This window comes from Leptospira inadai serovar Lyme str. 10 (genome assembly GCF_000243675.2).
Lineage (GTDB): Bacteria > Spirochaetota > Leptospiria > Leptospirales > Leptospiraceae > Leptospira_B > Leptospira_B inadai.
In genome coordinates this window covers 173,015-288,357 of record NZ_AHMM02000017.1, presented here as the reverse complement: position 1 = coordinate 288,357, position 115,343 = coordinate 173,015, and the positions used below count along the sequence as shown (strand labels likewise).

The 115,343-nt window shown below is 43.8% G+C and carries 107 protein-coding genes, 2 tRNA genes and 2 pseudogenes (1 of these 111 cut by a window edge); 88 read left to right on the top strand and 23 right to left on the bottom strand.

The window, feature by feature from the left end; genetic code table 11:
- The 7 genes from der to LEP1GSC047_RS10625 form a co-directional block, all read left to right on the top strand.
- Positions 1-1,297: the 3' portion of a ribosome biogenesis GTPase Der gene (gene der / locus LEP1GSC047_RS10655; protein ID WP_010418219.1), read on the top strand. It extends 83 nt beyond the left edge of the window; the window shows 1,297 of its 1,380 coding nt (coding positions 84-1,380); its start codon lies off the left edge, out of view; the stop codon is at positions 1,295-1,297.
- Entirely contained in the window at positions 1,294-1,935 is a 642-nt protein-coding gene (gene plsY, locus LEP1GSC047_RS10650; RefSeq protein ID WP_020988586.1) for a glycerol-3-phosphate 1-O-acyltransferase PlsY, read from the top strand. Before der ends, plsY begins: the two co-directional genes overlap by 4 nt.
- An 83-nt stretch (positions 1,936-2,018) precedes the next feature.
- Positions 2,019-2,711 carry a hypothetical protein gene (locus tag LEP1GSC047_RS10645; protein ID WP_020988608.1) on the top strand — a complete coding sequence of 231 codons (693 nt, stop codon included), beginning with the start codon at positions 2,019-2,021 and terminating at the stop codon, positions 2,709-2,711.
- The gene (locus LEP1GSC047_RS10640; protein WP_010418227.1) at positions 2,708-3,772 is read left to right on the top strand and encodes a bile acid:sodium symporter family protein; all 1,065 of its coding nucleotides are present in this window, start codon (positions 2,708-2,710) and stop codon (positions 3,770-3,772) included. Before LEP1GSC047_RS10645 ends, LEP1GSC047_RS10640 begins: the two co-directional genes overlap by 4 nt.
- Positions 3,773-3,832: 60 nt before the next feature.
- Positions 3,833-4,045, top strand: coding sequence for a hypothetical protein (locus LEP1GSC047_RS10635; protein WP_010418228.1), 213 nt, complete (start codon positions 3,833-3,835; stop codon positions 4,043-4,045).
- 135 nt (positions 4,046-4,180) lie between these two features.
- Positions 4,181-4,870 (top strand): hypothetical protein, encoded by a 690-nt coding sequence (locus LEP1GSC047_RS10630; RefSeq protein ID WP_039934835.1) that lies wholly within the window; start codon positions 4,181-4,183, stop codon positions 4,868-4,870.
- A gap of 123 nt (positions 4,871-4,993) precedes the next feature.
- Positions 4,994-5,908: a DMT family transporter gene (locus LEP1GSC047_RS10625; RefSeq protein ID WP_010418234.1), complete on the top strand. Its 915-nt coding sequence runs from the start codon at positions 4,994-4,996 to the stop codon at positions 5,906-5,908.
- A gap of 36 nt (positions 5,909-5,944) precedes the next feature.
- On the opposite strand, the gene LEP1GSC047_RS10620 is transcribed toward LEP1GSC047_RS10625, so the two are convergent.
- From LEP1GSC047_RS10620 to LEP1GSC047_RS10605, 4 genes are all read right to left on the bottom strand, one after another.
- The gene (locus LEP1GSC047_RS10620) at positions 5,945-6,166 is read right to left on the bottom strand and encodes a hypothetical protein (RefSeq protein WP_020988750.1); all 222 of its coding nucleotides are present in this window, start codon (positions 6,164-6,166) and stop codon (positions 5,945-5,947) included.
- A gap of 83 nt (positions 6,167-6,249) precedes the next feature.
- Positions 6,250-7,464: an EAL domain-containing protein gene (locus LEP1GSC047_RS10615; protein ID WP_010418240.1), complete on the bottom strand. Its 1,215-nt coding sequence runs from the start codon at positions 7,462-7,464 to the stop codon at positions 6,250-6,252.
- A gap of 839 nt (positions 7,465-8,303) precedes the next feature.
- On the bottom strand, positions 8,304-9,335 hold the full coding sequence (locus LEP1GSC047_RS10610) for a serine/threonine protein kinase (protein WP_180993190.1): 1,032 nt from the start codon (positions 9,333-9,335) through the stop codon (positions 8,304-8,306).
- A 74-nt stretch (positions 9,336-9,409) separates the two neighbouring features.
- The gene (locus LEP1GSC047_RS10605) at positions 9,410-11,233 is read right to left on the bottom strand and encodes a motility associated factor glycosyltransferase family protein (RefSeq protein ID WP_010418246.1); all 1,824 of its coding nucleotides are present in this window, start codon (positions 11,231-11,233) and stop codon (positions 9,410-9,412) included.
- A gap of 75 nt (positions 11,234-11,308) precedes the next feature.
- Between LEP1GSC047_RS10605 and LEP1GSC047_RS10600 the strand changes: the two genes are divergently transcribed.
- Genes LEP1GSC047_RS10600 through thiH form a run of 3 tightly spaced genes read left to right on the top strand, consistent with a single transcriptional unit; the run spans position 11,309 to position 16,022 of the window.
- Positions 11,309-14,092, top strand: coding sequence for a chromosome segregation SMC family protein (locus tag LEP1GSC047_RS10600; protein WP_010418249.1), 2,784 nt, complete (start codon positions 11,309-11,311; stop codon positions 14,090-14,092).
- Positions 14,093-14,098: 6 nt separating this feature from the next.
- Positions 14,099-14,914 (top strand): thiazole synthase, encoded by an 816-nt coding sequence (locus tag LEP1GSC047_RS10595; protein WP_010418252.1) that lies wholly within the window; start codon positions 14,099-14,101, stop codon positions 14,912-14,914.
- The gene (thiH, locus tag LEP1GSC047_RS10590) at positions 14,895-16,022 is read left to right on the top strand and encodes a 2-iminoacetate synthase ThiH (protein WP_010418255.1); all 1,128 of its coding nucleotides are present in this window, start codon (positions 14,895-14,897) and stop codon (positions 16,020-16,022) included. The genes LEP1GSC047_RS10595 and thiH overlap by 20 nt, the downstream gene beginning before the upstream one ends.
- 302 nt (positions 16,023-16,324) lie before the next feature.
- On the opposite strand, the gene LEP1GSC047_RS10585 is transcribed toward thiH, so the two are convergent.
- The 3 genes from LEP1GSC047_RS10585 to LEP1GSC047_RS10575 all read right to left on the bottom strand — a co-directional run bounded on the left by LEP1GSC047_RS10585 (position 16,325) and on the right by LEP1GSC047_RS10575 (position 18,094).
- Positions 16,325-16,624: a Cys-rich protein gene (locus LEP1GSC047_RS10585; protein ID WP_020988749.1), complete on the bottom strand. Its 300-nt coding sequence runs from the start codon at positions 16,622-16,624 to the stop codon at positions 16,325-16,327.
- A 20-nt stretch (positions 16,625-16,644) separates the two neighbouring features.
- Positions 16,645-16,718 (bottom strand) — tRNA-Met (locus tag LEP1GSC047_RS10580).
- A 134-nt stretch (positions 16,719-16,852) separates the two neighbouring features.
- Positions 16,853-18,094 (bottom strand): hypothetical protein, encoded by a 1,242-nt coding sequence (locus tag LEP1GSC047_RS10575; RefSeq protein WP_010418260.1) that lies wholly within the window; start codon positions 18,092-18,094, stop codon positions 16,853-16,855.
- A gap of 319 nt (positions 18,095-18,413) precedes the next feature.
- Between LEP1GSC047_RS10575 and glnA the strand changes: the two genes are divergently transcribed.
- Positions 18,414-19,835 carry a type I glutamate--ammonia ligase gene (gene glnA / locus LEP1GSC047_RS10570; protein WP_010418264.1) on the top strand — a complete coding sequence of 474 codons (1,422 nt, stop codon included), beginning with the start codon at positions 18,414-18,416 and terminating at the stop codon, positions 19,833-19,835.
- 118 nt (positions 19,836-19,953) lie between these two features.
- On the opposite strand, the gene LEP1GSC047_RS10565 is transcribed toward glnA, so the two are convergent.
- On the bottom strand, positions 19,954-20,715 hold the full coding sequence (locus tag LEP1GSC047_RS10565) for a hypothetical protein (protein ID WP_039934833.1): 762 nt from the start codon (positions 20,713-20,715) through the stop codon (positions 19,954-19,956).
- A 235-nt stretch (positions 20,716-20,950) separates the two neighbouring features.
- Here LEP1GSC047_RS10565 and LEP1GSC047_RS10560 point away from each other — a divergent pair, with 235 nt between their 5' ends.
- Positions 20,951-22,372 carry a protein-disulfide reductase DsbD family protein gene (locus LEP1GSC047_RS10560; protein WP_010418270.1) on the top strand — a complete coding sequence of 474 codons (1,422 nt, stop codon included), beginning with the start codon at positions 20,951-20,953 and terminating at the stop codon, positions 22,370-22,372.
- A 93-nt stretch (positions 22,373-22,465) separates the two neighbouring features.
- Here LEP1GSC047_RS10560 and LEP1GSC047_RS10555 read toward each other — a convergent pair whose 3' ends face one another.
- Both LEP1GSC047_RS10555 and LEP1GSC047_RS10550 read right to left on the bottom strand, forming a co-directional pair.
- A complete protein-coding gene (locus LEP1GSC047_RS10555) occupies positions 22,466-23,428 on the bottom strand; it encodes a prolipoprotein diacylglyceryl transferase (protein ID WP_010418273.1) in 963 nt (320 codons plus the stop codon).
- Between the two features lie 73 nt (positions 23,429-23,501).
- Positions 23,502-24,518, bottom strand: a complete 1,017-nt coding sequence (locus tag LEP1GSC047_RS10550; protein WP_010418275.1) for a M23 family metallopeptidase — start codon at positions 24,516-24,518, stop codon at positions 23,502-23,504.
- 58 nt (positions 24,519-24,576) lie between these two features.
- On the opposite strand from LEP1GSC047_RS10550, the gene pcnB reads away from it, so the two are divergent.
- A complete protein-coding gene (pcnB, locus tag LEP1GSC047_RS10545) occupies positions 24,577-26,043 on the top strand; it encodes a polynucleotide adenylyltransferase PcnB (protein ID WP_010418276.1) in 1,467 nt (488 codons plus the stop codon).
- Between the two features lie 331 nt (positions 26,044-26,374).
- Here pcnB and recJ read toward each other — a convergent pair whose 3' ends face one another.
- From recJ to LEP1GSC047_RS10510, 6 genes are all read right to left on the bottom strand, one after another.
- Positions 26,375-28,279, bottom strand: a complete 1,905-nt coding sequence (gene recJ, locus LEP1GSC047_RS10540) for a single-stranded-DNA-specific exonuclease RecJ (RefSeq protein ID WP_010418280.1) — start codon at positions 28,277-28,279, stop codon at positions 26,375-26,377.
- Positions 28,280-28,281: 2 nt separating this feature from the next.
- On the bottom strand, positions 28,282-28,602 hold the full coding sequence (locus LEP1GSC047_RS10535; RefSeq protein WP_010418282.1) for a bactofilin family protein: 321 nt from the start codon (positions 28,600-28,602) through the stop codon (positions 28,282-28,284).
- A gap of 470 nt (positions 28,603-29,072) precedes the next feature.
- Positions 29,073-30,242 carry an iron-containing alcohol dehydrogenase gene (locus LEP1GSC047_RS10525; RefSeq protein ID WP_039934626.1) on the bottom strand — a complete coding sequence of 390 codons (1,170 nt, stop codon included), beginning with the start codon at positions 30,240-30,242 and terminating at the stop codon, positions 29,073-29,075.
- Positions 30,243-30,325: 83 nt separating this feature from the next.
- Positions 30,326-30,649, bottom strand: coding sequence for a flagellar biosynthesis anti-sigma factor FlgM (locus LEP1GSC047_RS10520; RefSeq protein WP_010418295.1), 324 nt, complete (start codon positions 30,647-30,649; stop codon positions 30,326-30,328).
- An 18-nt stretch (positions 30,650-30,667) separates the two neighbouring features.
- Positions 30,668-31,411: a 16S rRNA (cytidine(1402)-2'-O)-methyltransferase gene (gene rsmI, locus LEP1GSC047_RS10515; RefSeq protein WP_010418297.1), complete on the bottom strand. Its 744-nt coding sequence runs from the start codon at positions 31,409-31,411 to the stop codon at positions 30,668-30,670.
- Positions 31,408-32,181, bottom strand: a complete 774-nt coding sequence (locus LEP1GSC047_RS10510) for an LIC11073 family putative lipoprotein (protein WP_373364532.1) — start codon at positions 32,179-32,181, stop codon at positions 31,408-31,410. Before LEP1GSC047_RS10510 ends, rsmI begins: the two co-directional genes overlap by 4 nt.
- 67 nt (positions 32,182-32,248) lie before the next feature.
- Between LEP1GSC047_RS10510 and LEP1GSC047_RS10505 the strand changes: the two genes are divergently transcribed.
- Entirely contained in the window at positions 32,249-32,953 is a 705-nt protein-coding gene (locus tag LEP1GSC047_RS10505) for an LIC_20245 family lipoprotein (RefSeq protein ID WP_010418302.1), read from the top strand.
- Positions 32,954-32,993: 40 nt separating this feature from the next.
- Here the strand turns inward: LEP1GSC047_RS10505 and nadE are convergent, their stop codons facing one another.
- Both nadE and LEP1GSC047_RS10495 read right to left on the bottom strand, forming a co-directional pair.
- Positions 32,994-34,892: an NAD(+) synthase gene (nadE, locus tag LEP1GSC047_RS10500; protein ID WP_010418305.1), complete on the bottom strand. Its 1,899-nt coding sequence runs from the start codon at positions 34,890-34,892 to the stop codon at positions 32,994-32,996.
- Positions 34,893-35,039: 147 nt separating this feature from the next.
- Positions 35,040-36,278 carry a 3-deoxy-D-manno-octulosonic acid transferase gene (locus LEP1GSC047_RS10495; RefSeq protein WP_010418307.1) on the bottom strand — a complete coding sequence of 413 codons (1,239 nt, stop codon included), beginning with the start codon at positions 36,276-36,278 and terminating at the stop codon, positions 35,040-35,042.
- A 6-nt stretch (positions 36,279-36,284) separates the two neighbouring features.
- On the opposite strand from LEP1GSC047_RS10495, the gene LEP1GSC047_RS10490 reads away from it, so the two are divergent.
- On the top strand, positions 36,285-36,902 hold the full coding sequence (locus tag LEP1GSC047_RS10490; RefSeq protein WP_010418309.1) for an HAD family hydrolase: 618 nt from the start codon (positions 36,285-36,287) through the stop codon (positions 36,900-36,902).
- Here the strand turns inward: LEP1GSC047_RS10490 and LEP1GSC047_RS10485 are convergent.
- On the bottom strand, positions 36,874-37,623 hold the full coding sequence (locus tag LEP1GSC047_RS10485; RefSeq protein ID WP_010418313.1) for a flagellar filament outer layer protein FlaA: 750 nt from the start codon (positions 37,621-37,623) through the stop codon (positions 36,874-36,876). The two genes, LEP1GSC047_RS10490 and LEP1GSC047_RS10485, sit on opposite strands and share 29 nt — an antisense overlap.
- Positions 37,624-37,722: 99 nt before the next feature.
- Here LEP1GSC047_RS10485 and LEP1GSC047_RS10480 point away from each other — a divergent pair, with 99 nt between their 5' ends.
- Genes LEP1GSC047_RS10480 through proC form a run of 3 tightly spaced genes read left to right on the top strand, consistent with a single transcriptional unit; the run spans position 37,723 to position 39,881 of the window.
- Positions 37,723-38,418: a hypothetical protein gene (locus LEP1GSC047_RS10480; RefSeq protein WP_010418316.1), complete on the top strand. Its 696-nt coding sequence runs from the start codon at positions 37,723-37,725 to the stop codon at positions 38,416-38,418.
- Positions 38,419-38,436: 18 nt separating this feature from the next.
- Positions 38,437-39,102, top strand: coding sequence for a YggS family pyridoxal phosphate-dependent enzyme (locus tag LEP1GSC047_RS10475; RefSeq protein ID WP_010418319.1), 666 nt, complete (start codon positions 38,437-38,439; stop codon positions 39,100-39,102).
- Positions 39,084-39,881 (top strand): pyrroline-5-carboxylate reductase, encoded by a 798-nt coding sequence (proC, locus tag LEP1GSC047_RS10470; protein WP_146036891.1) that lies wholly within the window; start codon positions 39,084-39,086, stop codon positions 39,879-39,881. Before LEP1GSC047_RS10475 ends, proC begins: the two co-directional genes overlap by 19 nt.
- A gap of 125 nt (positions 39,882-40,006) precedes the next feature.
- Here the strand turns inward: proC and LEP1GSC047_RS10465 are convergent.
- Positions 40,007-40,079 (bottom strand) — tRNA-Met (locus LEP1GSC047_RS10465).
- A 196-nt stretch (positions 40,080-40,275) separates the two neighbouring features.
- Between LEP1GSC047_RS10465 and LEP1GSC047_RS10460 the strand changes: the two genes are divergently transcribed.
- The 12 genes from LEP1GSC047_RS10460 to LEP1GSC047_RS10405 all read left to right on the top strand — a co-directional run bounded on the left by LEP1GSC047_RS10460 (position 40,276) and on the right by LEP1GSC047_RS10405 (position 54,314).
- Positions 40,276-41,340: a sensor domain-containing diguanylate cyclase gene (locus LEP1GSC047_RS10460; RefSeq protein WP_039934827.1), complete on the top strand. Its 1,065-nt coding sequence runs from the start codon at positions 40,276-40,278 to the stop codon at positions 41,338-41,340.
- A gap of 89 nt (positions 41,341-41,429) precedes the next feature.
- Entirely contained in the window at positions 41,430-41,660 is a 231-nt protein-coding gene (locus LEP1GSC047_RS10455) for a hypothetical protein (RefSeq protein WP_010418329.1), read from the top strand.
- A 62-nt stretch (positions 41,661-41,722) separates the two neighbouring features.
- Entirely contained in the window at positions 41,723-42,778 is a 1,056-nt protein-coding gene (locus LEP1GSC047_RS10450) for a pepsin/retropepsin-like aspartic protease family protein (RefSeq protein ID WP_010418333.1), read from the top strand.
- The gene (gene mnmA / locus LEP1GSC047_RS10445; RefSeq protein WP_010418336.1) at positions 42,771-43,928 is read left to right on the top strand and encodes a tRNA 2-thiouridine(34) synthase MnmA; all 1,158 of its coding nucleotides are present in this window, start codon (positions 42,771-42,773) and stop codon (positions 43,926-43,928) included. The genes LEP1GSC047_RS10450 and mnmA overlap by 8 nt, the downstream gene beginning before the upstream one ends.
- On the top strand, positions 43,925-46,192 hold the full coding sequence (locus LEP1GSC047_RS10440) for an alpha-hydroxy-acid oxidizing protein (protein ID WP_010418338.1): 2,268 nt from the start codon (positions 43,925-43,927) through the stop codon (positions 46,190-46,192). The genes mnmA and LEP1GSC047_RS10440 overlap by 4 nt, the downstream gene beginning before the upstream one ends.
- A gap of 231 nt (positions 46,193-46,423) precedes the next feature.
- Positions 46,424-47,722 (top strand): PilZ domain-containing protein, encoded by a 1,299-nt coding sequence (locus tag LEP1GSC047_RS10435; protein ID WP_010418341.1) that lies wholly within the window; start codon positions 46,424-46,426, stop codon positions 47,720-47,722.
- Between the two features lie 50 nt (positions 47,723-47,772).
- The gene (locus LEP1GSC047_RS10430; RefSeq protein WP_052580704.1) at positions 47,773-48,678 is read left to right on the top strand and encodes an RluA family pseudouridine synthase; all 906 of its coding nucleotides are present in this window, start codon (positions 47,773-47,775) and stop codon (positions 48,676-48,678) included.
- Positions 48,675-50,135 (top strand): Na+/H+ antiporter NhaC family protein, encoded by a 1,461-nt coding sequence (locus tag LEP1GSC047_RS10425; RefSeq protein WP_010418346.1) that lies wholly within the window; start codon positions 48,675-48,677, stop codon positions 50,133-50,135. The genes LEP1GSC047_RS10430 and LEP1GSC047_RS10425 overlap by 4 nt, the downstream gene beginning before the upstream one ends.
- A 109-nt stretch (positions 50,136-50,244) precedes the next feature.
- Positions 50,245-52,242: a plastocyanin/azurin family copper-binding protein gene (locus tag LEP1GSC047_RS10420; protein ID WP_010418349.1), complete on the top strand. Its 1,998-nt coding sequence runs from the start codon at positions 50,245-50,247 to the stop codon at positions 52,240-52,242.
- 67 nt (positions 52,243-52,309) lie between these two features.
- On the top strand, positions 52,310-52,624 hold the full coding sequence (locus tag LEP1GSC047_RS10415; RefSeq protein ID WP_010418352.1) for a PLDc N-terminal domain-containing protein: 315 nt from the start codon (positions 52,310-52,312) through the stop codon (positions 52,622-52,624).
- 12 nt (positions 52,625-52,636) lie between these two features.
- The gene (locus LEP1GSC047_RS10410) at positions 52,637-53,662 is read left to right on the top strand and encodes a multicopper oxidase domain-containing protein (protein ID WP_010418355.1); all 1,026 of its coding nucleotides are present in this window, start codon (positions 52,637-52,639) and stop codon (positions 53,660-53,662) included.
- Positions 53,663-53,708: 46 nt separating this feature from the next.
- Positions 53,709-54,314 (top strand): SCO family protein, encoded by a 606-nt coding sequence (locus tag LEP1GSC047_RS10405; protein ID WP_010418358.1) that lies wholly within the window; start codon positions 53,709-53,711, stop codon positions 54,312-54,314.
- Here LEP1GSC047_RS10405 and LEP1GSC047_RS10400 read toward each other — a convergent pair.
- From LEP1GSC047_RS10400 to LEP1GSC047_RS10390, 3 genes and pseudogenes are all read right to left on the bottom strand, one after another.
- Positions 54,311-54,684, bottom strand: a pseudogene (locus LEP1GSC047_RS10400) (DMT family protein). The gene LEP1GSC047_RS10405 and the pseudogene LEP1GSC047_RS10400 overlap by 4 nt on opposite strands.
- 152 nt (positions 54,685-54,836) lie before the next feature.
- Complete coding sequence (locus LEP1GSC047_RS10395; protein ID WP_010418364.1) at positions 54,837-55,247, bottom strand: Hsp20/alpha crystallin family protein; 411 nt, start codon at positions 55,245-55,247, stop codon at positions 54,837-54,839.
- Between the two features lie 18 nt (positions 55,248-55,265).
- Positions 55,266-55,685 (bottom strand): Hsp20/alpha crystallin family protein, encoded by a 420-nt coding sequence (locus LEP1GSC047_RS10390; RefSeq protein WP_010418367.1) that lies wholly within the window; start codon positions 55,683-55,685, stop codon positions 55,266-55,268.
- Positions 55,686-56,311: 626 nt separating this feature from the next.
- On the opposite strand from LEP1GSC047_RS10390, the gene LEP1GSC047_RS10385 reads away from it, so the two are divergent.
- The 58 genes and pseudogenes from LEP1GSC047_RS10385 to LEP1GSC047_RS10100 all read left to right on the top strand — a co-directional run bounded on the left by LEP1GSC047_RS10385 (position 56,312) and on the right by LEP1GSC047_RS10100 (position 115,298).
- Positions 56,312-56,653: a MarR family EPS-associated transcriptional regulator gene (locus LEP1GSC047_RS10385; RefSeq protein WP_020988694.1), complete on the top strand. Its 342-nt coding sequence runs from the start codon at positions 56,312-56,314 to the stop codon at positions 56,651-56,653.
- 147 nt (positions 56,654-56,800) lie between these two features.
- The gene (locus LEP1GSC047_RS10380) at positions 56,801-57,736 is read left to right on the top strand and encodes a GDP-L-fucose synthase family protein (RefSeq protein WP_010418372.1); all 936 of its coding nucleotides are present in this window, start codon (positions 56,801-56,803) and stop codon (positions 57,734-57,736) included.
- A 17-nt stretch (positions 57,737-57,753) separates the two neighbouring features.
- Positions 57,754-58,860: an NAD(P)/FAD-dependent oxidoreductase gene (locus tag LEP1GSC047_RS10375; protein WP_020988641.1), complete on the top strand. Its 1,107-nt coding sequence runs from the start codon at positions 57,754-57,756 to the stop codon at positions 58,858-58,860.
- The gene (locus LEP1GSC047_RS10370; RefSeq protein ID WP_010418377.1) at positions 58,860-59,429 is read left to right on the top strand and encodes an SIS domain-containing protein; all 570 of its coding nucleotides are present in this window, start codon (positions 58,860-58,862) and stop codon (positions 59,427-59,429) included. The genes LEP1GSC047_RS10375 and LEP1GSC047_RS10370 overlap by 1 nt, the downstream gene beginning before the upstream one ends.
- Positions 59,429-60,415, top strand: a complete 987-nt coding sequence (locus LEP1GSC047_RS10365; RefSeq protein WP_010418380.1) for an SDR family oxidoreductase — start codon at positions 59,429-59,431, stop codon at positions 60,413-60,415. The genes LEP1GSC047_RS10370 and LEP1GSC047_RS10365 overlap by 1 nt, the downstream gene beginning before the upstream one ends.
- A gap of 7 nt (positions 60,416-60,422) precedes the next feature.
- Entirely contained in the window at positions 60,423-61,202 is a 780-nt protein-coding gene (locus tag LEP1GSC047_RS10360; RefSeq protein ID WP_020988679.1) for a nucleotidyltransferase family protein, read from the top strand.
- Entirely contained in the window at positions 61,199-62,725 is a 1,527-nt protein-coding gene (locus tag LEP1GSC047_RS10355) for a PfkB family carbohydrate kinase (protein WP_010418386.1), read from the top strand. Before LEP1GSC047_RS10360 ends, LEP1GSC047_RS10355 begins: the two co-directional genes overlap by 4 nt.
- 2 nt (positions 62,726-62,727) lie before the next feature.
- Entirely contained in the window at positions 62,728-63,720 is a 993-nt protein-coding gene (locus tag LEP1GSC047_RS10350; RefSeq protein WP_010418388.1) for an NAD-dependent epimerase/dehydratase family protein, read from the top strand.
- A gap of 5 nt (positions 63,721-63,725) precedes the next feature.
- On the top strand, positions 63,726-64,832 hold the full coding sequence (locus LEP1GSC047_RS10345; RefSeq protein WP_010418392.1) for a DegT/DnrJ/EryC1/StrS family aminotransferase: 1,107 nt from the start codon (positions 63,726-63,728) through the stop codon (positions 64,830-64,832).
- Entirely contained in the window at positions 64,829-65,941 is a 1,113-nt protein-coding gene (locus LEP1GSC047_RS10340; RefSeq protein ID WP_010418394.1) for a DegT/DnrJ/EryC1/StrS family aminotransferase, read from the top strand. Before LEP1GSC047_RS10345 ends, LEP1GSC047_RS10340 begins: the two co-directional genes overlap by 4 nt.
- 60 nt (positions 65,942-66,001) lie before the next feature.
- Complete coding sequence (locus LEP1GSC047_RS10335) at positions 66,002-66,991, top strand: thiamine pyrophosphate-dependent dehydrogenase E1 component subunit alpha (RefSeq protein ID WP_010418397.1); 990 nt, start codon at positions 66,002-66,004, stop codon at positions 66,989-66,991.
- 4 nt (positions 66,992-66,995) lie between these two features.
- A complete protein-coding gene (locus LEP1GSC047_RS10330) occupies positions 66,996-68,054 on the top strand; it encodes an alpha-ketoacid dehydrogenase subunit beta (RefSeq protein WP_010418400.1) in 1,059 nt (352 codons plus the stop codon).
- 27 nt (positions 68,055-68,081) lie between these two features.
- Positions 68,082-69,860, top strand: coding sequence for an ABC transporter ATP-binding protein (locus tag LEP1GSC047_RS10325; protein WP_010418403.1), 1,779 nt, complete (start codon positions 68,082-68,084; stop codon positions 69,858-69,860).
- A gap of 78 nt (positions 69,861-69,938) precedes the next feature.
- A complete protein-coding gene (pseC, locus tag LEP1GSC047_RS10320; protein WP_010418404.1) occupies positions 69,939-71,114 on the top strand; it encodes a UDP-4-amino-4,6-dideoxy-N-acetyl-beta-L-altrosamine transaminase in 1,176 nt (391 codons plus the stop codon).
- Between the two features lie 58 nt (positions 71,115-71,172).
- Positions 71,173-71,868, top strand: coding sequence for a pseudaminic acid cytidylyltransferase (pseF, locus tag LEP1GSC047_RS10315; protein WP_010418405.1), 696 nt, complete (start codon positions 71,173-71,175; stop codon positions 71,866-71,868).
- 157 nt (positions 71,869-72,025) lie between these two features.
- The gene (locus tag LEP1GSC047_RS10310) at positions 72,026-72,865 is read left to right on the top strand and encodes a UDP-2,4-diacetamido-2,4,6-trideoxy-beta-L-altropyranose hydrolase (RefSeq protein WP_146036892.1); all 840 of its coding nucleotides are present in this window, start codon (positions 72,026-72,028) and stop codon (positions 72,863-72,865) included.
- A complete protein-coding gene (locus LEP1GSC047_RS10305; RefSeq protein WP_010418407.1) occupies positions 72,859-73,326 on the top strand; it encodes a GNAT family N-acetyltransferase in 468 nt (155 codons plus the stop codon). Before LEP1GSC047_RS10310 ends, LEP1GSC047_RS10305 begins: the two co-directional genes overlap by 7 nt.
- Complete coding sequence (locus tag LEP1GSC047_RS10300) at positions 73,316-74,011, top strand: PIG-L deacetylase family protein (protein ID WP_010418409.1); 696 nt, start codon at positions 73,316-73,318, stop codon at positions 74,009-74,011. Before LEP1GSC047_RS10305 ends, LEP1GSC047_RS10300 begins: the two co-directional genes overlap by 11 nt.
- Complete coding sequence (locus LEP1GSC047_RS10295; RefSeq protein ID WP_010418411.1) at positions 74,004-74,696, top strand: formyl transferase; 693 nt, start codon at positions 74,004-74,006, stop codon at positions 74,694-74,696. The genes LEP1GSC047_RS10300 and LEP1GSC047_RS10295 overlap by 8 nt, the downstream gene beginning before the upstream one ends.
- Positions 74,693-75,739 carry a pseudaminic acid synthase gene (gene pseI, locus LEP1GSC047_RS10290; RefSeq protein WP_010418413.1) on the top strand — a complete coding sequence of 349 codons (1,047 nt, stop codon included), beginning with the start codon at positions 74,693-74,695 and terminating at the stop codon, positions 75,737-75,739. Before LEP1GSC047_RS10295 ends, pseI begins: the two co-directional genes overlap by 4 nt.
- A gap of 50 nt (positions 75,740-75,789) precedes the next feature.
- Positions 75,790-77,007: a TIGR04372 family glycosyltransferase gene (locus tag LEP1GSC047_RS10285; protein ID WP_010418415.1), complete on the top strand. Its 1,218-nt coding sequence runs from the start codon at positions 75,790-75,792 to the stop codon at positions 77,005-77,007.
- Positions 77,008-77,321: 314 nt separating this feature from the next.
- A complete protein-coding gene (locus LEP1GSC047_RS10280) occupies positions 77,322-78,008 on the top strand; it encodes a hypothetical protein (RefSeq protein ID WP_020988661.1) in 687 nt (228 codons plus the stop codon).
- Positions 78,009-78,084: 76 nt separating this feature from the next.
- Complete coding sequence (locus tag LEP1GSC047_RS10275; protein ID WP_010418421.1) at positions 78,085-79,761, top strand: hypothetical protein; 1,677 nt, start codon at positions 78,085-78,087, stop codon at positions 79,759-79,761.
- A gap of 54 nt (positions 79,762-79,815) precedes the next feature.
- Positions 79,816-80,778, top strand: coding sequence for an NAD(P)-dependent oxidoreductase (locus LEP1GSC047_RS10270; RefSeq protein WP_020988777.1), 963 nt, complete (start codon positions 79,816-79,818; stop codon positions 80,776-80,778).
- Complete coding sequence (pgl, locus tag LEP1GSC047_RS10265) at positions 80,775-81,446, top strand: 6-phosphogluconolactonase (RefSeq protein ID WP_010418425.1); 672 nt, start codon at positions 80,775-80,777, stop codon at positions 81,444-81,446. Before LEP1GSC047_RS10270 ends, pgl begins: the two co-directional genes overlap by 4 nt.
- A 257-nt stretch (positions 81,447-81,703) precedes the next feature.
- The gene (locus tag LEP1GSC047_RS10260) at positions 81,704-82,591 is read left to right on the top strand and encodes an NAD-dependent epimerase/dehydratase family protein (RefSeq protein WP_010418428.1); all 888 of its coding nucleotides are present in this window, start codon (positions 81,704-81,706) and stop codon (positions 82,589-82,591) included.
- A 138-nt stretch (positions 82,592-82,729) separates the two neighbouring features.
- Complete coding sequence (locus LEP1GSC047_RS22135) at positions 82,730-83,329, top strand: acyltransferase (RefSeq protein ID WP_010418432.1); 600 nt, start codon at positions 82,730-82,732, stop codon at positions 83,327-83,329.
- Between the two features lie 129 nt (positions 83,330-83,458).
- On the top strand, positions 83,459-84,088 hold the full coding sequence (locus tag LEP1GSC047_RS22525) for an HAD family hydrolase (protein ID WP_052580685.1): 630 nt from the start codon (positions 83,459-83,461) through the stop codon (positions 84,086-84,088).
- A complete protein-coding gene (locus tag LEP1GSC047_RS10245) occupies positions 84,081-84,848 on the top strand; it encodes an HpcH/HpaI aldolase family protein (protein WP_010418438.1) in 768 nt (255 codons plus the stop codon). The genes LEP1GSC047_RS22525 and LEP1GSC047_RS10245 overlap by 8 nt, the downstream gene beginning before the upstream one ends.
- The gene (gene kdsB / locus LEP1GSC047_RS10240; protein WP_010418441.1) at positions 84,845-85,591 is read left to right on the top strand and encodes a 3-deoxy-manno-octulosonate cytidylyltransferase; all 747 of its coding nucleotides are present in this window, start codon (positions 84,845-84,847) and stop codon (positions 85,589-85,591) included. Before LEP1GSC047_RS10245 ends, kdsB begins: the two co-directional genes overlap by 4 nt.
- 38 nt (positions 85,592-85,629) lie before the next feature.
- Positions 85,630-87,315: a UDP-N-acetyl glucosamine 2-epimerase gene (locus tag LEP1GSC047_RS10235; protein ID WP_010418445.1), complete on the top strand. Its 1,686-nt coding sequence runs from the start codon at positions 85,630-85,632 to the stop codon at positions 87,313-87,315.
- Positions 87,316-87,338: 23 nt separating this feature from the next.
- A complete protein-coding gene (locus tag LEP1GSC047_RS21880; protein ID WP_020988601.1) occupies positions 87,339-87,923 on the top strand; it encodes an acyltransferase in 585 nt (194 codons plus the stop codon).
- On the top strand, positions 87,920-89,119 hold the full coding sequence (locus LEP1GSC047_RS10225; protein ID WP_010418451.1) for an SDR family oxidoreductase: 1,200 nt from the start codon (positions 87,920-87,922) through the stop codon (positions 89,117-89,119). Before LEP1GSC047_RS21880 ends, LEP1GSC047_RS10225 begins: the two co-directional genes overlap by 4 nt.
- An 18-nt stretch (positions 89,120-89,137) precedes the next feature.
- Complete coding sequence (locus tag LEP1GSC047_RS10220) at positions 89,138-90,838, top strand: HAD-IIIC family phosphatase (protein WP_020988780.1); 1,701 nt, start codon at positions 89,138-89,140, stop codon at positions 90,836-90,838.
- Between the two features lies 1 nt (position 90,839).
- On the top strand, positions 90,840-91,055 hold the full coding sequence (locus tag LEP1GSC047_RS10215) for an acyl carrier protein (RefSeq protein WP_146036899.1): 216 nt from the start codon (positions 90,840-90,842) through the stop codon (positions 91,053-91,055).
- 513 nt (positions 91,056-91,568) lie between these two features.
- Positions 91,569-91,718: pseudogene (locus tag LEP1GSC047_RS22520) on the top strand (DapH/DapD/GlmU-related protein); the annotation flags it as partial.
- A 31-nt stretch (positions 91,719-91,749) separates the two neighbouring features.
- Positions 91,750-92,946 carry a glycosyltransferase family 4 protein gene (locus LEP1GSC047_RS10205; RefSeq protein WP_010418465.1) on the top strand — a complete coding sequence of 399 codons (1,197 nt, stop codon included), beginning with the start codon at positions 91,750-91,752 and terminating at the stop codon, positions 92,944-92,946.
- 8 nt (positions 92,947-92,954) lie between these two features.
- Entirely contained in the window at positions 92,955-93,500 is a 546-nt protein-coding gene (locus LEP1GSC047_RS20845; RefSeq protein ID WP_010418468.1) for a class I SAM-dependent methyltransferase, read from the top strand.
- 62 nt (positions 93,501-93,562) lie between these two features.
- Positions 93,563-94,327 (top strand): glucose-1-phosphate cytidylyltransferase, encoded by a 765-nt coding sequence (gene rfbF, locus LEP1GSC047_RS10195; RefSeq protein WP_010418471.1) that lies wholly within the window; start codon positions 93,563-93,565, stop codon positions 94,325-94,327.
- A gap of 11 nt (positions 94,328-94,338) precedes the next feature.
- Complete coding sequence (gene rfbG, locus LEP1GSC047_RS10190; RefSeq protein ID WP_020988622.1) at positions 94,339-95,451, top strand: CDP-glucose 4,6-dehydratase; 1,113 nt, start codon at positions 94,339-94,341, stop codon at positions 95,449-95,451.
- Positions 95,427-95,876, top strand: a complete 450-nt coding sequence (locus LEP1GSC047_RS10185) for a dTDP-4-dehydrorhamnose 3,5-epimerase family protein (RefSeq protein ID WP_010418475.1) — start codon at positions 95,427-95,429, stop codon at positions 95,874-95,876. The genes rfbG and LEP1GSC047_RS10185 overlap by 25 nt, the downstream gene beginning before the upstream one ends.
- Positions 95,877-95,924: 48 nt before the next feature.
- Positions 95,925-97,079, top strand: a complete 1,155-nt coding sequence (locus tag LEP1GSC047_RS10180) for a DegT/DnrJ/EryC1/StrS family aminotransferase (RefSeq protein ID WP_010418478.1) — start codon at positions 95,925-95,927, stop codon at positions 97,077-97,079.
- A complete protein-coding gene (locus LEP1GSC047_RS10175) occupies positions 97,063-98,001 on the top strand; it encodes a glycosyltransferase family 2 protein (protein ID WP_020988702.1) in 939 nt (312 codons plus the stop codon). Before LEP1GSC047_RS10180 ends, LEP1GSC047_RS10175 begins: the two co-directional genes overlap by 17 nt.
- Before the next feature lie 51 nt (positions 98,002-98,052).
- Positions 98,053-98,913 carry a polysaccharide deacetylase family protein gene (locus LEP1GSC047_RS10170; RefSeq protein ID WP_010418485.1) on the top strand — a complete coding sequence of 287 codons (861 nt, stop codon included), beginning with the start codon at positions 98,053-98,055 and terminating at the stop codon, positions 98,911-98,913.
- Complete coding sequence (locus LEP1GSC047_RS10165) at positions 98,910-100,997, top strand: peptidoglycan bridge formation glycyltransferase FemA/FemB family protein (RefSeq protein ID WP_020988713.1); 2,088 nt, start codon at positions 98,910-98,912, stop codon at positions 100,995-100,997. Before LEP1GSC047_RS10170 ends, LEP1GSC047_RS10165 begins: the two co-directional genes overlap by 4 nt.
- A gap of 6 nt (positions 100,998-101,003) precedes the next feature.
- Complete coding sequence (locus LEP1GSC047_RS10160) at positions 101,004-102,155, top strand: glycosyltransferase family 4 protein (RefSeq protein WP_010418487.1); 1,152 nt, start codon at positions 101,004-101,006, stop codon at positions 102,153-102,155.
- Position 102,156: 1 nt separating this feature from the next.
- A complete protein-coding gene (locus LEP1GSC047_RS10155; RefSeq protein ID WP_020988747.1) occupies positions 102,157-102,975 on the top strand; it encodes a 2OG-Fe(II) oxygenase in 819 nt (272 codons plus the stop codon).
- 10 nt (positions 102,976-102,985) lie between these two features.
- Positions 102,986-103,882 (top strand): dTDP-4-dehydrorhamnose reductase family protein, encoded by an 897-nt coding sequence (locus tag LEP1GSC047_RS10150; RefSeq protein ID WP_020988763.1) that lies wholly within the window; start codon positions 102,986-102,988, stop codon positions 103,880-103,882.
- The gene (locus LEP1GSC047_RS10145; RefSeq protein ID WP_020988794.1) at positions 103,875-104,885 is read left to right on the top strand and encodes a polysaccharide biosynthesis protein; all 1,011 of its coding nucleotides are present in this window, start codon (positions 103,875-103,877) and stop codon (positions 104,883-104,885) included. Before LEP1GSC047_RS10150 ends, LEP1GSC047_RS10145 begins: the two co-directional genes overlap by 8 nt.
- Positions 104,878-105,999: a non-hydrolyzing UDP-N-acetylglucosamine 2-epimerase gene (gene wecB / locus LEP1GSC047_RS10140; protein ID WP_010418495.1), complete on the top strand. Its 1,122-nt coding sequence runs from the start codon at positions 104,878-104,880 to the stop codon at positions 105,997-105,999. Before LEP1GSC047_RS10145 ends, wecB begins: the two co-directional genes overlap by 8 nt.
- A gap of 9 nt (positions 106,000-106,008) precedes the next feature.
- Positions 106,009-107,208 carry a glycosyltransferase family 4 protein gene (locus LEP1GSC047_RS10135; protein ID WP_020988616.1) on the top strand — a complete coding sequence of 400 codons (1,200 nt, stop codon included), beginning with the start codon at positions 106,009-106,011 and terminating at the stop codon, positions 107,206-107,208.
- A gap of 28 nt (positions 107,209-107,236) precedes the next feature.
- On the top strand, positions 107,237-108,502 hold the full coding sequence (locus tag LEP1GSC047_RS10130; protein ID WP_020988625.1) for a sugar transferase: 1,266 nt from the start codon (positions 107,237-107,239) through the stop codon (positions 108,500-108,502).
- Positions 108,503-108,564: 62 nt separating this feature from the next.
- Positions 108,565-109,893: an O-antigen polymerase gene (locus tag LEP1GSC047_RS10125; protein ID WP_010418504.1), complete on the top strand. Its 1,329-nt coding sequence runs from the start codon at positions 108,565-108,567 to the stop codon at positions 109,891-109,893.
- A gap of 51 nt (positions 109,894-109,944) precedes the next feature.
- Complete coding sequence (locus LEP1GSC047_RS10120; protein ID WP_020988698.1) at positions 109,945-111,291, top strand: flippase; 1,347 nt, start codon at positions 109,945-109,947, stop codon at positions 111,289-111,291.
- Between the two features lies 1 nt (position 111,292).
- On the top strand, positions 111,293-112,204 hold the full coding sequence (locus tag LEP1GSC047_RS10115) for a hypothetical protein (protein ID WP_010418508.1): 912 nt from the start codon (positions 111,293-111,295) through the stop codon (positions 112,202-112,204).
- 83 nt (positions 112,205-112,287) lie between these two features.
- Positions 112,288-113,016, top strand: a complete 729-nt coding sequence (locus LEP1GSC047_RS10110; protein WP_052580683.1) for a class I SAM-dependent methyltransferase — start codon at positions 112,288-112,290, stop codon at positions 113,014-113,016.
- Positions 113,016-114,143 (top strand): glycosyltransferase family 4 protein, encoded by a 1,128-nt coding sequence (locus LEP1GSC047_RS10105; protein WP_010418513.1) that lies wholly within the window; start codon positions 113,016-113,018, stop codon positions 114,141-114,143. Before LEP1GSC047_RS10110 ends, LEP1GSC047_RS10105 begins: the two co-directional genes overlap by 1 nt.
- A 90-nt stretch (positions 114,144-114,233) precedes the next feature.
- A complete protein-coding gene (locus tag LEP1GSC047_RS10100) occupies positions 114,234-115,298 on the top strand; it encodes an alpha-1,2-fucosyltransferase (RefSeq protein WP_238325556.1) in 1,065 nt (354 codons plus the stop codon).
- Positions 115,299-115,343: the final 45 nt, after the last annotated feature.

Below are 115,343 nucleotides of genomic sequence, written 5' to 3'. Positions count from 1 at the left end.
ACTTAAAAAGAAATTAGCGATCACCGAAGATTATCCCGGTGTGACTAGGGACGTCCTGCAAGCTCGCGTTCTCAATCCTGAGAGAGGATTGGATTTTCATCTCTGCGATACTCCGGGTTTGGACATCGAAAAGCCCGACGGATTGGATGAGGCTATTTTAGAAAATGCGTTTCGGCAATTGGCCGGATCGGATCTAATCCTGTTTCTTCTAGATCTAAGAGAGATGACTCCTTATGATTCCAGGCTTATAGAAAGATTCAGAAAGGATCCGGAGCTAAGCCGAATTCCGGTCCTTTATTGCGTAAACAAAGTGGACAATCCGGAAGACGAAGAGGACTTGGATCAATTTTATCGCTTAGGATTATCCGAAATTCTTCCCATCTCGGCGATCGGGCGTAGAAATCTAAGCCTATTGCTCGAAAAAATCGCTTTTTTACTGCCCGATGCGAAACGATTCGTGGCCAAAATCGAAGCGGAGGAGGGTGCAACGGACGTTTCCTACGATTTTCGTTTAGCGATCGTGGGAAAGCCCAATGCCGGAAAATCAAGTTTATTGAATGCACTATGCGGCTATGAACGTGCGGTGGTAAGCGAAGTTGCCGGAACGACCCGCGATTCGGTGGATACTTCTCTTATATTCGAAGGGAAGCGGATATTAATTACGGATACGGCAGGTATTAGGCGAAAAGCGGACAAAGCCGAAGCTTTGGAATTTTATTCCTATCAGAGGACAAAACGATCGATCGAGGCTTCCGACGTCGTAATTCATTTAATGGATGCGTTAAAAGGATTCGGGGAATTCGATAAAAAAATCGTCTCATTATTGCAGGAAGCCGGTAAACCTTTTTTGTTAGCGGTAAATAAATGGGACGCTGTCGAAGATAAGGATACGAAATCCTTCGATATCTATAAGGATAAATTGTATTCCCGTTTTCCTCTCTTAAAAGAGATCCAAATCATTACCTTGAGCGCGAAAGAAAAGCAACGGATTCACAAACTCATGGAAATGACCGTGGACTTAGCGGCTCGTGCCAAACGAAAAATCACTACGTCCGAATTGAACCAATCGTTAAGGGCTTGGATGTCCGAAGCCGGACGTTCTTTTTCCGCGAATCGACCGCCTAAGATGCTTTATTGCACGCAGGTTTCCGTTTCGCCCTTTCACCTGATTTTGTTCGTAAACCATATAGATTATTTCAAACCGAATCTACTCAGTTTTTTAAAAAAAAGGCTGACCGAGAAATATTCCCTTCAAGGAATTCCGATCCGACTTGAGTTGAGGTCCGATCGAAAATGAACCTCGCTTCCTTTTTCCTCGCTTTCGGATCTTTTTTTCTAGGTTCGATCCCGTTCGGATTCCTTTTAGCGAAGTATTTCGGCGGGCTTGACATTCGTAAGAAGGGCAGCGGAAATATAGGCGCAACGAACGTTACTCGACTTTTAGGTTGGAAAGTCGGATTACCCGTATTGTTATTGGATGTCTCTAAAGGGGCTTTGCCGATATTATTAGCGCGATACGCGCTGCATATAAATTCCGAGTTAACTCTTTTACTATGCGGAATCGCGGCCATAGCGGGCCACGTTTTTTCTCCGTTTCTAAAAATGAAAGGGGGGAAGGGGGTCGCGACCAGTTTCGGAGTTTTCTTGGTATTGGCTCCGGGATCGGTTTTTTTTAGTTTGGTGGTATTTTTATTTCTGAAGAAAGTTTTCGGTTTCGTCTCCTTAGGCTCGATAGGCGGCGCGATTTCCTTACCGATCAGCTACGTATCGCTATCTCGGATCGAAGGTTCGGATTTTCCCACTCCTACTTTTTGGGCGATTTGCTGCATCAGTACCGCGATTTTGATATTGCATCGTACGAACTTGCTTCGTTTAATAAGAGGAAGGGAATTTTCTTCCGACAAAGAAAAATACAAAAAACAAACCGAAGACTGACCTACGTTTGAAGCGATTTCGTCCTTAATTTTAAGGTTGAAATCGCAGGTGTCAAATGTTAGGGTTGAGCCGGTTGTTCGCGTATGATCCACAGGGAAATCGACGAAAATAGGACTAGAGAGGAAAAGATCTCTAGCCTAAATCAGTTCCTGACAGGGCATCCGAATCTCGAAATTCAGGATTTTTATAAATGGTTGTATTTCGGCGAATTCGGCGAGATCGCGATACAGGAATTCTTCACCGAGAAAAAAAACGCTCCTACCCTGCATTCTATGCTGGAAGGTTTAAAAGCCGATTCCCAACTGAAAACGATACCCGAACGTGTTTGGGAGCCCCTCGGTTTTAGCCAGAGATATTTGATGGTATATCTGACTCCCTATTCCCGTTTGGAATATCCTTTAATGAGAATCGTTAATTTAATGCAGCGTTCTTCCGCTTTCCAGGGGTATCGAATGCGATTTAAATTGGATTGGATTATGCTCAAGGACGAAATCGTATCCAGGGATATCGGTTTTTCAAAACAGGATTTTATTAACTTCGAAGATAAAATCCAATTTCATCAACTCCCGGAGCTGGATTTTACCGATTCCTTTAAGGCTTATTATCCCGCATCCTATAGGATCATAGCGACCAAATTATTTTTCGAATATTTCCCGGAGTTTGTGCAGGAACCTCGAGGGTTTCATTTATTGGAGGATGTCCCGATGGTGCAACTTGTCGAATCGAACGAGGACGAAGAAATGATTTATCCTAGGTGGGAAGGTGAAGCTCTATGAATCAAGGCTTTCGGAATAAGGTTTCAGAATCGATAGAATCTTTTTTTAAATTCATCCACGAGCGTTTCTTTTACTGCATCATCGCTTCTTACGTCATCGGAGGAGCCTTTCCGCAGTTGGGCCTGCTTATTCGAGACACCGATTTCGGACAATTTCACCTATTCGGAGGAGGAAACATTAAGGTTTCCTTATCTTTAGTTCTTCTTTCCTTGCTGCTCTTTAATGCCGGATTAGGAATTCACAGATCCGAATTGATGAATTTATTTAAGCGGCCGACTCTCCTGATCGTCGGATTATTCTCCAATTTATCGATTCCGATCGCGTTTACGTATTTCGTTTCCCTGTTAATGATATTTTGGCATAATCCCGACGAAGTGCAGAATATTCTTGTCGGACTTGCGCTCATCGCTTCCATGCCGATTGCCGCGTCCTCTACGGCATGGTCTCAAAAATCGAACGGGAACCTTGCACTGAGTTTAGGGCTTGTCGTTTTTTCGACGATCCTAAGCCCGGTGACGACTCCTATCGGCTTGCATTCGATCGGGTTTATTACGACCGGAGATTATTCGGAAGATTTGCACGAAATTGCGAACGATGGCATCGGAGCATTCTTATTTCTATCCGTTCTGGTTCCGACGGTTGCGGGTATCGGCCTTCACTTTTTACTGCCTAAGACTTCTATCGAGGTCGCGAAGAAGCCGATCAAGGATGCCAATTTGCTTAATTTACTAATTTTAAATTATTCGAATGCTTCGGTCGTCTTGCCGGGAGTATTTCGGGAACCGGATTGGGATTTTTTATTCGTGACCGTTTTAATTACGGGCGGATTATGCGCCTTCGCTTTTTTTACGGGGTTCGTGCTTTCTAGAATATTTAAAAGTTCCGATTCGGAACGTTCTTCCTTGGTTTTCGGGCTTGGGATGAATAATAACGGAACAGGGTTAGTATTAGCTTCCTTAAGTTTAGTGGACCATCCCTCGGTAATGCTCCCGATTATTTTTTATAATTTGATTCAGCATGTGGTCGCCGGATACGTCGATAAGAAGTTGACTAATTCCTAGTTTTCCAGCTTTACAAGGTTTTTCGGAAAGGATATAATTAAAAAAAAGGAAATTCGCAGAATGCTACAAGAAATCAACGCAGCCGGGAGCAATAATCGGGCGGCACGCCAATTCTCCCAATCCGAATTCACGATTCGAAATATGCCCGATCGTCTTCACCCTTTGACAAACTTGGATTCCGTCGTTACCGGGCCGAAATCGATCGCGAAGGTCGGAGTTAACACGGACGACCAGATGCTCAGGCGCGGCTATCTCATAGATATGAATGCATAATTTTTGATGACCGAATGCTCGGCGGTTTCCCGGGCTTTTTCCCAAACGCATCGACTCGAACGTCTCATTATTGAGATAGTTATAGGAAAGAACCGTAAAGCGGATTTTTAAACGTTCGTGCTTTTGGGAGGTGCGATGAAAAAACGATTTATCTTACTTTGCGGATTACTGCTTTTTATAGGCTGCTCCTCGGGATCCGGTAATTCGACCGTCCCCTTACCGCCGAATTCCGTCTTTCAATACGGCCAATTGGATCCTAATATCCTGATCGCTACCAATGAGAATCTGACCGTACTCGGAATCAATCGAGGGGACTTAAGCTTCATCACGATTCTTGCCGGTAAGGTCGAGAATTTCAACGACTTTAGAGGGCAGTATATTTTCAGTTCCGGAGATAAGGCCACGCAATTCGTATTCACTAAAAAGAGCGAATTCCTAACCGAAAAAGGAATGAAGAATTCGGTTAAGATGATTCTAGGATTTCATTATCTCTGGCAGAAAGAATACCAGGAAAAGAACGGGCTACTTTTTCCGATCGATCCGTTTTACGTAGTTCTTAAGACTTCGCGTAAGGAATCTCTGATTCATCGATTTGAAGTACCGAAGAATATGCAAACTAACGGAGACAATTCCGTTTATGTTTCGGTCGCGGGGGCCTTGGTGGAAAGGGATATCGTACTGAGTATCATTAATCCGGTGATGAAAATCAATAATTACAAGGATCGGGAAAATAATCTATCGCTGACGTTAAATAGTCTGCAATTCCAAAAAGAGCGAATCAATCTGGAATCGCTCAGGAATTACATTCTTGCGAATAAACTCTAATGCTTAGTGGATAAAATTCGAATCGCTCGGATTCGAACCGGATTCTCTTTTTCCGCTTTCGGCAAATTCGATTGAACGACCCGTTTCATTATAAAAGCTGGTATCGGGAGTCCTCGTAACTCGATGCAAATTACTTCTTCCGTAAAATTCTACGTTCTTCTCGTTATCGCAATGATCTCTTGGGGCTTTGCATGGCCGTCGGCAAAAAGCATCGTTGGAATGGAACATCCGAATGTGATTATTTTTTGGAGATTTTTAGCCACCGCGATTTCCATACTTCCGATTCTCTTTTGGAGAAAAGAGTCCCTGCGACTTCCGGATAAAAAATCTTTTTTCCAAGTTTGCGTCGGCGGGGTATTGTATACGGCTTACAACCAATTCTTTTTGCTGGGCTTAAGCAGCGGATTTGCAGGTGCGGGAGGAGTACTGGTGACCACGATGAATCCCATCTTTACTTACGTACTATCGCATTTACTGCAAAAGCAGTACCCGGGAAGGAAGGATGCCTTTGGCCTACTACTCGGTTTATTGGGCGGTCTCGTATTATTGCATATTTGGGACAAACCGACGGAAGGGATCTTTCAATCCGGAAATATTTTCTTTTTGTTATGCGCGTTCAGTTGGGCCATTCTGAGTATGAATAGCCATAGCACCGGTCAAAAAATTTCCCCTCTGGTTTATAGCTTTTACGTATTCACGATCGGAACGGTTTTCGATTTTATATTCGCTCTTCCTCACGGTTTATCGAATGCATTTTCCCAGGATTGGATATTTTGGGGTCAGATCTTGTATCTTTCCGTAATCTCGACGACGTTCGGAACGACCGTCTATTTTTTCGCGTCGACAAAACTCGGTTCCCGTATCGCGAGTTCCTTCATATTCCTCGTTCCTGCGACTGCGGTCTTGGGTAGCTGGATTTTTCTGGGAGAAGTTCCTAACCTTACGACCATTTTCGGAGGTAGTCTTGCAGTAAGCGCGGTTTTGATTTTGAACGGGAATCGGACTAAAAAGGGAGAAGTTCAGGTCGGAGAATCCTAATGATATTTCGCTTAACAACTGATTAATCGAATAGGATTATCCCCACCGACTTTCATAGAATTGCCTACCTTTCGGGGCGACTTGAAATCCTTCCGGATGCTCGTGGATGAGCCGTCCTTCTTTCAAATCCTCTAAGAAAGGACGTAGCTTCCATTCGGATACGGCGGTTTCGATTTCCAATTCTCGCATGGTAAGAAATCCTCCGGTTTGCGTGGAGGAATATATATCTTGCAGTAGTTGCACGGATAACGGGTCCATAAAAGAGAGATCCTTCTTGGACAAATTTTTCAATACTCGTACACAAATCAATATTTACCCGAACGATTCGATTATTTTCACATTTAAAGAATCTTCGGGGCCGCTATATCTAAGAAAACATAGACGCCGGGTTCGACTTCTTTGCTAAAAACGATTAGATCCTTGACCGTTTCGTTATCGTAATAACGATCGCTGACTCCCCAATCTTCCGGTTTTCTCAACGAATCCTTAAGTTGTTTATAAAAGTAAGGAAGGTAGGACCAGTTTTTTCCGATTCCATGGCTATTTTCCCGAAATGAATCTTCGGCGGTTCGCACGTAATACGGAGAAAGTTGTGTTCCTTTCGAATCGGTGACGTAAGCGCGGTGAATTTCCTTCAAAGCCGTAAAGATAGTATATGCGTCGATGATATACCTGCTTGCGATTTTTATTATAGGAAACGGATTCAGAATTTCTCGGAGCATATCACGGATCTTTTTTTCGAAGGCGATTTCCACGGAAATTTGCTCGGTCTTTTTCTCATGAAAGAAATTGACCATTTCCTTAATTAAGGAGGGAGTGTTTTTATGATTCGAAAGTTCCGGCGAGGGTTCTTGCAAAAGATATCCTTGCAGAAACCGAGCTCCTCCTTCCAAAGCGAAATACATTTCTTCCCGAGTTTCCAAACCTTCGTACAAGACTGAAGCTCCTAAGGAAAAAGCAAGATCGCGAATATGTTCCATGACTGTCCTTACCGAAGGAGATCGAGTGGAAGCGCGAATCAATCTAAGATCCATCTTTAAAAAATCCGGACGGAGCAAACCGACCCTTTCGATCCCCGACGCTTCCGAACCTAAATCATCCAAGGCGATTCTAAATCCGTAGGCTCGAAGTAAATCGGCTGCAATTCTAAGAGAGTCCAAGCTCCCCGTGAATTCCTCTTCGGTAATCTCTAGAATGATTTGCTTAGGTTCGATCTCGAATTCCCTCGCGAATCTAAGAAGACGAAAAGAATCGATTCGTTCGTTTTCCAATTCTCTGTACAATCGATTCGGCGAGATATTTAGAAAAAGGTGATGTTTAACCGACAATCCTCGGATTTTCCTCATTGAGGATTGCCATATCGAAGATTCGAATGCGGTAAGATCCTGATCGGACAAACCGCTTTCTTGGGAAAACAAATAGCCGCCGCTTTCCCATCCCCGATCGGTTTTGATTCGCGCAAGAACCTCGTGCCCGAAAATGGTTCCGTCTTCTACCGAAAGAATGGGCTGGAAGAATGGCAGCACTTCTGCATGTCGAGTTCCTAAGAAGTCCATATCTGCTATATTGGATATTTATTCTCTTATATCAAACGAAAAATGAAGCCTATTCCCGATTTTTCCGGGCTGCATTTTCTTTGGGGACCACTCCGGAGGTTTATTTTTATCCAGAAGACAGAGGACAGTAGCTGCTAGACGTTGGGAAAGCAGCCGAGGTAGGGGAAAGATCTATTGTAACGCAGGAATCTTTCTCCAGAGCATGGAAACCTTGCTCATTAATGTTCTGTCCTCAGTCTTCCGTCCTCTGTCCTCAGCACGGGCGGCCCCCTTACTTCGTTGCGGGTCACGCTGCTCCGGGCTCCGCTTTCGCTACGGTCTCAGCGACTCTTTTCTCTTAACATAAACTGATATCCGCAAGCGCTGCGACTGCTTCGCACCCTACACATCGTTGCCGCTTCAGAGGACAGTAGCCGCTAGACGTTGGGAAGGCAGCGGAGGTAGGGGAAAGATCCCCTGTACACAGGAATTTTTCTTGAAGAACATGGAATCTCCGCTTGTCGATGTTCTGTCCTCAGTCTTCCGGTGGCCTTGTACATCTCTGGTGCGGTACTAGGTCGTACTAGTGCGGGTTATTCGGCAGGCCCCCACCCTGATTTCGGGTGGCGGAGGAGGGCTCGTGGGAGAGGGTGCTTGGTTTCCATATCATAAATCTCTGGATCTGCCAAGCATTTTTTATAAAAACTTTTTTGTGGGAGCTCCCACACAGAAGACAGAGGACTGACGACAGTAGCTGCTAGATGTTGGGAAGGCAGTAGAAGTAGAGGAAAAATCCACTGATAACCTAAGAATCTTTCTATAGAACATGGAAACTCCGCTTGTCGATGTTCTGTCCTCTGCTATTCCAGATCCCAGAAGAAATCCTTGTTCGTTAATTCTTGAACTTCCGCGACAGATGGTACTCCCTCGGAGAGACGTCCCTCCCGTACCAAACCGGACGTAAGCCTCTCCAAATCGGTCGTTTCTCTTTCCCAATATTCGTCCGAGCCGAAATGAGGAAACGCGTTCGGAAAAGACGGATCCTCCCATCGCTTCGCAATCCATGCAGAATAATGAATATACCGTAATCCGCGCAAGGGTTCGACAAGATAAAACCAACTGTCGGAAAAATCCCTAAATTCGCGATAGCCGGATAAGAAAATCTCCCTCTCATAATCGGCCTTGGAATCGCCGAAAGGCAGAAGCATCCAGAGATCCTGGATCGCAGGTCCGGTCACGAAGTCATCGAAATCGATAAAGCAAAAACCCTCGTCGGTTCGTATTAAATTTCCTTTATGACAATCGCCGTGAATCCTATGAAACGGAACGTTTTTTGCATTTTCCTGAAAGGATTGAAGCACTTTGCCTGCGGCCGTCTCGTAACGATTCCGAAGGGAAGAAGGTAAAAAATCCTTTTCGATCAGAAAGCGCAACGGTTCTTCTCCGAAATTTCGAACGGTAAGAGTGAGCCTGTGTTTTGCCGGTGCCGCAGCGCCTACAGTATGAATTCTCGCCACTAACCTTCCTAGTACGACCAACGACTCTTCGTTCAATTCCTCCACTAATCTTCCTTTTTGGGCCGGCCAAAGAGTATAATAAATTCCTTTTGTTTCTCGGATCGTAGTTCCTTCTTTGAGTTTGATCGGAGCGATGACCGGAATTTCGGCGTCGGACAATTCTGCAAGAAAGGAATGTTCCTCCAGAATTTGATCCAGATTCCAACGTGCCGGACGATAGAATTTTACGATCAGATGGCCGCCCTCTTCCAGCCCGACATCATAGACTCTATTTTCCAAACTATTTAAGGCCAGGCAATGTCCGGACACCGGAAACCCTGCGTCTTCTACCGCGGATAGGACGGAGTCTATATCCAATCGATTATAAAATTCCAAGCCCGGCGTTTCCATGTACGCTATCCTTTATAATTAGGAAAAGAATGCAAGGGTGTTTGTCGGTTCGAAGAACTTTAACCGGCTAGAAGTTTACGTCTGAGTCCGGCAAATTCCTTAAGAATTGCACCCAGAAATAGATCTTTTTTGCGGGAATCCTCCAAGCTATCTCGATGCCGAAGTATATAAACCTCCGTCTTACGCACTAAATAGCCCAAATCTTCCCAACCGATCAAACGGGTTTTAAATTCCCGGAGCAAAGAATCGTAAGTCGAGTCCTTCTTTTCCGGGCTGGAGAACGAAGTTTGAATCGTGTCGATCACTCGCAATAAGTCGGCTCTGAATTCCTGGGGAGAACCTTCGGGTAAAATTTCACGAAGGTTTTCGGATTTCCATGCCGGTAAATTCCTCCAGAAATATTCATGATTCGGAAAGCGGCTTAGAATTTCGGAGGCGAACTCGGGACCGATATTCTCGGTATTTTCGATCTTGGCTCCCTGAGTATTCACGTTATAGACGGGGAATTCGAGAGTTTTTGCGGATTCTTCGAACCAATGCCGATAGAGATCCAACACGTAATCCGTAAGAACTTCTCCCCCGTCGACCGAGGGCACATAGCGGGTATCCCGTTTTCTCACCACGGATTCATTAATTTTTTCTAAACTAGTTTTTCTGTTTATTAGGGTCAGCCATTTTTCGTTATGATGAGTTCCTGTCGAATGGATTTCCCTTCCGGAATAGGCGAGATCCTGTCCCACCAAAAAACACGGCCTACAACCCAATCCTCGCAACAAATCGAAGGCGGTCGTCGCGACGCTACCGCCGGATTGTACGTCTCCGATCCGGCCGAGCAAGGCCTCAGCACTATGACTTCCGGCGGTCGCCTCCCGTTTCAATTCGCCGGACGCATCCACGATATATTTCGCCGTGACACTATGAACAATGGACTGAAATTTTTGGTTTCTTAGGATCGGCGGGGAGCTAACCAAATCGGCAAAGAGGGGAATTCGGGAAGTATCTTCGCCCAGAAAATGGAAGAGAGAATGGGTTTGCGCATCCAGAGTCATAATTCCATCGGGAACGATTCCATGCTTCAGTAAAACTTTCAGAGAGGTATCGCAGGAAAGAATAAAAACTTTTTCCCGCACGGATCGAATCCATTCGCATTGACGTCTCAAATTCGGGCCGGCGGAAACGAGTAAAGACGGAACTCCCGCGAATTTTTCTTTTAAGGATTCTATGCGAGTACGCGGGTTATTCGAAGAAAGAAAATTGGAGGTATTCACGAGGCTATTCTTCACCCAGATTCTTTCGAATTCAAACTTGGTTAGGAGATCGCTCATTTTCGAGGAGAGTACTTTACGGAGCCTCATGTCGACTTCCGCATAAAAAAGGTCGTCTTGAGAAATGCTGGCCGAGTTTCGCAAGATTCGAATTCCCGAAACTCTTTCCACCGGAAGAGATTCGACGTAATTCCAAAGAAGAGAGAGAGAATTTTCCCCCAGAAAAAGATGTCGTCCGGGAACGTCCATGACGGGTTCTAACCAATCGTTCCAAAGCGGAAACAATAAATCCCTTTCCTTATCGACTAGTAAAAGGATCTGCCCCGGTTCTAATTTTGAATGGATTTCACGTATAAGATGAGGATTTCCTAACCCGAGCACTGCAATCAAATCGGTCGCAGAAATCTTCGTATTCTCCAATTGCCGTAGTGCCTGCGTGAGTGGAGAGACTGAACTCGCCATGGCTCTTCCATCTCGAGAGAGAAATACTTCTCCCGGATTTTTTGCAGGTTCGAGTCGGAATCGCAAAGGCACAGGCGCTGGCTCTTGGAAATAGAGTGCTAAGTACGGCTTTTTCCCGAATATTTCTCTTGTTTTTTCCGGGAGATCGTGAGACATAATACTCCTAGGCACTCCAGAGTCTGCCCGATTCTGGTCACTTGCAATCAATTTCCCGAAGAAACAAAAAAAACCATGTATCTTAAAAGCCTGAATATTGTTGGATTCAAGACGTTTGCGGACGAGACCGAAGTGATTCTCGATCCGGGATTTACCGCCGTAGTAGGACCGAACGGTTCCGGTAAATCAAATATAGTGGACGCATTAAAGTGGGTGTTCGGAGAAAAGTCCGCAAAAGGACTCCGGGGAGAAAAGATGGACGATGTCATCTTTCACGGTTCCGAGGCTCGTAAACCTGCCGGGTACGCCGAAGTAAGCGTAGTCTTCGATAATTCCTCCAAAGTGATTAAGATGGATTATCCTACCATCAAGCTGACTCGGAGACTCTATGCCGATTCCACTAACGAGTATTTGATAAACGACTCCAGAGTGCAACGGAAGGATATCGAGAAAATCCTAATGGATACCGGTATCGGAAAATCCAGCTACTCCATCATGGAGCAGGGTAAGGTGGATCGAATTCTTCATTCCAAGCCCGAGGAACGCAGATTGATCTTCGAGGAGGCCGCCGGAATTTCCCGCTTCAAGATGGAACGTCAGGAGGCCCTAAAGAAATTGGCGGACACGAGCCAAAATCTTCTGAGAATCCAAGATATCATGAATACCATGAAAAAGGAAATGGAAGTCAAGGAAAAGCAGGCGGAAAGAGCGGAAGAATATTTCCGTTTGAAGCAGGCTCTAGACGAGACCGACAAAATCATTCGATTCATTAAATATGATACGCTAACTCGTAAATTGAACGCATCCGAAACCGAACTACGGGAAATTAAGGAAAAGAACCAGGTTTTATTGGAAAGAATCTCCGTCGAAACGGGACGGATCGAACTATTGGATTCGGAAAAATCGGATCTGGAAAAGAAAGTGGCCGAGATCGATAAAAAACTTTTGGATCATCTGACTCAAACTCAGATTCAAAAGGATAAGGTCGAAAGTAATAAGGGAATTATTCAGGACTACCAGGATCGCATCTCGGATATACGAGATTCTCTAACGGGAGAGGAAGCTTCTTTGAGCATTCTTCAAATCGAAAAAGAGCGTTTGGAAAAAGACGCAGTGGATTTGGAAGCCGAAATCAAAAGTTTAGAAGTCGGTATCGAGGATCTCAGGAAGCAAAAGACCGAGTTGGAGTTCAAGATCGATCAGGAGAATCTTTCCATTCAGGAAAAGGAAACTCATATTCGCCTTAACGATAAGCGTCATGTGGAATTGAGGGACCGACTAAAAGAAGTCATCTTCGATTTGATCAGCCAGCTCGAGTCGCGAAAGAAAGAAGCGCAGGAATCGGACGCTCAGAGAGGCGAACTCAAAGAAATTTTACTGCAAGAAGCGAGTCGTTTATCCGAGGTCGGCGCCGCTCTTAAATCCGAATTGGAGACATCCTTTACGGAGGAAAATCGGGCCCAGATTTTGACTCTCGCTTCCGGTTTAAATACCGGAGAATTCCAAGAAAAACTTTCCTCTTATTTCGCGTTGGAAGACGGTCTTCGGAATTTATTATTCGATCGAGACGGATTTCTTTCCCAGAAAGAAGGGCTGGACCAAGAGATCGAAGATCTTATATTGGAAAACGAAAATCATACCCGATCCATTAAGGAATCCGGAATTTCCATAGAAACTTTACGAGAGGAAGTGGAAGGCAATAAGGAAAAAATCGTTTATCTTGAAAAACGAATTTTGGAGTTGAATTCGGAACGAAACGGCAAGATCGAAAGCGGGAAGTCCATCTCCGCAAGAATTTTAGAGGCCGAAAAAAGAATCCAATCGGCTCAGGAATCGGCTAAGACTCTTCAAATAAGGAAATCCGAGTTTGAAAAGGAAGTAGCGGATCTAGAATTACGGATCGAAAACCGATACAACGAATTTTTGGAAATGAGCCGAGCTCTCGATTCCGAAAAGGAAGCGCTTCGGAATATCGTAAAAGAAATCCAAACTTTGAAGAACGAGATTCAGAAAAATCAGGAAGATTATAAGAATCTGTTTCCGGTCTTGACCGAAAAAGAAAAAGCGGTTTCCGTTTTTAAAGTCCAGTTGGAATCCTTTTCGGAAGAACTGTACAACGACTACTCCATTTCGGAACAGGAACTGTACGACGAATTTAAGGATAAAAATTTCGAACGGGGAGAGAGCGAATCTAAACTGAAAAAATTCAAGTCGGAAATTCAAATGTTAGGTTCCATCAATCCGCTTTCCATCGAAGAGTATCGAAACATCAAGGAAATTTACGAACACCATCGAACGCAAAAAGAGGATATCGAGAAATCCAAGAACGATATCGCCGAAATCTTAAAAAACATCAACGAGGAATCGGAAAAGCTCTTCCGAGAAACGTTCGAAAAAATTCGGGAGAATTTCCAGGAAACTTTCTCCACATTATTTAACGGAGGCCGTGCAATCCTAGAGTTAGTGGAAGGGGAGGATAGCCTAAATGCTGGGATCGAAATTATGGCGGAACCTCCGGGTAAACACGTTCAAAATCTTCGCTTACTTTCGGGTGGGGAAAAGTCCTTAACCGCGATCGCTTTGTTGTTCGCCATTTATATGGTAAAGCCTTCTCCATTCTGTTTCCTGGACGAAATCGATGCGGCTCTGGATGAAGCGAATAAGCTTCGTTTTTGTCAGATTCTGGATAAGTTTAAGGATAAATCCCAATTTGTGGTGATTACCCACGCTCAGTCTACGATTCACAGAGCGAATTCGATTTTCGGAGTTACCAACGAAGAACCTGGGATTTCCAAAATCATCAGTCTTCGTCTGGATCAAGCCAGAGATTTTGCCGGAAACGTTTCCGAGGCGGTCTAAATAGACATGGGCGGAGACTCGGACGAGTTGATCATCGCCGGACGAAGCTTTCGGTCCCGGCTTTTCTTAGGAACGGGAAAATTTTCTTCCGCCAGGGCTATGAAGGAAGCGATTTTGTCTTCGGAGACGGAAGTCGTGACGGTAGCTCTCCGTCGGGTCGATCTAGAATCGAAAGAGGATGATATTCTTGCGAATATAGATCGGGAAAAAGTTTTATTACTTCCGAATACAAGCGGTGCTCGGAACGCCGAAGAGGCAGTTCGCTTAGCAAGGCTTGCTCGGGAGTTAGGGGCAGGAAATTGGGTGAAGCTGGAAGTAACCCCGGATCCGGTCTATCTTCTACCGGATCCTATCGAAACAGTAAAGGCCGCTCGGATATTGGTGAAGGAAGGTTTTATCGTTCTACCGTACATAAATGCGGATCCGATTCTCTGCAAACATCTCGAGGACGCCGGATGTGCGACCGTAATGCCCCTAGGTTCGCCGATCGGGACCAATCAGGGAATTCGAACTCTAGCCAATCTCGAAATCATCATTGAGCAGTCTAAAGTTCCAGTCGTCGTAGACGCAGGCTTGGGGGAACCTTCTCACGCTTCTCAGGCCATGGAATTGGGGGCAGCCGCAGTCTTGGTGAATACTGCCATTGCAATCGCTAAGGATCCGAAAAAAATCGGATATGCGTTTAAGCTTGCCACCGAGGCAGGTAGAATTTCCTATAAATACGGCGGGGCAAAAATGCGTTTACGTAAAAAGGCGGAGGCATCGAGTCCATTAACCGGCTTTTTAGAAGAAGAAACTCGAAATGTACACGGAGCTTTTTGATTCTACCCCATTTTCCGAAGCTTCCGAGAGAGTCATATCTAAGACAAAATACGATGTGGAAGCTGCTCTGGACAAATCTTCCGGCGACCGTCCGGTAAGCTTCGAAGAATACCTCGCGCTTTTGTCTCCGGCTGCGGATGGCTATTTGGAAGAGATGGCGTCTCTTTCCCGGTATTGGACTCGAAAGAGATTCGGAAATATCGTATCTTTATATATGCCTATGTATCTTTCGAACGAATGCCGTTCTTCCTGCATTTATTGCGGATTCAGTTTCGAGAACAAGATTCCGAGAAAGACGTTAAACGAGGATGAGATCCACCGGGAGGCAAAGATACTGTATGCGAAAGGAATCAGACATTTAGTATTCTTGACGGGGGAGGAATACTCCAAAACAAATTTGGAATATTTAAAAAACGCCGTCAAAATTCTTAGACAATATTTTGATTCGATCTCGATCGAGATCTACCCTATGGATGTCGAAGAATACGCGCAGTTGATTGGGGAAGGAGTGGAAGGACTCGTCGTTTATCAGGAAACCTACGACCCCGAAATTTACGGTAAGTACCATCTACGCGGCATCAAAAAAAATATGCGGTATCGATTGGAAGCTCCGGATCGAGGAGGCATCGCCGGTTTTAGGAGAATCGGGATAGGCGCATTACTAGGATTAGCGGATCCTTATGGAGAAATGTTTAAATTAGGAGAACATGCATCCTATTTATCCAGGGTCTATTGGAAAAGCACGGTCCAGATTTCCTTACCCAGAATGAGACCGGCTGTGGGCGATTTTAATAGGACGATTAAGATCGATGATCGAGAATTTGTGCGTTTTCTATTTGCATTGAGATTATTTCTTCCCGATTCCGGAATAGTTCAATCCACCCGCGAAACCCGCAGAATGCGGGATCATTTGGCCGGTTTAGTAGTAACCCATATGTCCGTAGAATCTCGAACGGATCCGGGCGGATATTCCGGAGGCGAGGCTTTGAAGCAGTTTGAAATCGAAGATGAACGAAGGATTCCGGAAATAGTGGAGATGTTACGGTCGAGAGGCTTGGATCCCGTCTTTAAGGATTTCGATTTGGCTTTTCTGAGGACAGAACATTGATAAACGGCGTTTCCACGTACTATAGAAAGATTTTTATGCTAAGAGTGGATTTTCCCCCGTCCTCTATTACTTTCCCAACATCTAGCAGCTACTGTCTAGCGTGAGCAAAGCGAACGCGTCTGTCCTCTGCCAGCGGCAACGACCCGCCCTATCTTCTCACCCACACGGCAACGCCCCTATTGCCGTAAATGCAATGCAGGCATTTATTTGCACCGACGATTGTCATACAAAAAAAGCCGGGACAATGGAATGATCCCGGCTTTTTATAATTACCGATCCTCTCTAATCGGCAGAAAATAAGGTTATTTTTTTTCTTTCGATTTATAAGTATTTACGAGACAGGCGTGAAACGGAACGCACTGATTCGAGTGATTTTCATAACATTGGGTGACCGCCGGAAAATTTTTACGGCAGGTATTTAAACATCCGGCGGAAACCTTCGTCTGTTCCTCGGCGCTGAACTTTTTCTTTGTTTGAGATTCAACGCAATTCACGTAAAAATCGCAAATTTGCCCGCAAGCCGGGTTTTGCGCTTTGAGACTGTTGGAACCCAACAATGTTGAAAGTAAGAGAATTAGGGTGAGTAGGAGAGTCTTATTCATAGGCGTAAATTCTGATGTACTAGCGACGCAGGGATTCGAACCCCGGACCTGCGGATTATGATTCCGTTGCTCTAACCGGCTGAGCTACGTCGCCGTCATTCCTTGGGATGAAATCTGTTTCCAGACTTCCCCGGTCATTCTTTCTCGAATCCTCTCTTTGTCAAAGATTTCTCAAGATGTAAAAAGGGATGGGAAAGGACCGGATCGATATCCGAGTCCATTGGACCTTCATTGAATAAGCTTGTTCCAACTTTCTGCGGATTTTCCGTCACTGGAAACAAATTCTTTACCAAGACTGTTTCGTTCTAAAAATAGGTTTTTCAGATTTTCTTCGTAGATTTTTCCCAGATCTTCCCATTGAACCCGTTCTATCGAGGAGGATGGAACATATTTCGAATGTGCCTCTCGAAGTAAAAATTGTCGGGGGAGGATTGTTTCCTCTAGTTCCCGCAGTCGGTCTCTTTTTTGGCGTTTTAATTTTGCGGATGCGATTCGGTATTCCGACTCCAGATATTTCAATAATTGTCGATCGTTTTTTCCGGTATATTTATCGATCAATCGTATCGTTCTTTCTTCGAATAAGGCTTCGATGCCGGACTCCAATTCTCCGACGGGAAGTTGCCCGATCCAAGCTTCTAATTTTGACGCGGCTTCCGATTTCTTCGGTCGTTCTTCGATCCAGAGCGAAACCAATTTTTCCCAGGCCTCCGTCCATATGGCCGTCACGACTAGCAAATGAAACGGGAATGAAAAATACGAGTTGGGGCGGTATTCAAGGACGGTTCCTTTCGATTCCTTGAGTTCGCCTAATGCCTTCAAAACATGATTATATTTTCTTAATGCTCTTGCCGAAATAAATTCGTTCACGGGAGAACTTAGGGAATCCGATCCGCTCTGTTCCTTCCATTGAATACGTAGCACTCTTTCCTGGGAAATAGAAGTACCGAAAAGGAGCGCTTCCGGGAGGATTAGATCTCTGGAAACGGTAAAATATTCGTTTCGGGAGGCCCAAGAGTCGGAGAGAAGTAAAGCGGAATCGAACCTTGCATCCATCGCTTCGGAAAAGGTCAGAGTCGGATAATTCCGGATTTCTATATCTAAAATTTCTTCGGCTTGCCGACGGAGCCGTTGCAATTCTCTCAAGATCTGAAAGAAGGCTGGAGTCGTGCTTCCGAGCGCCTCGGTCCACAAAATAAATCGATCCCCGTGTAAAATAGGCGGAAGAAGAAATGAAAGTTTTCGTTCCGGACTCCATTCGGTCTGAGTAATCGGAAATCGCTGGGTCTCCGATTTTTCGACCCAGCCTTCCGTTCCTATCGGCAAAAAGGAATATTCGGTAGCGCCGTTTGAAATTCCCCATTCCAGCGAAGCCCTCCAATACTCGTTCTGGCGGTAGAATTCATCCGGAGTCTCTTTCGATTCCGGAATCTGCAGGTCGCCGGGGCTCGGCCAAAGTATCTTATTCCTCATAGGTCGGCCCTTGAGTACGATTTGAGCGGAGTGTACCGGTTCGGTACAGGCACGGGTTAAAAGGAGAGCTTGCTCTTACTCTTGAAAATTCCAGTGAATCCATTGATGTGGAGTTTTTTCCTGATTGCCTCTACTTCAAGGATTTTTAGCCTGAGCAAGAAGAGCTTTCCTTTCTTTAGTCAAGGTTTCGGGAAGAAGACTCGTAGGACTAGGAAAAGCAAATTGCGAGTTGGCACGCGTTTTGCATATTTCTTGATAACCACGCTCTATGCGTGTGAATTAGAGACCCCTAGTAGAAAAACATAGGAGACACATATCAATGGCTAAAAACGCCGCAGAGGTGATCGCTTACGCTAAAGCGAATAACATTCTTTTTTACGACTTCCGGTTCACGGACATTAAGGGTGCCTGGCATCACGTATCCTACCACGTTGATTCAGTGAGTGAGGATACTCTAAAAGGGCTCCCGTTTGACGGTAGCTCGATTCCCGCATGGCAACCGATTGACAAATCGGATATGCAACTGATTCCGGATCCGACTTCGATCTTCCTCGATCCATTTACGGCAGATCCTACCTTGGTAGTTATTTGCGATGTATGGGATATTTATAAAAACCAACCTTACGAAAAATGCCCTCGTTCCATTGCTAAGAATGCGGTGAAATATCTACAAGCAAGCGGAATCGGTGACACCGTTTATTTCGGACCGGAAAACGAATTTTTCATTTTTGACGGATTGAAAGTTCGCGATGCCATCAATATTCAATATTATGAATTAGAGTCATCGGAAGGTATTTGGAATTCGCATACGGATATGCCCGGTTCCATTAACACCGGTCACCGCCCCGGAACGAAAGGCGGTTATTTTCCCGTTGCTCCGGTCGATTCTCAAGTGGATCTTCGCGCCGATATCGTGAAAACTCTCCATAAAATCGGAATGGAAACTTTCGTGGTTCACCACGAGGTCGCTCAGGCACAAGGGGAAATCGGAGTTAAATTCGGAACCCTGATCGAAGCTGCGGATAACGTCCAAAAGTTAAAATACGTCGTGAAAAACGTGGCTCATAAATGGGGAAAGACGGCTACCTTTATGCCGAAACCTCTTTACGGAGATAACGGAAACGGTATGCACTGCCATCAATCCATTTGGAAAGGCGGTAAAAACCTATTCGCAGGGAACGGATACCAAGGACTGAGCGAAATCGCTCTGCATTACACCGGCGGCGTATTGAAGCACGGAAAGACGGTTGCCGCTTTTACGAATGCTTCTACCAATTCCTATAAGCGCTTATTACCGGGATTCGAAGCGCCGGCGATTTTGGCATACTCCGCGCAAAACCGTTCGGCCTGCGCACGTATACCGTTCGTCAGCGGTGAAAAAGCCAAGCGCGTAGAGTTCCGTTTTCCGGATTCTTCCGCAAACCCGTATCTGGCATTCTCCGCCATGTTAATGGCGGGCTTGGACGGAATTCAGAACAAGATCGATCCGGGGCCGCCTCGGGAAGAGGACTTGTTTGAATTGACTCTCGATGAAATTCGCGAGAAGGGAATTCAGCAGATGCCTCACACGCTAAGAGAAGCGATCGAGCATATGCTAGCCGGAAAGGAAATCTTCAAAAAGGGAAGTGTCTTTACCGAAGAGTTCATTCAGACGTACAAGGCTTACAAATTTGAAACCGAGATTTGGCCTTGGGAAGGACGTCCGCATCCGTTCGAGTTCCTCACTACGTATTCTTGCTAAGCGGCAAGTACGGATAAAAATAAAAAACCCCGAGAACACTCGGGGTTTTTTATTTGGAATGTACTTTCGTTTTGCGGATGTTTCTTTCGGCAGAGCGATTCCGGTTCTCGTTTCGTATTTATGGAATTTGGTCCAGGTTCGGTTTATCCGCATTCGGATATTTTGTCAGATATGCGCTTACGGTTTCGCGCTTTTTCGTCAGTCGGCTTCGGTGGTCCGAAATGATTTTTCCAAAATCTAATTTTCCCGTAATTATTTCAAAACGTTCGGTTTCCATCGTTCCAAGGTCAAGATCCGAATCATTTTCAGAGGCCTCGTCCGCATATTTGAGCGCATTTTCCCAATACGGAATCGCCTCTTTATAGAAGCCGTCCGCAACTTCGAAGGATTGTTTGAGTTCGTGGGCAAAATCCAGGTTATAGAAGTAGAGATGCCTTTTATCGAATTGGGAAGCAATCCTCATATAAGACCTCATGATTTGGAGGTTGATATGCATGAATAGAAGGAGGCGATACTTATGATATTCTTCCTCATTTTTTACCGGGCAAAGAGCGTTTCTAGGATGACGAAATCTTCGATTCAAGCCTGCCTTTAAAAAGAAGATATTTCTACGAAGTTCATTTTCTTTATAATGCAATTTTAGGCCGTATAGCTCGTAATAATCCTCCAAAAATTTAGGCTCCCATTTGTGAAGTTTGTACGGGACCCAATCGGAGAATTTCGTATAAACGCCGTTCTTTTCGTATTCGTAGTTATAGTCCAGATCCGGTTCTGCGCTGATTGAAATTGGAACCGAGACTAGCGAAGGATTGCCAGAAAATACGAGTCCAAGCGAGAGAATGACTCCGATCGATCGAGCTCGGGGGAATTTTTCCTTCATCAGAATTTCTATCGGCAATTTTGGACCGGTCCAAAAACGTAAATTAGCCGCTTTTCCTCCCCGCTCCCTCGTCTTTCGACGTCCAAAAAAAAGTTCCGAAAATCGATGGTACGGTGGCGGGATTCCGAATTGACCCTTAGGACCGATCCTTGTAATAAGGTGGAGAACAACCAAAGCGGTTCCTTCTCATTTTCGAGAATACGCTAGCCGATTTCCGGTCTAAAACATACAGCTCATGCAAAGACCTTCGATAGTAAAAAAACTCGGCTTCCGCCAGGTCGGCGGAATCGCCCTTATCCTGGTCGTTCTTGCCCCATTTCAACTTTGGGCGGACGGTTCCGTCTCTTCGAATGCGATGCAGTCCCTAAATCAATGGATAGAGAACGGGATCGGCGGCAATTCCTTCTCGGTCTTTAGCGCCGTATTTCTGGTCGCGGGTGGATTATTTGCGAGTCTACTCCCTTGCGTTTACCCTCTCTATCCTATTACCGTGGGAATTATCCAAAACCGAGGACAATCTTCAAAGAGCAAAATTCTACACCCGCTCTTATACTATATAGGTCTTTCCTTCATGTATTTTTGCTTCGGAATTCTTGCCGGTTTGACCGGAGGGGCTTTCAATACGATTCTTCGTTTTCCGGTAACCAATCTAATTTTATCGATTTTAATTTTTCTCCTAGCTCTTGCTTCGATTAATCTACTTCATTTACCGGGGCGTTATGCGAATAGTGCGAAATGCTACCAAGGTTGGAAAGGGACTTTTCTATTGGGAATGGGCGCGGGTTTCTTATCCTCTCCCTGCGTCGGACCCGTGGTTGTCGCAATACTAATCCAGGTGACTGCCGGAGTGGGATCGGCTTCCGTTTCCTCCCTTGCGTTAGCTTCCTTTAAGATGACTCTCTTCGGTATGGGTTTGGGGCTTCCGTTCCTGATGATCGGGGTTTTTGGCCTTCATCTTCCAAAATCGGGAAAGTGGTTAAAATGGATTCAAATATCGCTCGGGCTTTTGGTTTTTTATTTTGCATGGCTGTATTATGTAAAAGCGATGAACCTTTGGGGTATTCCGAATCATATTAGTGTGCCGATATTAATCGCCGGAATAGGAATTTTTTTAACGAGTTATTTTTATCAAAATAAGATTCTTCATAAGATCGAACGAACTAAAAAAGCGTTATTGTTGACCGGTTTGGTCGCGTGTATCGCATTATTGATTCGATTGGTCGGCTGGGGAACCGTATCCGATGTTTATAAGGAAAATCTTATCGAGCAGCACGGAAATTTAGGTTGGCATCGGGCTTCCCGGGTCGCTTTCGAAGCCGCAAAATCCGAGGCGCGTCCGGTCTTTGTGGATTTTTACGCGGATTGGTGTACGAATTGTAAGGAGTTCGAAGAGCTAACGCTTTCGGATCCGGAATTGAATAAGGCTTTGAATCATGCGATTCTCTTAAAAATAAAAGACGACGATAAAGAATTTCAAAATTTCGAGCAGGATCCTAGATTTCCCGAATTAAAGATCGGTCTACCTTTCTTCGTAATTTTCTCGCCGGATGGTCGGGTCCTATTTAAGACGAATAATTATCTTAATACTCCGGATATGATTCGAACGATTTACGGAGAATCCGTTCAAGCCAAAATCGAAAATTACAACGCCGACTAACTTGCGATGACTGGAAAAGGCTCCCTAGTAGTCTCTTTCTCGGATCGAAATAACATCGATCGAAAAGGAGACCGGCCGGAAAGCCGGAGCCGACTAACTCGATACTTGAGGAGTTTCTTTTTCCCAGAGTCGCCACTTAACGATGAAGTAAATTCCGACGAGAATGAGCGCGATGGATACGTACTGGGATTGGGAAAAACCATGCCAATAATATCCGGTTAGAAATTCAGGATTTCCATCCGCTGTAGGAATATTCACCAATTTCGGCGGATCCATGAAAGGAATTACCGCCTTATTTACCCGAAGAAATTCCACTCCTAGTCTTGCCAGTCCGTGAAGAATTAAATACTGTGCGCCTATACTGAATTTACGGAAGTTTTGAAATCTTGCCCAGCTCTGGAAGTAAGCGAAATACCCGAACGACACGACGGATTCGATAATCGGAGTATTCCAAACAGGTACACCGGAAGGATGAGCTCCGTCGTAATTGAAAACGAGTAAGGGAATCCGAACGTCCGTCGCGAATCCGTAACAACCGTCTCCGGATACAAAGCATCCCAAGCGACCGATCGCGTAGCCCAGTGCCATGCTCGGAACCGAGGCGTCCAGGTAGGATTTAACATCCAGACCATGCCTGAGAATATAAAGAGTCACGAAGAGAAGTCCGAATAAAAATCCTCCGTAAAAAACAAGTCCGCTTCCCGAGAAGAGGCTGCTCCAAAGTCCCGGACGACCAGGGAAGCCGTTATAGTGGGTTAAGGGGTAAAGGTATTTACCGTCGAAGCCGGGGGTATCCACGAATACCTGATCCCAAATTTCAAAAATAAAGAAGATTTTTGCTCCTACGAGAGTACCGATAACGCCAAGGATTAAAAGCCAATCGGCGTGTTCCGGTTCCAATCGTCTACGTTCTAATTCTTTCGGTAAAAGATAGGAAGCCGCTAAAAAGGCCATTACGACTAAGAGACTGAACGTGGACAATCCATGCCAGTCTCTGCTTATATACTCTTGAACAAAGTTCATGAGCCATTTTGGAACGGGGATAACTTCGAACATGTTTCCTACTTTGGATCTATCTTCCCTAGTATTTGTTCCCCAAAACGGGAGGGATTTCGGGGATTTTATCGTACTATTCCATATTCACGAACTCGGCAGGATCCATCGGAGGATCATACCCGATATGGACTTCGTAATGAACGTGAGGTCCGGTCGCCTTACCTGTGGAACCTACGAGACCTATCAGATCTCCTCGATTTACGACCTGATCTTTCTCGACGAGAACCTGAGAGCAATGTCCATACACGGTATAAAAACCGTTTAAGTGATTGATTCTAATACTTCTTCCGAGTCCGCCTGCGGACTGTCCGTTATCCGCGATGATTCCGGGAGCGGTCGCATAAATCGGGGTTCCTTCTCCGGCAGCAAAGTCGATTCCGGAATGGAACTCCCCTAATTGCACGAGCCCGAACGGATCCACGCGACCACCGAAAGTGGAAGTCACAAAACCGACTCCCGGTTTTAGAGGGCGTCCTCTCGGCATAGAATACAAGATCGATTCCCTTTCTTCCAAGTAATCGAAGGCATTTTGAAACGCATGTTTAATTTTAAAGAGTTCGATATTTCTTTCCGAAAAACCTTCGACGGTGTCCTGATACAAATCCATGTTAGTCGAAGATTCCGGTACGTCTTTTTTTAAACTGAATTCAGGAACGTAGTCGAAAGTCAGTATTCGCTTCCAGGGAACTTCGTCCCAAGCCACTAAATTCAATTGCTCGGTTTTACGTTCAAGTCCGGAAATTTCTTTTTTCGCGTCCTGCAAAAGGGAATCATAGTATAAAAATAAACCTACATTATTATCGGTTTTTCTAATCAGCTCCCGATCCGGCTCGAAAAAGAAGTTCATATAAATGACAAACGCCGCGGCGAGAAGGAAGAGTGCGCAACCGAGAGCGGCTAAGAAGACCGCCATAAAGACGCTCACTTCCAAATTGAAAACGGCTTCGTGATCGTGGGGAACTAAGAGAAAAGAAATTTTTCTGGAACCTTTTTCCCGGATTCGAGCCCAACTCGAGCATGCGCGAAGATAGGATATTTTCAATCGTTCGCGGTAACTCGGTTGGTCTTCGAACTTTGCCTCTGTGTTCATAGATTTTTACTTGCAGGTAGGGGTCCGAAGGGGATTATAGGACTGTACATCCTATCATATGAAATTCCTGTCCAATCTATTCAAGAAAAAAATAGGATCTGTCGAAGACATTCTAATTTACCCGGATGGAAAGCGGTTCTACCGGGATGCTCATCCGATTAGGAAGAATATGATTGATGAGGACGCCGTCAAGATTATTCATCGGCTTCATAAATTCGGATACAAGGCCTATATCGTCGGCGGGGGAGTTCGCGATCTACTTCTCGAGCGTAAGCCGAAAGATTTCGACGTCGTAACTAACGCGACTCCCAATCAAATTAAGAAAATCTTTAATAACTGTAGAATCATCGGACGTCGATTTAAGATCGTTCATATTTTGTTTCGGGGAAAAGTAATCGAAGTAAGTACTTTCCGCTCTCTTCCCGAACATCGCTTCGGGAAACACATCGAAGAACAAGATTATCTGATCAAGCGGGATAATAAATTCGGAACACCGCAAGAAGACGCGGCTCGTCGCGATTTCACGATCAATGCGTTATACTATGATATTCGAAACGATTCCATTGTCGACTACGTGGGCGGGTTCGACGACATCCGAAATAGACAGTTAAGGGTGATCGGGAATCCTGAAATTTCTTTCCGGGAAGATCCTGTTCGCATGCTGCGGGCGGTAAAATTTGCCGTGCTACTCGGCCTTAAGATCGATAGAGGTACTTCCAAATCCATTAAGAAAAATACTTCCGAGCTGGAGAAGGCGTCCACTTCTCGAATGCTGGAAGAGTATAATAAAATCTTCCGGACCTGGAAGACATCTTTGATTTTTCAAGGGATGGCGCAAAATCATCTTCTGGACGTTCTTTTTAAGGAAGCTTTCGAGAAAGAAAGAAAAAAGAACGCGGATTTTGGCGATAAGTTCCTGCAGACCCGCATCGGTAAACGTTTGGTGATTGCGGATAAATTACTTTCCGAGCGGGAGGAATTGACTCCTCAGATTTTTTACGCGCTCCTTTTTTCGGACATTGTTCAAGATGCCATATCAAAAAAAGGAGGGCATCTAGTCGCCTCATTGAAGACTTCCCTTGAACCTATTTTCCAACGATTGGGTACGCCAAAAAAGGATAAAGAAAGGTTAATTAAAGTCTTCGCGTCTCAGGAAAGATTTTATCATACCGAGGATGAAAAGGCCTCGCAAAATAATTTCTTCCGGAAAAAAGATTTCTTTTACGACGCATTCTACGTTTTTAAAATCAATGCGATTGCGGACAATAATGATACTGCATTGCAATGTGCCTTTTTTTGGGAGATTTCCGTTCGAAAACGTCCCGTTCCGCCTTCCGGTAAAAGGGAAGGGCGCCCTTCCAGAAGTAATCATAGAAGAGAAGGCGCGAATTTTAAGGGAAGGGGCGGAAGGCCGGAACGAGATCGGAACCGTAGGTCTGCCGCAGAGACGGAGGAAGAAAATTCAGACCAGCCGGTCGATAGACCGGGTCGCGGAAATTCGTCCGAGCAAAGGACCGACGACTGACGCCTGAGGACTGAAGACAGAACATCGACAAGCGGAGATTCCATGTTCTTCAAGAAAGATTCCTGCGATAATAGTGAATTTTTCGTCTAACCCCGCTGCCTCCCCAACATCAAGCAGCTACTGTCTAGCGTGAGCGAAGCGAATGCATCTGTCTTTCAGAGGACGGAAGACAGAAGACTGAGGACAGAACATTAGTGAGCGGAATTTCCACGTTACGGAGAAAAATTCTTGCGTTACAATAGATCTTTCCTCTACCCCAGATGGTTTCCAACTTCGAGCAGCTACTGTCTAGCGTGAGCGAAGCGAATGCATCTGTCTTCTGCTAGACAGCTTAAGAGAAAGCGGTTATTACAAATTGTAATGTTGTCTTGCCGCGAAACGTGTTTTCTTCCAAGTATCCCCATAAATCTAGGCTTTCTTTATCTCGAAGGACTTCGGTGAACTCGCCGGCTCGATTCCAAATAATGCAATGAATTGAGTCGGAGGCCGACAATAATTTAAATCTTGCGTGTTTTCCCTCGGACAAAGGACGATAGGACAGGATTCTGGCTCCTTTTACGGAGAGGATAGGGGTGGGGTTGCCTTGACCAAAGGGTTCGAATATTCCCAACTCCTTATGGATGGAATCCTTTAATTCCGCAGGATGAAGACTGACGATACTCTCTTCCACCGCTTGTGTGGAAAGATTTTTCTCTTCTTTCAGCCAAAGTTCCGCTTCCTTGAATAAAATTTCCGCAAGTTCCGGAATTTTTTCGATCGGTAAGGAAAAGCCGCCTGCTTCCTTATGGCCGCCGAATTGCTGAAAAATCGGCTCGGCCTTCTTTAATAGGTTGAGAACATTCTCCGATCCGTATGCTCGGATGCTTCCTTTTGCGTGGCCATGATCCGGAGCGATAAAGATTACGGGACGTCGATACTGTTCGACCAAACGAGTCGCGACAATTCCGGATACGCCAGGTTCGAAATCCGGTTCGTAGCAGAAAATTACCGGGCGCTCGGTTCTTTCCTTCTTTCTTTTTAAAAAACCGTCGACTCGAAATAAATTACGCTTCGTTCGTTCCCTTCTTTCTTCGTTCAGCTTTAATAAATCCTTGGACAGGGATTCCGCCTCGGATTCGGATTCGCTTAATAAAAGTTTCAAAGCCGTTTCCGTCTTATGCATTCTTCCAGCCGCATTTAACGCCGGACCGATGCTCCAACCCAGATCTTTGGAAGTAATTTTCCTCTTACTCAATTCGAGAAGTTTCATCAATTGATTGAGACCGGGTCTGTGGGAGTATTCGCCCGTCCGTATTTTTTGTAGCGTTTCGCAACCTCGCTGAACGATGATACGATTCTCTCCCGCTAACGGCATCATGTCCGTGATTGTCCCGACTGCGGCCAAGTCCAAATTCATCAAGATTTCGTTCAAGATTCCGGGGTATCTTGAAATTTGAGAAAAGAATACGCTTCGTTCCGGATATTCGTCATTTACACGTTCCTGCCAATCGACGAACGGAATCGGGTATATTTTTTCCGCAGAAGCTCGATCGCCTTGAAATAGCCGAACTCCTTTGTGAACAAGAGACCCCTCGAATAAAGTTTCGGTATCTTTGACCCATACATAATGGCTCGCTTCCGTCAGCGACTCGTAGAGCCAGCCGGTAACTAATTTCCAAGCGATCAAAGACGTACAGATTTTTTCGTACGGGTATCTAGAGTCGCCTCGCTTTGGAGAGATCAGTTTGCCCGATGGGGAGATTCTTGCCGGAATTTCATGATGGTCCAGGACGATGACCTGAATCCCTTCTTTTGTGAGTTCGTCGATTTCGGAACTGTTACTGGTTCCGAAATCCAAAGTAATCAAAAGATCGGGTTTGGCATCCCTAATAAACTTCATCGCAGGAGCACAGAGCCCATAATCTTCGTTGCTGGAAGTCTTAATTATTAGATTTCCCGAATGGACTTTTCTTAAGAAGGAACCGAGCAAACTCGTTGAACTGACTCCGTCGCTGTCGCGATCTCCGAATAGTAGAATTGTCTTATTCTCTTTTACAAACCGTCTGATCAGTTCTAAAGAGCCTTCTAAATCGGGTAATAAAAACGGGGAGGGGAGGTCTTCGAAGCGATAACTTAATGGCGATAGACCGGACTCATCTTGTCGAAAACGAATTCGAAATAAGTGGGATTGGAGCGAACTTAGACCAGGGACAGTCGAAGGAGAAAGTTCTGAAAGCGAAAGACCATGGTGGGGCATGGTTACATGATACAATTTCCGCTAAATTTTGCCCCTGATTCAATTTCTAAATCGGGAGTCCGAACATCCCCGACTACTTTTCCGGTTTTGCGCACGGAGATTTTTTGAACTGCGTTGATATTACCTTTTAGGTCGCCTTCTACTTCCAAGGTTCCGGTTTCTACATCGGCCTCGACTTGTCCGGTTTCTCCGACGATCAATACGCCGGAAGTTTCTATCGTGCCTTTGAACATTCCTTTGATTTTTAAGGCATTATTGAAGCGAAGCTTACCCCTAAATTGGATATCGTCGCCGATCACTGTATCGATAGATTCTTCGTTCATCGGTTCCATTTTGATTTTCTAGAGGCGGCTTTCAAATGTTTTTCCCTAATTCGTACCGTTTTTTTTGGAATAGTAAAACCGACCGTCCCAAGAAGAAATATCGGATTTTGCAGAGGATGATAAAAATTGTTTAGTAAGTTCCAAGTTCGTGGAAATGAAGTCGAATTTTGATGATGTGCTTCGGGTGGTTTTGGAAGGATTCCCCGCCCTTCCTGGGCGGGGGCCGGATTGGCGGTACCCGCTGCCCCGCAGAAGCGTTCCATTAACATAATTCGATTTTTTTGGAAACTCTTTTTCTTTCTAGGTTTTGTGTGGGAGTTCCTACATACGCTTTTTGCGATGATTGTTGACAGTACACATATTTCGTGTTATGAAATTGCTTCTGTAAAACCGCCTCCATCCCCCACCCAGGAAGGGTGGGCATCTCCAAATCGGTAATGAAATGCCCCAGCCTCCCCGTAATTGAGACCTTAAAAGGCGGCGACTAAAATCGTTTCGATTTCGTTTTTTGGCAATTCGCGTGGTAGGCAATCTAAAAAGGGAAACGAGGACGCTAGACTGGCAATTCCCGGAAGATCGATTTTTCTTACTTCGTATTCCGAGAGTCTTTGCGGAATCTTCAGCTCTATATAAATCTTCCTAATTCCTTCCACCGCTTTAATCGCAGCCTCGATTACTGAAATATTGGAAATATCTTCATCTAAAGCCTTCGCGATCAAAACGTATTTTCCGGCGGAAGAAGTCAAATTGTATTCCATTACGTGAGGAAGAAGAATCGACATCGCTTGAAAAATATCCAGATTCGTTAAATTCGAAGCGGCTAACGATAGCGCATAACAGAGCCCGAGTGAACTAGAAGAATGAGACATTCCTACCAGTAAGCTTGCTCCGAAAATCGCATTACGATATTGTAAATTTTTCGGGTCCCGGATTGCGGGCACTAAATTTTTATAGATAATCTCGATCGCTCTCAGTGCGGATGAGTTCGTAAGTTCGTTCGAATATTTGGATAAGATGCTATCCACGGCAGCGGCTAAAATCCCCACGCCGACTTTTGCGACGTCGGCCGATGTCATGAATGCACCGATTTTAGCGTCCGCGATCACCAGTTCTGGAAAAAGATATTCGTGGGTAAAGTACCGGACCGTCCTGTCTTCGTCGGTATAAATAGTGGCGATAGGTGCGCACTCCAGTCCCATGATCGGATGAGTAGGTATCAAAACTAAAGGAACCGGCCTTTTTAATTTAGGGACTCTTTTCGTTATGAAGATATCTTCGGCGAAAGAATCGTTCGTTGTAAGTAGAGAAACTAATTTGGCGGTATTTAAACTTTCATACGAACCGTAACCGATAATGCAATTCGCGTTCGATATTCTTGCAAAGTAAGCCGCCGTATCCAACTCTTTTAGCGTAGGTTCCTTTTCGATATTATCGTAAAGAATTACGCCATCAATATGCTTTTCCAAGGAAGTCTTAATGATGGAGAATTCGTCCATGTTTTCCAACTCGTTCTGAGTGGAAAGTATGACGGCTCTCGTGCCGACATTCTTCACAAAACTACCCATTTTGAAACCGCAATCGGCCTCAAAATGGACTTTGGTGGGAAAATTAAAATTGATCCAGTCGGGGAGTATCGGCACCTGCGGTCCTCCCGCTAATCAGAACGGGGAGATGAATAGAAGCCCGGAATACAAGGGAATCAATTCCGGGGTTTAAGAAAAGATCAGCGTCCGAGAAACGATTCGGCGATACGATCTGCAACCGCATTTAGGATCTCTGGGCTAAGAGTATCATATTCGCCGTTCTTAAGTTTTTCTTTGACTTCCTTAAGTTTGGCAGAACGTTCGGAGTCTACTGGAGACGAGACGATTTTTTGCGAGATCGTCTGCACTTCGGCCTGCAAACGAGCTTCGGACGCCTTTTGCTTAGCAGTATCTGATATAGATATATTATCGAAAGATTCTTTGGCTTCGTTTTTCCTTACAGGTGTCGGTTTACGAGGCTCGTAGGAACCGCCACTGATGCCGCCTACTTTGTCAATGGTCATTGGATTTCCCTCTCACTTCTAAGTATCGGCAACCCCGACACGTCCGTTAAGCATTTTTTTAGTATTTCCCTGGATTAGTAGAACAAATTCCCCTTTTTCCGCGAATTTTAGGGTTTCGATGGGCTGTTGCGGCGAAATTTTAATGATTTCTTCGTGCATTTTAGTAAGTTCTCGACCCAGTAAAAACTCCGATCGAGGAAAAATTTCTCTGGCAGCAAGGAGAGTATCTCGGATCCGATGTACCGATTCAAAAAGGGCGAGTACCCCCTCGAATTCGCCCCATTCTTTTAACTGATTCCGCTTCTTTCCTTTTTTCTCGGATAGAAATCCCAGAAAAATACAAGGTTGCACTTGCCAACCCGAAACGGATAAAAGTGCAGTCAGAGCACTCGACCCGGGAATCGGAATAACCGAAATCCCATTCTCTCTCAGGACACGAACTAATTGGGAACCGGGATCGGACACGCCCGGCGTCCCTGCATCCGATATCAGGGACAATGTTTGACCTGATCTGAGGTTCTCGATAATTCCCGCAAAAGGTTGTTCGGACTGATCCTTGTATAAGGTTTTAGAAACGGTCTGGATGCCGAAAGTTTGCAATAGCCTCCGGCTATGATTCGCGTTTTCACAATAAATCGTGTCGGATTGTTTTAATACTTCGATTGCCCGGAGTGTGATGTCCTCCAGATTACCGATCGGTGTCGCGACGACGTAGGCAGTTCCTGGCGTGATTTTAAACCTGGATTCCCAGGATAGATTCATAGATTGCAGCCGGGCGGAAGAGTTCCGTTTGGGCAGGGGCAGCCCTTGCTTGCTAGGCTTGGGTAGAGGCAAGGATTGCAAATGGTTCCAACCGAACACGTGGCTTGAACGGTAGGCGTGCAAGCGGGATCCTGGCAATAGGTAGGGTTACAACTAGTATCCGATCCGCATTCCGTAGCGGGTTGCAGGGAACTACATCTCGATACGGCAGTCGATTGATTCGATGTGACTCCGGAATTCAGGAGGGCGCGTAACGTGAATGTATAAACTTCACATTTCTGAAAGGAGGTTATTCCCGGAGGGGGAATGAAATTCTTAATTCGATGGATTGTCAGAGTCTTCGTGGATGCCTGGACCGCCAATTGGGGAAACGACGGCTGAGTTCCGTTTTCAAGATATAAGCCGCCACCCGTAGAGGTTTCGGCTATCGAGGGAGTTGCCGAAGTAATGTACAAATTATAGCCGACGAACTGTGGTTCTAAATTCGAAATATAATATTTGAGTAAATAATTGGGTTTATAATTTGCGTAATTGATCGAATAAAGCGGATCGACGACATTGAAAAGATCGTCCATTCCCGGATTCGTAGCCTGCACACTATAGACTTGCGGAACACTCACAGGCGTAATGAATACGAACGGGGATTGGGCTACTTCCGTATTCGTACCGCAAGTATTTACGTAAAAAATCAGAATCAGCGAGCTGAGTCCTGTCAGGAATTTCCGGGTTTTTAGGTTGCCCGGATTCCGGCGGTATGAGATCCCAAAAATACGACCCACGAGGATAGGATTCCCTCTTCGGACGGTCTTACAACAAAAAAAAGAGAGGCAAGAAACCTTGGGCGGTATACGCAAATTATTATTTATCGGCGGGTTTATCGTATTTTTCATCCTATTCATTACCTTTCTTTTTACCGGTGGAGATGACTCCGGCGGAGAAGCAAGTCGAAAGAAAGGAGAATTGGATGCGGTTACCAGTCTTTTAGGCGGAGGGTCTCGCTCTTCTTCCGGTTCTGCGGGAACTGCCGGAGCCGCAGGTTCGGTCTTTGATTCCGATTTCTTTCGGGCGGGAAAAGGGGAATATGTAGAAAATGAAAAGCAGGAGTCCACACAAGAAAATCGACCCGATGCGGCCGACGCGGATAATCCGGTCAATCCTCAAACCGGTAAGCCCTATACGAACGAAGAAATGGACCGTTTCCAGCAATTAAAGGAACGGTTTCCCGGAAACTCCTTGATTCCTTCTAAGCTAAGTCCTGCGGAAAAAGAACAGCGCAAGCAGTTCGAACAAACGGTTTCCGATGCGACAAGAGCCGTTTTGGGAAGAACAGCCACTCGGGAACAAACGGTTGTATATTACGATTTTATGGAAAAGCAAGCCAAAGACCGTTTGGATATCGTAACATATCTGGTGGATCTGCAAAAAGGTTCCGGCGATGAAGAGCAGGAAAAGAAATTAGAGGCCATTCGCCAATCAATGGTTCAGCAGCTCGACCAAGTTCAACAGGATAAGCGAAAGTCATTCGAACAAATCGGAAAATAAACCCTTTTCCTCCGGAGCGATTCGCGGATCCTTTAAAGAATCAAAACGTAATTTCGCTCAGGATCGGAAAGCGGAAACTAGATTTAGGATCTAGACCATAGGAATCTAGATGAAAGGAAGGCGGAAGCCGTTCTCTTTTCCATTGGTTAGCCGGGAAAAGACGCAAAAATTTCCGTGCTCCTTCCGCGGCTTCTTTCGCGTCGGACCAGGATACGGTTTCGTCCAAATTCTTCGGCGTTCGCCCGAACAAAACGAAGGCTTCCTCTAATTTCTGTAAAAGAGGATAAGGCATGAGATCGGTTTCGTCCTCTTGGTGTTCTTCCAGCGGTTTTAGCTCGGCGCTAGGCTTTGTTTCCAGAATTCGCCCCAGGCTGTTTACTGCCGGAAGAACATGATCTTTGCCGGCATGAACATGGGCAAGCCAGCCTAATAAAAATTCCTTGCTAATGCCGGTTAGAGGAGCAACCGAGCCGGACGAATCTCCGTCCATCGTCGTATAACCTACACTAGCTTCGCTTCGGTTTCCGGTGGATAAAAGTAAATGACCGTTGAGATTCGCTAAAAGCCAGATGAGAGGCGAGCGAACCCGTGCTTGAATGTTTTGTAGAGCTAGATTATGATGTTTCCAATCCGGCCCATATCCGACAACTCCCGAAATTTTTTCGATCATCGAGGATACTTCGGAGCCGATTTCGATGGCGGAATGGGGAACCCCTAACTCGGAAGCTAGACATTTTGCGCTTTCACGAGTATATTCCGAATTATTTTCGGTTCCCTGGTACAGAGTAAAGAGCAGATGATTCTTATCTAGCCCGATCGATTTTAAAAAGGAATCTCCCAGTTCCGATTCGGCGATTAAAATGCCGGCTTTGACCAAGAGAGCGCAGGCCGCACTGTCGGCACCGCCGGATAGAGAGAGTGTGTATCCCTTTGTCTTTGATTTTCTCAGATAATCGAAGAGACCTAAGGATGTTGCCCGGGTGAAATCCTGAAACGCTTCAGCCGGAGAGTCTTGAATTTTCGTGGAGGGTTTTTGAACTAGCTTCGATACCGCTAATTCCGAAATTCGAATTCGTTGCAGACTTCTGCCTTTGGATCGAAATTCTTTCGTGCCGGAAGATCGGAAATTCCGAGCTCTTCTCGTTCGCAAATCCAGAGGATCTAGATCCAAATGAGTTAATTCAAAATCCTTAAAATGCAATCTCGGTCCTTCCGCGACCAAATCCCCTTCTCGAAACCCTAAAGAACCGCCTTCGAAAATCAATCGCCCTGATTCGTTTCCGTCGAGGTTTGCGTATAGGATTGCGCCGGCCCCGTTTCTGGAAGCCTCACCGAATAACCTTTTTCTTATATCCTGTTTTCCTAATGCAAAGTGGGATGCGCCCGGAGAAAGAATCAGGTCTGCACCCGCGTCCACCAAAGTTTGCCCGGGTCTAGTTTGAACCCAGGAATCTTCGCAAATTTCGATTCCGAAATCGAAATCTTCCGTCTCGAATATCATGGACCCGAAAGGAATTTCCTGCCCATCGGGAGTAAGCGCGTAAGAACCGGCTTCTTCGCCTTTGACGAACCATCGGTTCTCGTAGTGGACTCCGGTTTGGGCTAAATTCTGCTTGGGCACGAGTCCCAAAATTTCTCCGTCTCGTAAGACGGCTGCAACGTTGAATAAGTAAGGACTTTGAAAAAAAGGTAAACCGAGTATTACCGTTCTTTTTCCGGTCGCTTGCGCGATTTCTTTAAGACTTCTCCAGGAATATTCCCAAACCCAAGGAAAATAAAACGCGTCCTCGCACCCATAACCGCTGATCGAAAGTTCCGGAAATAAAACGATCGAAGAAGTTTCGCACATTTCTAATGCGGATAGGATTCGTTCGCGATTTCCCTTGAAATCAAGAGGAGTCGTTCGGAGGCTTACGGCCGTGCAACGGTAGATGGGCATTTCCTCCCCAGTCTTCGTGATCGAGCGACAGGAGAAAACCTTTTTTCAAAGCGGGAAGAAAGTCGCGGCCTTCTTCGCAAGACGACCGTCTTATCCAGGAATACCTCTGAGCTCGATCGATTCTTCTTCACAGGACGATCATCTTATTTAGGATTCTCGCAGAACTCGATAGATTCTTTCTCCCGCGCCCCGTCCGGTTTCCAAAAAAGATCGATTCGTCTCCGCAATCTGTTTCTTTTTTTCCTCCGACAAGGAAAGAATCGGAATCACTTCTTCCCGATTCTGAATGATAAAGAGTCCGCCGCGCCGGTTCAATTCCTTGGCCTCAGGAGAATGATCGATTTTCGGGCCGGTTAATAATGGAAGTCCGAAGTATGCGGGCTCCAAGACATTATGAACTCGGTTATGCAATGCGCCTCCTACATACGCGAAATCCACCACTTGGTATGCGTACGCTAGCAGACCTAAAACATCGAATACGATCACCCGCGAATCGATTTTTTCAAACGATCTAGAACTGAACAGACAATAGTTTTCGGTCCTTTTTTTGACCTGGGTCAGAACGGATTGAATTCTGGACGGATCGGTCTTATGAGGGAAGATCCAGAACGCGAAATCTTGGAGGGATGGGTCGGATAAAAGCGGTAGCAATAGATCCTCGCATTCTTCATAGGTGGATGCGAGTAGGAATATTTTTGAAAACGGATAGTTCTCGGGCGTTTCGAAGCTTCGAGGGTTCGATTCCACCTTTCGAATCACTGTGTCGATTCTACAATCTCCTAATGTCAGGATTTTTGCGGAAGATCCTAATAAATTTCGAAAGTTTTCCTCGGCAGAAGAATGGGAAGGAAAGATTCGATCGAACAGGCCGAATACGGAACGATAGAATCTTTCCTTGAAAAACCCTTCCGGGGGAGTTAAAACCGCGCTCGCTAAAATCGTAAGAACTCCCCGCCTTCTTGCTGCAAGCAATAGATTCGGCCAACGATCCCAGGCCATGAAGACCAATAGTTCCGGATGAAATTTTTGGAAGATAAAAGTATAAGCCCACGGAAAATCCAATGGAAGATGGAATTTTATATGCGCGGGGAAGGCGTCAAGTTGGGATTCACGAACGGAAGGAGAGAATACGCTTTGCAGAAGGAGAGTTCCAGGTTCCTTTTCCCTAAAAACGACGGCCAATGCTTTACACTGATCCAGTTCTCCCACTGAAGCCGCGTGCAACCAGACCACCTTTTGACCGGGCTCCGGCGGTGAAATCGCAAGCAGCTTTCTTTTATCGTCCGATCGAATTCCTAGGAATTCCCGAGCCGCCGGAATCAGGAACGAGAAAACGTAAAGCGGGGGCCAAAGAAGAATCGTCAAAAACCGATATAAGAAAACCATGGGGGCATGCGATCTCCGCTCTTTGTTTTCGATCTAATGGACACTCTCATCAAAGATCCGTTTCATTCGGCTTTGAAGACTCTCTTGTCCAAGGACCAATTGGAGTCTTTTCGAAATGGCCGAGAAAGGCAAGCTTTCTTGGATTTCGAAAAAGGGCAGATCACGGAAGAAGAATTTTTTTCCAGATTTTACTTGGAGTCTCATAGGGATGCAGGACTTCCTTCCCCCCGGGAATTGAAAGCGCGAATGTTTTCTTCCGTGCATCCGATCCGGGAATCCTTTCAAATCGTAAAGACTCTGAAGGAGAAAGGATTTCAGGTTCTCTTGGCCAGTAATTATTCGGTTTGGTACAAGGAGCTACTGCAATTTCCGGAAGTGGGTTCTCTTTTACGTTCCTTGGATCGTCTTTATTTTTCCTGCGAAATGGGTGTGCGCAAACCGGCTCAGGAATATTATCAGTGGATAGAAACGGATTACCCCGATCGGGAATATGTATTCGTGGACGATAATGCAACGAATGTCGAGGTGGCCGGATATCTAAATTGGAATGCATTTCGGTTCGACCCTAAGAATCCCGGGGAACTCCGTAACTTTCTTATAGAGCAGTTCCCCAATTGTCTTTGATTTCCGCGCCGGGATAAATTTCGTCTCGGCTATCGATTAGTATTCCCAATCGGTCCAGATAAAATACGAATTCGCCTTTCGGTTGAAACGGATTCGGTTTGATTCGAATCGCGCTGACTTCCAGCGGAAACCGGAGAGATTGGTTGAGACGGATATTCCGACCGGGAACCGATAGTTTGGTTTCGATTCTCTTCCAACCGTCGAATTGTAGATCCCCGATTTCCAGACTTACTTCCTTGGACTTTCTCTGCCGGAAAACGATTTCGATCGTTGCGTGGTGATTGGAAGAGTAGGCCCAGAAAAAAATCCGAGTCGGAATTCCGATCGGTAGACGAATCGGCTCTTTCGGCCTGATTTCCAGATGTTCTTGTTTCGGGTTTTCAAAGAAACTATGAATCATCATGGATCGGTACTCTTCCGAAGTGGATTCCTTATAGAGTTCTTTTTCTTTTAGAAAAGCCTGTGAGGAGGGAATTTGCGACGTGAATTCGATTCTGTTGATAAACGAAATACCCCGGTATATTTCCCAAGGTCTTGCTCCTTCGAATGCATCCACTAGAAAAAGGTTGTAGTGTTTCCAATCTCCCAGCACTTTTTCAAGTTGCAGAACTCGACTCGCCTCGTCTTGATCTCGGGTGATAGGCGGAGCCCAGGAGGAGTTTGCCGGAATAAAACCTATCGATAAAATGGATAGTCCGAAGAATAATGCGCGCCGGGTCACCCTAGTCCTTTCGGAAGAATTAGGGTTTCCCCTGAGGTAAACCGGGGTTTTTTACCCGTTTGCGGCCTTATTAGGCCGATATTGTAGAAAGGAAAACGTATGAACCGGGATATTCTGAAAACTCTTCTAGGTGGATTACTAATCCTGTTGCTAGGATGCTTGATCGTTTACGTAATCTTCCAGCGGGATAAAATATCCGTATGGATAAAAAACCAGCAAGCGTCCTCGAACGAACAGGCTCCGAATGAAAGAGTGATCATCGGCTTGGATGAGGTCCCACAAAGTAAGGAGCTCCCGCCTACGACTCAGAATTTCGATTCGGAATTCCCTCCTCCCAAAGAGATCCAAAATGAAAGTCCTAAATCTCTTCCGAAAACGGAGTATGATGTACCCGGTTTGGGACCCGAAAAAGGAAAATCGAAAGGGTTGGATCGTCCCGATGAGTCGGTACGTAAACGGGAATCCGGTATGGAAGAGTATCCGGAAGTAAATCAACCTTTACCTAAATCCAAACGTCCTACGGAATTTAAGGGCGGCCAAGAAGAAGTCCTTAAAAAATCGGCAGGAATCGTCCGCAAACATAGAAAGCATTCGCATAAAAAGAAGAAGGCGCATTCAGGTAAAATACAAACTCGCTTGCATTCTCTGGAAAAGAGAGTTCATAGACTGGAAAAGAAACTAGGCGTGAAATCCGATAAAGTGGTTCGCACAAAAAAGAATCTTCCCTTGGAAAAAAGAGTCGAACGATTGGAAAAGGAAATCTCCACTCTAAAAAAGAAATCCAAGGAAGAATAGCATTGCAGGACCTGAGTCTTGGGAGTTTTAGAACGATATTTATCACTGCGATCCGAAATCGAATCGATTCGGCCCGAAAATCCCGCGACGATCATCGCAGTCTCTAAATTCCAACCCAAGGAAAAAGTGGTTCAGGCGATTTCGGGAGGCTGTCTGCATTTCGGAGAAAATCGAGTGCAAGAAGGTTGGGATAAATTCGCAGATTTAGGAACCGCCGGAGTGGACTTTATTCTCCATCATATCGGACCGCTGCAGTCAGGAACGTTACGAAAATACGCGGGATTCTATTCGTACGCCCATGGAGTCGGTTCCGTCGCCGCTCTGGAAGAATTGAGAAAACGACTGGAAAAAGATAGATGGAGAATGGGAATCTTCCTGCAAGCGAACCTTACGGAAGAAACATCCAAATCCGGTTTTTCCCGCTCGCAATTGCTGGAATTTCTCGGTAGTCGATCTTCTTTTTCCTCCGAATTTTGCAGGATTGAAGGATTGATGACGATGGGACCCAGTTCCGGCGAAGAAGAAATGACTCGAAAGGTTTTTCATGAATTGGGTCAAATTCGTAAGGATTATTTTCCCGAGGCCAAACTTTCTATGGGAATGTCCGGGGATTATAAAATCGCAGTGTCGGAAGGCAGCGATTACATCAGAATCGGAAGCGCAATATTCGGAGAGAGATCATGAGCCAAGAAACTATCGGGATCATCGGTTGCGGAAACATGGGTGGAGCGATTTATCGTTCGCTGAAAAATAGAAAAAAAAACGTACTCGGCTTCGATCCGTTTCTTCCCGCTGAGAAAGCGCAAGGGATTCTGCTGGAGAAGGATTGGGAAGAGTTTCAAAAAAAATCGGAACTACTGCTCCTTTCGGTAAAACCGGGAGATGTTTCTAAAACCTTAAAATCTCTCGGTTCACCTAAGAAAATCCTTTCCGTTGCCGCTGGAATCGATACCGGTACGTTGCGCAATTCTTCCCCCAAGGGTTCCAGTATCGTAAGAATCATGCCGAATCTGCCTATTCTTGTCGAAAAAGGAGCCTTGGGTTATTTCGGAGATCCGGAACTTTATGCGACTGTGAGAGAAATTTTTTCTCCTATCTCTTATTGCTTGGAAGTTTCCAAAGAAGAATTACTAGACTCCGTTACGGGTTTATCCGGATCCGGCCCTGCTTATGTTTTTCGTTTTATACAAAGTTTAGCGGAAGGTGGAGTCGCGTCCGGTCTAACCTATAGTCAGTCCTTGGAGTTATCCATTCATACGGTATTGGGTGCTGCGAGTCTCTTGATGGAAGAAAGAGGAAAGGATCCTGACCTTCATCCGGAAGAATTGAAAAATCGGGTAACTTCTCCCGGCGGAACAACCATTGCCGGTTTGGAAGAATTAGAAAAAAACAAGTTCGCTTATTCGATCCTTGCAGCGGTTAAACGAGCGACGGAAAGATCAAAAGAACTCGGTAAGTCGTAAAGGTTAATCCTTTCGAATTAGATTTACAGGGATTTCAAAAAGAAACTAAAACAAATTGTCGAATTACGCAAGTTTTGCGCGTCCAATTGTTTGCTTTTATGGATATAAGGATTGGCGTGACACTCTAGCGCGGACAGGATTCGAACCTGTGACCTTTGGGTTATGAGCCCAACGAGCTACCGGCTGCTCCACCGCGCGGTGTCTTGAAACCATGTTTCACTCGCCAGGGCCCAAAGTCAAGTGAAAAAACTAAAAAGAGTTTGATTTCCACGAGGAAACGTTTTTGATGCTACTACCTTGGAGCAAGTCGACTTTCATTTCAGTCGAAAATTCTTCGCCGACATGGGCATAGCGAAATAGTAACCATTGTAAACACGGAATGGGAGAATCCAACTTGATCGGAAAAGACAACGATCCTCTAATGATCGAGTACTATGAGAAAAAGATCTACGATCAAAAACAATTAATCGAGATCAGTAAGGCCCTTAACTCTACACTCGATTACAAGTATCTTATAGATGCAATTTTAAATATCTGCCTCGCTCAACTTCAAACGTTAAGCGCAGCGATTTTTCTAGCGCCGGAAGCCGATTCCAATTATTTCGAACTGGAACCGAGTTTTAAAGGATTCGATTTAAACGAAGATGACGTAAGCTTTCGCATTAAAACGGACGCGCCTTTGGTTACTTTCCTAGAAACCAAATTGAAGGCGATGACTCCGGATCAAGTGGAAGAGGCTATGGGTCTGAGTCCCGAGTTGCAGTTTCTTAGGAAAATCGGGGGAGATTTGATCATTCCTCTTAACGCTAAAGGAAAAGTGAACGGGCTCTTATTGTTGGGCGAAAAAATCACTCTCGGCGAATGGATGGAGGAAGATCGGGAGTTTCTTACGACTCTTTCGACATTAGCCGGAATTGCCGTTGAAAATTCCCGATTGTATGAACTGGCTACGGTGGATATGATGACCGGCTTGAAAGTTCATCATTATTTTCAGACAAAGTTAAAGGAAGAAATGGAACGAAGTCGTAAGAAAAGGACCGGCTTGGCCCTCCTATTTACGGACGTGGATAACTTCAAAAAATTCAACGACACTCATGGCCACCAGGCCGGAGACGAAGTCTTAATCGCAGTCGCCAAACGATTGATTGAAAGTGCGGGAAAACACGATATCGCCGCTCGGTACGGCGGAGAGGAATTCTGTTTGGTTATGCCCGGCGCCGATTTAAAAAGAGGTTTCGAAATGGGAGAACGGATTCGGAAAGCCGTGGAGGCCTCTGCGATTCCGAATCCTAACGGAGGGCCGGATTTTAAGGTAACTCTTTCTATCGGTGTTTCCGAATTTTGGATTTCGGACCGAAATAACAAAGATTTGATCGAAAGAGCCGATAAGGCCCTGTATGAAGCGAAACATTCCGGAAAAAATAGAACCATTATACAGCAATCTTTGAATTCGAATTGAGCGCCTTCGGGAAGGATTTTTGCCTTTAGTTTCGAATTTTACGAAAAATCGACGGTTATGTCTTTCGGGTTTTTGCCGATGAATCTATCATGGAAAGACAACTTGCGCTGGACCATTTCTATCTGAGTCAGACCGAAGAGGCCGAGTTAGGTAGAAGGATTCGAAATCGAGCTCTCGGCAGGGAAGAGTTCGATTTTTCGCCGTACGCATGCTTTATCGAATACAAATCCAAGGATGCAAAGACGGGAATCGAATACCGAGATTGTGTGATCGATCACACTCGCTGCCCTAACAACAGTTGTATTAAAAAACTGACCTAAACGTTCTCCTCCTTTGCTTGACGGTTCATCAAAGTACGTTTCCTCTATTAGGAGCGGGATAGATGAGAATATTTTGTTTTACGGATCGTTTTTATCAGGTTAAAGGTCGTAAGCTTGTCTATGCGGTAAAGATTTTCTCGGATTCGGCTTTCGCATATCTTTGCTTTGCGATATTTCTTTTTTCGCTTTCCTCCTGTCTTCCGATCCGGCTCTCTGAGTTACTTCCGGAATACACCCGTCTGGAAGAGGCTCCCGGAGGAACGTGGTTACGCCTCCCATTACGCAATGTGGATCATTTGCCTGTTCTGGAATTTTCTTTGACCGAGGGGGCGGAACCGATTCGATTTCTCTTGGATACCGGTTCCTTTGCATCTTTCCTGGCCGAAGAGCATGTCCCCAAAAATTCACCCACAAAAGTTTTAAGCGCTAGTTTTCCGGGCGGTAGCATTCGATCCGTACGAAGGATTCATTCCTCCACTCTTTTTTTTAGAGGGGGCCAAATTCCCGGCGAAATCGAATTTTACTCTCATACCTTTCCCCCCGAATTGAGAGTCCAGGGTTTGCTTGGGATGAATGCATTTTTAGGGCATATCGTTCTCCTAGAATTACCGAAGCGGATTTCTTTCTGGAAGTCCGAGGAATCTAGGCCGGCTCCGGGATTTCCGGAGGATAATCTCTTTCATCTTCAGATTCGTTCCGGTCAACCCTTGGCTTTTATTCTTAGGCCGCCGGGCATTACTATGGAGGCTTGGGTCTTGGATACCGGGGCAAAATATACCTCGATGGAATGGGGAGGAGTCGAAGGACTTCGGTATGCGGAAGGCGCCGAGACGATAGTATTCAATTTCGGAGGAGGACGGTTATCCGCTCGAACGAGAATTTTTAAGCCTTTCTGCCCGGTCTTCGTAAAAAAAATGGGAGAAGCGACCGAGTTTTGTTTATCCGAATTGGAAGTATTTCCGGGTGGAATTCCTCCCGACGCGATTTCCCGCGACTTCAATAAGGGAATCCGAGGGATCCTGGGTCGGAATTGGCTAGAAAACTACCGAATTCTTTTGGACACAAAACGGAGTCTTATTGGTATAGTAGGAAAGGAAACGGGTGTAGGTCATGAGTAAAGGGAAGATCATCGTAGCAATGAGCGGCGGGGTGGATAGCGCCGTAACTGCGGGACTTCTGATGGAAGAAGGTTACGAAGTCATCGGAGTGAACCTTCGAACCTGGGAATACGAGGCTCCCTCCTGCGATACCACCAAAAAGTCCTGCTGTTCGCCGGAAGACATTCGGGACGCGAGAGACGTTGGCCTTTCGTTAAACATTCCGTTTTACGTAATCAAGATGGAAAAGCTTTTCCAAGAAAAAGTGATCGATCGCTTTGTGAACGATTATAAGGACGGAAAGACTCCGAATCCTTGCGTAGAATGTAATACTTTCGTAAAGTTCGGAGCACTATTCGAAAAAGCTAAAGCGTTAGGGATCGATAAGATCGCGACCGGTCATTATTCCAAGGTAGTGGAAGTCGGCGGGAGATACGCGATTGCGGATGCGATCGATCAAAATAAAAACCAAGCGTATTACCTATACGGACTTTCCCAGGAAAATTTAAGGAACGTATTATTTCCGTTAGGCGGAATGACGAAGCCGGAAGTAAGGGATATCGCGAGAAGGATGGGTCTTCCCGTCGCGGAAAAGGCAGAATCCCAGGAAATATGTTTTATTCCCGAAAACGATTATAGAAAATTTTTGGCCCGCAAAAACGTGGACTTTACTCCCGGATTCTTTAGGCTTCGCGACGGAAGAATCGTAGGAAAGCATTCCGGAAAAGAAAATTTTACCATAGGTCAGCGCAAAGGCCTAGGAATCGCATGGAAAAATCCGCTGTACGTTCTATCCATCGAGGATGATGGAACCGTAATTTTAGGCGAAGACAGGGAGACATTCGTGGAATCGTTTCTCGTCGAAGATTTGAATTTCCAAGCGTGGCCTCCGTTACGATCGGGTCAGGAAGAAGAATGCCGAGTGCAGGTTCGCTATCGTTCTAGACCGATTCTGGCCAAGATCAGACAGGAAGAAGATTTTGCAATTCGCGTATTCCCCGTGGAAGACGTCAAAGGAGTAGCTCCGGGACAATCGGCCATATTCTATCCTAAGAATGAAAACTATTTATTGGCCGGCGGAATCATTCGAAAAGGCAGCATTCAAACCATCGAAAGGACTCTTGAGGGAAGCGACGAAACTCGAAATATCGGAGCAGCCGTTCTTCCGTGAGTAGGAAAGTCGCAGGCAAAACCATCCTGATCGTGGGTGGGGGCCTCCTACAGGTTCCCATCATCCAAACGGCAAAGACGATGCAGCTTCGGACCATCGTTGCTGATATGAACCCCGAAGCTCCGGGATTAAAGATTTGTGATCTTCCTTTGGTGATGTCCACTAAGGATATCGAAGGGATGGTGCGCGAATCCAAAAAGTTAGCGACGACAACCAAAGTCGACGGCGTTATCACCGCGGGAACCGATGCAAGTATGACGGTTGCCGCAGTCTCCAATGCGTTGGACCTGCCCGGAATCCGCTTCGTAGACGCGGAGGCTGCATCCAATAAGGTAAAGATGCGGGAACGGCTTAAAAAGGCCGGGGTTCCCATTCCGGGTTTTGCGGCCATTTGGAGCATTCAGGATACTAGAGATGCATTAGATTTTTTGAAATTTCCGTTAGTGATGAAACCTGCGGACAATATGGGCGCTCGCGGAGTGGTAAAAGTCAGTAACCGCGAAGAGCTGCAGGCGGCCTTTAAACATGCTAAGAAATATTCTCCGACAGGAGAAATGATTTTGGAAGAATACATGCCCGGTCCCGAAGTCTCGGTCGATGCGTTAGCCTGGGACGGGAACTATGCTATCACCGGAATCGCCGACAGAATCATCGAGCGGGAACCGTACTTTATAGAAATGGGCCATAATATGCCCTCAGCACTTCCTGAATCCGTGTTAAAAGAAATCGAAGACGTTATGTTTCGAGGTATGAAGGCGCTCGGTATTCGTAGGGGCGCCGGTAAAGGGGATATAAAAGTCACTCCGGATGGGGTCAAGGTCGGTGAAATCGCCGCTCGATTATCGGGAGGTTTCATGTCCGCATTTACCTTTCCTCTTTCCAGCGGGATCAACTTGAATCGTGCCGCGATCCTGATCGCTTTGGGGGAAGAACCGGATAATCTAGAACCCTTATATAAGCGGGTTTCGATCGAGCGAGCATTACTTGCACCCAAAGGAAAACTTCTTGCGATCGAAGGATTCGAAGATGCCAAGAAGATCGACGGAGTGACCGACATTTTTCTGCTTCATAAAATCGGGGATATCATTCCGGAACCGACGAATAATATCGAGAAGACGGGACATGTTATCATCACCGCGGATACCTTACACGAAGCGGAAAAAATTTTCGAGTCGGTTCGTTCCACGGTTCGATTCACATGCGACGAACTTTATTCCGTTTCCGAAAAGGAAATCGCCCAAAATGCCAGGGTTAGATTCGGAAAGGAAATTTGTTGGGTTTGTAAAGTTTGCGACGGGACCGACTGCGCATCCGGGGTTCCCGGAATGGGCGGAGTCGGAAGAATGCTTACCTTCCAGGATAACATAAACGCTCTTGCGGAATACTCGATTCTTCCCCGCTACATTCGCGAGCATGTGCAGGCTTCCACCGAGATCGAGTTCTTAGGGCAAAAACTTTCCACATCCATAATGGCGGCTCCGATGACCGGAGCGATCACTAATATGAACGCAGCGATGGATGAATACACCCTAGCTTACACTTTATTGGAAGGTTGCATCGCCTCCGGCACCATCGCATGGTTAGGCGACGGCGCTAGCCCGGAAAAGTATCTGGTAATGCTCGATGCCTTGTCGAAAGTCAATGGAAAGGGAATTCTAATATGCAAGCCCCGGGAAGATGAAGGATTACTGAAGGAACGCTTTGCCGAGGCCGAAGAAAAAGGAATCATTGCTTTGGGCATGGATATCGATGCCGTAAATTTTAAAACGATGGTTCAAAAGAAAATTCCTTCGATTACGCGAAACCTAGAGACTCTGGCCCGAATCCGGTCCTTAACTAAACTTCCGTTCATTCTAAAAGGGATCATGACTCCGGAAGACGCTCGTTTGGCGGTGGATGCGGGAGCGGACGCGATCGTGGTATCCAATCACGGAGGAAGAGTGCTGGACGATATGCCCGGAACGGCCCGAGTGCTTTCCTCGATTCGGGATTCCTTAGGTTCGAAAATTCATATTTCGGTAGATGGCGGCGTTAGAAGCGGAACAGATACTTTTAAAATGCACGCATTGGGCGCCGATACTGTTTTGGTAGGAAGGCCCCTGGCAATTTCCGCCGTGGGAGGGGGAGTCGCCGGCGTTCGATTCCTGATCGGACAGTATACCGAAACCCTAATCCAGTCGATGAATACGGTCGGAACTTCCAAAATTTCCGAAATTAAACGTGAATTTATTTTTAAGAAGAAAGAAGAAGAGCCGGTAAAATAGTTCGACTCGCGGGTAGCCATAAGATTCCGAACGAGAGAGATTTTTAGTAACTCAAACGTCCTAAATCCCCTCGGAGAACGGAATATATATTTCGATGTAGATCCTCCCTTCCAAGTTTCCTATCTAATCCCTTTTAGAAAATTTGAATGGAAATTTCTTCCCATTGAGAAGGGGACCAGTAAATTCGTCCCTTAATTGTCGTCTGATTGCTAATTCTATCGGGGGAAAGCCTTGGATAAAACGGTAAAGGAAACCGATGCATTGGAGAAAATTCTCCAGACACTGTTTACACGCCTTCCCGTATCCGTAGATATTAAGGGGCGTTCCTATCCGGTAAAAATCGTGGGAATTAAGGATAATCTTTTTCTGCTCGTTTCCGTTCCCGGCAAACCGACTAACGACAAGATCCGGATCCTTTTTTTAACTCATAACTACCATTTTTTTCATGGAGTCTTTACGGTCGAAGCACGTAACGATACCAACGGTTTTGAATTGCTTAGAATCCAGGCTGTAAAAGTATCCGAGGCTAAGAGGGCTCAAGGAAGGGTCGAATTTGAAAATGCAAATAGCGAACCGATCCTCATTTATAATCTCATCAACCAGCAGCACTTAAGAAAATCGTTAGGCTTCGTGGATAAGTCTGTGGATGCGATTATCCAGAGACACGCCAAACGAATCAAAGATAGCTATTACGATTCGCTGGTGTATTTTTCGGATCGGATGGATAACCGTCTCAGGATCATGTATAATTTCGAGCAGTCCATTTTTATAATCAATCGTTATAATAGAGATTCCGGAGGAGCCAATTTCGTTCCGATGGAAGAATACCTGAAGCTGATCTCTATTAATAAAATCGAATCCCGTTTTGTTTCGGAAATTTGCGTATTGATACGATACAAAAATTATACACCGCTGGGGTACATTCAGGTGCTTTCGGAAACGCCGATGAATACGGAAGATTATAATAAGATCACCCTTTTCTCGGCTGCGATTTCCAGGGATGTGATTAGCTCGGGCTTTTTCCAAGAGTCGAAAGAAAAATGCCAAGTGGAGGACATCAGCAGAAATGGACTCGGTTTTTTTCACCAGCAATCCATCTTCTTTTCCCGAAGTTTTGCCGTCGGTGAAACTTTACTATTCGATTTGCAATTGAATCGAGAGCTCAAGGGAACGTTTCGAGCGGTGATTCGAAATATCGCGAACACGGATAAACTTTTTCGGGTCGGTTGTCAGTTCTTCAATTTAAACGCGAGAGAAGAGGAAATCTTAAATCAATTCGTGGATTCCAAGCTTGGAAAGGACGGCGGCAAACAAGCCCCGAGTTCGGAGGAAAAGGATACGGAGGACGAATCGGCTAGCCGCAGGAAGTCTGCTCGAGAGGAGGTTTCGGCTGACGAGGACTCTTTTGACGAAAAAACGATCGGAACCGGTTCCGAATCGATGGCTACGGAAATCCCACATTCCGACCCGGACGGTTCCGTCTATGAGGAGATTCCCGAAATGGGATTCGATTCCGGAGAGAAGATCTGAATCAAACTGCGCTTCGCACTCGAGTGGGAAAGGAAGAGGCAGGCGAACGATTGGATCTCTTTCTTGCAAAACGATTTACGTATCTTTCTCGGTCCAGCTGGAAAAAACATTTGTCCGACGGAAAAATAAGTCTGGATGGGAAACCTTGCAAGGCATCGCATATTTTAAGAGAAGGAGAAGAAGTCGAGTATCTTCCTTCCGATTTTCCGGAGCCTAGCGTGGATACTCGCTTTTCTCTCCTTTACGAGGAAGAACGTTTTTTTGCCGTCACTAAATCCGGAGATCTGCCGGTTCATGCGGCGGGACGGTATCGAAAGAATAATCTGGTGGATATCCTGGAATCGGACGGAAGGTTCGGAAGACCGTACCTAGTAAATCGCCTGGATCGGGAAACTTCCGGAATCGTTCTTTTCGGTAAGGATTCGGAAACCGCGTCTCGTTTAGCTTCTTTCTTTTCGACCAGGTCGGTGCATAAGATATATATTAGTCTGGTTTGGGGGGATTTTCCGAAACGACTGACCGCTTCGGGCTGGTTAGGTCCCGATACCGAATCTAAAATTCGAAAAAAAAGGGCATTCTATGATTCGGCAGATCCTAGGATTCCACAAATACCGAGCGAAGACTGGGAGACGAGTAGCACGGACTTTCGATCGCTCGGCGGAGGTTTTTTAGACGGAAAACGATTTTCCCGCATTCTTTGCTTTCCAAAAACGGGCAGAAATCATCAAATTCGAGCGACTCTCTATTCTCTCGGATTCCCGTTACTCGGAGATAAGCTCTACGGAGTCGACGAAACGGTGTTTTTGGATTTTATAGAGGGTAAGCAACCGAATTTGATGGATCGACTCGGTAGAGAGAGACAAGCCTTGCATGCAATATCCTTAAAGTTTCCGCATCCCTATCTTAAAAAGCGGATCGATATTTTCTCTCCAATCCCCGAGGATATGCTGGTATGAATCGAGAGGGGCCAGGACTCGTAATCTCCTTACTTCCGTTCGCTTTTTTAGTTTTGTCCTTAGCGGGGGCCGGATTCGTTTTCGGTCGCGGCATTGCGGAAGGACCCGCACAGATTCTTTTGTTCAGCGCGGCGGCGCTCTCTGCGGGAATTTCTAGATTGAGAGGAATTTCCTGGGAACGACTTGAAGAAACCGTACTAGATTCCATGCGAAACGTCCTTCAGCCGATTTTAATTCTACTATTGATCGGGGCCTTAATCGGAATATGGATTCGGTCCGGAATCGTTCCAGGGTTAATCGTTTGGGGCTTGGAACTGCTTCGTCCTTCCGTCTTTTTACCGTCGGCATTGGTACTTTCTTCGGTCGTTTCCTTGGCGACAGGAAGTTCCTGGTCGACAGCCGGTACGGTCGGCGTTGCTTTGGTCGGAGTCGGGGCAGCGCTAGGAATTCCCTTAGGAATGGTAGCCGGTGCTATCGTTTCGGGTGCTTACTTCGGGGATAAGCTTTCCCCTTCTTCCGAAACTACGAATCTGGCCTCTTCCATTACCGGGGTTTCTCTAATATCACATATTCGTAATATGTCCAGGACGACGGTCCCGCTTTTTCTATTCTGTTTGGTTGCGTTTACCTTGCTAGGACTCGGGCTAAGCCTTGGAGTAGGGGAAACTTCGGTCGCAGTTCAGCCGGTGGTAAGTGCATTACGCTCGGGCTGGGCTATCGGTTGGTATCTTCTCATTCCGCCTTTCTTGACGTTTTTTATGATTTACCTCCGAGTTTCTGCAGTTCCGGCTTTATTCATAGGAATCCTTTCCGGTGCGGTCTTGGCTCTCTTTACCCAAGCCGATCTGTACGGACAGCAAGGCGATTGGAAAGTTGCGGTATCCACCTCCTTCCAAAAAATTCTATTAGCCGCGTCGGAAGGTACGAAGGTAAAAACGGGACAATCCGTCGTAGACGATTTACTTTCCCGAGGAGGAATGTCTTCCATGCTCTCCACCGTCTGGTTGATTTTATCGGCTATGTTTTACGCCGGAACGATGGAGGGCGGTGGAATGACTAAAACGATAGCCGATTTCATCTTAAAAAGGGTGAAGACGAACGGCTCGTTGTTTTCGAGCACGGTCTTCACTTGCATCGGAGTCAATTTACTTTGTGCAGACCAATATTTAGCGATCGTTGTACCCGGAAAAATGTTCCATGATGCGTATTTGAGGAGAGGGATCGATTCTAGAAACCTGTCGCGAGTCCTGGAAGATTCGGGAACGATGACTTCCGCCTTAGTTCCCTGGAATTCTTGCGGTTCTTTTATGGCTGCTGCATTGGGAGTGCCGACACTCGTATACCTCCCGTATGCGTTTTTGAATTTACTTTCGCCCGTTCTTTCCTTATTAACTGGTTGGTGGCGCTTTGGTTGGGCAGGAAAGATTCCTCCCGACGAAACGATCTCAAATTCTTAATGATAACAATTGGTTGAAAATAAACTTTTTAAAAAGTGATTGTGTCAGTAAGGTTTCAATATAATTATTGCAGAAGGTGAGCAAAAGCTCATAAATAAGAGGAGTTCCGATGTCGATTCACAAGAAACACGTCAGGTTGCTTCCCTGGCTAGGACTATTAGTCTCTGGGATTCTGCTAGGAGGAGTTATTTCTTCCTGTAGCAAGGACGGGGGGTCGGAAGGTTTCGCACATATAGTGATGGTGGATAATGCCTTCTCACCGCCAATGCAAAGAATCCCGATCGGCGGGATGGTCGAATTTGTGAATACCGGCGCCAATCCTCACAACGCGATCGCCGTGGATCGATCCTGGTCCACGGAAAAGGCGTACGGTAATTTAGTCATGCCCAGGGGGGCGAAGGTGAGGGTTACGTTTCCTAAGGAGGGAGTGTTTCCTTATTTTTGTTCCTTTCATGCTTCTCCGGACGGTAAGCAAGGAATGGTGGGGGATATTGTAGTCGGCAACATCCCATTCAATCCGGCGGCTAAGGTGGGAAAATCCTGGAAGTCCGTCGAAACTTTTTCGGGTGTAACTCGTAAAGTTCCGCAAGTTTATCCTACGATTCAAAACGCAGTCGATGCGGCCGCTCCGGGTGATCTTGTATTGATAGACGAAGGAGTCTATTACGAGGAGGTAGTCGTAACTACGCCTTCGATTACTCTCCGCGGGACGGATCGAAATAAGGTCATCCTGGACGGACAATTCCAGCGCGGGAATGGAGTGATCGTAGTAGGAGCGAACGGAGTCGCAATTGAAAATATGACCGCTCGGAACGCCACTCTGAACGGCTTTTTTTGGACGGGAGTCAAAGGTTATCGGGGTTCTTATTTGACCGCTTATAATAACGGAGATTACGGACTCTATGCGTTCGATTCAAGTAACGGAGTACTGGAGCATTCGTATGCTTCCGGATCTCCCGATTCGGGAATTTACGTCGGACAGTGTTATCCTTGTCGCGCGATTTTGTACGATTTAATTTCGGAAAACAGCGCGTTGGGATATTCCGGTACGAATGCAGGAGGAGATTTATATATCATAAGCTCCATCTGGAGAAATAATATCGTCGGGTTGGCGCCTAATTCTCTCGATCGGGAGTTACTCCCTCCGGAACGGGAAACTACGATCCTAAACAATTTAATTTATGATAATAATAATCTTAGCGCTCCCTATAAGGCTTTGGAATATCCCTCGTACGGAACCGGAGTCCTGATAGCGGGAGGACTTAGGAACGTAATTAAGAATAATATAATTATCGGCCACGATAATTTCGGAGTCGCGATTCTTCCCAATCTGGACGAGAATCTCTGGCTTTCCCATTCCAATATCGTGGAAGACAACGTGGTTCATTCTTCGGGATTGGGAGACTTGAGTCTGAACGGACCGATCAGCATAGGAAACTGTTTTTCCGGGAATAAATTTCAAACTTCCATTCCGCCTTTACTGGAAAAAATCTCCTCCTGCGGCGGTGGGATACGGGTTCCGGCCGGCGGGGAATTATTACCGACTTATAATATTCTTTCCCTTATGGTCGACGCAACATTGGGTCGTTTCAAAAGCGGGGATTGGAAAAGCCAACCGGTTCCTCCTCTCCAGAAAAATATTCCGGGAGGAATCGGAGCGCCGGTAAAACCAGCGATTCATCCGTACGAGGATTTCGGATTGGATTTGAAGAAGGTCGCTCTTCCGGAGGAGTCCAAGAAAATACTCGCAGAACGGAAACCGAAATTCGGAGACGTTCTAGGAAGTTTGTCCTTGCCTAGGCCTCTGGATCTTCAAGTATTACTTTTCCGTTGGTTCGGTTATATTCTTCCGATGCTACTATACGTTTGTTTGACCAGTTTGAGCACGGCTGATCTGATCTATTTGCATCCCGGAAAACCGAACCGATTCGGATGGCTTGCCTTTATCGCCTTTGTACCGTATATCGGCGGCGGCTCCTATCTTTTATTCGGTAAGAGCGAAATTCCCCAATGGCTGAGGCATACTCTACTGGGAACCGGTTTCGGCTTTTGTATCGGTTTCTTCGTAATTTTGGCGGGAATCATAGTCGGCAGCGTTGGCGGTTGATCCCGGAAAATAACGACGCTTTTTTGATATATAACGATTTTATATTTTATTGCATTAGGAGATTTTTATGAATACGAATGAAATTTTTGATCCCGGTTTTTTTACGCTTCTATTTAATTTTTACGGTTATTATCTTCCGTACATACTTTTCGCGTTATGGGCTTCCTTGGCTCTCGTGGATTTAGCCAAGAGGGAGGATGTCACTCCTAAACAAGGAAGTCTCTGGACTGCCGCGATCGTGGTAGTTCCGCTTTTGGGTGCCGCCGCGTATCATATCTTCGGCGGATCTAAGATACCGGATTGGGCCAAGAAATCTCTTGTCTACGGAGGAGGAGGACTGCTGATTTTAGTGATCCTTGTCTCCTCGTTGGCAAAATTTTAATAGAGGTCGAGAATGGATCGTAAGGAATTCCTGCGCTGGTTAGGGCTCGGAGGAGCCGGTCTTGCAGCAGGATCGGGATTTGCAAGAATAGGTTCCGAAAAAAAAGACGATCCTGCCTTCTGTAAAACAACTCCCACTTCCATCAATTCAAGCGTCACCTCCGTCCGGCTTCCCGGAGCTGTCGGAGGCAACTCCTACGGTAGCATGGTTCATCCTCCTATGTTTACCGATTCCGGTTTTTTGGATCGAATGGAATTACATAAATCGGTATCGGAGGCTCCCTCGGGTAAGTCCTTTAAAACGGAGATCAATATTATAGAAACTCCGTTGACGGTCGCGCATAATACGATCGTAAATGCTTGGACCTTCGACGGTATCGTTCCAGGACGAGTTCTTAGGGCCAAGGAAGGCCAAAGAATGGAAATTCTTTTTCGCAATCAATCCGCTCATCCGCATTCCATTCATTTTCATGGAACCCATGATCCTCAAGAAGACGGATGGGAACCGGTAATCCCGGGCGGAGACCGGCTTTATAAAATCCAGGCCGGACCTATAGGATTTCATCCGTATCATTGTCATGTTCCTCCGTTGGCGAGTCATATGTCTAAGGGATTGTACGGCGGATTTATCGTGGATCCGCCGGGAGGCCGACCGCCTGCACTTGAATACATGCTGATTCTTTCCGGTTGGGATTTGAATGAAAGGGGAAGGAATGATATTTATTCTTGGAACGGCATGGCGGGATTTTATGATCGCTTTCCGATCAAGGTCCCGGTCGGAAAAAAAGTCCGATTGTACATCGCGAATATGACCGAGTTCGATCCCATAGCTTCCTTTCATCTCCATTCTCAGACGTTTGACGTTTTTAGAACCGGAACAAAACTGACTCCGGACGAACATACCGACGTAGTTACCCTCGGACAGACGGAAAGAGTGATTGTGGAATTTACCTTAACGAAGCGGGGGAGGTACATGTTTCATCCTCACCAGACTTATATGGCGGATAGGGGCGCAATGGGATGGATCGTCGCGGTATGAATCTTACGGCAGTCCGGTTTTAAAGTTATTAGGTATATTAGGATATATGAATTTACGAAAGATCATCATCGGTTTTATCGTCGTTTTTGCCGGAGTCATAATCGGATTGGCTCCTCGATTTTTTAATAGAAAACAGGGTTTTGCGTCCGAGTCGCCGATTGCCGAATGGAAAACGATTTCTCTCAAGGATACGGAAGGGAAGGTAACCTCGCTTTCCGGATTAAAAGGGGATATATTCGTAGTTTATTTCGGATTCTCGCATTGTCCGGATATGTGTCCTCTGGCTATCGAAGAGATCGGTTCGGCGCTAAAGGGATTAAAAGATTCCTCCGGCAGAGTTAGGCCGGTTTTTATTTCGGTCGATCCGGAGAGAGATTCTCCGGAAGTTTTGAAAAAGTATGTTTCGACCTTTCCGGGAAATTCGCTGGTGGCTCTAACCGGTTCCAAAAAGGATATCGATTCATTGCAGTTAGGATTCGGAGTAATTTCAAAAAAAGTAATTCTTCCCGCTAAAGAATCAGGATACGGAGTGGATCATACTTTGTTAATCTACCTAGTCGATAAAAAGGGAAATATTTTGGCTGCGTTCCCGACGGGAACGAATCCGGAAGACCTGACGAAAGAAATTGCGGCCTGGATGGATAAGGTTTAACGCGTTTGCCGGATTGCGGCCGATACGGACTTTCTGTAGAAATAACGGCTCGCCGACGATTTAATATAAGTCTCTTTTTTTTTATCGTAGAATGCGAATGCCACCGCTAATAGAATTAACTAACAGCAGGATTCCATTTCATCTCTTCCTTTAAAATCAAACTCGCAAATCCGATAAAGACGGTTATCGTGATGATTTCCTGCAAGATCTTTAGCCGGAAGCCGCTGAATCCTTCCTCCGAGAAGCCGATTCTATTGGCAGGCACCATAAGGATGTATTCGAAGAGTGTGATTTCCCAGGACAGCAGGGTCGTTTTCCAAAGCGGTAATTCGCTGAAGAATTTCAGATGACCATACCATGCAAACGTCATGAAAAGGTTGGATAGGGAAAGAAGAGATAATGTCTTCGTAAGTCCATAGAATTCGAGCCGATCGAAGATGGCAAAAAAATCCCGGAGTGGATCCCCGGGCAAATCGGTTTGAACAGAGCGTGGTCCGTTCGATTCAGGTGAAGAAGTTCGGTCTAGTTTGTTTTAACCTCAATTTTTTTAATCGACGGCTTCCGGCGAGGAAGAGTGACTTTCAAAATTCCGTTGGAAAGTACCGCGGAAATTTTCTCCTCGTCTAACGGTTCCGAAATCGCGAAACTTCGACGGTAGTCTCCCGTTCTATATTCGGAATAACGCAAATTGCCATCGGTTTCTATAAGGGAAGTTTTGCCGACGATCTTGAGTTCATCTTTCTCCAAGCTAATCTCAAGATCGCTTTCCTTTACGCCAGGCAGATCCAGCACTAGGAGATATTTTTCTTCGTCCGAATAAACGTCGGTTGCAGGCGTGTAGACCGGTTTGCGATCGGTTTCCTTCTTTTCGTTATCCGATTTATTTTGATCGGTCGTAGTTTCTTGATTTTTAGTAAGTTCTTCAATGCTCATTTTTATATTTCCTCCTATTTAGGCTTGGGTTTCGATTTTGATTCTTCTCGGCTTTTCACTCTCTTGGACCGGAAGCGCTAGAGTAAGAACTCCATCCTTGACAGTGGCCTGTACTTTCTCGGAATCGACGGCGACCGGTAATTCGAGAGCCCGTTTGAATTTTCCTCGAGATCGTTCCAATCTACGAGGTTTAGTTCCCGATTCTTGAGCAGGGTCTTTGATTTCTCCGTGGATCGTAAGCAAATTATGAGCTACGGTAATTTCCAAATCTTCGGGACTTAAACCCGGGACTTCGGCAGTAACGATGATCCGATCTTCGTTGGAATAGACATTTACTGCGGGAAATGCGCGACCACCTTCCCATACGGGATCAAATAGGTTATGAATTCGGTTTTGCATTCTGCGCATTTGATGGAAAAGGTCGACTTGGTGTCTCATTTCTAAACTCTCCTGTTTATTAGCATTTATATATATAGAGTGCCAATTTTTAAAAAAGTTTCAACTTTTTTTTATAAAATTTAGCACTCGTGATTAAATAGTGCTATTCTTTGGGACAGAAGGCTGAGGACAGAACATCGATGAGCGGAGATTCCCTGTTCTAGCGAAAGATTCCTGTGTTATATTAGATTCTAACACCTCTACCACAGCTGCCTTTCTAACTTCGAGCAGCTACTGTCTTCAGTCTTCTGTCCTCTGTCTTCTGCAGAGGACAGAACATTGATAAACGAAATTTCCACGTTCTAGAGAAAGATTCTTGTGTTATAATGGATCTTTCCTCTGCTTCTGTAACTTTTCCAACACCATGCAGCTTCTGTCTAGCATGAGCAAAGCGAATGCATCTGTCTTCTGAGCTCTGTCCTCCGCTTGTCCATCCTCTGCTCGTCCGTTCAAATCTTGAACAAAATTCTTGACACTCGCCTTTTATCCAATTTACTGGACTCGATTTAAATGGAATGGGACCCAAGGGGCGAAGCTACGTCCAGGGGACTTATTCCGAAGAATCGTCATTCTTCCTTCCGGTTTTCCCGGGGCTTCGCCAGAAACGTTCCCGTTTTGCAAATCCAATGACCGACGAACTCAGGCATAAAATTTTAAAACTGATCGAAGATCGTCCGGACTTTAACCAAAGAGATTTGGCTAGTGCGCTCGGGATTAGCTTAGGTAAGACTAATTACTGTCTTAAGGCGCTCCTGGAGAAAGGTTGGATCAAGGCGAAGAATTTTAAGAATAGTAAGAATAAGCTGGCCTATGCTTATATTCTTACCCCTTCCGGACTTGAGGAGAAAATCAAGTTAACTCTGACTTATTATTCTATTAAGAAAAGAGAATATGAAGAGCTAAGGGAAGAGTTGGAAAAATTGGGAATTCGGGAAGACGGGATGTCCGAAGAGCCTGGATCAGTATAGCCATTTATGCGCAATATAATCAATCTTATGAGGTTTATTTTTTGCAGGTGAATTTGTCTTGCCGGATAGGGTCGAAAAAAGCGATCTATGATCGCTTTGGAAAACTCCGGAAACCCCTTGAGGAAAATATTAGAAGGTTCTAATCTAATGGAAAAAGACGCTCGAATATTTATAGCCGGAATTTACGGGATGGTGGGATCCGCTATCGATAGAGTGCTGCGTGAAGAAGGTTTTAAGAACGTAATTGGGCACAGTTCGGAAGAATTGAATTTGCTTCGTCAAGAAGACGTAGAGAGATTTTTCAAAGAATACAGACCGGATTACGTTTTTATCGCCGCCGCGCGAGTCGGAGGGATTTACGCAAATGATACGTATCCGGCCGATTTTATATACAATAATTTACAAATTCAGAATAATCTAATTCATTCCTCTTATATATATCGCGTTAAGAAGCTCCTTTTTTTGGGATCTTCTTGCATTTATCCGAAATACGCGGAACAGCCGATCAAGGAAAGTTCTTTGCTAACAGGCTTGTTGGAACCGACTAATGAAGCTTATGCAATAGCTAAAATCGCCGGTTTAAAAATGTGCGAATTTTATAATAAGCAATTTCACACTCAATTTATTTCCGCTATGCCGACGAACCTCTACGGTATCGGAGATAATTATAATGCAATGAATTCGCACGTTCTTCCGGCCCTGATTCGACGCTTTCATGAAGCAAAAGTATCGAATAGCAAGCAAGTCGTAATGTGGGGAACGGGAAAACCTTTGCGAGAGTTTTTGTTCGTCGATGACTTGGCGGATGCTTGCGTGTTCTTGATGAAAAATTATTTATCGAACGAGACCATCAATGTAGGGAGTGGTTGCGAAGTAAGCATTCGTGAATTGGCCGAGATTGTAAAAGAGGCGGTCGGTTATCAGGGGGAAATTACATTGGATTCGACGAAACCTGATGGAACTCCGCGCAAACTTTTGGATTCGAGCCGGTTGAGGGAATTGGGTTGGAAGCCTAAAACGGACCTGAATGAAGGTATAAGGTTAGCATATTCGGATTTCGTAAACGGTAATGTTCGAAAATGATTAGGATTCGGTGATATTTGGCTGATATTGAGTATGTGGTTTTTGGCGCAGGTGTAATCGGATTGGCTTGCGGCAAAGAACTGGCGGCAAGAAAGAAGAATTTTTTTGTTCTGGAAAAAGAGAGTCAGTTCGGTACTGGGATCAGTTCTCGGAATAGCGAGGTAATCCACTCAGGGATCTACTATGGAGCTAATTCCTTAAAGACCAAATTATGTATCGAAGGTAGAAAGCTTCTTTACTATTATTGTAAAGAAAGGGGTGTCCCTTTCAAAAAAACGGGAAAATTGATCGTTGCTGTCGAGTCGGATGAGATTCCGAAACTGAAGTCCCTCTATACCAATGGGAAACAAAACGGGATCAATGAACTGTTCTTGTGGAACGAGGAGGAAATAAGACGAGCAGAACCGGATATCAGTGCAGTGGCCGCCATTTATTCTCCCGAAACAGGAATTGTCGAAACGAAAGATTTGATGAGCTCCTATCTAGCCGATCTAAACGGGGAATACGGAACTTTAATTTGTAATAAAAGCCCGGTTTTTCTGGAGCATATTCAGGGTTACTGGAAAATACTTTTAAATGACGGCACCGAATTTACCACTAAAAAGGTGATAAACTCTTGCGGATTAGGCGCTTATGATTTCTTGGGAAAAATCCATGATTTCCCAAGAGAAGCGCTTCCAGCCTTTCAGATGGCGAAAGGTCATTATTTTTCCTTAACAGGTGCGAATATCGCAGTCTCGCATCTGATTTATCCACTACCTCAAATCGGCGGACTTGGAGTGCATCTAACGCTGGACTTAGCGGGGGGCGTACGTTTCGGGCCCGACGTTGAATGGGTCACGGAAGAGAATTATGCAGTACCGGAGATTTTAAGATTGAAATTTTACGATTCCGTAAAGAGGTATCTCCCGCAAATTCATGCGGATCAGCTGCAGCCGAGCTATGCGGGTATTCGACCTAAGTTGCATGGACCTAAGGAAAAATTTGCGGATTTTCTTATACAGACGGAAAAAGAGCACGGCATGCCCGGGCTTGTGAACCTCCTCGGAATCGAATCGCCCGGAATTACATCTTCTCTTGCGATCGCGAACTTGGTTTTAAACTCTTTGGAAGGCGAAAGTTGATGAAGGATATGATTTTGAGCTACACTTCCCGATTAGGGAAAGTGTTCACTCCGGAGAATATCTCCGCGATAGAAATGCTTGCGGAGACTCTATGGGACGCTTGGAAAACCAAAAAAACGGTTTATATTTGCGGAAACGGGGGAAGTGCGGGAAATGCTATTCATCTCGCCAATGATTTCAATTACGGGATTGATAAGGGACGAGGGATTGGACTTCGTATAGAAGCTCTACCGGCAAACTCCTCCGTCATTACATGTATCGCTAACGATGAAGGTTACGAGTTTATCTTTTCGCAACAGCTCGAAGTCAAGGCTAACGAGAAGGATATACTGATCGTTTTATCGGGAAGTGGGAACTCCCCCAATATTCTCAAGGCCTTGGAAATTGGAAACCGTTTAGCGATGAAAACGTTTGCCGTTCTCGGATACACGGGAGGCAAGGCCAAGTCAATAGCCCAGTATCCAATCCATTTTGAGATCGATGACATGCAAATTTCCGAGGATTTGCAACTGATCGTCGGGCATATATTGATGCAGTGGATGTACAAAAAAGGTCAGGAATCTAAATGATGAAAGCAGTCGTTACGGGAGGAGCCGGTTTTATCGGTAGCCATCTAGTAGACGTTTTATTGAAAAATAATTTTGAGGTCGTGGTTCTGGACAATTTCAGTACAGGACGATCGTTCAATCTAGAACACGTAAAAAACCATATCGATTTATTCGAGTGCGATTTATCCGTGCAAGGGGATTGGATCTTTAAATTTAAGAACGTCGATTGCGTTTTTCACTTGGCGGCGCTCGCGGATATCGTTCCGAGCATCCAAAATCCGGAAGGGTATTTTCAATCCAATGTAGTCGGGACGCTCAATGTTTTACAAGCCAGCAGGCATCATGGGGTTAAAAGATTCGTTTATGCAGCTTCTTCTTCCTGCTATGGCATTCCGGAAAATTATCCGACACCGGAGACGGCTTCGATTCTGCCGCAGTATCCCTATGCTTTGACGAAAAGAATGGGGGAGGAATTGGTCATGCATTGGGCTCAGGTTTATAAATTTCCGGCTTTGTCCTTACGATTTTTCAACGTGTACGGTCCAAGATCTAGGACTTCAGGCACCTACGGAGCGGTATTCGGAGTCTTTCTCGCGCAAAAACTGGCTAACAAACCTTATACGATCGTGGGAGACGGAAACCAAACACGGGATTTTACCTATGTTACCGATGTGGCCGAGGCGGTTTTTGCCGCAGCTAAGAGCGATAAAGTTTCGGAAATTTACAATGTCGGAAGCGGCGCGACTGTTTCCATCAATCGGATCGTGGAGTTATTAGGTGGAGAGTCGATTCATATCCCGAAACGACCGGGGGAACCTGATTCCACATATGCAGATATTTCCAAAATTCGAAAGGAACTGAATTGGAACCCTATGGTTTCTATCGAACAAGGAGTGGCCGAGCTTATTAAGAATATCGACTATTGGAGGGAGGCTCCTGTCTGGACGCCGGATAAAATAGAAAAAGCGACCTCCGATTGGTTTAAATACTTAGGTGACACAAAGTAATCGCGACATGATTGGCGCCTTAGTGTTGGCAGCGGGCCTGGGTACCAGGCTGAGACCTTATACGGATGAATGGCCCAAATGTTTGATGCCGATTTCCGGTAAGCCCCTTTTGGAAATTTGGTTGGATCAGATCTTCGCACTCGGGATCAGGGACGTATTAGTAAACGTTCATTATCTAAAGGAGAAAGTATTCGAATTTTTAGATAGACCGAAATTTCAAGGCAGGGTCCAAGCGGTGTTCGAGCCTGTTCTTTTAGGGACTGCAGGCACGCTTCTTCAGAACTACAAATTTTTCAAAGGTAAGACGACTCTATTGGTTCACGGTGATAATCTCTGTGCATGCGATTTTAGGGATTTCATAGATTATCATCTGTTTAAGCGACCGTCCGGAACGTTGATGACGATGATGACGTTTCGGACTGATACTCCGCGAACTTGCGGAATTGTGGAGCTTGACGAACTGAACATAGTGAGAAATTTTTATGAAAAAATACCAGACCCGCCTGGCAATTTAGCAAACGCCGCCATCTATCTTATTAGTCCCGAGCTTCTCGAGTGGTTACACGCCAGGCCGGAGATTCACGACTTCAGTAATCAGGTATTGCCTAAGTTTCTAGGGAAGATAGCGACGTGGGAAAATAAGGGCATCATGAGGGATATAGGCAATCAAGAGTCCTTGATGCGAGCGCAGGGTCAAATCCAATTTCCGAACGAGGACGATCCGGACGAATGGTTATCCAGCTTCCGAACTAGTTCGATCTTCAAATTAATAAATTCCAGATCATGACCTCCAACTCTCAAAAAATACGATTGATAGGCGATCTTGCTCAACTGAACGATCATGGGACGGACCAACCATTCGTTCTCTGCTACGGACATTTTAACGTGATCCATCCCGGACATATTCGTTTTTTGCAATATGCAAAAAGTCTGTCAAAGGGACTGAAGGTCGCGGTTCTGGGCGACGACAACCTAGAAGCGAAACGTAATAAATATTTTCGGCAAATGGAGAGAGCCGAAGGAGTTGCTTCCCTACATTTTGTGGATTCGGTTTTCGTATTAGACAAGATATCCTTGAATCAATTGATATCCAGAACCAAACCTTCCATACTCGTTCTCGGAAAAGAATTCGAGGGTTCGCAGCGGCAGGATATTCGCGAGGCGATCGCCGAAATTCAAGAACAGGGTGGGCAGGTCGTCTTTCATGCGGGCGAAATTCACTATGCTAGTTCGGAGCTTCTTCATGGAAGCCAGTCGGAAATCGAGACCGAGCGAAGACATTTATTCCTGCAATCCTGCAAAAGGCAGGGAGTGAGTTCTGATGGCTTGCTTTCTCGCATCGCGAATTTTTCCGGTTCTAAAATACTCGTCATCGGAGATACAATCGTAGACCAATACGTTGCCTGCGATGCGATCGGGATGAGTGCGGAAGCACCGGTTTTGGTCGTTAGGGAATTGGAGACAAAGGAATTTGTAGGAGGCGCCGGTGTCGTTGCGGCCCACGTGAATGCGTTAGGTGCGGAATGTTCCTTTTTATCCGTTGTAGGAGAGGACCCGAATGCGGATCTGGTCCGTCGCGATCTCGAAGGGAACGGTATCGGGGTTCACTTGATTCGAGACTCTACTCGTCCGACTACTTTCAAAATTCGTTATATGGTTGAAAACCAGAAGCTGTTCAGGGTTAGTCGCTTGAAGGAGCATTCTCTATCTAAAAATATCGAGGATCAATTCCTGGAAAAACTTCGGCTGATTGCCCCCGACTTCGACGGAATTTTAATTTGTGATTTCGTCTACGGCGTAGTTACTCCGAGAATACTTTCGGAAATCCAATCGATAGCTAGGGAAAAAGGAATCTTTCTTTTCGGGGATCTGCAATGTAGTAGTCAGGTCGGTAATGTGGCCAAGTTCGAGGATTTTCATTTAATCTGCCCAACGGAAAGGGAAGCGAGGATTGCCCTAAGCGATCACGAAGCCGGTTTAGAATGGATTGCCAATACTTTGTTGGAACGTACTCGTTCAAAGAACTTGCTCGTTAAGCTGGGGGCTGAAGGTTTTATCGCATATTCGAACGATTCGCCAGGGCATTTTAGAAAAAAGGAACATTTCCCGGCCCTTATTTCGAATCCGGTGGATGTTGCCGGAGCCGGCGATTCCCTATTCGCGGCGATGGCGGTTAGTATTTGTTCCGGTGCCAACCTGATGGAAGCGTCCGCGATCGGAGCCTGCGTGGCGGCTTTGGCCGTTCAGACAATCGGAAATATCCCCGTTTCCAGACAGAAATTAGAAAACTTTATTAAGAATTTGGAGTAAACATGTCTCAAGAGATCAAGAGTATTTATATTACCGGTGGTGCCGGCTACGTAGGAGCAGTCCTGGTCCCACGTTTACTCGAAGAAGGTTACGGGGTAACCGTTCTCGACCTAATGCTATACGGGGAAGAGGTTCTAAAAGATCATCCGAATTTGAAGAAGATCGAAGGCGATATTCGGGACAGAGCGATTCTGGAACGGAGTATTCCGGGGCATGATGCCGTTATTCATCTAGCTTGTATTTCGAATGACCCTAGCTTTGAGCTGAATCCTGATTTGGGAAAATCTATTAATTTGGATGCATTTCGTCCATTAGTGGAAATCAGCAAAAAAAGCGGAGCTAAAAGATTCATATATGCTTCTTCATCTTCGGTCTACGGAATCAAAGAAGTTCAGAATGTTACCGAAGATTTCGAGTTAGAACCTCTTACCGATTATTCCAAGTTCAAAGCCGATTGCGAGAAAATACTGGCAGAATACCAATCCGATGATTTTACAACCGTTACGATACGTCCTGCGACGGTTTGCGGTTATTCTCCGCGTCAGAGGCTGGATGTGGTGGTGAATATTCTCACGAACCTAGCCTATCATAAACGAGAAATTAGTGTGTTCGGAGGTTCTCAGCTACGTCCGAACATTCATATCGCGGACATGGTCGAGGCGTATCTTGTTTTATTAAAAGCTCCCAAGGAAAAAATTGCCGGGGACGTATTTAATGCCGGGTACCAGAACCATACGGTTTTGGAAATCGCTACGATGGTTAAAGAGGCGGTCGGAGATGACGTGAAGTTGATTACTACGCCTACTAATGATAATAGGTCCTACCATGTCTCCTCGGAAAAATTTTTTAAGGTTCTCGGCTTTAGAGCGAATCATTCCATAAAGGAGGCGGTAGAAGACTTAAAGAAAGCCTTTGACGCTAATCTTCTTCCGGATTCCCTCACGAATGAGAGATATTTCAATATCAAAAGAATGCAATCGGTCAAGTTAAGGTAAAAATGATGCAGGTAAGATATTCTTATTTAAGCCAACAATTCGCGAATTGCGACGATCTCTGGGATGATCTGAAGAAATTCGTAATCACAGGTGATTTTACGTTGGGTAAACCTCTCGTCGAATTTGAACGGAAGTTTGCCGAGTTGATCGAGACAAAACACGCGATCGGTGTGAATTCCGGAACGGATGCCATTAAACTTTCATTAAAGGCTTTGGGGATCGGCCACGGAGACGAGGTGATCACGACTGCAAATACGTTCGTGGCGACCGTAGGCGCCATTGCCGAATTAGGTGCGATTCCCGTATTCGTGGATTGCGACGATACGTTTTGTATGAACGTCGAGTTATTGGAAAAAGCCATAACGAAAAAGACGAAGGCGATCCTGCCCGTGCATTTTACCGGATATATGACCGATATGCGGAAGCTTCTTCCGATCGCTCAAAAGTACGGCCTGCCGATCGTTGAGGACGCCTGTCAGTCCATCTTAGGCGCTATTGACGGAAAAAAGGCGGGAACTTGGGGTAATTCCGGCGCTTTCTCTCTTCATCCATTAAAGAATTTGAATGTATGGTCTGACGGAGGAGTGATAACGACTAACGACGACGCGTTAGCCGAGCATCTGCGATTGCTGAGAAACCATGGTCTCATCAATAGAGATCAAGTGGAAATCTTAGGCTGCAATTCCAGATTGGATACGATTCAGGCCGTAGTCGGTAATTGGTTGATACCGAACGCGGTGGAAATTTCGGATAAGAGAATAGAAAATGCGAATTATTACGATAAAAACCTTTCCTTGATTCCCCAAATCAAGCTTCCGCCTCGCCCGGAAGGCTTCAGAATAGTTTATCACTTGTACATCGTATTTGCCGAAAAGAGAGACGAGCTTCTGGATTATTGCGTCAAAAAGGGGATCGAAGCGAAGATTCATTACCCGATCCCAATCTATCGCCAGAGAGCTTTGGCAAAATACGGCTATAAGGAAGGCGACTTCCCGATAACTGATGGACATACCAAGAAGATCATCACTTTCCCCTGTGATCAGCATCTTGCGAAAGAAGAAATGGATTATGTTATAGAAACCGTTAAGGAATTTTACGTTTCTTTAAAATGACAACGAAGAATAAAGTCCATTACGTGAACCTTTCCTTGCAATGGGAAAGAGAGAAGCTGGAATTGTTGCCTGTAATCGAATCGATACTAAGCTCCGGAAATTATATCGGAGGAAATCAGGTCGAGAAGTTCGAAGAAGCCGCCGCGAAGCTATGCGGAGTAAAATACGCCGTTGCCCTCAACAGCGGGACGGATGCGTTAATGTGCGGTTTGGCTGCGCTGGGAGTAAGGCCGGGGGATGAAGTCATTACTCCTCCTAATTCGTTTATCGCTTCCACAGCGGCCATAGTGCATCTAAAGGCAGTTCCCGTTTTTGTAGACGTATGCGAGGACCAAAACATAGACCCGCAAAAGATAGAAAAAGCAATCACCAAAAAAACCAAGGCGATCATGCCCGTTCATTTAACGGGAAGGGTTGCTTCGATGGGAGAAATCCTTCGAGTTTCCGAAAAATATTCAATTCCTGTGATAGAGGACGCTGCCCAATCGATAGGCTCTAAATGGAGCGATAGAATGAGTGGATCCTTCGGGGCGGTCGGATGTTTTTCCACCCATCCTCTTAAGAACCTGAATGCTTGCGGAGACGGCGGCTTTTTGACTACGAACGACGAGAAGGTCTTTCAAAACGTAAGTCGTTACAGGAATCACGGTTTGGTTGATCGCAACACGGTAGAATTCTTCGGACTGGTTTCCAGAATGGACGCGTTGCAAGCCGGCATTCTGAACTATCGAATTTCCAAATTACAGGAATTGATTAGGCTTAGACGGGAGAACGCGGAATTATATAAAAAACTATTGGATAAAAATTTCGTATTCATTCCCGCGGATAAGCCGGAAGAGTTTAACACGTTTCATACGTTTGTGATTCAAGTGGAGAGGAGGGACGAGCTGAAGAATTATCTGGCAGATTTGGGAGTGGAGACTTCGATCCATTATCCGATTCCAATTCATTTGCAACCCGCCAGCAAGAATTTGGGATATAAAACCGGCGATTTTCCAGTAGTCGAAACGCAATCCCGGAGGATTTTGACTTTGCCCATCCATCAGTATCTAAAACGGGAAGAAATAGAATTCGTTGCGGAAAGTGTGAATCGGTTTTATAGAAGATGAGGGTATCGACTCTCTTCAGATGAATTTAATTAAAGTATTATATTTCGATGTGGTTGTTTTATGACTGTTAAGGTTAGTGCGGATATTTCTTCGAAATCCGTGTTGAAGGATTTATACGTATCGGCGCTACGTATCAGGCTGACAGAAGAGGAAATATCAAAAAGATATAGCCAAAATAAGATGAGATGTCCTACCCATCTTAGCATCGGGCAGGAAGGTGTGGCTGCGGCCGTCGGTCTAGTATTGGGCAAGGAAGATTTTGCGGTTAGCACGCATCGTGCTCACGCTCACTATCTCGGCAAAGGCGGCGATTTGAAGGCAATGATCGCCGAAATCTACGGAAAGAAGACCGGTTGTAGCGGCGGGCACGGAGGCTCCATGCACTTGAGTGATCTTTCTTGCGGTTTTATCGGATCCACTTCCATTGTCGGAAATAGCATCCCTGTGGGTGTCGGACTCGGTTTGTCTATACAATTGAATCGGACGAACCAAGTGAGTTGCGTTTTTTTTGGGGACGGTTCCGTGGAAGAAGGCGCGTTTTATGAAGCAGCTAATTTCGCCGCCGTTCGAAAATTGCCCGTGTTGTTTATCTGCGAAAATAATTTCTTTTCCGTATATTCTCCGCTTTCGGTTCGACAGCCTTCTGAAAGAAAAATCCACGAATTGGTGAAGGCGATCGGGGTAAATAGCGATGTAGGGGACGGTAATGATACTCTCGGCGTTTATCATTCTGTTTCGAAAACAGTCGCCGATATGCGAAACGGTAGCGGCCCGTTCTTTTGGGAATTTTATACCTATCGCCATTTCGAACATTGCGGGCCTAATTTGGATGATAACCTCGGCTATCGACCTGTGAAAGAAGTGAAGGCTTGGCTGGATAGGGATCCTGTCTTGAAATTACAAGAGGACCTCCTCGCTTCCGGTACGGAAATGAACGAATTGAAGGAGATTAAGATTCTGGTCTCCAAAGAAATCGATGAAGCATTCGATTTCGCTGAAAATTCCGAATTTCCCAACATGGCGGAATCGTACAGGTCGGAGTATAAATAAATCGATGAAAAGAAATATACCCTTTGCCAAGGCGATAAACGAAGCGATTCACCTTGCGATGGAAAAAAACAACTCTGTCATTTGTTTCGGATTAGGAGCGAACGATCCCAAACGAATCTTCGGTACGACAGAAGGACTCGTAGAAAAATTCGGTGAAGAAAGGGTTTTCGACATGCCCACTTCCGAAAACGGGATGACGGGTGTCGGTGTCGGGGCCTCCCTCAACGGGATCCGTCCGATAATGATCCACCAACGCTTGGATTTTTTTCTTTATGCTATGGATCAGGTAGTGAATTCCGCCGCAAAATGGTACTTCATGTTCGGTCAAAAAAAATCCGCTCCGATTACGATCCGACTTATAATTGGGCACGGATGGGGTCAAGGCCCCACGCATTCCCAAAACCTTCAATCCTGGTTCGCCCACATTCCGGGACTCAAGGTTGTCATGCCGACTAGCGCCGACGATGCTAAAGGGTTGCTATTATCGTCCGTTTTCGACGAAAATCCGGTCATATTTCTGGAACATCGATGGCTGCATAACGTGGAGAGTGAGGTCCCCGAAGGTTATTATCAGACTCCGATCGGAAAGGCACGGATCGTTAGGGAAGGGAAGGATATTACGATAGTTTCATATTCCTATATGACTCTCGAAGCGACTCATGCCGCTAAAGTTTTGGAAAAATATGGCGTATCTTGCGAGATCGTGGATTTAAGAACGATTCGACCTCTGGATTGGGAAACGGTTTTTACCTCGGTGGAGAAGACGGGCAAATTATTAGCTCTCGATTCTTCCTCCCCATTCTCGTCGATAGCCAGCGAGGTCGTCTCGAGGGTTTGCCTGGATAAATTCGATAAATTAAAATCCCCTCCACTTCGTTTAACCCAACCTGATTTTGCATCCCCGTCCAGCTTTGGATTGACCAAGTATTATTATCGCGGAGCCAAGGAGATCGCGGCCGAGATCGCAAAATCGTTTGGAATCGAGATTCATAGCGAGGTTTTGGAATCGTTGGAGAAAAAGCCTCATGATGTTCCGGGAGACTGGTTCAAGGGGCCGTTCTGAACGAGTTTCTTCGCCCTAGTTCGTTAAATGAAATTTAATAAAATAGATGAGATCCCGCTAGTTCGACTTTGGGGACATTTGGCCCCCAGGAGGCATAGACAATTCGTTTTACTTCTGTTCATGATCGTTATTACTTCGTTTACGGAGATTTTAAGCATCGGAGCAATCCTGCCTTTTTTGGCGGTTTTGACGACGCCTGAAAAGGTATTTTCTCTAACGGAAATACGACCTTTTATCGAATTCTGGAACTTTACATCACCAAACCAATTGCTTTTACCGTTAACTTTCGCATTTGCCGGAGCGGCACTCGTTGCGGGAGCCATGCGATTGCTGTTACTTTGGCTTAGCACGAAGCTTTCCTTTGCGACCGGGGCGGATCTGAGTATCGAAATTTATAAGAAGACTTTAAATCAACCGTATAGTGTTCATGTTTCTAGAAACAGCAGCGAAATCGTTACGGGAATCGTCTCGAAGGCAAACAGTGTATCCGGTGGAATCATTCAGCAGGTTTTAATCCTGTTGAGTTCCGCTTTTATTTTAATAGCGATTCTCTTAGCCTCCATTGCGATCACTCCCGTACTGGCGATTTCGACTTCCTTAATATTCGGTATTTTGTATGTAAGCGTCGCCTATACGTTCAAAAGGCGGCTACTTTCTAACGGAAAAGTGATCGCCGACGAACAGACCATCGTTATGAAATCGCTACAGGAAGGCTTAGGCGGAATTCGAGATGTTCTAATCGACGGTACACAGTCCGTGTATTGCGAAGCATACCGAAGATCCGATCGCCGTTTTCGTATTGCTCAGGGAAACAACGCATTTATGGGCGGAAGCCCGAGATACACGATAGAAGCTCTCGCGATGGCGTTGATGGCATTTTTTGCTTATAGTCTTACGTTCGGGGAGGGCGGATTTTCCACCGTCATTCCTACTTTGGGAGCACTTGCGTTGGGCGCGCAGAGAATGCTTCCGGCATTGCAGCAGGCTTTTCAATCTTGGGCTAATCTTCAGAGTACGGAAGCCATCTTGGTGGACGTATTAAAGTTGTTGGATCAAAAAATACCGGAGGCTCAGAATTACGAGAATTCTCCGCCTCTACCCTTTACTGAGGCGATTAAAGGAAACGATTTATATTTTCAATATACTCCCGATGGTCCCTTCGTTTTGAAAGGAATCGATTTCATTGTTAAAAAAGGGACTCGTGTCGGATTTATCGGCACGACCGGCAGCGGCAAAAGCACCCTACTGGATATAGTGATGGGACTATTGGAGCCCACTAGCGGTACATTGACTGTCGACGGTGAGACTGTCCGATACGATACGGTTCGCGCTTGGCAAAAAAACATCTCTCACGTTCCGCAAAGCATTTATCTTTCCGATTCCACCATCATCGAGAACATAGCGTTCGGAATTCCACCGGAACAGATAGATCGACAAAAAGCCTTACGGGCCGCCAAGCAAGCTCAGATATCTTCTCATATCGAGAGCTTAAAGGACGCTTATGATACGATCGTCGGAGAAAGAGGGGTTCGACTGTCCGGCGGCCAGAGGCAAAGAATCGGCATTGCTAGAGCACTTTATAAAGAAGCCTCCGTCATCGTTTTCGACGAGGCAACCAGCGCCCTTGATAACGAGACAGAAAAGGCGGTCATGGATGCCATCGAAGGATTAGGAAAGGAACTGACCATCATCATGATTGCGCATCGAATTTCCACCGTAAGCAAGTGCGATAATATATTCGAGATGAAAGAAGGTCGTATCATTCGTGAAGGTCGTTACGACGAATTGTTCGCGAGTAAGGTTTAATTTACTAAGCGAAAACTTTTGGCGCTCACGGTCAACGAATCGAAGTAATTCAATCAAATAAACGGAAGGCTAGATGAGATGATTATCCCCTACGGAAAACAAAATATCTCCCAAGACGACATCGATTCGGTAGTCGCCGTTTTAAAATCGGATTTTTTAACGCAGGGGCCGATGGTTCCCAAGTTCGAACAAGGGGTTTCTAGTATCTGTGCCGCAAAACATGCCCTTGCGGTTAATAGTGCCACTTCCGCCCTTCATTTGGCTTGCTTGGCGTTGGGCGTTAGTGCGGGGGACCGGGTCTGGACAAGCCCCATAACGTTTGTCGCCAGTGCAAATTGCGCACTTTACTGCGGAGCTTCGGTAGATTTCGTCGATATAGATCCTCTAACCTACAATATGAGCGCGGATAAACTCGGCGAGAAACTGAAAATTTCCGAAAAGGATGGCTCGCTCCCTAAGGTCGTGATACCGGTCCATTTTGCCGGCCAACCCTGCGAAATGGACAAGATACATCAACTTTCCATTAAGTACGGATTTAAAATTATCGAAGATGCTTCTCACTCGATAGGCGGGAAATACAGGGGAGAACCGATCGGAAATTGTAAATACAGCGATATAACCGTGTTCAGCTTCCACCCCGTCAAGATCATCACGACGGGCGAAGGCGGAATGGCGTTGACAAACGATTCGGAGTTATTCGCTAAGATGTATCGACTAAGAAGTCACGGAATCACTAGGGACCCCTCGGAAATGACTCACGCTCCCGACGGACCTTGGTATTATCAGCAGATCGACTTGGGATATAACTATAGATTGACCGATATCCAGGCAGCGCTAGGAGTGAGTCAGTTGGTCAGGCTGAAAGAATTCGTCGAAATCAGACATTCTATCGCGGATAGATACGACGCGCTACTCGCTAATAAACCTGTTATCATTCCTTATCGTCGAGAAGACAGCTATTCAGGAATGCATTTATACGTTATTCGTTTGAAATTGCAGGAAATTGAATATACTCATGCTCAGATTTTCGAGCGTTTCCGAAGTTCCGGTATATTAGTAAATCTTCATTATATTCCCGTCTACAGGCAGCCTTATTTTGAAAGGATGGGTTTCGATAGGAATGATTTTCCCGAATCGGAAGCATATTATAAGGAAGCGATCAGCATACCGATCTTCCCCGGGCTGACGGAACAACAGCAGCATGAGATCGTAAAAATTCTGATGACTCCGATTGGACATCAAACCTTATTTTGATTTTCCCATTTTAAACCGGTTCAAAATATTTCCGACGAATTTAAAGAACAAGTAACGAATGGCGAACGTAGCAATCATAACCGCGAGAGGAGGGTCGAAACGCATTCCGAAGAAGAACATAAAGGAGTTCCACGGAAGACCGATCATTTCTTACCCGATCGAGGCCGCTAAAAAAAGCGGCTTATTTGAGGATGTAATTGTTTCCACAGATGACGAGGAAATCGCCGATGTTTCTAAAAAATTTGGAGCATCGATTCCGTTTTCGAGAAGCGCGAAGAATTCGGACGATTACGCGGGGACGACCGACGTTTTGTTGGAAGTTTTAAGTCATCCTAAAATTGCTGAGCGGCGCTTTCGATATGCATGCTGCATCTATCCTACGGCATCAATGTTGGATACCGAACAATTGACCAAGGCTTGGAGCTTATTGAACAGCGGCGATTTGGATACCGTTTTTCCTATCGTAAAATACGGATATCCGATCCAAAGATCGCTACGAATGGATTCTAATTCTTTGATTACGATGAATTTTCCCGAAAATTTAAACAAGCGTTCACAGGATCTGACTCCTTCGTATCATGATGCGGGACAATTCTATTTCTTTAATGTAGAGCGTTTTCTCTCTAGTCAAAAACTTTGGACCGAAAGAAGCGCCGGCCTCCTGCTGAAAGAAATGGAGGTCCAGGACATCGATACGATCGAGGATTGGGAAATCGCCGAATTCAAGTACGGATTGAAGAAAAGGTTCGGATAGATTTTTAAGGCTCTCGTTTTTAATTTTGGTGTTTATATTTACCGAATGCTTATCGAATACGGGTTTGGGACATCTCAGGCGTTGTACCGCGCTGGCAGAAATAATAAACGAAATCGCGGAAGACGTTTTTATCGTACTCCATACTGACGGAACCGGTTTGAGCGATAGGTTTCCGGTTTCGATCGTCGTCTTAGATTGGAAGAACAGGGAACAGCGAACCGCCTTTTTGGAAGGAAAGAATGTAGACGCGATCTTTGTAGATTCTTATCTCGCAGACGAGATCGTTTATGAAGAATTGCAAGCCTGGACTAAGAATCTGATTTGCATAGACGACACGAATCGGATCCGATATCCGATCGGTTCTACGATTCTGAATCCCGGCTATGGCGGGATTCACTTAGAATACGACGCTTCTAAAAACCGTATTGCAACCGGTGGAGAATATGTTCTTCTGCGGCACCCTTTCCGGGAGAAAATTTCTTTTCCCAGTACTAAGGAAAATGTAGAATCAGTTCTTATTACTGTCGGCGGAGAAGACCGCTGGAATTTGGTTCCGAGAATTTTGGAAATAATAAACGCCGATTTTCCGAAATGGAAAAAGAAAATTCTTTTGGGACCGGCGTTTTTAAATCTAGACGAAATCAAAAAAAAGAGCGATGAAAATACCGTACTTCACTCCGGCTTAAGTGCGCAGGAAATTCGGGAATTGATGCTAAGTGTCGATTTTGCAATCACAGCCGGAGGTCAAACGACTTACGAATTGCTAAAATGTAGGGTGCCGATGATCATTATCGAAACTGCGGAGAATCAACGGGAAAATATAAGAGGGTTGTCGACTGAAATTCCGGGGCTTGCACATATCGATAAAGATTTGATCTCATTAAGGACCGAATCGAAGCGGATCGTTAGTTATTCTTTTCGAAATGATTTACGGGAACGGATGCGTAAAACCTGTTTGGCTGGAAATGAAAAGATACGCTCTTTACTCTTATGTTGAATTTAAGAAGAGCGACGGAGAAAGATCTACTTCTCTTATATGATTGGGCGAACGATTCGGAAGTCAGAAAAGCCGCGTTTAATTCCCGAACTATAGGTATGGAGGACCATTCGTCTTGGTTTCTTCGAAAGTTAACCCGATCGGATTCCGACATTTACATAATGGAATTCGAAAATATTCCGGTGGGACAGATCCGTTTTGACGAGCGGGAAGAACGGAATTCTTATTTGATCGATTACTCCATAGATTTAAAATATCGCGGAAAAGGTTTCGGATCGAAAATTATAGAGCTGGGGATGAAAGCTCAGATGGATAAATTCCGGAAAGATTTGGAATTCATAGCCTTAGTGAAAAATCAGAATATCTCTTCCCGAAAATGTTTCGATAAGATCGGTTTTCGACAAGATGATCGAACGGAAGAATTCATAACCTATAAGTACGCCGGACGGTATGAAAAATAAAATCATTCTGACTGTGGCTGCACACCCTGATGACGAAATTTTGGGTTGCGGCGGAGCAATGGCTAGGTTCGCGGAAGAAGGTCATGAAATTCATATCTTGATCTTAGCCGAGGGATTGACGAGCAGAGATTTAAAAAGGGATCGCGATGCTAAAATCGGCGAGCTGAGCGAGCTAAGTCGATGCGCATCGAATGCAGGGAAGATCCTGGGAGTTAAATCGGTCGAGCTTCTTGATCTGCCCGACAATCGTATGGACTCCATGGACCGACTGGATATCATTAAAATCGTGGAAAAGAAGATCGAGGATGTAAGGCCTGGCGTGATCTTCACTCATTTTTATAACGACTTAAATGTGGACCATCGACTCGCGAACGAAGCGGTAGTGACTGCATGCCGAGCTTTTCCGGGGCAAACGGTAAAGGAATTATATTTTTTTGAAGTGCAATCCAGTACTGAATGGCAGATCCGCAATTCTGCCGGGAATTTTACGCCGAACTATTTCGTTTCGCTTTCCGAAAGACAATTGCAAAAAAAATTAAGCGCACTTGCAGAATATCGCTCGGAGATGCGGGAATTCCCTCACGCTAGATCGCTGGAGGCCGTGGAAGCTTTGGCGAAATGGAGAGGAGCTTCGATAGGATTTCCCTCGGCTGAAAGTTTCGTCTTAGGAAGAAAAATTGTCTAAGCCGAAGATCATCATTCTTACTTCAAGAAAATGGAATGAATGGATTGCGAATGACTCGGAAATACGAAATATCTCCGAACCGAAGTTAATCGCATCCATCGAGGAATTTAAGTTGGAAGCCCTCGTGGAATTCGAACCCGAATTCATTTTTGTTCCCCATTGGTCTTTTGTGATTCCCGGAGCGATATTTTCTAAGTTTAGGACCGTCATCTTTCATATGACGGATCTTCCTTACGGGCGAGGCGGAAGCCCTTTGCAGAATCTGATCCAACGCGGCCAGGCCAAAACTAAGATATCGGCCATCGAATGCGGAGAAGGTTTGGATACGGGAGCGGTTTACTGTAAGCAGGATCTGGATCTTTACGGATCCGCGGAGGAAATCTTTTTACGCGCCTCTAAAGTGATTCGTTCGATGATCGTAAAAATTCTCGTAGAAAGGATGGAGCCAATTCCGCAGCGGGGAGAGGTGACCGAGTTTAAACGAAGAAAGCCGGATGAAAGCGATCTTACCGGCAAGAAATGGGAGAACGGAACGGAACTTTATGATTTTATCAGAATGTTAGACGCACCCGGCTATCCCAAAGCTTTTATCGATCTCGGGGAATTCAGGATAGAGCTCTCGGAAGTTTTTATAAAACAGGAAGGACTGAAAGGGACCTTTGAAATCAGGAAAAAAATCTTATGATAAGAATAGGAAATCATACGATATCTAAATCGTCCTCCCCGTTCATCATTGCCGAGATGTCAGGCAATCATAATCAATCCATAGAGAGGGCGTACGAAATCATCGATGCCGCCGCTGCCGCAGGAGCTCACGCTTTAAAAATCCAAACGTATACATCCGATACGATGACCATCGATAAATCAGATGGAGAGTTTTTTATTTCCGACCCGAAGAGTCTCTGGAAAGGATCTTCTTTATACGATTTATATAAAGTTGCTTACACTCCTTGGGAATGGCATAAGCCGATTATGGATCGGTGTAGAGAAAAGGGAATTCTTTGTTTCAGTTCGCCTTTCGATTTTACGGCTGTGGACTTTTTGGAGAAATTGGAGGCCCCGGCGTATAAAATCGCCTCTTTCGAGAATATCGATATTCCTTTAATTAAGAAAGTAGCAAGTACAGGTAAGCCTATCATTATTTCCACGGGAATGGCTTCCGTATCCGAAATACACGATGCGGTTCAGGCGGTCCGCGCCGAAGGAAACGATCAACTGATCCTATTGAAGTGCACGAGCACATATCCCGCGACCCCGGAAAATACGAACATATTATCTATTCCTCATATGAGGGAGCTCTTTAATTGTGAGATAGGATTATCCGATCATACTATGGGGCTCGGCGTGTCCGTCGCGTCTGTAGCTCTCGGCGCCACCGTAATAGAGAAACATTTCACACTAAGGCGTGCGGATGGCGGAGTGGATTCCACTTTTTCCATGGAACCGGATGAGATGAAAGCGCTCGTAGTAGAGACGGAGCGAGCCTGGCAGGCTTTGGGTAAAGTAAGTTACGGGCCTACCGAAGCGGAAAAGAATTCACTGGTTTTCCGTCGCTCGCTCTATATCGTCGAAGACATGAACGCGGGAGATATTCTTACGAAGAATAATTTAAGAAGTATTCGCCCCGGGTTCGGTCTGCCTCCGAAATACATCGAGTTAATTCTGGGGAAGAAAGTGAATCGGAAAGTTTCCAGAGGTACTGCCTTACATTGGGATATGTTAGGGTAAAATCTTACATAAGGACATGTTAGCCGATATGTTTAATAAAAAGAGGATTCATGCTCGCAAAGTTAATTAATAAAACTAGGAAAATTCTTTTTTTTATCATTCTAGTCCCGCCGGTTATAGTCATTCGAGCTTTAAGACCTTTCATCAAAATATACTTTATGGGAATAGGCTCCAATCGAATGGGCCACTTCATTTTCGACGCCGAATATATGTTAGCGGAAAAGGAACTTTACCCGCAATCATACCAAGGCATAATACTGTATTACTATCATAAGATAGTCGCCAATTCCCAATGGGATAAAATGGTAAGGCGGCATTTTAAAATTTATGATATAAGCAGGCATTTAGCTTGGGCGAACGGCAAAATTCCTTTCGGCAGATTCCATTATAAACCTTCCGTTGCAGAGAGGTTTGCGACAGCGGACGGAAACGGCGTTTTAGAAAAGACGAAGCCGCATATCGCTTTTACGGAGGATGAGGATGCTAAAGGTCGGGACTTTTTAAGATCTTTGGGGATGAAGGAATCGGATCGATATATTTGCTTCAACATTCGAGATGAAGCATATATGAAGATTCATTACGGCAGCGTATCGCAATTTAACGAAAATATACCCGAGTATCATTGGTGCAGGAATTCCGACATCGCACTATATTATAAAACGATGCAGGCTTTGATTGATAAAGGCTATTGGGTTATCAGAATGGGCAAGGAGACTGAAAAAGAGATAGGAATCAAGAGTCAAAAAATTATCGATTATCCTAAGTCAAATTTTAAAAGCGATTTTTTAGACATGTGGTTAGGAGCTCATTGTCACTTCATGGTTACCACCGGTTCGGGAATCGATACTCTCTGCCATGCATATCGAAAGCCCGAAGTATGCGTATCTTTAATCCCGATTTCCATAGTCGCATACATGCATTGCGGCAGCATCAATATCTTCAAACATCTTAAATTCAAGAATGGAAGGAGATTGACCTTCGCCGAAATTTCCGCAACGGGCGCCTGGGAATTCGGGAATTCAAAGGTGTTTTTCGATCATGGCATGGAATGGGAAGACAATACTCCGCAAGAAATTTATGATGCGGTATTCGAAATGGTCGCGCGATTGGACGGTGCTTGGGTCGATAAGAAAGAAGACGAAATTTTGCATGAGAAGATTTGGCAAATTCTATTAAAATCGCCTTCTTATTCACGGTTTTATAAAGTTCCGAAGCATCGTATCGGAACTCAATATCTGAGAGATCATAGAGAATTATTAAACGCATGAAAATTCTATCTCAAGATCATCCCTTGTTTTGGCATTATGTGCGTTTTTTACAAAGTTCGTCTGGCTACCACTCCGCTCAATATTCTGAACTAAACTATAGATATTACATCCAGCGACCTTTGGATAACGGAACTATTATAGAAGCGTGCTCCTTTGTTATTTTGAGGAATGAAGTTCCTATAATCGCATTCTTAAGCGCAGTTATGATAGACTCGAACGGGAAAAGGAAACTATCTTTCGGAGAATTGCCTAGTACATTGATTATAGGAAATATCGAGCCAAGTAACGTTGAGATAGGGGAGTTCATTGTAAGGATGAATTCGTTAAATTTCGATAATATTACTCTCTTCGATTTCTTGTCGGAAAACCACCTTTCATTTTATACTCAGGAATTATTGTCCAATAATAGCGGTTCGTATAATGTGCTCGAATATCCTCTCGTCTCCTTGTTTAAGGATAGTTCCATTTTATTTTCAAAAATTAGGAAAAGCTACAAAAGCCTATTGAACTGGGGAGAGCGAGAACTCGTAGTAAAGAAAATTAATAGCAAGAATATTCAATGGAAGCATTTCGAAAATTTTATGCGCATGCATATCGACGTATCCGGAAAACAAACTAGAAGTGAAGAGACGTGGAAATTACAGCATGAGATGGTTACGAAAGAGGAAGCATTTCTATTAATCGGATATTTAAATAATAAGGCCATTAGTTACGGGTTTTTTCCGTATAACTTTAAATCTTGCTATTATGGTAACTCGGTGAGTTTAAGGGAATATTTCGATAAGCCTATTTTTCATAGATTACTCTGGGAGGCGATTTTGTATGCAAAGGACTTGGGGTGCCAGTATTTCGATATTTCTCCAATGAGCTACGATGATGATAAATTGACGGATATTGCGAAGTTCAAGAAAGGATTTGGGGCGGATGTCCGGCTCGTTCTGCGCGTTGCGGGTAATTCCTCAAAGAACAGTCTTGAGAAAAATCTTCAAATTCGACAATAAATACTCGTCTGTCAGATTCGTTTTGTAAGTCTTCTATCTAAATTTTAACCACACTTTTAAAATACATTTTAAATTAATGAAAATTGGAGTTTTACTTTCGCATCCTAAGGATCTATCTTATGTAAAAAAAAAATTGCCGGCAGAAGTACATTTATATGCTCATGAAATTCAAACCGCCCTTTTTCTACCGGATGAAAAGATAAGTTATTTTTTTGAACCGAGTTCATCCAGCAATGAACTTGAACAATTAACTAGATTTCTGACGTTCAACTGGCATCGGGATGAAGAGGGTGCGGATTTTCTTTTTGCCGTAGGTATTTCTCCCGGCCAAATCATGGCGGGGAGCCTTTGGGTAGCATTCGCTTCTTTCTACAGAGAATGGGATGCTTTAAAGAGATTATTTTCAGTTCGCAATTTAGATAAACTGCTTGTATCAAAGAACGAAAACGAACGCTTCTTAAGAATTATTCAAAGGTTTCCAGCTAATTTCGAAATTTTCGATCCTGGCCATAATGAGCCTAGCCTTATACCTTCATGTAATGATCGTATTTTAGGATCTTTTCCGTTTATAGATGCGAGGGCGGCCATAGTTTCTCTAATACAAAAACCGATTCTCGGGAATCTAAAGGGAAAAACTCTTTTCTTGAGCGAGTGGACATTTAAAAAAAGAGTCGTTAGATGGGAACATACTCTTTTAATGAATGGCAAGAATATTCTAAAATCTGCATATATCAGCGGAAAAAGTGATTTTGAAAATGAAGGGGAAGCTCGCTTTCCCTCGACCCTTCCCGAGACGATTAACGGTAAATTGATCTTCGATAAGATAACCTTGTTCGGTCAAAGTTGGGACCAGGCTCTTTGCGACTTAATTGCAGAAGATATCCAACTTCGCTATAAGCGATATCGATCTTATTTTATCAAGACTTGGTCCATTTACAGAAGCTTGTTGGAGCGCTATAAACCCGTAAGAGTTGTTCTCCCTGGCGAATTATTCGAGCCGTACATCATTCTCGCCCAGATTGCTCGAGATATGAAAATCGAAACTGTTTTATGCGTTGATGGTTACCCGGTTACGGTATCTGGGCCATTCTTAAAGACGGAAAACAATATCGATTGGATCTTTGATAGGATTTTAGCGGCGGGTCAAGCTACTGAAGATCATTACCTTTCCATGGATTTTCCGATAACTAGGATTATTAAAATTAAACCCACTATCATTGATACTCTAGAAGATCAGAAGCCCGTTTCTACCGAGGAGAAATTTGACGCGATCGTAATGACATGGAGTCCATTTCATTATAATCCGGCAAGTCGAGAAGAAAGTTCGATTCATATCGTATTGGATGTTGTGAGATCTTTAAAATCCATGGGTTTCAAAAAAATAGGAATAAAAGTTAAGTCGGTCGGACCAGAAAAGGAAATTTACGATTTACTGAGTACCGAAGGTGACATTCTCGATAATATTGAAATTCTTACCGGAATGTGGTATCAGCACGTTCTAAAGGCAAAGATAGTGATTGGCGGTTTTAGCTCCGGAATGTTAGAAACTTCTTATTGTAGGATTCCTTATTTTACATACGAACCCTATGAAAACGGATATTCCGATTGGTGGGTTGAACAGAGCGTTATTATCAAGAAAGACGGAGTTGCTCGAACTTTGCCTGCGCTAGAAAAGAATATTAAGGAAGGCTACACCGGAATAACTAGCGATCGAGAATATTTATTTCAGGGCCCAATGTTTGCCGTCTGGTAAAACGAGAACTGTGAATTGTTCCGACTAGACTTATCAACGTATTAATTCAGCTCAATGTCAAAAATTTTCATTTCAACGTACCCTTTTTGTCGAATTGACGCAACTCCAGCAAAGCTTCTTCAGGGAGCGGGTCATGAAGTGGTTCAGAATCCCTATTCCCGCAAACTTACTCCCGCGGAGGTCGTCGAGCTTGCTCTCGATTGCGACGGAATTGTTGCCGGGACGGAGGAATTATTGCCTTTAGTACAAGAGAGTCGAAAATTAAAGATAATCGCTAGGGTTGGCGTGGGCTTAGACAGTGTTCCATTAGATCTTTGTAAATCAAAGGGAATTAAGGTTTCGTACACGCCCGATGCGGTAACCCCTGCGGTAGCGGAACTTACGATCGGATTAATGCTCGATATTTTTCGAAAGATTACGAAGGCGGATAAGGAGCTTCGACAAAAAGGTTGGTCTCGCCCTTACGGTAGAAGAATCGGGACGTCAGTAATCGGAATCATCGGTTTCGGACGAATCGGTTTTGCCGTCGCAAAAATACTGTCTTCCTTTCGGCCAACTATGATCCTTGTGCACGATCTGATCGATATTTCCGACAAAATCAGCCTAATTCGGAACCAGGAGATCAGTATTTTACAGGTTTCTAAACAGGATTTATTGAAACAAGCCGATGTAATCACTCTCCATGTTCCCAAGAACTCATCTAGTATCGGACTTATTTCTCAATTCGAATTATCTTTGATGAAAGAATCCGCTTATCTAATTAACACTTCCCGAGGAGGAATTGTGGACGAGGTCGCTTTGTTTAACGCACTTCGGGAAAAGCGAATTTCCGGCGCTGCGATTGACGTTTTCGAAGAGGAACCTTATACAGGGCCGTTATTAGACATCGAAAACACCGTATTAACTCAGCATATGGGTTCTTGTTCGGATGATTGTAGGGCGGACATGGAGCGAGAAGCCTGCGAGGATATCGTCAGGTTTTTTGCCCGAGAATCATTAAGGTCGGAAGTGATTTGAATTCGAAGCACTTTAGAGAAAAAGGAGAATATTTGATCTATTCGAGAGAGTATATCAAATATTTGGCGAACCGTACGATACAATCTAGTAAAGAGTTTCATATCGTACTCGCCGGAGGAGAAACACCTCGGGAAATTTACAAATATTTGAGAGAGATCGATACCGATTGGTCAAAATGGATCTTTTGGTTCGGTGATGAGCGCTGTCTCCCGATTGGACACTCCGACCGGAATAGTACTATGGCGGAAGAATCTCTCTTCAATTCTCTACCTATAGACGAAACTCAAATAAAAATAATTCCGGCACAAATTGGAGCAGTTCAAGCCGCAGAAGAATACTCCTCGGCGCTTTCGGAAATTTCAATTTTCGATCTAGTTTTGCTGGGGATCGGTGAGGACGGGCATACGGCGAGCCTGTTTCCAGGAAATAATCTTGGAAGTTTGCCACAATCTCCGTCTGCGATTCCGGTCCTAAATGCACCTAAATTTCCTAAGGAGAGAGTAAGTCTTTCCTTAAATCGCCTGAATCGATCTAAAGAAGTATTATTCCTAGTATCGGGTAAAGAGAAGGGAAAAATTTTAGAAAGAATCAGTGATCGGGAGGATTTGCCCTTCCGTAAAGTAAAAGGATCCGAGAATACGAAGATACTATATTGGAACGGCGAGTAAAATACGATTTCGTAAACCTGCGCGTTCTTTTTTCATGAGTCACAAGGAAAAGTAAGAGAAAAACAATATGATAAGCAAAACAGATTATAAGTCTATCTCGAAGGTTCGCGCCAATCTAGTATACACTCACGAAGAGTGGATGAAATTACGGGAAACAGCCGGCGTTTATTAGAAAAAGAACTCTATCATAGCCTTAGGCTGAATTCTTCCCGCTAATTTTTTGTTCGAAGAAACCGTTTATCAGGTACTTAAAAAATATGAATATTCTTGTAATTGGCGGCTCGGGCTTTCTCGGATCTCATGTCGCAGATCAACTTAGCGAAGCCGGACATTCCGTCTCCATATTCGATAGAGTACCTTCTCCTTGGTTAAGAGATGATCAGAGAATGATAATCGGAGATTTGCTGGACCAGGAACGAATCTCCGATGCGATAAAGGGATGCGACATTGTCTATAATTTTGCGGCTTTGGCCGATCTAAATCAAGCGATCGACAAGCCTATCGATACGGCACGCATTAATATATTAGGAAATATTTATGTATTGGAGGCCTGTCGAGTTCATAACGTGAGGCGATTTCTTTATGCAAGTACTGTGTACGTATTTAGTCGGGAAGGTGGATTTTACCGGTGTAGCAAACAAGCTTCCGAGAATTATGTGGAGGAATACCAAAGAATATTCGGAATGAATTATACTATTTTGCGATATGGATCGCTCTACGGCCCGAGGTCGGATGAGAGTAACGGCCTCTATCGTGTGGTTAAAAAAGCGTTAGAAACCGGCCGGATCTGTTATGAAGGCAGTCCGGATGCATTGAGGGAATACATTCATGTCGAGGACGCTGCGAGGGCCAGCGTAACTGCAATAGGCGAGGAGTTCCGTAATCAAAGCGTTGTTCTCACCGGACAGGAGCCGATGAGAGTTCATGATCTTCTGAAAATGTTGGCCGAGATACTCGGTAGACCGGACTCCGTAGAGTTTTCCGATGGAGAGCAGATCGGTCATTATGTCCGCACTCCGTATTCCTACCAACCCAAATTGGGCCGAAAATTTATCCCTCCTCTGCACGTCGATTTGGGACAAGGATTGCTGCAGTTGATTGACGAGGTTAGGCGATCGTCCGGGCAAGCGGATTCGCTAAATTAAGCATCAGCGAATATTTTTGAATTCAAATTCTAAAGGTGAATACTGACAAAGCCTTGGCCGTTGTAATCGGGAATTCTTTTCGAATTATCGAAATTCCATTTTTGAAAATGTTTTGTTTAATAATATTACGGATGGGTTATGCGGATACTCAAGAGAATATTTAGAATTATTTATACTAGCCTTACCGATCGCTTTCTTTTGCAGGCTAGGATAGATAAATATTTAGGTAAGTTGGCCGTATTTTTTCGAGTAGTTAACCTGAAATGGAGAATCAAGTCTCTCGGAAAGTCGACAGTATTATGGAAGGGAATAAGTATTACGGGCGGAAGAAATATCTCGATTGGAGACGGTTTTTTCGGGATGGGGAACTTATTCTTGTACGGTGCGGACGGTGAAATAAGGATCGGCGATAACTGCTCGTTTAATACGAATGTGATTGTCGGCGGGTCCGGTGGATTGATAGAAATCGGAAATAATGTTCTGATAGGCCCGAACGTCGTACTGAGAAACGCCGATCATGGAATCGCTAGGCATACGCTAATTAATAAGCAGCTTCATAGCAGAGGTACGATAATTATCGAAGATGACGTTTGGTTGGGGTCGAACGTGGTTGTAACAAGGAACGTAAAAATTGCCCTAGGAAGCGTAATTGCTGCGGGAGCCGTCGTTACTCACGATACGGAACCTTATTCGATTAATGCAGGCGTTCCTTCTAAAAAAATCGGAACTCGAAAGTAATCCGATTCTCGAATTGTACTAGTCTCCAATATAGAATCTATCATTTGAACCGATTTTTCCGAATGATTCGATGTTTCTTCCCGAAATAAAAATCGCCCGTATCTTTAATATCAATTTTGGTTTCAAGTCATTTTAGCTAATTATAAAATTCTATTTTGGGATTTCGATGGGGTTATAAAAGAATCCGTCGAGGTCAAGACGGACGCATATCTGAGTTTGTTTTCGGAATTCGGAAGCGGTTTGCAGAAAAGAATTCGAGAACATCATGAAAGTAACGGCGGTGTGTCTAGATTTGAGAAAATTCCTTTATACTTAAATTGGGCCGGTCAGTCGGAGAATATCGAAACTGTAAATGATTATTGCCTTAGATTTTCGAAAACCGTTTTTCAAAAAGTCATCGATTCGCCGTGGGTTCCCGGAGTACAGAGATATCTCCGGCTAAACTCGCAAAGGCAAAGCAATGTACTTGTGACTGCGACTCCTCAGAAAGAGATTGAGGAAATTTTATCCCATCTTCGAATGATGGGAATGTTTAAAATGGTCTTCGGGGCTCCTGTTCGGAAATCGGACGCGATACGTGAAGTTCTGCAGACTGAGAATGTTTCTTTGAATCAGGCTTGCATGATAGGAGACAGCGATTCGGACTACGATGCTGCAGCGAAGAATGGAATACAATTTGTCCTGAGAAAAACGCAAGAGAATGTTGAATTTCAAAAAAGGTGTAAGACGCATATGATATCGGATTTTCTAAATGAATAAACTGGAAGCAGTTCAAAGAATCCGTAAAACACTGAATGAGGGAGGAAATTCCATCGGAAGCTGGATGCAAATCCCGCATTCCTCGATCGCTGAAATTATAGGGCAGGGCGGTTACGATTGGGTCGCCATAGATCTTGAACACGGCTCTATCGGTGTCCAGCAATTGCCCGATTTGTTCCGAGCTTTGGAGTTGGGAAATACTCTTCCTTTGGTTCGTATTTCGCACGGTGCCGCTAAAGATTGTAAGCAAGCTTTAGATGCCGGCGCCGGCGGGATAATCGTTCCAATGATCGAAAGCGCAGCACAACTCGCTCGGATACGGGATGCTTGTTGCTGGCCGCCGACAGGAACGAGAGGAGTGGGTTTTTCAAGAGCAAATCTATTTGGAAAAAATTTTAGCGAGTACAGTATCCAAGCGCAATCTCCCTTATTAATAGCTATGATTGAAAATATTCATGCCGTAGATCGACTGCTTGATATCGTAAAGGTGAAAGGCTTGGATGCCATTTTGATAGGACCCTACGATCTTTCCGCATCGATGGGAATGATCGCTAAATTTGATGACCCTTCGTTTTTAAAGATTATGGATCAAATTCTTAGAATATGCGGAGAATATAAAATAGCTTGCGGAGTCCATGTGGTCGCTCCTGAACCCACGGAATTATTCAAGAGAATGCAGGAAGGATATCGTTTTCTTGCTTATTCTATCGATGCCGTTTTCCTTACGAATAGCGTAAATAAACCTGGGATGGTAAAATGAAGATACTTGCATTGATACCGGCGAGGATGGGGAGCAGTCGCTTTCCCGGCAAGCCGATGGCGAAAATTTTAGGGAAGCCCATGATCGGGCACGTTTATGAGCGAGTTTCTCAAAGTTCAATCTTGTCGCTTACCGCTGTGGCAACTTGTGACACGGAAATCGCGGAATATATACGGAGTATCGGCGGTAAAGCTGTTATGACCGGAAGCCATCACGAGAGAGCTTCCGATCGATGTGCGGAAGCTTTGGAAATTCTTGAGAAGGAAAAAGGAATCCGATTCGACATAGTCGTTATGGTGCAGGGAGACGAACCCATGACGCATCCGGAAATGCTTCGAGAGTCGGTTGAACCTTTGCTCGAAAATAACGATATATCCGTAGTGAATCTGATTTCCAAAATTGAATCTGTCGAAGAATTCGAAGATAGAAATTGCATTAAAGTAGTCTGCGATCTGAACAATAATGCGATTTATTTTTCCAGGGAACCTATTCCTACTCGTTCTAAAGTGGACCAAGTTCCTATGTTCAAGCAAGTTTGTATTATTCCGTTTAGAAGGGACTTTTTGATCGAATATACGAAGCTTGAACCGACTCCGCTGGAAATTATAGAATCCGTGGATATGATGAGAATATTGGAACACGGGTTGAAAGTAAAAATGGCACCGACTAAATATAAGACCAGTGCTGTGGATACTCCTGAAGATTTAAAGCGCGTAGAAAAATTGATGGAAGCTTTAGTATAACTTAATGTACGAGATGCGACGGAAACTTCGATAATTCTATGCAAAGATCGAAAGGCGGAAAAGAAAAATTCGATTCCTCTAAAGAATGGCGTTGGGAACAGACGAGGGAACTCTTTACTGATTGGGTGGCAGAATGGCCGACTGTATCCGGCTTCAAAAAGTATCTGCTATGGGATGGTTTCCCGATCTGGTGGGTCACCAATTTGGTTCAAAAGGATGCCTTTACGAATAATGCCTGGTACATCGAGCTGCACCGTCGCTTGAAAGGGGAAAGGGCAAAAAGATTTCGACCCAAAAATTCCTTTTTTGTATTGTTTCGCCTTCTGCTCGATTTTCTTAAACACTCTGTTTTTTGGCTCTTAGTGAGATCACTTCCCCCAAAGAAAGCAATAAGCGAAAAACGAATTTGGTTTCATGGTTTAGAGTATAACATTATAGAATCGAAAGGGCTTCTCTTCGATCGAATGTATGAAGGGTCCTATCTTCTCGACGAAAAGTTCGATTACACTAGCGGCTTTTTGGTTCGTCTGAATTTTAATAAAGCGGATATTCTTAGGCATCGTTCATGGCGGAGGAAGATATCGAGTTACCATGCGCGGTTTGAGAGGGATCTAGTCTTTTTGGACAGTTATTTGCGTTATTCCGATATTGTGGAAATTTATATTTCTATAATCAAAAATTATATAAAATTCCTGATATTTTGGGGAAGGAAATCGAATCGGAAAATCACCGTCGGTGCCGTGGAGTTTTCGGACATAGTTTTCTCCGAGCTCCAGAATAGTTTTTTAGGCATTATTCCCTGGAGCCTTTTGTACGCGGCAATGTTCCAACGATGGCTGGACGAACAGGAAAAATCTCCGGTCATCGTTAACTATGGGGAGACTCTATCTCCGATTCGAGCTGTTAATTATAAGGTTCAAAATCATATTTCAAAACCGATTTGGGTGACAATTCAGCACGCTACGGCTTATCGTAATAAATTAGGTTTGTATCATAGATATTCGGAATTTAATAAATTACCGGACAATAGTGACGACTTCCTATCTCCGATGCCTGATTATTATTTTATTCATGGTAAACAATTCGAAGATATATTAAGAGAATATTATCCCAAGGAAAGAATCGTAAAAATAGGATGTCTTAAATACGATAGTCTTTATGCATTAAAACGAGAGATTCGGAAATCGAAAAAGAAACCGATTCGGGGAACCAACGTTCTGGTCTTGGCTCCTTCGATCGGGGATGAGGAAATGATCTTGAGATTATTTTCAGGACTCGATTCGATAGACGGTTGGCGCCTAGTCTTGTCGAAGCATCCGATTGTTCCTGAAAGTCATATAAAGAAAATTATCGATGAAAACGATATCAGAATTTCATTGGATAGAATTCCGTCGATGTCCACAAAGGATTTAATTCCGACTTCGACGGCGGTCTTAACCGGCTTTTCCGGTATAGCTCTGGAGTCCGTTTATCTAGGAGTCCCGGCGATTCGAGTTCTCGATCCCGATATACCGCCCGCAGTTGAACAAGAACCCGGTATTCCTTGGATTGAAACCCAGTCGGAGCTATTAGATTTGTTAAGGCACTATCGACAGAAGCCGAAATCTTTTCTTGCAGATCGAACGATCGATCAAACGATCCAAGATTTCTTTTTTAAGATTGATGGAAAGGTTGCCGAAAGGTTCTGGATCAATCTCGATACGATAATTAAGGGAAAAGTTTAATACTTTTAAACGTTCGCATCAGTATGCTTCTTAGGTTATATTCGTTCTTTCGATTGTTTCTTCATGCTATTTGGGTAGATTTATTTTTTCGACTGAGAAGCGTTTTTATTTTCGGTTTTGCGAATATTCTTCCCGACTTTCTTATCTTCTCGATTTTTCGTCCTCTGCTATGGCGGCTAACGGGAGTGAATATTCCTATTTTTGGCTCCTGCGTCATCCGTAAAAACGTTTGGGTAGAGTCGCCTAATGGATTGAAGATCGACGATAAGGTTCAAATTAACAGGGATGTTTATATCAGTTCGAATGCTTCCGTTATTATCGAGGAAGGGGTTCGGATTGCTCCGTCAGTAATGATCATCACTATCTCGCACGAGGGAAAAAACTTCGAACAGGATATCCTATCACCCATCCATATCAAGAAGTTTAGCCATATCGGCGCCGGGGCAGTTATCTTAGGCGGAAGCATAATCGAGGAAGGAGTGGTCGTCGCTCCGAATGCAGTACTTCAGGGCGATACAAAGCCTTACGGCGTATATGTCGGAAATCCTGCGCGAATGGTATCAAAACGGGAGTTCGAAACAGACATTACAAAGGAGGAATCCAAGTGAGAAAGTTCGAAGACTTCCAAGTAGGAGAAAAGGCATCTCTCTCGCATCAAATTACTCAAAGCGATCTGGATCGATTTGTGGGTTTGACCGGTGACGACAATAAATTGCATGTCGATCCAAAATTTGCAGCGGACACTTCCTTTAAAAGCCCGGTCGTACACGGATGGTTAGGCGCATCGTTTATTTCCACTTTGATAGGAACTAAATTGCCGGGGGACGGGGCGCTCTGGTTTTCTCAAACGTTGGATTTCCTACTACCGGTTCGAGTGGGGGACGAAATTTCGGTTAACGCAGAGATTATCGGTAAGGAAAGTCGGGAAAAGTTCATTACTCTCGATATAAAAATATTAAATCAACATGGTCAGATTGTAACGAAAGGAATTTCGAAAGTTAAAATTATCGGACCGATCTATTCTGTCCTAAAGGAAGATGAAACTTCGAATCAAATTAAGAATCGGAGAGCCGTAATTATAGGGGCGACCGGCGGAATCGGCTTGGCGACTGCGAGCGCTCTGGCGGAATCAGGTTATGATTTAGTGATTCATTATTCAAGCAAATACGAGGCTGCTCGCGAATTAGAAACCTCTCTTCGGCAAAAATTTCCAGGTCAAAATTTTTATCCTATAAAGTCCACGTTCACGGACTCGAAATCGGTGCGGGAATTCAAAGAAGCAATCATTCGGTATTTTGATTCGATAGACGTTTTAATTTATTCAGTTTCGAGTAAACTTGTAACGGTTCCTTTTGAGCAATCATTCGATCAAGATTTTATGAATCATTTAACGGCGAATATCTTGATCCCATACTGGATAGTGAAGGAGTTCGCGGATTTCTTCGAAAGGAAAAATTCCCCCAATATCATTCTGGTATCGTCAATGGCGGGAGATCAACCGGTGAATGGTTGGTTGGGCTACTCTACTTCGAAGGCGGGTATGAACGCGCTTGTGAAAGGCTTAGCTCTCGAACTGGCGAGCAAGGGAATTCGGGTAAACGCCGTGTCGCCATCCATGACGGAGACGGATTTGATTTCAGAGATACCATCCAAAGCGCGATTAATGATAGAGGCGAAATCTCTGCGTGGTAGATTAGCGAAACCGGAGGACGTGGCGAATTCGATTGCATTTCTTGCGTCGAAAAAGGCCGACTACATTACCGGAGAAATCTTGCGAGTTACCGGCGGACAATTCGCGATTTAAAGACTGAGGAATTCATTCGTGAAATATCCAAAATATTCCGAACTTTTAAAAGCTAATCAGGAGAACTTTAATCTTTCTGAACCGATTTACGATGCGGTCGTTATCTCAAACGTAATCATGGGTCAGTTTAAGGATATAAGCGAATATCATTTAAGAAATAGTCGGGTTAATGCAGTAGTAAAAACAGGTGAGTACGATAATCTTCTTCAAGACGCCGCAAAGTATAAAGACGCGGATTGCATATTCCTATTTTATGAAATGGGGAATATTTTGGATCAATATGCGTTTAATGATCCAAGTAGCCTTTTGTCAGCTGAGGAACTTCGGGATAAGATAAAAGGAGAATTACTATTTCTCTTTTCCGAGTTGCGGAATAGTAAATTAGTTTTTTTTAATTTATTTTCGATATTGCCTTATAGTTCTCATACCATAGCTCCGATCTTTTCGGATGCGACCATCGACGAATTGAATATTTTTGTTCGTGAAAATGCGCCTCCTTCCTTTCAACTCGTTGCTCAAGACAAAATTTATGCGAGAGTCGGACTACAAGAGGCGTTTGATCTCAGGTTTTTTATTTCTTCTAAAGCACCGTTTAAAAACGAATATTTTCACGCTTACTCGGAATTAATTTTGCCGGCTATTCTGACCACATTGGGAAGAGTTAAGAAAGTTTTGGTCCTTGATTGCGATAACACTCTTTGGAAAGGGGTCGTTGGCGAAGACGGGATCGAAGGAATTAAAGTATTTCGCGAGGTACAATCCTTGATTGTAAGACAGAATAAGAAGGGAGTGCTTATTGCCATCGTCAGCAAGAATAACCTCGAAGATGTTGAAAAGGTATTCCATTCAAATTCTGATATGCTGCTAAAACCGGAACATATAGTGTCTTGGAAGGTGAATTGGCAGGATAAAGCGACGAATATTAAGGAACTTGCGGGAGAACTTAATCTTGGTTTAAGCAGTTTTGTATTCGTTGACGATAGCGATTTTGAAGTAAATTTAATTCGGGAAAATCTCCCTGAAATACATTGTATTCAGGTTCAGAAGAATTATACCGATTATGTTCAGACGATGATGACTCTAGATTCCATATTTTACAAAAAAGTGGTGAGTAAGGAAGATCTTGAAAAAACCGCTCAATATCGTACGGAATCGTTGAGGAAAACGAGTAAAGTAAGTTTCGATAATATAACGGATTATTTGAAATCTTTAAACCTAAAGATCACGTTTTACGAAGACCAATCGAGTCAAATTTCCCGGATAGCTCAGCTTACTCAAAAGACGAATCAATTTAATCTTACTACTAAGAGGTACACTGAATCTGAAGTTCAGAGGATGATCGAAAGTTCGGATTGGAAGGTATTTAGCTTTCAAGTTACCGATCGTTATGGCGATTACGGTGTGACGGGAGCGTTATTCGCAGAGCTAAACGGAAGGGAAGCCTTTATTGATTCTTTTCTTCTGAGCTGTCGTATACTTGGACGTAATTTGGAAAAAAAGATCATCGAAACGGCTATGAATAGATTAAAGATTCTTGGGATTGAAAGGATAGGAGCGGAATTCGTTCCCACTGAAAAAAATTCGCAAACCGAGGATTTTTACGAGGAATTTCAATTTGTTTGTAGTTCTAAAACCGCTGAAAAAAAAGAGTACTTTATCCATGTTGAAAACCTTCCCAGGCAGGATCTGGATTATATAGAGGTAATTAATGCGAGATAGATTGATTGAAGTAATGTCGAATGTATTCGCGGTCGAAAAGGATCAGATTACGGACGAAATCGCGATCGGTAAATTCAAAGGTTGGGATTCTCTCCGACATATGAGCCTAGTACTGGCTCTAGAAGAAGAGTTCGGAATCCGATTTGACGATGATGAGATTCCGAATCTTATCAGTTTCAAATTAATCCTTCATGCTCTTGATGCACGGGTGAGTTGATTCTATAAATTTACTATCCAGAATTTCCATCGGCGATTCTATAAGTTATCGCCGATCTCTCATACTTGTTTCTTCTATATAAGTCGTAATACTTTGAAAATTAAATTCCTTTTTCAAAATCTGGAAGGTTATAGAATTCGAATTCTAACTTTGCTGGTCACAGTTTACGTGACTCTTCGTTACTTTCACTATTTCATTCGCATAGGAGCTAAAACTAGATTTTTAGGAGTCCCCGAGTTTGATCCGGACCTTCGGGAACCCCTTTCAGTAGAGCTCGGAAATTTCGTCGCAATTCATCCGAACGTGAGCTTTAGAGGACGCGGTAAATTAAAAATCGGCGAGCACAGTAGTATTAATAGCGGGGTAATCTTCGGATTAACGTGCGACATGAGTGTCGGTTCACATGTCATGATCGCAGATCGGGTATCCTTTCGAACTGCAGATCATGATTTTACTGATCTCGAAGTTCCTATGTTAGAGCAAGGAGAGATCCGAGGTTCGATAACTATCGAGGATGATGTTTGGATCGGTGCGAATGTTACCGTGCTACGCGGCGTTACGATTCATCGAGGAGCGATTGTAGGCGCGAACGCTGTTGTTACCAAGGATGTCGACGAATATTCGATTGTCGGCGGAGTACCTGCACGAGTTATCGGAAATAGAAAATCAAAGGCATCTAAGACGGAGTAACGATTTGAGGATCGCGGTTTGGTGGCATCAGGAATCCTGGGGAGGCGTGGATACTCATCTTCTCACTTTACTCTCAAATTGGCCCGGTGCAGCAAAGGATGAGTTCGTAATCATTCATAATGAAGACAACGAAGGGTTGAACAGAATTCGAAAATCTCTTGAGTCGTTCAAAAATATTTCCTTTATCGTTAGAAAAAGAAATAAACGGCTCTTCGGTTTTTTGGGGAGGCTGTTCTCTTATTTTGTACTTCCGTTTTTCTTTATATTCGAAATTTTGAATGGAATCCGTATTTTAAAAAAAGCCGGAACGTTCGATGCGATTCTTTGTGTTAACGGGAATTACCCGGGTGCATGGAATTCTTTAGCGGCGCTTAGTTCTGCAAAGCGATTGGGAATTTCTAAAAGAATGCTGCTCGTTCATCATGAATCACAGGCAAGACGGGTTTTTTTGAATACTTTCGAACATTTGATCGATATGACGGTTCAGAGATCCGCTACCGATCTGGTTTGCGTGTCGCTAGCCACGAGGAGAACACTAATCGAGCGTAGGGGTTTTGATACGGTGTTGAATCCTATTCGAGTGATTCATAATGGAATCGATTTCGTCGACTCGCATACTCGTTCGGTCGTTGATCTTCGGGAAAAGTTCAAAATCTCTTCCAAGGAATTACTTATAGGAATGTTGGGGAGAATCGAGAGGTATAAAGGACATGAAGACCTTTTGATTGCTTTATCAGAAATTCAAGATGGAGAGAGAAAAAAGATTCGATTATTATTTGTCGGCGGCGGAGAGGAGGGAGAATTAAATCGTTTGAAACGATTGGGCGAGCATTTAGGAGTCGAGGAACGAGTTGAGTTTGCCGAATATATTCCCGGAGCACCTGGCGCAATCATTCGTCAATTCGATTTACTCGCAATGTTGACTAAAGACTTCGAAGGTTTTGGGTACACGATTGCGGAAGCGATGCAAGTAGGGACTCCGGTACTTGCGACAAAAGTCGGAGCGGTGGAAGAATTTGCTTCTCCGCCGATTGCTTCCCTAGTTCCCCCGGAATCCCCTTCTTCCATCGCAACCGTACTATCCGAATTTGTCCGAAATCGCAAAGAATTTCGAGACCGTGCGGCTCTCGCGAAGACACATATTCAATCGTTTAACGGAAAGACGATGGCGGAACGATTTTATTTATTATTAACGACCTAGAGGAAAGAATGAAATTAAATTTAGGAGCGGGTTCAGATATTATCGAAGGGTGGGTTAACCATGATATCGCACAATTGCCGGGAATATCCGTCGTCCACGATCTAAATTCTCGACCTTGGCCCTGGAAAAATGAAAGTGTCGATGAAATCAAAGCGTATGACGTGTTAGAACATCTTGACCAATTTCTTCCTTCTATGGAAGAGCTATGGAGAATATTATCTCCGAAAGGTAAATTATCAATTAGCGTTCCGTACTATAATAGCTGGTGCGCGGCAGCCGACCCTACGCATAAACGCGGCTTTCATGAACTAACATTTCAATTTTTGAATCCAGATTCTACCTATTGTCAAGAAAGGCCTTACTATACAAAGGCACGATTTCGCATAATGAAAGAAACGTTCGTTTTGGCTCCATTCAGTCCTTATTTTTCCTTACCGGGTGTTTCCGAAATTCTCGTCACTGGAAAACACAAGAAAAAAGTGATCGGTTTGATCGGTAATTATTTCATAACTAATTTAATTTTGGATCTTAGATACATTTTGGAAAAAGCATGAGAGTTTCTTTCCGAAATTCGGAATATCCTTTCTTATATCGAAATTTTAACGAGCGGTATTAAATGAAGACAGTTATCCTCTGTGGCGGGCTCGGAACCCGTTTAAGTGAAGAAACGACGGTAAAGCCGAAACCTATGGTGGAGATCGGCGGAAGGCCGATTTTATGGCATGTAATGAAGATCTATGAAAAATTCGGGATGACTGACTTCGTGCTCGCCTTAGGTTATAAGGGTGAAGTTATTAAGGATTATTTTTTGAATTATCATGCTCGAATGAGCGATCTCACGGTTCATTTGCGTAGCGGGAGTGTCCAATACTCTAATCCGACCGCGGAAGACTGGACCGTATCTTTAATCGATACAGGCGCGAATACTCTTACGGGTGGCCGACTACTTCGATTAAAGGATTTATTATATAATCAAGGTACGTTTATGCTTACCTACGGGGATGGGGTCTCTAATTTGGATATTTCCTCCTTGATTCAGTATCATAAATCGCACGGTAAGATCGCTACGGTTACTGCCGTTCGCCCTCCGGCGCGATTCGGCGGAATGGGAATCGAGGCCGGTGCGGTTAAAGAATTCAAGGAAAAACCTCAAACCGGTGAAGGATGGATTAACGGGGGCTTCTTTGTTTTTGAGAATAGAATTTTCGATTATTTAAAAGATGATACGACTGTGCTGGAGCAATCCCCATTAGAAAACTTGGCAAAAGATAATCAACTTATGGCCTTCGAACATTCGGGTTATTGGCAATGTATGGATACGATTCGTGATCGGGATACTTTACAGCAATTATTTCAATCCGGAACAGCCGCTTGGCTATAGGTTTCGCATAAATGTTTTCTAATATTTATGAAGATAAAAAAGTTTTAATAACCGGCCATACTGGCTTTAAGGGAACGTGGTTGACCGCCTGGTTGCTGAAATTAGGTGCGAGGGTCGTTGGTGTTTCAAAAGATATTCCGACTCATCCTTCTATGTTCGAGGTACTTGGATTAGAAAATAAAATCAAACATGTTCTTACAGATGTTCGAAATTTAGATTCTCTCCGGAATATTATTTCCGACGAAAAACCGGACTTTATTTTTCATTTAGCAGCCCAAGCAATTGTTTCCTTATCCTATACGGATCCAGCGGAAACTATAACCACCAACGTTATCGGAACAATGAATCTTTTGGAGGTTCTTCGAAATTACGATCTTCCTTGCAATGTCGTACTTATAACTAGCGATAAATGCTACGATAACGCAGAATGGGTGTGGGGCTATAAAGAAACGGATGTGCTAGGTGGTAAGGACGTCTACAGCGGCTCTAAAGGCGCTGCAGAATTAGTGATTAAATCCTACTTTCATTCTTTTTTTAAGCAAAATCATTCGGTACGTCTCGTAGTCGGTCGAGCGGGAAATGTAATCGGAGGAGGAGACTGGGCTTCCGACAGAATCGTAGTAGATTGCATGAAATCTTGGGCCGTAGGAAAACCGGTCGAAATTCGGAGTCCTAAAGCCACTCGTCCTTGGCAGCATGTCTTAGAGCCTCTTAGCGGCTATCTTACTCTCGGAGAGCGGCTTGCAAAGGACGTAAAGATCCATGGAGAAGCGTTTAATTTTGGACCTCGATCGGAACAGAATCGTACAGTAGTGGAGCTGTTAGCAGATCTAAGTAGGTACTGGGGTTTTGAAGATGCTAAAGAAGCTTATAAAATCACTGACAATATTCCGTTTCACGAAGCCGGACTTTTAAAGCTAAACTGTGATAAAGCCTTATTCTTTCTTAAATGGGAATGTACTTTATTTTACGAAGAAACAATTCGTTTAATAGGAGATTGGTACAGCTCTTACTATAAAAAAAATCAAAATATCTACGACTTAACTATAAACCAAATCAAAGAATATGAAAGTATCGCCAAAGAACGAGGAAGAGCTTGGTGCGTAGTAAAATCGACGGATTAGTTTTTACTGAAATTCCCCAAATTTTAGATCCGCGTGGGGCAGTATTACATGTCCTAAGGGAGGATTCCTCGGATTATTCTAGATTCGGAGAATGTTATGTTTCCGAAATTTTTCCAGGAGCTATTAAGGCTTGGAAAAAGCACGATAAGCAAATACAAAATCTTGCCCTCCCGACTGGTAGAATTAAGCTAGTGACCTATGACGATCGTCCGGAATCTGCGAGTTATAAAGAACTACAGATCGTAGAAATAGGTCGACCGGACGCATATTACAGAATTCATATTTCACCGGGAATATGGTACGGGTTTACTTGCATCAGTGCGAATCCTGCGTATTTGATTAATTGTGCGAATCAAATTCATGACCCATCCGAAAGCGTAAGTATCCCTATGGACGATCCCAGAATTCCTTATCGCTGGTATTAATTGGAATTTTCTAATGAATATCACGAATCATAATTAAATCTTCCTTATATGTCATTACGAACTCCTGCTAAACTCATTCGACTTTCGAAATCTTGTCTCGGTCCGGCGGAAAAGCAGGCTGTTCTCGGCGTGCTGGATCGTGAATATCTCGGAATGGGTAAGGATGTTCAAGAGTTTGAAATGCTCTTGATGAAATATTTCAATCGTCCAGCGCTTTGCGTTGTCAATGGTACTGCCGCGCTTCAATTAGCGGTGCAATCTTGCGGGTTAGGCATAGGGGACGAGATACTTGTCCCCTCCCTTACTTACGTCGCCTCTTTTCAGGCTATTTTAGCAACAGGAGCGAGGCCGATTGCATGCGAAATAGATGAAGAACAATGCATTATGGATTGGAGAGACGCCGAAAAAAGGATCACAAAAAAAACAAAAGCGATTATGCCGGTTCATTATTCGGGCGGAGTAGGTGACTTAGATTCCATTTATGAGCTGGCTCGCAAATACAATCTTAGAGTAATCGAAGATGCGGCTCATGCATTTGGTACTACATATAATGAAAAATTGATAGGTTCCTTCGGAGATATAGCTTGCTTTAGTTTCGACGGAATTAAGAACATAACTAGTGGAGAAGGTGGTTGCATTGTGGCAACCGATTCCAGGATTCTTGAGAGAATTAGGGATGCACGTCTTCTTGGAGTGGAGCGCGACACGGAAAAGAGATATTCCGGACAAAGAAGTTGGGAGTTTGACGTTACCGCTCCAGGGTGGCGATACCATATGAGTAATATTATGGCCGCTATCGGAATTGAGCAGTTAAAAAGGTTTCCAGAACTCTCGGGAAAAAGACAAACGCTGGCCAAGCTATACGATTCTAAATTTGAAAACTTTAAGGATATTATAAAACCTTTAAATAGAGATTATAATACCGTCGTTCCTCATATTTACGTAGTGCGCATTTTAAAATCGTATGATCGAAAGAATCTACAAGAAAAAATGTTAGAAGCAGGGATTCAAACCGGAATTCACTATCAGCCGAATCATGTTCTGTCCTTATTTAAATCGAATCAATCTTCCAAACTTCCGATAACGGAAAAAGTCTTTTCCGAGCTATTGACTTTACCTATGCATCCTGATTTGAGAGAGGATGATGTTGAATACGTTTGCAAAACTTTATTAAACGAGGTGGCAAGTGCTCCGGGAAAATGATGATAAGTCGACTCCTTTGATTAGTGTCATCATGAATTGCTATAATAGCGCAACTTATCTTCGTCAAGCGATTGATTCTGTTTACTCGCAATCGTATAAGAATTTCGAAATTATTTTTTGGGATAATGCGTCCACTGACGATAGTGCTGAGATTGCCAAAAGTTACGATTTTAAAATAAAATATTATCGTGGATCTGAGACAATTCCGCTCGGAGCAGCTAGAAATAAGGCGATCGAAAAGGCAAGCGGCGAGCTCATTGCGTTTTTGGATTGTGACGACTTGTGGATGCCCTTAAAACTAGAAAAGCAAGTCCCACTTTTTCAGGACTCGGAAGTGGATTTAGTATTTTGCGATTCGCTCTTTTTTAACGATAGCGGTTATGAGAAAAGGCTTTTCTCAAAAACTAGATTTTACACTGGGCATTGTTTTTCCAAATTATTATCAAACTATTTTCTCTCGATGGAAACGATCGTTATAAGGCGATCAGCTTTAGATCGTTTAAGTTACTGGTTCGACGAGCGATTCAATATGATAGAAGAAGCCGATCTTTTTCGAAGGATCGCCATGACCGGAAAATTGGCTACGGTAAACGAAGTTTTGGCGAAATGGAGAATTCATTCCGGAAGTTGGACCTGGCAAAAGACGGAACTCTTTTGGAAGGAAACAAAATTAATGCTTGAGGCTTATGAAGAAAAAGATCCCGAGTTTTCCGTTAAATATAAGGAGGAGATTAGAATATTGAATTCCGGATTGGCACGCGAGGAAGCTATCCATCTGCTTCTAATTGGCGAGGCGAGAAAGGCCAGGAAGAAAATTATGGAAGATAATTCTGTTTTTAAAGGCAAAATTATATTATTACTAACTTTTTTTCCCTCTCGCTTATTGAAATTCGTTTTCAAGCTTTTGGGAAAAGCGAGCTGACGATTCGTTATAATTCTCCATTCTCGAATCATATTATAGCATTTGAAATTTATGTCTTTCCTCCATCAAATACTTGCGGCATCTTATCTTCCTTTAAAATCAGCTAATTCGATTGCTAAATTTATCAAGCTCAAGTCGAGATCCGAATTGCGAGTTTTGCTCTATCACGATATCGCATCGGAGGAATTGGAAAAGGCGCGATTCCAAATTAAGGAACTATCTAAAACGTTTCGCTTTATTTCTCCTGAAGTTTTTTCCGAAATGGTTTCGGGAAAAATTTCGATTCAGGGAAAAAACCTATTACTGACTTTTGACGACGGTTTTATATCTAATCGTAATGTTGCGGAGCAAATCCTAAATCCGCTCGGTATCAAAGCTTTGTTCTTCATCGTGTCGGATTTTGTTGATGTTCAGGGCTCGAAATATCGGAAAGAATTTATTGCTAAAAATATATATCCTGATCGAAGTCTCGAACAAATACCCGACTCCTGGGGACCGATGAATTGGGATGATCTAAGGTATTTAATCGAAACCGGACACACAATCGGTTCTCATACAAGAAACCACGCAAGACTTTCCAAAATATCGGACGAGAGATCTTTGTATAATGAGATCGTCACATCTAAGGAAATTTTGCAAGATAAGCTAAATATTACGATCAAACATTTTGCTTATACATTCGGAGATTTAGATAGTTTTAGCGAATCTGCATTAAAGATCGCTAAAACAACGTATCCGTATATCTATACTGGATTGCGTGGAAATAATATTGGCGCTCATCCTTGGGCCATACGCAGAGATGCCGTTTCTCCGGAAGATTCCTTTTCTCTCGTCGGTGCATTATTGGAAGGTGGAGCGGACATTCTTTACAGAAAGAGTCTCCGAATATATGAAAGTTGGGTAAACCAATGAAATTTACTCTCGCTCCTTTGCCGGATTGGAGGGATTTAGCTAAGGCCGTAATTACTGCACGCCGATCCGACGTCGATTTGGGTAGCTCTTGGGCAAGAAGCAATGATCGATCGATCTGGTTTTCAAGATCGGCTTGGTCGTTAGCATCGATCGCACTATGGGCGAAACATATTCGGAAGAAGGATGATATAGTTGTTTGGTTGCCCGATTTTTTCTGTAACTCGTCTCTCCAACAGTTACGTTTAACAGGTGCTAGATTAGTATTTTACCCGATCACTGAAATTCGCGAGCCGGACTACCGAGCGTGCCGAGAGTTAGTAAAAGAATATGATTTAGATATATTCGTTATTGTTCATTATTTCGGAAAACCGCATGATGTCGTTCTAGCTTCCGAATTTTGCACCACGAGGAACGCTTTATTAGTGGAAGACGCTGCGCATGTGCTAAGGCCTATAAAAGGAGTCGGAGAGCGCGGAGATTTTATTTTATATAGCCCTCATAAACATTTGGCGATTCCCGACGGAGGTCTCTTGCTGATTCGTGAGAATGGGCCTTCTAAATTGTCATTTAATCAAGGTGAAGCTCAAATCTTCCCCCAGCTTTGTCTCAAATTTTTCCAAGATAAATCCGATACAAGAAGTCTTTCCTGGAAATGGCTATTTAAGCGTATATTACAAAAGATAGGTCTGAGAAGATACTCGAGGAAAATTCCGAATTTCTTCGAGGATGCCGAGATCGCTTCGATTGCTTCTCCGGTCATGTCGAATCTTTCTAAGAAATTGTTAACTATCGCTATTTCTCGCTTGGGAAATATCTCAAGAAAGAGAATAAGGCTTCAAAAGATCTGGAATACGTTATGCAAAGAGACAATTGTTAAGTCTATCGATACTTGGACTCCATATTTGGCGGAATATAAACTAGAAACTAAAGAAGAGGCAGCCCGAATTTTTGTAGAATGGTTTAAAGGAGGACGCCCTGTATCCTCTTGGCCGGATTTGCCGCCTGAAGTATTACAAAATTACCATATTCATCAAGAAGCTTTGTATTTTAGGAACACTCGATTATATTTGGCGGTTCATCAGTCTCTTCCTGAGAATCGGATTTGTAAAGCATATTCAAATATTAGAATAGAAAAGCGAAGTGATCCGCTCTTCGAACGGATAAACGATAAAACTTGGAATACTCTTCTTGGAGAAGCGGAACATTCGATCTTGCTCCAATCTTGGGCATATGGAGAGGCAAAAGTCAAGTGCGAAGGTTGGAAAGTTACTCGATTTCTGATTAAGATAGGTGAAAAAAAAATTGGTGTTTTACAGATCTTAACTAAGACTTTTTTCAGGTTGTTTAAGATTCATAGAATAAACAGAGGCCCTCTTTTTTTCAAGGAAACAACCTCAAATGAGAGACAGTCGGTCTTATATTTTCTTCGTCATCGATTCGGATCTATCTCGAAAGGGAACGTTCTTTTTCTAAATCCGGAGTTAGATTCAAACGGGGAAAATATTCTTCTTTTAAATCAACTCGGGTTCCAATCCATGGATTCATTTCCCTGGTCGTCCTCGTACATTGACTTATCGCTAGATGTTAATGTATTACGTCAAAAGCTGGATAGTAAATGGAGAAACATGCTAAGTTCGGCCGAGAAGACCGGGCTTACTTTAGAAATAGGTTCAGACGATGAAAAATTCGACTGGATGGTAGATCGTTATTTTGAACTTATGAGTACGAAAAATTTTTCAGGTATCCCTATTTCACTGTTAAAAAAAATGAGAGAGACGTTGCCGGAATGTGAGATGCCCTTGGTGTTGATAGCAAAATATGATTCTAATAGAGTGGCCTGTATTTGCCTTTCCTTATCGAATCGTACTGCAATGTATTTGATCGGATGGAACGGCGAGATTGGTAGAAAATTGAAGGCTAATCAATTTTTACTCTGGAACGCTATGATAGAACTGAAAAATCGTGGATTCAGTTGGTTAGATTTGGGTGGAATTGACGAGGAAAACACCCCAGGAATCGCCGAATTCAAACTTGGTATTAATGGTCAAAGATACGAGTTGGCGGGCGAATTTATTGGATATTAAAATTTTATGATTCTCGGCATCGACGCATCGAATATTAAAAGCGGAGGAGGAGTGACTCATATAAAGGAATTACTAGCCAACGCAAAACCGGAGGAATCATCTTTTCGGAAAGTGTTCATATGGGCTAGCCAGAAAACGCTGGATCAGATTCCGAATATGACCTGGCTCGAAAAAGTTATCGTTCCGAACGTGGATCGAGGGCGATTGAAGAGATGGTATTGGCAAAAATACGAACTATCCGACATCGCGCGCAAAAAGGGATGCTCTATTTTATTCATTCCTGGGAGCTCGTTTTCCGGTGATTTTCGCCCATTCGTTACGATGAGCCAAAATCTTCTTCCTTTTGAATGGAAGGAGCTCATGCGTTACGGATTTTCTTTTCAAGCTTTGCGATTGATGTTACTTTATTTTTTTCAAGGATTAACGTTTCGTAAATCTCAAGGAATTATCTTTCTCACTAATTATGCGAAAGATACGATTCTTACAAAACTTTCGATACAGAATAAAAAGAATATCATAGTGAGTCACGGAATTCACGAGCGCTTCTTCTCCCCACCTAAAGAACAACAATTATTTTTAAAAAACGAAAAGACTCCGATAAAATTGCTCTATGTTTCCTTTATCGGAGAATACAAACATCAATGGAATGTAATTGAAGCGGTCTCTAATTTGAGAAAACAGGGATATTCTCTCAGGCTTGATTTAGTAGGAGGTCTAACCGAGAAAAATGCAAAGAAAAAGCTTTTTGCATCAATTCAAAAATTCGATCCTAGATCTGAGTTTGTTTTTTTACACACTGATGTTCCTTACGATACTATTTCTGAATATTATAAAAATTCGGATCTTTTCGTTTTCGCATCCACTTGCGAAAATTTACCGAATATTTTAATCGAAGCGATGGCAGCCTCCTTGCCGATCGTTTCTTCTGAGTTCGGCCCCATGCCGGAAGTAATGGGCGATGCCGGTTTATATTGCAACCCGCTCGACGTAGACGACATTTCGGAAAAGTTAAAAAAGATGATAGATTCAAAAGAAATACGGGAGAAATTTTCGAAAGATGCCTTTAGAAAAGCGCATGAATATTCCTGGAATAGAAATGCAAAACTTACTTTCGATTTTTTTAAAGCGGAAGTGAATACGTATCAAAACGAAGGTTGATATGAAAGAGAAAGAACTTGTTGAAATTATAAGCTTAAGATTAAAAGAAAAAAAAGATGAGCTTGGGGAGATGTTTAAATCCTCTATTAAGGAAGTTGGAGTCCGCTATTGTTATATCGATGACCTCTTGCCTAGGAAGATAGCTGAGGAAATTCATTCGGTTTTTCCGAAAAGAGAAGAGATGCGATTGATGAATAGTTTCCGTGAAAGGAAATTTACATCCAAGAGTTTTGAGCGATTTTCTCCCCTGTTAAAGGAAATAACTTTTGCTATCCAGCATGACTCTGTCATTCGCGTCGTGGAAGAAATAACAGGTATCAAGCAACAAAAACCGGATCCTACATTATACGCCGGCGGTTTGAGTCTTATGGAGAGGGGAAATTTTCTTAATCCGCATATCGATAATTCGCATGAGATGAGTCGCTCTCTATATAGAACTCTTAATCTACTTTATTATGTGAATCCGGATTGGTCATTGGAAAAAGGGGGAAATCTCGAACTTTGGGATAGGCAAGTGCGAAAGAAAGTCACGATTATAAGCGATTTTAATCGCCTGGTTTTAATGGAAACGAATCCCTGGTCTTGGCATTCCGTTAGCCCGGTTACGGTCGACGAGAATCGAGTCTGTGTTTCGAATTATTTTTTTTCCGAATTATCTCCTATCGGTCGGGATTATTTTAACGTTACTAGTTTTAATGCAAGACCGGAGCAGCCGTTTAGAAGAATTTATGCAAAGGTAGATAATCGGATTCGAAATTTTATCCGTCGGGTAAAGCCGAGCGGTTTCGGGAAAAAAGACGTTTATCGAAATAAATTATAAACGAATGATGATGGATTCTCCCGTAAAGATATTAGTGTTAGGTGTTTCCGGAATGCTCGGGAGTGCCATATTTCGAGTTCTTTCGGAAAATTCAAATTGGGCCGTTTTTGGGACCAACAGAAGTTTCGAGAATCTTAGATTTTTTTCCTCCTTAGAAAAGAAGTGTATTTTATCTAATATTGATGTTTTAAATAGCGATGATCTTATTAAGGTATTCTACCAAATAAAACCCGATATCGTTATTAACTGCATCGGAATTATCAAACAGCATGGACTTGCAAAGGATACTCTTTCAGTTCTGCCGATTAATTCGTTGTTGCCTCATAGACTTTCTAATATATGCAAATTAAACGGAACCAGATTAATTTTAATTAGTACCGATTGTGTTTTTGCGGGACGAAAAGGGATGTATAATGAGTCTGACATTCCTGATGCTGAAGATCTCTACGGTAAATCTAAGGAGATTGGTGAAGTTGTTAGCGAGCGGCATGTTTTGACTTTGAGAACATCGATCATCGGCCACGAATTGAATTCAAATTATTCTCTTGTAAATTGGTTCTTATCGCAGTCAGGTACGGTTAACGGGTTTACTAAGGCTATTTTTTCAGGGTTGCCAGCTTCCGAGATTGCAGAAGTAATTAAGACTAAAATTATTCCGAACCTTCAGTTGCATGGACTATATCATCTTTCTGCAGAGCCGATTTCTAAATTTGAATTGTTAAACTTAATTAAAAAAACGTACAATAAGACTATCGAGATAGTTGCGAACGATGTAGTAGTAGTAGATCGTTCATTGGATTCCAGCAGGTTTAGAAACGTAACTTCGTTCCTGCCTGCAAGTTGGGATATATTAGTTCAGAGAATGAGAGCTTATAACGAAAAATATTTGGATTTAGATCGTGTTTGATGACAAAGTATTGATGATTACCGGTGGAACTGGTTCGTTTGGAAACACAGTTTTAAAAAGATTTTTAAATACAAACGTTCGGGAAATTCGCGTTTTTAGTCGAGATGAAAAAAAACAAGAAGATATGCGAATTTCATTATCTAATGAAAAAGTTAAGTTTTATATCGGTGACGTTCGGGACTATGATAGTATTTTTCAAGCTACTATCGGTGTTGATTATATTTTTCACGCTGCAGCCTTAAAGCAAGTGCCCTCATGCGAATTCTATCCTATGGAAGCGATTAAGACAAATGTGATAGGTACCGAAAACGTTTTGAATGCTGCGATCGCAAATAAAGTAAAAAGAGTCGTCGTACTGAGTACGGATAAGGCGGTTTATCCCATCAACGCGATGGGAATTTCTAAAGCGATGGCGGAAAAGTTATTAATTGCTAAGTCTAGAACGGTTCAAGAGGGCGGTACGATTCTTTGTGCAACCCGTTACGGAAACGTAATGGCCTCCCGCGGCTCGGTGATTCCATTATTCGTGGATCAGCTTAAAAAAAACGAATCTCTTACCGTGACGGATCCCAGTATGACTCGGTTTTTAATGTCTCTCGAGGATTCGGTCGATTTGGTTCTGCATGCATTCGATAACGCAAAGCAAGGAGATATTTTCATCCAGAAGGCTCCAGCGTCTACAGTAGAGGATTTAGCGAAAGCTATTTTAGGAATATTCAAAAAAAATAATTCTATCAAAGTTATAGGAACTCGGCATGGTGAAAAGCTCTATGAGTCCCTTGTGTCTAGGGAAGAGATGGCAAAAGCCGAGGATATGGGACGCTATTATAGAATTCCGGCCGATAATCGGGATCTGAATTATAACAAATATTTTGTGGAGGGTGAACAGAAGGTTTCTCAATTGGACGATTATACTTCTCATAACACGAAACGTCTCGACGTATCCGAAATAAAGGAGCTTTTGTTAAAGTTGGATTTCATTCTGGAGAACCTTAATGCTTAAGGTCATGACGATCGTCGGTACGCGTCCGGAATTAATAAAAATGAGCCGGGTTATTGCTGAATTGGATCGAAATTTTAAGCATATATTGGTTCACTCAGGTCAAAACTACGATTATGAATTGAATCAAGTGTTCTTTGAGGATCTTGAAATTAGAAAGCCGGATTATTTTTTAAATGTCGCGGGGGATTCGGTCGCCGTTACGATTGCGCAAATATTAACTAAATCTGATGAAGTTTTCGAAATAGAAAAACCGGACGCTTTATTGTTGTACGGCGATACGAATACTTGTTTATCCGTAATTTCCGCGAAAAGAAGAAAGATTCCTATCTTCCACATGGAAGCCGGGAACCGATGTTTCGATCAGAGAGTTCCCGAGGAACTCAACCGAAAAGTTGTCGATCATTTGAGTGATATAAATTTAGTTCTAACGGAGCACGCAAGACGTTATTTGCTATCGGAAGGAATCAGCCCGGAAACGGTCATAAAGACCGGTTCCCATATGGACGAAGTTCTCAATTATTATATGCCGAAGATTCAAATTTCCGATGCGGTCGAACGGCTTGAATTGAAGAAGGGGAAGTACTTTATTGTTAGCGCTCATCGTGAGGAGAATGTAGACTCTCGCGAAAATCTGGAAAATTTGCTAGAGTCATTGAATGCCATAAGCGACGAATATGGCTATCCGGTCGTCGTTTCTACGCATCCACGCACGCGAAAAAAATTAGAAAATATTCAAGGGCTTAAGTTGCACCCACTGATTGTCTTTCTGAAACCGTTCGGCTTTCTCGATTATATTAAACTTCAAATTTCCTCCTACTGTATCCTTTCCGATAGTGGTACGATAACCGAGGAGGCTTCTTTATTGAATCTTCCTGCAGTTACTATAAGAAACGCTCACGAGCGGCCGGAAGGAATGGATGTGGGAACTTTGGTCATGAGCGGACTGCGAAAGGAAAGCATTCTATCATCTATAAAAATTGTAACTAGCCAACATGCGATGCAAAATAATACTATTGTAGAAGATTATAAAGGAGGTTTAGTTTCCCAGAAAATAGCTAAGCTAGTGCAAAGTTATACACACTACGTTAATCGCACTGTTTGGAGAAAAAATTAAAGATAGAACATGAAAATATGTATGATAGTAGACGACTATCTTCCGGAAAGTATTAAGGTCGCCGCCAAGATGATGCATGAACTCGCAATAGAGTTCGATTCTAGAAATCACGAAGTTACCGTTATTACACCTGGTATAGGAATTGGAGAGCGATATTCTCTAACGAAATTAGGCAACATAACGGTACTGAAATTCTACTCAGGGCAAATAAAAAACGTATCGAAATTTAAACGATTGATAAACGAAATTCTGCTACCGTGGCGGGCTTGGGTTTTCCTAAAAGAATATTTTATGCGGAACAAGCACGACTATATTGTTTATTATTCGCCCTCCATTTTTTGGTCATGTTTAATCGGTAGATTAAAAAAACTGTGGGGCGCTCCTTCCTATCTTATCTTGCGCGATTTATTTCCGCAATGGGTAATAGACAATGGCATAATCGGAAAAAATTCCATGATTGCGCATTTTTTTCGGTATTTCGAAAAAATAAACTACAGCATGGCGGATCAGATCGGGATTCAGTCCCCCGCGAATTTAAAATGGTTTCTTAGTAATCAATCCAGGTTTCCCAATATTCAGGTTCTATATAATTGGGGGAGTGATTTGCAGTTTAAGGGCAAAAGCGACATTTATAGAAAATCGTTAAATTTGGAAAATAAGGTAGTCTATTTTTATGGTGGAAATCTTGGTAAAGCTCAAGGAATGACAAATATAGTAAGTTTGGCAAAGAGGATGCAGGTTCATTCCAAAGCATATTTTGTGTTAGTCGGTGCAGGAGACGAGGTTGCGTTTATTAAAGAATCGATTGAAGCGGAAAATATCCGAAATATTTCTCTTCTCGATCCTGTATCTCAGGACGAATATCGGAAAATGTTATCTGAATTCGATGTCGGACTATTTACTTTAAGTTCTTTACATCAGACTCATAATTTTCCCGGAAAGATTCTCGGCTATATGGTCGAAGGAAAGCCTATATTGGGTTCCGTAAATTCGGGGAACGACCTTCAGGGCATTATTCAAGATGCTCAGGCTGGCTTGGTGTCGATTTCTGGTGACGATGATTTATTCTATGAAAATGCAGTTACTTGTCTTGACGACGAAAAACGTAAAGAATTCGGTAAAAATTCAAAAAATCTACTGGAACGAAGATTTTCGACTCGTTCCGCTGCGGATACGATCCTAAGTTCATATCCAAAGAAGAATATTTGAATATAAATATTTAATAATATATTAAAATATGTATACTAGGCGTCATTCCAGGCTTCACGAGCAGATCTTGTTGAGCACCATCTTTCAGTTGATAACAGGTATAATATTAATCATCTTCGGTACGGTAATTCCGCGTTGGGGATTGGATTTTTGGAACCGAATCGACTCGAATAGTTTGAATACTTTATTCGGAGTATTAATTTCTTTCTGTCTTGTCGCTAGTTCGTTAAGAAAATTGGTTCGATATCCTGGAGCACAATCGGCGGCATACGTTCTTCCGACGACGACGATCGTATTTAGCTTGATGATCGCTATTTATTTGTTAAATCGCATCGAATATAGTGTTCAGGGAATAATTTCCGGTGCTGCGGTAACTCTGCTTTGGTGTTACGTGGGTTATTTTTTAGGGCATAGATATAGGACGCAACGGCTCGCTATTATCCCGTTTGGCGAAGCTTCGGAACTCGAAGCCGTTCATGGCACGGAATTCTTTTTTTTGCAGGTTCCCGATTTAGGAAAGGAGAGATTCGACGGAGTAGTGGCGGATCTTCGATCGGAAAACTTAACGCCTGAATGGGAAAAATTTATAGCTAGATGTACGCTGTCTAGAATTCCCGTGTATCATACTAAACAGATTATAGAATCCTTAAGCGGAAGAGTTAAGATCAATCATTTATCCGAAAATGAGTTGGGAACCTTACTACCCTCCATCGTATATGAAAGGTTAAAGAGGCTGATCGATTTTATAGCGGCCTTACTTTTGCTGCCTATTTTTCTTCCGATTATGTTAATCACAGCTATCTTAATCCGATGGGAAACAAAAGGATCTCCGATTTTTAGTCAGAAAAGAATGGGATTTCGGGGAAAGCCCTTTACTGTTTTTAAGTTTAGGACCATGCATATGGAGATTAAGGGAAAGGGTTTTACCGAAGGCACAAACGATCCCAGAATCACTAAGGTCGGACGAATCCTGAGACGCTATAGAATTGATGAGATCCCACAATTATTTAACGTGTTGATCGGTGATATGAGTTTTATAGGACCCAGACCGGAATCTATGGAATTATCCGAATGGTATGAAAGGGATGTTCCCTTTTTTGCTTACCGACATGTCGTTAGACCTGGAATTTCCGGCTGGGCACAAGTGGAACAAGGTTATGCTGCGGAAGTGGACGGGATGAAAGTGAAACTCGAATACGATTTCTTTTATATTAAAAGATTTTCGCTTTGGCTGGATATTTTAATTTTTTTTAAAACTTTAAAAACGATTTTTTCCGGTTTCGGTTCTAGATAATCTGCAATCTCTTTCGCGTTAAAGATATTCATGAATGTTAAAAAGGAAAGATGAGTAAATATATGTCGGAAATAATTCTAATCGCGGGTGTATTAAATATATCGATCTCTCTGATCCTTTTAAGGAAGGCCGGAGTAGTATTGGCATTCATCCTTGCTTGGTGGTTTTTTTGGATGTTTATCTCATCTTTATCGCTTACAGGCCTTTTTCGCCCGACCAGTGAAACATACTTATTGTATATTTTGATGCTCTCTTCCGTTACTCTGGGCGTGGGACTACATATTTTTTCCTTGAGAGTCTCGGGCAATCAATCGATCCTTGTGATCTCCAGTATTGACGAAGAATCGGCGGCATCGAAGGAACGATTCATTCTGCGAATCATGTATTTTATACTGTTCCCGATCGTGCTATTTTTCTCCTTTAAAGCGGTATATTTATTATGTACTTCAGTCGCGCCGGTCGATTATCGCGCGGACGTATTCGGTTTACGGACCGGCCAATCCGTTTTATTCGGCAGTACTAAGATTAACTTTCTATATGGGTTATTGATTAGTCCGATGTTGTTGGCATCCCTGTTTATCGGAGTAGCATTCTATTTAACTAAAGGGAACGGAAAAATCTTTACATTGGCCTGTATTTTGGTCGGTTTAGATGCTTTTATGATGTTTGGTCGATTCGGATTCCATTATATAGTTATGATCGGGATAATCGTCATTTCGATTAAGCTTACCCATGATTGGAAAAACACGTTATCGGGATTTTCCTGGCGAACAATAATCGTCCTATTATTGATTCTCCTACCGGTTTTTTTGGTCGGCTATCTACGAGAAAACAAGGCGAGTCTCGCCTATGAACGACTTTTAAAATTGTTTGTAATCGATTATCATACGATGTCGTTTTCTATGTTCGACGTGGAACTGCAAAATCCCTTATCGATCGTTCATCAAACTACTTATGGCAGATCCTCTTTCGCAGGTCTGGAGCGACCGATCGCCTTTATATCGAAATTTTTTGGAATTCGAATCGAACCTCAAGCGGACGTTATCGGTAGTTACTTGCACGAATACAAAACGATCGGTCAGGGAGCAAATGGAAACGCAATCAAATATAATGCATTCGGTTCCTTAATGTTTAGTCTGTATAGAGATGGAGGTCCTTTTTTCATCGGTTTGATGGGAATTCTGTTTGGATTTTTCGTTTCGAAAACTTCGATTTCAATAGAAAGGAAAAACACGTATGGAGTTTCAATTTTGATGTCTCTATTTTTTATCGGTATTTACGGAATTTTTCAGCCCGTCCTTAATGGTCCGATTCTTTTAGCGATACTATTCATTTTTTTAATATTCAAGGTCAACTTAAAACACTTCGGCTTTGTGAAAGGAAACGTTTGATTTCGGATTTAATCTCGATCGGTTTAACTTTTTATTATATGACTTATCAGAATGTTGAAGCCATATAGGGAATTTCTAAAGTCTCATCCGGCGTTTGGTCGGATTTTGACGAATTCCGGTTGGCTTTTCTTCGACAGAATTGTCCGGATGGGGGGGGCTTTAGTTATCGGGATTTGGATGGCCAGATATCTTGGACCCGAAAGTTACGGCTCATTGAATTTTGTACTGGCTATCATTGCTCTTGTCGGATCAATCGCTAATCTGGGGATGGATTCGATTATCGTAAGGGACTTACTCGCCGATCAAAAAAATCGGGAAGAAATTATCGGAACCTCCTTCGGCCTGCAACTGATTGCGGGTATATTCGGCTATGCTATATCTATTTTTGTAATTTATTATCTCCGACCAAACTCCCCTCAAATCGAATTGATGACCTGGATTTTAGGTTTTTCGCTGGTCGTAAGATGTTGGTCGGTGATTAAGTATTGGTTCGAAGCACAAGTTTATTCAAAACATATAGTGCTCGTAGAAAACATAATTTTTCTCGCTTCGGGAGCTGCAAAAATTACTGCGATTCTCTATGATTTGGGAATCTTTTATTTAGTCGTAATTCTTTTTATAGAAAATATCGCTACGACTGTCGGTTATTTCTTACTTTATAAATTGAATCATGGAAGGCTCTCTGTCTGGAGCGGAAAGTGGTATAGGGCTAAGTCAATTTTAAGGGATTGCTGGCAGTTACTTTTATCGAATATTGCCATCCTGATTTATATGCGGATGGATCAAATAATGATCGGCCAAATGTTGGATGATAGGGCGGTTGGAATCTACACATCGGCCGTTCGGATCAGTGAAGTCTGGTATTTCATTCCGTTGATAATTGTATCTTCAGTCTATCCGTCAATTATCAAGGCTAAGGAACAAAATACGGACTCGTACTACGAGCAGCTGAGAACTCTACATATCGTTTTATTATTTTTATCGCTGGCGATAGCGATATTACTTTCGTTTCTTGCGGATCCACTTATCAAATTTCTGTACGGGCTTTCTTACTCGGAAGCAGGTGCAATATTATCGATTCATATATGGACTAGCGTCTTCGTATTTCTCGGCATCGCAAGCGGTCGTTGGTTTATTCTAGAAAACCTGCAAAGATTTCAGTTATATCAAAGTTTAGCGGGCTGTTCAGCTAATTTAGTTTTGAATTATTTGCTAATACCTAAATACGGTATTTTAGGCGCTGCGGTATCAACGTTAATATCGCAAGCTTTAGCTAGTACCTTTTTTAATGTTTTAAATGAACGGTCTCGCTTTGCCTTCATAATGCAGATAGAGGCATTCCTATTCTGGAGAAGTTCATTGATAAAAAATTTTTTTTCCTTAAGTCGGCCTCAATAGAATGTCGAAAGTACCTATTTTACTTCTTATTTTTAATCGACCCGATTCTGCGCGGAAGGTGGTCGAAGCGATAGGCGAGTACAAACCCGAGAGAATATACATAGCTGCCGATGGACCCCGTGAGGATAGGAGCGAGGAAAAAGTCTGCCATGAAACTCGCGAGATTGTCGAGAGCAATATAACTTGGAAATGCGAAGTTGCACGATTGTATAGAGAGGGCAATTTAGGATGCAAACGAGCTGTTACTGGCGCGATAGATTGGTTTTTTGAAAATGAGGTGGAAGGAATCATTCTAGAAGATGATTGCATTCCTACTTTGGATTTTTTTCGGTTTTGCGAAGAAGGCATAGAGAAATATCGTAATGAAGAGAAAGTCATGCATATTGCCGGTACGAACTTCGTTCCCGTAAGCTCAGATTGTAACATGGATGCATATTTTTCCCGATATCCGCACGTATGGGGTTGGGCTACCTGGCGTAATTCTTGGTCCTGCTATTTGCGGGACGACACCGTTTGGAAAAAGGAAGGTCTCTCTCCTTGGAATGGAAGTCCTCGAAAAGTGCGAGAATTTTGGAACCATATTTTTGAAAAAACTTATTCCAATAAAATCGATACCTGGGATTTTCAATGGGTATACACTATTAATTATCGCAAAGGTATGGCATTAAATTCATCGGTAAATCTGATCAAAAATATCGGGTTCGGCGAAGATGCCACTCATACTCGTTCCACGGACGATGATCGGAGCGATATGAAGGTCGGTAATTTATCTGAGTCCTTAACGTTTCCGGCAAGCATCGAGCTGGATAGGACCGCCATAAATTGGCTGGAAAAAAAGCACTATTCTATTGAGGCGTTGCCGAATCGGATTTTTCGCTTTGCTATACGATTTCTGAAGAATCTACAGCGATAGTACTGTAAGGAATAGTTATTTATAAAATTATGAATTGTAGATTATGCTTAAAAAAAACGACTTTCGCTTTCAGGGAAGTTGTTATGCGAAAGCATCTAGTTTCCTATTTTTTGTGCCCGGATTGCGGAGCACTTCAAACGGAAGCACCGTATTGGTTAGATGAGGCATACAATTCGGCCATTATCGATGCAGATACTGGCTTGGTGGCTAGAAACATTTTCTTTTCTGAGATGCTCTCTTGCGTTTTATTCCATATCTTCGGAGCGAAGGGAAAATTTTTGGATCTCGCCGGCGGGTACGGTATGATGACTCGATTAATGCGCGATCGAGGATTTGATTACTATTGGTCCGACCCTTACTGTGAGAATATTTTAGCTAAGGGTTTCGGCATAGAGGACTCCGGTTGCGAAAAATTCGATGCAGTTTCGGCTTTCGAAGTACTGGAGCACACGGTTCATCCCAAGGATTTTGTACGCGAATCTCTTTCGAGGGCAGATACCTTCGTTTTTACGACAGAAATTTTCCGGGAGCCCGTTCCTGATCCGAGAGATTGGTTTTATTACGCGTTCGAAGGAGGGCAGCATATAATATTCTTCCAAAATCGGACCCTATCGAAGATAGCCGATGATTTGAGTCTGCATTATTTTTCGAACGGAGTTTTACACATTTTTTCTAAGAAATCGATTGCGAAATCGGTGGTACTGTTATCTCGAACTCGACTAAGAGGATTGTATCTTTTTTGGATATCAAAGCGAATGAGGTCGAGAATAATGAAAGATCATCATGATCTAGTTTCGAGAGTTTCTTGTTGATGAAAGTCCTTTTCGATCATCAGATTTTTTCCCTTCAAAAACACGGTGGGATTTCTAGATATTTCAGTAATTTGATACGGGGATTTCGACAAGAGTCTTCTTTCGGGATAGAGGCCGAATTAAGCCTCGAATTCAGCTCCAATGAATACGTCCGCGAAACATGGAACCCGAAATTTTATAATCAATTTTTTCCGCACGACTTCGGAATCCCTGGCAAGCGACGTTTGCTTCGTTATGCGAATCTCCCTTTCTCGCTAGCAAAACTTATATCTAACGAATTTGACGTATTTCATCCCACTTACTATTTTCCTTACTTTTTACCTTTCTTAAGGGATAAACCCTTCGTTCTAACCGTTTATGATTTAATTCACGAAAAATATCCGGATGATTTTAAGGACGACCGAACCACCGATTATAAACCGATATTAATCGAAAAGGCCGATAGGATCATCAGTATTTCCGAATGTACTAAAAGAGATCTCCTAAAGACGTATAAAATCTCCGAGGATAAAGTCGAAACGATACTATTGTCGATCGATCAGAACGTAAAATTCTTAAAATCGGAACCGGTCTTCTTGCCGGAGGGGAAATTTATTTTATTCGTAGGCGGGCGAGGGACATATAAAAATTTTCAATTCCTTTTGGAGTATCTTCCGCTTTTCTTTAAGGAGAACCCGAGTAGCTTTCTAGTTTGCGCGGGAGGTGGACGGTTTAATCGAATTGAGATGGAGAAAATTCAGGAAGCGGATCTGGAGGATAGAGTCATTCAACTGGATGTGGATGAGGCCCGGCTTCGATATTTGTATCGAAACGCGCATCTTTTTATTTTTCCTTCGTTATACGAAGGCTTCGGATTACCGGTTCTTGAATCGATGGCCAACGGTTGCGTGCCTCTCTTGGCAAACCGCAGCAGCCTTCCCGAAGTAGGAGGAGATGCCGCTTTTTACTTCGACCCTGAATCAGGCGCTTCCTTTCTCGAATCTCTGGAAGATGCGTGGAGAGACGGTCCAACGCGAAGCAGAATTTTACGATTGGGTAGTTCTAGAATTCTGGATTTTTCTTGGGAGAAAACGATTGCCGAAACTGCAAGCGTTTATCGAAAAGTTGCGTTTAGTAAAGTACGTTGAAGCCGACGGGGTTCCCGATCAAGTGCATTATTTGGAAGAAATGATTTGCGATTAGCTAGAATTATAAACCGTGGAAAAATTCTTTTATTCTTGCGAGTTCTGTTTCATGCACCCGCAATTCTTCTTTTATACATTCGATTGCTTTTACTGAGCCTTCGGTTAAAAAAGCGCGTAATAATTTATACGGGAATTTACGGGCAACTTGGCAATCGATTAATCCTTTTTTTACATTTTATCCAATTCTGCAAAAAATACGATTGCGTTTTTATCTGTCCCTCTTTCCAAGAATATGCGCATTTCTTTAAGAAATTTAAAGGGGATTTTATACCGAGTTACCCTGCCAATTTAGAAAATCGGTCTCTTCTAGGATCGAAAAACTGGAAGCGGTATTCGTTTTACCTGAAAGTAATTTCCGCACTGCAATTGAAGATTCGTTTGTTTCCGCTTACGACCGCCGAGAACTTGCATTTTTTTGAATATTCCGACGCATCCGATTCGGAATCCGATGTAAAGAATTTTCACGGCAAGACGTTTTATCTCGATTCGGAGCTTTTCTTACATAGGGCGCGTAAATCTAAGATTTTACTGATGACAGGTTGGCGTTATCGTGTAGGCGAGTTTGATACTAGTCCTATGATGAGGGAAGAAATACTAAGGTTTCTCGCCCTTAAGGACGAAGTGGTTGATACGGCTGTTGATAGAATCAAGGTTCTTCGAGGTCAATTCGACAGAATTATCGCCGTACATCATAGGAGAAAGGATTACAAAGAATGGTTGAATGGAAAATTCTTTTTTGAAATAGACGATATTAAACGGAAAATGATCGAAGTAAGCGAGGCTTTGAAGGAAGCCGGATTTCGTAAAATTCTATTTATTATTTTTTCCGATGAAAAAGGGCAAGGGTATTCGATTCCTTCCGCAGATACTCAAATGTCAAACGGGGACATGGCTGAGGATTTATATTTCATGTCGCAGTGCGACTTGATTATCGGACCGCCTAGTACTTTTTCAGGGTGGGCTTCCTATGCCGGACGCGTGCCGATTTTCCATATATTTTCATTAAGGGAGAAAGTCCGCTTGGAATCGTTCAGGATACTCGAGACCTGGAACGGGGTCGAAGTCCCTTTGATTTCCGGCGAGACGTTTATTCTTTAATCCTAATATTTCACGCATGCTTTGCGAAGCCGGGTATCGGATTTC

What these genes read in the sequence shown, in the direction of transcription:
- LEP1GSC047_RS10345 (WP_010418392.1), top strand. Translation starts at nt 63,726, where the DNA reads ATGCAGGTAAGATATTCTTATTTAAGCCAACAATTCGCGAATTGCGAC.
- LEP1GSC047_RS10105 (WP_010418513.1), top strand. Translation starts at nt 113,016, where the DNA reads ATGAAAGTCCTTTTCGATCATCAGATTTTTTCCCTTCAAAAACACGGT.
- LEP1GSC047_RS10415 (WP_010418352.1), top strand. Translation starts at nt 52,310, where the DNA reads ATGAATACGAATGAAATTTTTGATCCCGGTTTTTTTACGCTTCTATTT.
- LEP1GSC047_RS10340 (WP_010418394.1), top strand. Translation starts at nt 64,829, where the DNA reads ATGACAACGAAGAATAAAGTCCATTACGTGAACCTTTCCTTGCAATGG.
- rfbG (WP_020988622.1), top strand. Translation starts at nt 94,339, where the DNA reads ATGTTTTCTAATATTTATGAAGATAAAAAAGTTTTAATAACCGGCCAT.
- LEP1GSC047_RS21880 (WP_020988601.1), top strand. Translation starts at nt 87,339, where the DNA reads ATGCTTCTTAGGTTATATTCGTTCTTTCGATTGTTTCTTCATGCTATT.
- LEP1GSC047_RS10160 (WP_010418487.1), top strand. Translation starts at nt 101,004, where the DNA reads ATGATTCTCGGCATCGACGCATCGAATATTAAAAGCGGAGGAGGAGTG.
- LEP1GSC047_RS10550 (WP_010418275.1), bottom strand. Translation starts at nt 24,518, where the DNA reads ATGAACACAGAGGCAAAGTTCGAAGACCAACCGAGTTACCGCGAACGA.
- LEP1GSC047_RS10410 (WP_010418355.1), top strand. Translation starts at nt 52,637, where the DNA reads ATGGATCGTAAGGAATTCCTGCGCTGGTTAGGGCTCGGAGGAGCCGGT.
- LEP1GSC047_RS10335 (WP_010418397.1), top strand. Translation starts at nt 66,002, where the DNA reads ATGACTGTTAAGGTTAGTGCGGATATTTCTTCGAAATCCGTGTTGAAG.
- wecB (WP_010418495.1), top strand. Translation starts at nt 104,878, where the DNA reads ATGCTTAAGGTCATGACGATCGTCGGTACGCGTCCGGAATTAATAAAA.
- LEP1GSC047_RS10165 (WP_020988713.1), top strand. Translation starts at nt 98,910, where the DNA reads ATGAAATTTACTCTCGCTCCTTTGCCGGATTGGAGGGATTTAGCTAAG.
- pseF (WP_010418405.1), top strand. Translation starts at nt 71,173, where the DNA reads ATGGCGAACGTAGCAATCATAACCGCGAGAGGAGGGTCGAAACGCATT.
- LEP1GSC047_RS10495 (WP_010418307.1), bottom strand. Translation starts at nt 36,278, where the DNA reads ATGGTTTTCTTATATCGGTTTTTGACGATTCTTCTTTGGCCCCCGCTT.
- LEP1GSC047_RS10425 (WP_010418346.1), top strand. Translation starts at nt 48,675, where the DNA reads ATGAATCGAGAGGGGCCAGGACTCGTAATCTCCTTACTTCCGTTCGCT.
- LEP1GSC047_RS10625 (WP_010418234.1), top strand. Translation starts at nt 4,994, where the DNA reads ATGCAAATTACTTCTTCCGTAAAATTCTACGTTCTTCTCGTTATCGCA.
- LEP1GSC047_RS10455 (WP_010418329.1), top strand. Translation starts at nt 41,430, where the DNA reads ATGGAAAGACAACTTGCGCTGGACCATTTCTATCTGAGTCAGACCGAA.
- LEP1GSC047_RS10150 (WP_020988763.1), top strand. Translation starts at nt 102,986, where the DNA reads ATGGATTCTCCCGTAAAGATATTAGTGTTAGGTGTTTCCGGAATGCTC.
- LEP1GSC047_RS10305 (WP_010418407.1), top strand. Translation starts at nt 72,859, where the DNA reads ATGTTGAATTTAAGAAGAGCGACGGAGAAAGATCTACTTCTCTTATAT.
- LEP1GSC047_RS10110 (WP_052580683.1), top strand. Translation starts at nt 112,288, where the DNA reads ATGCGAAAGCATCTAGTTTCCTATTTTTTGTGCCCGGATTGCGGAGCA.
- LEP1GSC047_RS10360 (WP_020988679.1), top strand. Translation starts at nt 60,423, where the DNA reads ATGATTGGCGCCTTAGTGTTGGCAGCGGGCCTGGGTACCAGGCTGAGA.
- LEP1GSC047_RS10370 (WP_010418377.1), top strand. Translation starts at nt 58,860, where the DNA reads ATGAAGGATATGATTTTGAGCTACACTTCCCGATTAGGGAAAGTGTTC.
- LEP1GSC047_RS10520 (WP_010418295.1), bottom strand. Translation starts at nt 30,649, where the DNA reads ATGACCATTGACAAAGTAGGCGGCATCAGTGGCGGTTCCTACGAGCCT.
- LEP1GSC047_RS10235 (WP_010418445.1), top strand. Translation starts at nt 85,630, where the DNA reads ATGCAAAGATCGAAAGGCGGAAAAGAAAAATTCGATTCCTCTAAAGAA.
- LEP1GSC047_RS10600 (WP_010418249.1), top strand. Translation starts at nt 11,309, where the DNA reads ATGTATCTTAAAAGCCTGAATATTGTTGGATTCAAGACGTTTGCGGAC.
- LEP1GSC047_RS10480 (WP_010418316.1), top strand. Translation starts at nt 37,723, where the DNA reads ATGAACCGGGATATTCTGAAAACTCTTCTAGGTGGATTACTAATCCTG.
- thiH (WP_010418255.1), top strand. Translation starts at nt 14,895, where the DNA reads ATGTACACGGAGCTTTTTGATTCTACCCCATTTTCCGAAGCTTCCGAG.
- pseC (WP_010418404.1), top strand. Translation starts at nt 69,939, where the DNA reads ATGATTATCCCCTACGGAAAACAAAATATCTCCCAAGACGACATCGAT.
- pseI (WP_010418413.1), top strand. Translation starts at nt 74,693, where the DNA reads ATGATAAGAATAGGAAATCATACGATATCTAAATCGTCCTCCCCGTTC.
- LEP1GSC047_RS10620 (WP_020988750.1), bottom strand. Translation starts at nt 6,166, where the DNA reads ATGGACCCGTTATCCGTGCAACTACTGCAAGATATATATTCCTCCACG.
- LEP1GSC047_RS10115 (WP_010418508.1), top strand. Translation starts at nt 111,293, where the DNA reads ATGTCGAAAGTACCTATTTTACTTCTTATTTTTAATCGACCCGATTCT.
- plsY (WP_020988586.1), top strand. Translation starts at nt 1,294, where the DNA reads ATGAACCTCGCTTCCTTTTTCCTCGCTTTCGGATCTTTTTTTCTAGGT.
- LEP1GSC047_RS10565 (WP_039934833.1), bottom strand. Translation starts at nt 20,715, where the DNA reads ATGAAGGAAAAATTCCCCCGAGCTCGATCGATCGGAGTCATTCTCTCG.
- LEP1GSC047_RS10555 (WP_010418273.1), bottom strand. Translation starts at nt 23,428, where the DNA reads ATGTTCGAAGTTATCCCCGTTCCAAAATGGCTCATGAACTTTGTTCAA.
- LEP1GSC047_RS10170 (WP_010418485.1), top strand. Translation starts at nt 98,053, where the DNA reads ATGTCTTTCCTCCATCAAATACTTGCGGCATCTTATCTTCCTTTAAAA.
- LEP1GSC047_RS22135 (WP_010418432.1), top strand. Translation starts at nt 82,730, where the DNA reads ATGCGGATACTCAAGAGAATATTTAGAATTATTTATACTAGCCTTACC.
- LEP1GSC047_RS10280 (WP_020988661.1), top strand. Translation starts at nt 77,322, where the DNA reads ATGAATTCGTTAAATTTCGATAATATTACTCTCTTCGATTTCTTGTCG.
- LEP1GSC047_RS10645 (WP_020988608.1), top strand. Translation starts at nt 2,019, where the DNA reads ATGATCCACAGGGAAATCGACGAAAATAGGACTAGAGAGGAAAAGATC.
- LEP1GSC047_RS10260 (WP_010418428.1), top strand. Translation starts at nt 81,704, where the DNA reads ATGAATATTCTTGTAATTGGCGGCTCGGGCTTTCTCGGATCTCATGTC.
- LEP1GSC047_RS10420 (WP_010418349.1), top strand. Translation starts at nt 50,245, where the DNA reads ATGTCGATTCACAAGAAACACGTCAGGTTGCTTCCCTGGCTAGGACTA.
- LEP1GSC047_RS10355 (WP_010418386.1), top strand. Translation starts at nt 61,199, where the DNA reads ATGACCTCCAACTCTCAAAAAATACGATTGATAGGCGATCTTGCTCAA.
- LEP1GSC047_RS10585 (WP_020988749.1), bottom strand. Translation starts at nt 16,624, where the DNA reads ATGAATAAGACTCTCCTACTCACCCTAATTCTCTTACTTTCAACATTG.
- kdsB (WP_010418441.1), top strand. Translation starts at nt 84,845, where the DNA reads ATGAAGATACTTGCATTGATACCGGCGAGGATGGGGAGCAGTCGCTTT.
- LEP1GSC047_RS10535 (WP_010418282.1), bottom strand. Translation starts at nt 28,602, where the DNA reads ATGAACGAAGAATCTATCGATACAGTGATCGGCGACGATATCCAATTT.
- LEP1GSC047_RS10595 (WP_010418252.1), top strand. Translation starts at nt 14,099, where the DNA reads ATGGGCGGAGACTCGGACGAGTTGATCATCGCCGGACGAAGCTTTCGG.
- LEP1GSC047_RS10630 (WP_039934835.1), top strand. Translation starts at nt 4,181, where the DNA reads ATGAAAAAACGATTTATCTTACTTTGCGGATTACTGCTTTTTATAGGC.
- LEP1GSC047_RS10120 (WP_020988698.1), top strand. Translation starts at nt 109,945, where the DNA reads ATGTTGAAGCCATATAGGGAATTTCTAAAGTCTCATCCGGCGTTTGGT.
- LEP1GSC047_RS10270 (WP_020988777.1), top strand. Translation starts at nt 79,816, where the DNA reads ATGTCAAAAATTTTCATTTCAACGTACCCTTTTTGTCGAATTGACGCA.
- LEP1GSC047_RS10390 (WP_010418367.1), bottom strand. Translation starts at nt 55,685, where the DNA reads ATGAGACACCAAGTCGACCTTTTCCATCAAATGCGCAGAATGCAAAAC.
- LEP1GSC047_RS10560 (WP_010418270.1), top strand. Translation starts at nt 20,951, where the DNA reads ATGCAAAGACCTTCGATAGTAAAAAAACTCGGCTTCCGCCAGGTCGGC.
- LEP1GSC047_RS10615 (WP_010418240.1), bottom strand. Translation starts at nt 7,464, where the DNA reads ATGGACTTCTTAGGAACTCGACATGCAGAAGTGCTGCCATTCTTCCAG.
- LEP1GSC047_RS10130 (WP_020988625.1), top strand. Translation starts at nt 107,237, where the DNA reads ATGTATACTAGGCGTCATTCCAGGCTTCACGAGCAGATCTTGTTGAGC.
- glnA (WP_010418264.1), top strand. Translation starts at nt 18,414, where the DNA reads ATGGCTAAAAACGCCGCAGAGGTGATCGCTTACGCTAAAGCGAATAAC.
- LEP1GSC047_RS10135 (WP_020988616.1), top strand. Translation starts at nt 106,009, where the DNA reads ATGAAAATATGTATGATAGTAGACGACTATCTTCCGGAAAGTATTAAG.
- recJ (WP_010418280.1), bottom strand. Translation starts at nt 28,279, where the DNA reads ATGCCCCACCATGGTCTTTCGCTTTCAGAACTTTCTCCTTCGACTGTC.
- LEP1GSC047_RS10325 (WP_010418403.1), top strand. Translation starts at nt 68,082, where the DNA reads ATGAAATTTAATAAAATAGATGAGATCCCGCTAGTTCGACTTTGGGGA.
- mnmA (WP_010418336.1), top strand. Translation starts at nt 42,771, where the DNA reads ATGAGTAAAGGGAAGATCATCGTAGCAATGAGCGGCGGGGTGGATAGC.
- LEP1GSC047_RS10155 (WP_020988747.1), top strand. Translation starts at nt 102,157, where the DNA reads ATGAAAGAGAAAGAACTTGTTGAAATTATAAGCTTAAGATTAAAAGAA.
- LEP1GSC047_RS10125 (WP_010418504.1), top strand. Translation starts at nt 108,565, where the DNA reads ATGTCGGAAATAATTCTAATCGCGGGTGTATTAAATATATCGATCTCT.
- LEP1GSC047_RS10350 (WP_010418388.1), top strand. Translation starts at nt 62,728, where the DNA reads ATGTCTCAAGAGATCAAGAGTATTTATATTACCGGTGGTGCCGGCTAC.
- LEP1GSC047_RS10450 (WP_010418333.1), top strand. Translation starts at nt 41,723, where the DNA reads ATGAGAATATTTTGTTTTACGGATCGTTTTTATCAGGTTAAAGGTCGT.
- rsmI (WP_010418297.1), bottom strand. Translation starts at nt 31,411, where the DNA reads ATGAATCTATCCTGGGAATCCAGGTTTAAAATCACGCCAGGAACTGCC.
- LEP1GSC047_RS10575 (WP_010418260.1), bottom strand. Translation starts at nt 18,094, where the DNA reads ATGAGGAATAAGATACTTTGGCCGAGCCCCGGCGACCTGCAGATTCCG.
- rfbF (WP_010418471.1), top strand. Translation starts at nt 93,563, where the DNA reads ATGAAGACAGTTATCCTCTGTGGCGGGCTCGGAACCCGTTTAAGTGAA.
- LEP1GSC047_RS10300 (WP_010418409.1), top strand. Translation starts at nt 73,316, where the DNA reads ATGAAAAATAAAATCATTCTGACTGTGGCTGCACACCCTGATGACGAA.
- LEP1GSC047_RS10640 (WP_010418227.1), top strand. Translation starts at nt 2,708, where the DNA reads ATGAATCAAGGCTTTCGGAATAAGGTTTCAGAATCGATAGAATCTTTT.
- LEP1GSC047_RS10330 (WP_010418400.1), top strand. Translation starts at nt 66,996, where the DNA reads ATGAAAAGAAATATACCCTTTGCCAAGGCGATAAACGAAGCGATTCAC.
- LEP1GSC047_RS10635 (WP_010418228.1), top strand. Translation starts at nt 3,833, where the DNA reads ATGCTACAAGAAATCAACGCAGCCGGGAGCAATAATCGGGCGGCACGC.
- LEP1GSC047_RS10405 (WP_010418358.1), top strand. Translation starts at nt 53,709, where the DNA reads ATGAATTTACGAAAGATCATCATCGGTTTTATCGTCGTTTTTGCCGGA.
- LEP1GSC047_RS10180 (WP_010418478.1), top strand. Translation starts at nt 95,925, where the DNA reads ATGTCATTACGAACTCCTGCTAAACTCATTCGACTTTCGAAATCTTGT.
- LEP1GSC047_RS10365 (WP_010418380.1), top strand. Translation starts at nt 59,429, where the DNA reads ATGAAAGCAGTCGTTACGGGAGGAGCCGGTTTTATCGGTAGCCATCTA.
- LEP1GSC047_RS10395 (WP_010418364.1), bottom strand. Translation starts at nt 55,247, where the DNA reads ATGAGCATTGAAGAACTTACTAAAAATCAAGAAACTACGACCGATCAA.
- LEP1GSC047_RS10490 (WP_010418309.1), top strand. Translation starts at nt 36,285, where the DNA reads ATGCGATCTCCGCTCTTTGTTTTCGATCTAATGGACACTCTCATCAAA.
- LEP1GSC047_RS20845 (WP_010418468.1), top strand. Translation starts at nt 92,955, where the DNA reads ATGAAATTAAATTTAGGAGCGGGTTCAGATATTATCGAAGGGTGGGTT.
- LEP1GSC047_RS10605 (WP_010418246.1), bottom strand. Translation starts at nt 11,233, where the DNA reads ATGTCTCACGATCTCCCGGAAAAAACAAGAGAAATATTCGGGAAAAAG.
- LEP1GSC047_RS10380 (WP_010418372.1), top strand. Translation starts at nt 56,801, where the DNA reads ATGGAAAAAGACGCTCGAATATTTATAGCCGGAATTTACGGGATGGTG.
- LEP1GSC047_RS10385 (WP_020988694.1), top strand. Translation starts at nt 56,312, where the DNA reads ATGACCGACGAACTCAGGCATAAAATTTTAAAACTGATCGAAGATCGT.
- LEP1GSC047_RS10245 (WP_010418438.1), top strand. Translation starts at nt 84,081, where the DNA reads ATGAATAAACTGGAAGCAGTTCAAAGAATCCGTAAAACACTGAATGAG.
- LEP1GSC047_RS10275 (WP_010418421.1), top strand. Translation starts at nt 78,085, where the DNA reads ATGAAAATTGGAGTTTTACTTTCGCATCCTAAGGATCTATCTTATGTA.
- LEP1GSC047_RS10285 (WP_010418415.1), top strand. Translation starts at nt 75,790, where the DNA reads ATGCTCGCAAAGTTAATTAATAAAACTAGGAAAATTCTTTTTTTTATC.
- nadE (WP_010418305.1), bottom strand. Translation starts at nt 34,892, where the DNA reads ATGCCCATCTACCGTTGCACGGCCGTAAGCCTCCGAACGACTCCTCTT.
- pcnB (WP_010418276.1), top strand. Translation starts at nt 24,577, where the DNA reads ATGAAATTCCTGTCCAATCTATTCAAGAAAAAAATAGGATCTGTCGAA.